A 115343-nucleotide genomic window follows, 5' to 3' on the forward strand; every position below is an offset into this window, starting at 1 on the left:
TTTTCAGTCGGCAGAACAGCCTCTACTGGGTCAGTTTTCGGTCAGCGGCAACACCGCTATCGACCGGGCAACTCAGCGATCAGTGATGGTCGTACCGGCGATGCTCTGGGCGAATCCGACTCCCAGCAGCTTTGCCGGTGTCTCGAAACCCGGCCGTCGCTCACCACTCAATACGCGGCGTGCAGCCTCCACGGCAGCGATAGGCGTGTAGGTGTAGCCGTTAACGGTCTCGATCACCGAACGTGCAACACTGCCGTCAGCGCCGCTGACTTCAGCCACCGCTCGGGCGCGGTGAGCTTCACGCTGTTGCGCATCTGGGCCCTCGGAAAGCTGTGAGAGGTCTCCTTCAGGGAAGGGATCGCCGGAGAAATGCACAAACATGGAAATGTTCGGGATGCCGGTGGAGTGCCAGCCGGTAACCAGGTCTCCGAACGACAGCGGTGCACACAGTTCCAGCCCGTCTCCAAAATCGAAGTGGCGTGGCTGCGCATCGGGGGTTGCCACGAGCTGCCCGTCAATCCGCGCCAGAAGGCCTGCTCCGATGATTTCACTCACGCTGGTGGCCGATCCACGTGACATGGATCCCGCGACCTGAAGTGCAATGCTAAGTGACTGCGGATCCTGCACCCGGCGAGCGACATGCACCGCCAGGCAGTCTGTCGGCACCACGTCCCAGCCAACGCCAGGCAAAAGCATGACGCCGGACTCGGCCGCTTCTGCGCCCAACCGTTCAGCCAACCGGTACACATTAATTTCGGCCGTGATATCCAGATAGTCGACTCCAGCCTGGATACAAGCCCGCATCAAGGCATCGGCTGTCTGCGCGAAGGGCCCGGCAAAGTTCACCAGCACGCCAACGCCTTCTAGGGAATCTGCTGACGAGGCATCGGGCGTGAATACGCGATAAGGAACGTCCAGCTGGGCAGCCAGAGCGCGCAGTTTGTCGTGATTACGCCCGGCAATAACAATTTCCAGTCCCTGCGCTACGGCATACTCGGCCGCCATGCGCCCCATGTAGCCGGTTGCGCCGTAGATCATTAACTTTTTCATTGGACGTGCTGCCAGTTCTTGTAGACGAATTCCAGGCTGTAGCCGTCAGGGTCCCGGACGTTAGCGGCGTAGTAGTTCGGGTCGTAGTGCAGACGTGCGCCCGGTGCGCCGTTATCGACCGCGCCATGGGCCAACGCGGCTGCATAGGCAGCCTCAACTTGAGCTTTGCTGTCTGCGACAAAACCGACATGCACAGCGCGGCCTTCGACTTCACCCTGGCGCAGCCAGAAAAACATGCGGCCATTGGCGCCGAAGCCTTTCAGGTCCGGGTGCCCAGGCGGGCCGTCCTTGCCGTCATAGTCCAGGCGCGCTGTGATACCGAGCGGCATCAAGGCCGCTTCGTAGAAACGGATAGAGCGCTCGATGTCGCTCACAGACAGAAAAATATGATCCAGCATGGCAACGTCTCCCGATCGTTCAGATGATGTAGCCGCCCGCGACTTCAATGGACTGGGCATTGATCCACGCACCCTCCTCGGACAGCAACATGGCGATGACACGGGCCACATCTTCGGGCTCACCGACTCTGCCCAGCGCCGTTTGCGCCGCCAACATCGCCTCGAACTCATCGTTAAGTCCGCCGCCCAATTCGGTTCGAATCGCCCCAGGGGAAACAGCGTTGGCACGGATACGCCGCTCGCCGAACTCCTTGGCCATATAGCGTGTGAGCACCTCCAGGCCACCTTTAAACGCCGCATAAGGCGCCACCCCTGCGGTGGCCACGCGGGTGGTGGCGCTGGTCAGGTTGACGATGCTGGCGTTTTCTTCCAGAAGTGGCAGCAAGGCCTGCGTCAGGAAGAAAGGGCCCTTGAGATGAACATTGAACAGGCCATCGAATTGCGCCTCGCTGACCGACGCCAACGGGTTGAACAGGCCGTAACCGGCGTTATTCACCAAACCTGCGAGGGTGGACGTACCCCACGTCTCATGGAGCGCAGCGAGGACCGCCTCCCGGAACGCGTCGAAGCTTCCGGCATCCGCTACGTCGAGCTTGAGCGCAACGGCCTTACCGCCCGCTTGTTCGATACGTCGCACCACCGCCTCTGCGGCTTCTGGATGGTGGTTGTAGGTGAGGATGACGCCCATGCCGCGCCGGGCGGCGTGTTCCGTTGCGCTGGCACCAATCCCTCGACTGCCTCCGGTAATGACGATAACGCCCATGACGTGCTCCATGACTGGTTGAATGAGCCTCCACACTAAGGGGCGTCGTCATCGCGAGCGCAGCCGTTCCTACTCGAAACCTGCCTGTTTCTGCTTTTTGCTTGCACTGCTCCTGTCCCGCCATTCAGCATGGCCAGCATGAACGACCAACTGAACGAACTCCGCATCCTCGCCGCCAAGGCCGAAAACCGCCGCACAGAGACGGGCATTCCTCGCGTCGCCATGGTCCAGGGCAAAATTCCCGAACATATGCTGGCGGCGGTCTATGACCCGATGATCAACCTGATCCTGCAGGGCAGCAAAACCATGACCGTGGGCGACAGTACGCTGCGGTATGACCCAGCGACCTATTTCGTCATGTCCATCGAGCTGCCCGCGGTGGGCACGGTGCACCCTGCTGCATCAGGCGAACCCTACTTGGCCGTCAGCCTGACGCTCGATCCCAGCGTGTTATCCACTTTGCTGGCTGACCTGCCTAAACCTGCTGATCGCCATGAGGGCGAACCTGGGTTTTCGGTTGCCGCCGTCACGCCCGAACTGATGGATGCCTGGGTACGCATGTTGCGATTGATGGGTAACCCGGACGCCATCGCCGCCCTCGCGCCTGCGTACGAGCGAGAGATTCTGTTTCGCGTGCTGCAAGGTCCCCACGGCTGGATGTTGCGGGAAATCGCAGCACCGGATACCGCCATGGCCCGAGTGAACATGGCCATTCAATGGATCCGTCGAGATTTTGCGGAGCCCATCAGGGTTGAAAGCCTTGCGCAGAAAGCGGCGATGAGCGTCTCGGCCTTTCACCGTCACTTCAAAGCAGTGACAACCTTAAGTCCGTTGCAGTATCAAAAACGTGTGCGATTGCTCCAGGCGCGAATGCTCATGGTGGCCAGCGGAAAAAGCGTCACGGCCGCAGCTTTCGAGGTGGGATATGAAAGCTCGACGCAATTCAGCCGAGATTATGCGCGGGTATTTGGCCTTCCACCCGCCAGGGATGCAGGAAGAATTCTCGGGGAAACGAAGGCATCCAGAAACTAACGGGCGGGAGAAGACGCGGAAATTCCTTGGAAGCTTTGCCCATCCGACCAGCGACAGGCAGCGATCGGGCCGTTTCCAGTGAACTACCACCAGCCCAAACTGATTTCCAAACTCTTCCCCCGTCGCCAGACAGGCATCATGGCAAGGCTTACATGCACACAGGGTAACGATCGATGGACACGCTCCACGCAATGCGAGTGTTTGTACGGGTAGCCGATGCCGGCAGCTTCACTGCGGCGGCGCTGCAGTCCGATACGTCGACCGCTCAGGTTTCTCGGCTGGTGTCGGAGTTGGAGAACCATCTGCAAGCGCGTCTTCTACACCGCACGACGCGGCGCTTGGCGCTGACTGAAGCGGGTGAGCGTTTTCTGGAGCAAAGTCGGGTCATTCTCGAGCAGGTCGAACAGGCTCGGGTCGAAGCTGGCGGTGCGCATCTTGTTCCGAAAGGTCAGCTACGGGTGCATTCCACCATTGGCCTGGGCATTCAGCTATTGGCGACGCTCGCCGGGCGTTACAACGAGATCTATCCGGATGTGAATCTGGATTTGCTGCTGTCCCAGCGGCAGCCCGATCCGCTGGCAGACAACCTCGACGTGATCATTACCTTGTCGCGCGAACTGCCTGATTCCGAGCTGATCGCCCAGCAGCTGGGCACGGTGTTCCATGTGGTCTGCGCTTCACCGATCTACCTCAAGCAGCATGGCGTGCCGAAGGTGCCGGCCGACCTCGAGCATCACCGATGCTTACGTCTCGCCGATCCGGTGTTCACCGATAGCTGGACCTTCGTTGGCGAGGACACCGAACAGACGATTCGGCCGGGCGAAACCTTTAAGGTAAACGTCGCCGAAGCCATGAGCAGCGCCGCCGAAGCGGGAATGGGCATCTGCCTGTTGCCGGATTACGTGGCCGTTCCGGCGCTGCAACGCGGTTCGTTGGTGCGGCTGCTGCCGCAGTTCCGCCTGCAGGAAAAGTCCATCTATGCGCTCTACCCTTCGCGCCGGTTTCTCGATGCCAAGGTGAAAACCTGGGTGGAGTTTCTCAAGCAGGAGCTGCCGCAAGCCTTTTTCGGCTATCACCAAGTGCTGCAGAACCCCGAATACTGGGCCTGAACATTGTTACCGATTCGGTAACAGTTCCTCTCTCCAGTCGCTATTTTTCCGCCCTTCGTCAAACTTTACTATTTGTTTCAGAGACATGACGGCGGTTGATCTCCATCCCGCTGCCTGTCGTTCGATCGGTTGCTCCTTCAGGTCGTTCGACACGTCCCTTTCGGCTGTCTTCCTCGTTGGCAGCCCGTTTTATTCCGAGTGCACGCCCGATGTCTCTGGCGTGCCTCAACTCACGAAGAGGTCACTATGAAAAATCTGTTCTGGATTGCCGGTTTGTCTCTGTTCGCACAATTGGCCAATGCCGCGCCTCAGGCGGCGCCCTACCAATACGGCGATGATCTGGACATTGCCAAAGTCATCTCGATGGAAGTACCGAATGGTGGTTGTGCCGTGGTCGAAGCCAAGATGACCTATCTGGATTCCAAAGGCGAAACTCATGTCATGAGCTACCTGCGTCAAGGCGCGGATTGCAGCGACTACTGATCATCGATCCGCTACTCGATCAGTTCATTTCATTCCGAGTCGCTCGCGCATTTCCTCTGTGATCGTTTGCCCCGTCTCGTCGATACCGGCCCAAGGGTCGTCATCGCCCTGCTCTTCCAAGCGCGTCATTAGGTTACGGATGGTCCAGAGGTTCGCGCCTTTAAGATCGGCGAGCTCATCGCGATGGATCGGTACCGACACGGAAAGCCCTTCTCGGGCTCGCACCGAGTAGGCGGCGACGGTACTGGCGCCCTGGCTGTTACGCAGGTAGTCGATAAAGATCCGTCCGACGCGATTCTTCGGTCCGCTCACCGCCGAGAAGTGTTTGGGCAGTAGCTTCGCCATATGTTGTGCAATGGCCTGGCTGAACGCTTTGACCTCGGCCCAGCTATGGACCGGCTCGACCGGCACAAGAATGTGCAGACCCTTGCCGCCACTGGTCTTGAGGTATGACTGCAGGCCGATCTCATCGAGCAACGTCTGGGTCAGTTGAGTCGCTTCGACCATGCGCTTCCACGGCAGCGCCGGGTCCGGGTCAAGATCCAGCACGAATCGATCGGGATGATCGAGCACGGGCGCCACGGCATTCCAGGTGTGCAGCTCAATGGTGCCCATCTGCGCCGCGCTGACCAGCGCCTCCACGCTGTCGATGGTCATCAGCGCCGCGTGTTTCGGAAACAGCGCGATGTCCAACTGGGTGATATGCGGAATGCTCAGTTTCTCGGTGTGCTTCTGGAAGAACAGCTCCCCATCGATGCCCTCCGGTGCACGTACCAACGCCAGCGGTCGCTGGCGCAGTTGCGGCAGTGCCCAGGGCGCCACTTCGGCGTAAAAACGGGCCAGCTCCATCTTGGTGGCACCGATAGATTTATCGATGATGCGCTCGGGGTTGGAGATCTTGATCTTGCCAGCGCTGTTCGCTGCACTGCTTGCAGATGCGCGCGAAGCCTTTGCGGCTTTTACCGGCCGCTCGTGGGTGATCGCCTGTGCGGGCTTGTCCGAACGCAGGCCGTGAAACACCGAATGGCGGATCACGCCCTGCCGGGTCATCTCGGCATAGGCGACTTCACACATCAGTTCCGGCTTGAGCCAGTGTGCGCCTCTAACATCCGCAGCCGGCGGCGCCTTGGCCAGCGGGCTCTTGTCGGCTTCCAGCTTTTTCAGCTTGGCATGCAGGCTCTTTAAGGTGACCTGATTGAAGCCGGTGCCAACCTTGCCGGCGTAATGCAGTTCGCCCTTGTCGTTATGCAGCCCCAACAGCAACGCACCGAAACCACTTCGCGCGCCCTTGGGATCGGTGAAGCCAACAATGATGAATTCCTGCCGGTTCTTGCACTTGATCTTTACCCAGCTACTGCTGCGTTTGGAGACGTAAGTACTGCCAGCTCGCTTACCGATAAGCCCTTCCAGTTTCATCTGGCAGGCGCTTTCCAGGACGCTTTCCGGTTGCTCGGTGAAGTCGGCGGAAAACCGCAACAGCTCGCTATCGTTGGTTTCCAGTGTCTGGCTTAAAGCCGCGCGGCGTTCTTCCAGCGGGACCTCGCGCAGGTCCATGCCGTTCAGATAAAGCATGTCGAACAGATAGTAGACGATGCTGCCACTGCGCCCGATTTCAAAGGCGTTTTGCAACGCTTGGAAGTCTGGCGTGCCCTCCTCGTTTGGCACGACTACTTCACCGTCGAGCCAAGCCGATTCCAACCCAAGCGCCGCGAGCGCTTCGGCTTGCTGCGGCATCTTGGCCGTCCAGTCGTGGCCGTTGCGGGTAAAAAGCTGCACCTTGCCGGACTCGATGCGCGCCATGATCCGGTAACCGTCGAATTTGACCTCGTAGTACCAATCGCCGTCGGGCACCGATTCGACCAAGGTGGCCAGCTGCGGTTTGATGCTGTCGGGCAACGGCGCGGGTTTGGCTCCCGATAACGTCGCCCGCGGCTCCTGCTTGCGGCTCTGCTTTTTGACAGGCGTCTTGACCGGCTTGGCGGCGACTTCGATTTTCGCCTTGCCGCGTTTGCGCGGAATCAATGTGCGATCGCTGAGTACGCTGTCTGGCAGCGCCTCGACGATGTCGTATTCCTGCTCGGGCCTTGCCGCTTCGTCGTTCGACTTGATCAGAAACCACTGTTCTTTGCCGCCGTCCATCCGCGTGCGCACCAGATTCCAGGTGCCGCTGAGTTTTTCGCCTTCGAGCGTAAATTTGAGCTTGCCCTTGCGATAACCCTCCTGCGGATCACCTTGAGGAATCCACACGCCACGATCCCAGACGATCACATCGCCAGCGCCATAGTGACCGGCCGGGATGCTGCCCTCGAACGTGGCGTATTCCAGCGGGTGATCCTCGACATGTACCGCTAGACGACGGGACTTCGGGTCCAGTGATGGTCCTTTCGGAACAGCCCAGCTCTTCAGCGTACCGTCGAGTTCCAGCCGAAAATCGTAGTGCAGCCGCGTCGCATCGTGCTTCTGGATGCAGTATTGCAACGCGCTGCTCTTGGCTCGCTTGCGGCTCGTCTGCGGCTGACCGCCCGGCTCGGGCGTCGCGGCGAAATCGCGCTTTCGGTTGTATTCGTCAAGGGCCATGGCACGGTTCCGTAATTACGCGGTCGAGTTCTTATTCCAACGTGCCCGGATCGGATGCCGGATCAGTCGGGCCGCCGTGGCCGGAATGGCGACCCGGGTTCACCGAAGGGTCCTGCACGTCAGGATCCGATTCGCCCTCGGTTTCCGGCGGGGTGGCCACCGGGTCCCCGTCCTCTGTAACCGTGCGGCCCTGGCTGTCCTTATGGGTATCCAGGGTTTCCTGCGGCGTCGGATTGCCCATCGGGCTAGGTCGGGCGCCCCGCTCCTCTTCGGGTGTGCCGGCAGGCCATTGAGCGAACGCGGCGGTAGCCACAAGGCTTGCGAACACCAACGTCATTATCGATTTCATGGTGGTTTCCTCTATGCCTATTCAACCGCCGGATGGACTCACGGCCGGGCCCGTCAAAGTTGAATACAGCTGCCACGCTTGCTCGCCGAAACTGCCTCGTGAAGCGTAACGGCGACGTTTCGGTCGCGAGCGCTTCTTCTGCCGAGCGGTGGCAAAACGGTATTTACAACTGAGCAGGTCCTGCTAGCGTTGAAAGGTGCCGCGAATGCAAAGCTGCGGTATTTGGGCGCGAGAGATCTCGCTGAATCTGAACACACGATAGGAGGAATGATCATGGCTTCGCGTCTACCTTTGTTGACGATAGAGAACATCCTTCGCAACTACCTCCATCCATTCCATTGTGACTGTCGTGCCCAAGAAGACAGCCGCGTCACCGTGCGGCTTTATGAAGAACATCACGACGGTGAAGAACTGACTGTTTTTGGCATCACCGACGAACAGTGCCGCGATGCCGCCAACCTCGTGCGACTCGCTCAGGAATTGCGTTACGAACTCTACGCAACCCGCAGCGGCATGATGACCGCTGGGGATCCCGCCAAGGCTGCCGAGGGCTAGCCGTACATTTCGATGCAACTCACCATCAGCGCTTGGCCTCGGTGTTCGGCGCTTGCTCTCGGGTCAGGTACGCCTGGGTCAGTTCGGCGAGGTGGCTGCGCATCCAGTCGGCCATGGCGACTTCTTCAGCCAGGATGCGCGTACAAATTTCCTGGGTTTGAGTGTCGCCAACCGCTTGTGCAGCCGCAATCAGGATCTCGTAGGAGGCGATTTCCAGATTCTCGAAGACGTAACCCATTTGGGCGCCTTTGACGATCTCATCGCTGACCATCATGCCGCCCATGGCCTGCCCCATCGCCATCATCTTTCCGCCCAGATCCTTGAAGCCTGAGTAAGACTTGTCGTAGCGCTGCAAGCAGCTTTCGACCAGCTTGGCCTGGTTCTGGGTTTCGGTGATGTGCTGTTCGATGCGCGCCTTCAACTCGGGATAATGCTCGATGCGGCTGGCCTGCTTGCTGAGCATGGACTCGGCCTGCGCTTCCATGGCGTGAGCATCGCGCAGCCATTCGATCAAACGTTCGATGCGGACGTCGTTTCCGGTCTGTGCACTTTGCATGTCGGTTCTCCCGGTAGGTTGGATGCGATGAGACTTTCTCGCCCCCTTATTGATGTGAGAGGAGCCATGGCCGGGAGTTCCGCCCATCCGACTGGCTGCACGCCTACCCTGAACTTTGCACAGACGCTGCAAGTCACTGAAGCAACCCTCGGAGCGGAGCTGGCTTATCGAAATCCTCAACTTTTTCCTGCAATGGGAGAACTACATAACCGAGCCGGCACTGCGTACGCTGTTGGCGGCAGCTTTCGTCGTGGTCTTGCTGAGCGTATTCAGCCGTGTGCTGACAGCTGTAATGCTGCGATTGGCGCGAAGCTTTCTGTTTACCAAGGCCGTATCCGAACAGCTTGAAAAGCCCATCCGTGTCTTGCTGCCGCTGCTCGGTTTACAGACTGTGCTTTCCACCGCCAGTGACGAGCTCGCGTTGATAGGTATCGCGCGACGCGTCACCACGTTGCTGATCATCGCCTGCTTCACCTGGCTGGCTCTGCGTCTGATGCGCGGCGTTGAGCAAGCGGTGCGGTTAAAGAACCCGGTCGACGTCATCGATAACCTGCGCGCCAGGCAGATCCAGACGCAATCGCGAGTGCTGCTGCGTACGCTGAGCTTCTTCATTCTGTTGATCGGTGCGGCCGGGATATTGATGACGTTCCCGGCAGCACGCCAGTTCGGCGCCAGCCTGCTCGCCTCCGCCGGTCTCGCGGGGCTGGCTGTCGGTTTCGCCGCGCGGCCGGTGCTCGCCAACCTGATCGCCGGAATCCAGATCGCGATCACCCAACCGATCCGGCTGGACGACGTGGTGATCGTCGAGAACGAATGGGGACGCATCGAGGAAATCACCGGCACCTATGTCATCGTGCGGATCTGGGATGATCGCCGGCTCGTGGTGCCGTTGCAGTACTTCATCGAGAAGCCTTTTCAGAACTGGACGCGGCGTAACTCCAGCATCATCGGCTCGGTATTTTTCTGGGTCGATTATTCGTTGCCTCTGGAGCCGCTGCGCGAAGAACTGCGCAGGCTCTGCCAAGAACTGCCGGAGCTTTGGGATGGACGTGTCATCGTGCTGCAGGTGACCGATACCAGCGAAAAGTCGATACAGCTCCGCGTGCTGGTCAGCTCGCCGGATTCTTCACGCAACTGGGATCTGCGCTGCCACCTGCGTGAGAGCCTCATCGGCTTCATCCAGCGGCAATACCCGCAATGTCTGCCGCAGTTGCGTGCGGACTTGAGCGTCGGGCAGAAGCCGAACATCGATCGTTCGGTGCCAGAACATGTCGAGCCAGAGCGGCAGCCGCCTGTGTAACGGCAATCGATGTGGCATCAGGCTTCAACAAAGCGCACCACGCGCTGGACTGCTGCCTTTCGGTGCGCATCGTTGATTTGCACTTGTTCAGTCGTGTTCGGCCATTTTGCGCCGCAACTGTTCGTATTTTTCCGGCAGCTGCTCTAGTCCGTAGCGCGCCGCCTGTTTGCGAATTTCCACGCGGTCCCCTTCGAACTGCACCGTTTCGCTGATGCTCACCTGGCGCTCGCCTTGCATTAGCGCAAAGGCGTAGCACTGAGTTCCGCCAGCTTCTTCCTCGCTGTCGTCGGCGACCCCGGTGTTGGCAATGGCGATATCGGCGACGCTGGCATTCAGCGCACCGATCGCCATCGCGGTGGCGACTTCCTCGCTGGTCAGGCCGAAGGTCTCAATGGTTTCGAAGTTGACGTGGAGCAAACGATTTTTGGCTTTGGGCGAATACACGACGAACCCGCTGTCAAGCACCTGGCCGCACCCTGGGATGTCGCCCAACAGCGAAGCCATCAGGCCACAGGTGCAGGATTCAGCAGTGGTCAACTTCAGTTGCTTTTCGCTCAGAAATCGCACGATTTCGGCAAGGTCTTGCATGGTATTTGGCTCCGACTGGCGGCTAACAACAGCTCGGTTAAGTCAATTTTCGGAGCCGGCTCCCGTCAGCAAAGTTCCCGCTCATGGAATTCGGTTCAAAGTGAGAACTTATTAACGGACGCTATGTCTTTTTCAAGGTAGGGCCAAAGCAGCTCTATGCCGCGAAACAAGCGGCTCCGAACAAGAATTCAGTCTTGCCGTGCTCATGGTTTGCAGCGTCCAGACGGATGCTGTGTGGAAGAAACGTGCTCGTAACTGGCCTTGGCGTAGGCGCCGGTCATTGGGGAAAGTGCTTATGAGTATTGCTGCTGTGAACGCCAGGCCTGTCCGCTTGAACACCATCGAACGCCTGGGGCCGCCTGCCGAGCGGCCCGTGCTGCAGCTTCGCAGCACTCAGGACGAGAAGAAAAAAATCCTATTCGTAACCTCGGAACTGACCGATCTGGTCAAAACGGGCGGTCTAGCCGATGTATCCGCGGCTCTGCCTCGCGCACTGGGCGATCTGCATGATGTGCGTGTGCTGATTCCAGGCTATGCACAAGTGATGCAGTGCGGCGAGCCGATTCGCATCGTTGGTAGCGTCCTGTCTCATGGCGACCTGCCGACCTGCCGGATCGGTCGTCTCGACATGCCTGACGGCCTGATCATCTACGTGCTGATTTGCCCGGAGCTCTACGAGCGCGACGGCCTGCCCTACGGTGATGAACAGGGTCACGATTGGCCGGACAACCCTATACGTTTCGCCCGTTTGTGCATGGCCGCAGCCGATATTGCCGCTGGTACGGCCTGCATTCGCTGGACTCCCGATCTGGTCCATGCCCATGACTGGCCGACCGGGCTGACGCCGGCCTACATGCATTGGCGCGGCTTGAATACGCCGAGCATCTTCACCATCCATAACCTGGCTTACCAGGGCAATATCGACATGAGCCTGCGCCGCAAGCTGGGCATTCCTCTTGAGGCCTGCGGGCCGGAGCGGATGGAGTTTTACGGCGCGCTGTCGCTGCTCAAGGCCGGCATTGCCTATGCCAGCCACGTCACCACCGTCAGCGCGACCTACGCGCAGGAAATCACGACCCCGGCGTTCGGTTGCGGCATGGAAGGTTTCCTCGCGATGAAGGCGCGCCAGGGTCTGCTCAGCGGGCTTCTGAACGGCATCGACGAGAGCTGGGAGCCGCAGAGCTGCTCACATTTGATCAGCCAGTTCGGCCCGCACGATTGGACGGGCAAGCGGGCCAATGCCGCCCACGTGCGTGAACTGTTCGGCCTCGAACCCAGCGACGGCCCACTGTTCGCCGTGGTGTCCCGGTTGGTGCATCAGAAAGGCATCGACCTGACCATCGATGTAGCCGAGACGATCGTTCAGCGCGGCGGACAACTGGCCATTCTCGGTCGCGGCGATGCACATATCGAAGATGACGTACGTCGGCTCACCGAACGCTTCCCCGGCCGGGTGGGCGCGCATATCGGCTTCAACGAGACCGATGCGCGGCGGCTCTTCGCCGGTAGCGACTTCCTGCTCATGCCTTCGCGTTACGAGCCGTGCGGGCTGAGCCAGATGTATGCGCAGCGCTTCGCATCGCTGCCGATAGCCCACCGCACGGGGGGACTTGCAGACAGCATCGACGACGGCGTCACCGGTTTCCTGTTCGACGAGGCCACGCTGGATAGCTACCGCTACGCGGTGGAGCGCGCCCTGGCAATTTACGAGAAACCACAGCTGCTCAATGCGATGCGTTGCCGGGCAATGAGCGGCGGATTTTTCTGGCGTCACGCGATCGAACCCTATGACCGGTTGTACCAGCAGTTGCTGGGCGAGCGGCGCGAGGCCCATGCCATTTTCTAACGAGGTCGATCAATGCAAAACAGGCCTGCCCGCAATGGGCAACACGGACCGGTGCTACTCGATGATTCCCGTACCCGGTTCAGGCTCTGGGCGCCCGACGCGCAAAGCGTCAGCCTGGTAGTAGACGGCAGCGAGGCGCTGCCCATGCACGAAGAAGACGACGGTTGGTACAGCATCGAGGCGCAGGCCAGCGCCGGTACGCGTTACAGCTTTCTCATCGACGATGAATTAAAAGTGCCCGACCCCGCGTCGCGTGCGCAGTCTGCCGACGTGCATGACCCCAGCGTGGTCGTCGATCCCGACGCCTATCAATGGCGCAACCGCGACTGGCTGGGCCGGCCCTGGCACGAAACCGTTCTCTACGAACTTCATGTTGGCGCTTATGGTGGTTATGCGCAGATCGAGCAGCGCTTGCAGACGCTGGCCGAGCTCGGCGTTACCGCCATCGAGCTGATGCCGCTCGCTGAATTTCCCGGTGATCGCAACTGGGGCTATGACGGCGTGCTGCTCTATGCACCCGAGGCCTCCTACGGGACGCCGGAACAGCTCAAGCACTTGATCGACACCGCGCATGGTCTCGGCCTGATGGTCTTCATCGATGTGGTCTACAACCACTTCGGGCCGGACGGCAATTACCTGCACCGTTACGCCAAGCACTTCTTCCGTCACGATCAGCAGACGCCGTGGGGTGACGCCATCGACTTCCGCCGCCGGGAGGTGCGCGACTTCTTCATCGATAACGCGCTGATGTGGCTGATGGAATACCGCTTCGACGGCCTGCGCATGGACGCCGTCCACGCCATTCCTGATCGCACTTTTCTTACCGAATTGGCCGAACGCGTTCGCGCCGAAGCGGAGCCCGGACGCCATGTGCACTTGGTACTGGAAAACGAAGACAACCGCTCCAGCCTGCTCACGCAAGGTTTTACCGCGCAGTGGGACGACGACGGACATAACGTCCTGCATACGTTGCTGACCGACGAAAGCCAAGGCTACTACGCCGATTACCATCAGGACTCGACCAACAAGCTGGTCCGCTTCCTTGGCGAAGGCTTCATCTACCAAGGGCACCAAAACCGCCGCGGCGAATCGCGTGGCGAGCCCAGCGGGCATCTCTCCCCGACCTCGTTCGTGCTGTTTCTGCAGAACCATGACCAAACCGGCAATCGCGCGTTCGGTGATCGGCTGGTCGGCCTGACCGATCCCGATGCCTTGAAGGCTGCGACCACCGTTCTGTTGCTCTCGCCGATGATTCCGCTGCTGTTCATGGGCGAGGAATGGGGTGCGCGCGAGCCTTTTCTGTTTTTCACCAGCCACCACGGCGAGCTGGCCGATGCGGTGCGTGAAGGTCGTCGCGGCGAATTCGCGGAATTTGCTGAATTCGCTGACGAAACCACCCGCGAACGCATTCCAGACCCGAACGCGGTGGCAACCTTCGAGGCATCGAAGCCTGACTTCAGTAAGCGTGATCAGCCCGAGCACACCGAATGGCTGGGGTTGTACCGCCAACTGCTGAAGATCCGCCACGAGGAGGTCGTGCCGCGGTTGGAAGGCTCGCGCTTCCTCGGCGCCGAAGCGCTCGGCGACGCCGTCGCACTGGCGCGTTGGCAGCTGGGCGACGGCAGCGAGCTGCGTCTGGAACTCAATCTGAGTAGCAACGATGTCGTCATCACGCCTGCTTCTGCCGCAGCACGATTGCTGCATAGCAGCCGCCAAAGCGGCGCTGAACAGAGCCCGAACAAGCTGCCGGCGCGCACCGCCAGGATGTACCTGAACGATGTACCTGACCGACGTACTGGAGAGATGAATGAGCGATGAACGACTAAACCGCCTGGCCCAGGCGGCTGGCTTGTCCATCGATTGGGTCGATGCCGACGGCCGCGACCAGCGGGTGACGTCTGACGTCCTGCGCGCAGTGCTTAACGGGCTGGGGCTGAATGCCGACAGCGACGCTGAAATCGAACGCAGCCTGGAGAAGCTCGAAGCTGGCGACAGCGCGTCCAGCCTGCCTCCGTTATTGACGCTCGACCAGGGCGTCGCCTTGGCGTTAGGTCAATATTTCGAACCGACCACGCGCTACAGCCTGGCACTGGAAGACGGTCGTCATCTCAACGGGACGCTTGATGATCAGGCGCGCCTTGCTGTGATCGATGTGCCGGGCTATCACCGTCTGGAAATAGCCGGCCAGCACATTACCCTCGCAGTTGCGCCTCACGCTTGCCCCAGCGTCGAGGACGTGGCCGGGCCCAACGCCTGGGGGCTTACCGTGCAGCTGTACGGCCTGCGTCGTCCCGGCGATGGCGGGCTGGGCGACACGCTGGCGCTGGAAGCCGTGGCGCGCAACGCCGCTGCGCACGGTGCCGATGCGTTGGGCATCAGCCCAGTTCACGCGATGTTTACTGGCAACAGCAACCAATACAGCCCCTACTCGCCTTCGAGTCGGCTGTTCTACAACATTCTCCATAGCGCACCGGAGGCAATACTCGGCGATACGCCGCTGCGCATCGCCATCGACACATGTGGCCTGGCTGAAGAGCTGCAGCGCCTCGAAGAGCTGGAACTGATCGACTGGGAAGCGGTGTCCAAAACCCGCCAATGCCTGTTGCGCACCCTTTATGACGACTTCGCCACGGGCGGTAATGCCCAGCAGGCGGACTTCGACAGCTTTCGCCAGGCAGGCGGCGAAGCACTGGAGAACCATTGCCGCTTCGAGGCGCTACACGCCACCCTGCTCAGCCCCGAAGGCTACCCGCAACATTGGCGCGACTGGCCGGAGGAATACCGCACGCCGCAAAGCCCCGCGGTCGAGCGCTTTGCCCAGGAGCATGTCGACGAGATTAGCTACTACGCCTTTTGTCAGTGGTTGATAGCACGGGGCCTGGAACGCGCCCAAACCGCCGCCCACAGCGCCGGCATGAAGATCGGCCTGATCAGCGACCTGGCGGTGGGTGCCGACGGTGGCGGCAGCCAAGCCTGGAGCCGGCAGGAGGAAGTATTGGCAGCGCTGAGCGTCGGCGCGCCGCCGGACATCATCAATCGCCAAGGGCAAAGTTGGGGCATTTCCGCCTTTTCGCCCTGGGGACTCAAAGCCAACGGCTACCGCGCCTTTATCGAGATGGTGCGGGCCAACCTCGCTCACGCCGGCGGCATGCGTATCGACCATGTCATGGGGCTGATGCGCCTGTGGGTGATGCCCGCAGGTGCCGGACCTACGGAAGGCGCCTACCTCAACTACCCCTTCGATGACCTGCTGCGGCTGTTGTCGTTGGAAGCCTGGCGGCGCAACGCGGTGATTCTGGGTGAAGACCTGGGCACCGTGCCCGAAGGTTTGCGCGAAAAGCTCGCAGCACGCAGATTGTTGGGGATGCGCGTGCTGTTCTTCGAGCGCGACAACCACGGCAATTTCAAGCCGCCGATGCAGTGGCCGCGTAGCGCACTGGCGACCTCCACCACCCATGACTTGCCGACCATTCACGGCTGGTGGCAGTGCCACGACATCGACTGGCGTATCCGCGTCGGCCAACATCAGGAGCATGAGCGCCCCAAGCAGCTGGAAGAGCGCGAACGCGAGCGAGCGGGCCTGCTTCGCCTGCTGCGCGAATACGCACCGGACGTCCAGGGCGACCTCGCCGATCCCGAAATATTGGCCAACGCCTGCGCGGCATTCCTCGGGCGTACACCGGCGCCGCTGGTGTTGTTTCCGGTCGAAGATGCGCTGTGCCTGCTGGAACAGCCGAACATGCCCGGCATCGTCGACACCCACCCCAACTGGCGCCGCCGCTATCCCGGCGACAGCGCCTCGTTGCTTGACGACCCTGCCTGTGCCCGACGTTTGAAAATTCTCGCCGACGCCCGCAAGCAGGCCATTGGAAGCGAACATCGATGAGAGACCTTAGCGCCACGCTGCGATTGCAGTTCCATCGTGATTTCACCCTCGACGACGCCACCGCGCTGGTCGATTACTTCGCCGACCTTGGGATCAGTCACCTTTACGCCTCGCCCCTGCTAACCGCTCGCCCCGGCTCGATGCACGGTTATGACGTCATCGACCCAACGCGCATCAATCCCGAATTGGGCGGCGAGCCCGCCCTGCACCGTCTGGTCGATGCACTGCGCGCCAAGGGCATGGGGCTGATCCTCGATATCGTCTCCAACCACATGGCGGTGGGTGGCTCCGGTAATCCCTGGTGGTTGGATGTGCTCGAATGGGGCCGCCGCAGCCCCTACGCGCAGTTCTTCGACATTCAATGGAATTCTCCCGACCCGCTGCTCGAAGGCCAACTGCTGGTTCCCTTCCTGGGCAGCGATTACGGCGAGGCGCTGCAGGAGGGCAAGATTCCACTGCGGCTGGACATTGAAAACGGCGCGCTCTACGCCGAGCATTACGAACACCGCTTCCCGATTACCCCGCCCAGCTACGGCGAGATTCTGCGGCTGACCGACAATGCTGAGCTGCGGGCACTGGCGCAGCACTTCGATGCGCTCAAAACCGAACCTGCCGCCTATCAGACCGCGTGCCAGCTACGAGCGGATCTAGCCGAGGCGTTGAAGGACGACGCTACCCGGCAGGTCCTCGAAGACGCGCTCAAGCACTACGACTCGACCACCGAGGAAGGCTTCAAACGCCTGCACGCTCTGCTCGAACGACAGAATTACCGCCTCGCCAGCTGGCGTACGGCGGGCGACGATATCAACTGGCGCCGCTTCTTCGACATCAACGAGCTGGGCGGCCTGCGCGTTGAACGGCCAGTGGTGTTCGAGGAAACCCACGCGAAGATTTTCGAGCTGATCAGCGAAGGGTTGGTCGATGGGTTACGAATCGACCATGTCGATGGCCTGGCCAACCCGCGCGGTTACTGCCGCCAGTTGCGACGTCGGGTCGATCGTCTCAACGCCGCGCGCCCTGCCGAAGCGGCCCAGGATCATGTGCCGATCTATGTCGAGAAGATCCTCGCCGGTGGCGAGCATTTGCATGACGACTGGGGCGTAGACGGCACCACCGGCTATGAATTCATGAATCAGGTCTCGCTGCTGCAGCACGATCCCGCCGGTAAATCGGTGCTCTGCTCGCTCTGGAGTGAAACGGCGGAGCGCCCGTCTGATTTCATGGAAGAAGTACGCCAGGCGCGCCAACTTGTCCTGACCGGGCCATTGGCTGGCGATTTTGAAACCGTTGCCCAAGCGCTGCTACAGGTGGCGCGCTACGACGTGATGACGCGCGACATCACCCTAGGCGCGATCCGCCGGGCACTGCTGGAGCTGATCGTCCATTTCCCGGTGTACCGCACCTATATTGGCGCGCACGGGCGCCGCGAAGCCGACGAGCCGTTCTTCCAACAAGCTTTGGCTGGTGCCCGCACCACCTTGGGCGAGGCGGACTGGCCTTTACTGGATCTGCTCGATCGCTGGCTCGGCGGCGAAAGCCTGCGTTCGTTGCCGCCAGGACCGGCACGGCGAATTCGTCGCTATGCCTGCACGCGCTTTCAGCAACTCACCTCGCCCGCCGCGGCCAAGGCCGTGGAAGACACCGCCTGCTATCGCTCCGGCGCCTTGCTTTCGCGCAACGACGTCGGCTTCGATCCGCAGACGTTCAGCGCGTCAGTGGATACCTTTCATGCCGAATGCCTGGAGCGCGCCGAGTACTTTCCACGCAACTTGCTGACCACCGCGACCCACGACCACAAACGCGGCGAAGACACCCGCGCTCGCATGACGGTAATCAGCGAGCGCGCCGAGTGGTTCGCCGCCAAGGTGCGCCATTGGCGGCAGCTCGCGTACGGTCAGCGCCAGGAGCTGGCCGAAGGCCCGGCTCCTTCGGCCGGCGATGAAATGTTGTTGTTCCAGATTCTGGTCAGCAGTTGGCCGCTGGACCTCGCGGCGGACGACCGGGACGCCATGGCGACGTTCTGCGAGCGGATCATCAAATGGCAGGAAAAGGCCATCCGCGAAGCCAAGCTGCGCAGCACCTGGACCGATCCCCACAGCGATTACGAAAGCGCCTGCCAGCAGTATCTGCGGGCGTTACTGCTTGGCGACGAGTGCAAGACGCTACGCACCGATATCGCCGCGGCTGCAGCCGAGCTAGCGCCGGCCGGGGCCTTGAACAGCCTGACCCAAGCGCTGCTGCGGATGACGACGCCCGGCGTGCCGGATCTGTATCAGGGTACCGATTACTGGGACTTCAGCTTGGTCGATCCGGACAACCGCCGTCCGGTGGATTTCGATCGGCGTCGCGCCACCTTCAATTTGCAGGGGCAACCGGCCGAGCTGCTATCGAGCTGGCAGGACGGTCGCATCAAGCAATGGCTGATCGCACGTACGTTGAGGTTGCGCCGTGCACAACCGCGCCTGTTCACCGAAGGACGCTATCTGCCTTTGAAAGTCGAAGGTGAGCACGCCGATCAATTGATCGCCTTCGCGCGCGAACTGGACGGAACCTGGCTGATCGTCATCGCCGCGCGGCTTGCCAGCGGCCTACTCGGCGACAGCCAGACACCGCACGTTCCGGCGGAGCGCTGGGGTGACACACGGGTGCAAATGCCCGATGCGCTGAGCGGTCATGCGCTGGAGCGACTTTTTGACGGAATGACAGTCACACCCAAACAAGCGGGTCTGAGTGCGACAGAAATTTTGCAACATCTGCCCTTGGCACTTTTACAGGTTTCAATCAGTTCAACAGGAGAATCAGAACGATGAATAAAGACGAGCAGCGCATCCGCGAATTCGCGTACGACATCTGGGTATCGGAGGGCCGCCCTGAGGGCCAGGACGAACGCCACTGGGAAATGGCACGCAAACTTGTCGAGGCAGAGAACGGCGCGTCGACCACCAAGCCCGCGAGCCGCGCCCGCAAACCCGCGACCAAACCGACTGATGCGACACCTGCGGCCAAACCTGCCAAGGCAGCCAAACCGGCGAAAGACGCCAAAGAACCCAAGGACGTCAAACCCGCCAAGGCCGCCCCCGCAGCTAAAGGCACTGCGCGTCCTAAGCCCGCGGCCGGGACCGACGCCGCCGAGGGCACTCCGGAAGGTGTGAAAAAGACGCGCGCACCACGCGCCAAGAAAGAAGCCTGAACCACATCGTGGCCTTCCGGACCCAATGGCTCCGGAAGGCCGCGGCGTTCCATCGCCCTGCACAGCCTTATCAAGAGTTGCCATCGGAGATTTCATGAGTAGAAAAAAGCCTGCGGCGCCTCAGATTCTGACCCCGTCGCGTATCCGCGAAGGCCTGCCCTTCCCGCTCGGTGCCACTTGGGATGGATTGGGGGTCAATTTCGCGATTTTTTCCGCGAATGCCACCAAGGTTGAGCTGTGCCTGTTCGATACCGATGGCGAAACCGAGCTCGAGCGAATCGAGCTACCCGAATACACCGATGAGATCTGGCATGGCTACCTGCCCGATGCTCATCCGGGACAGATTTATGGTTACCGCGTTCATGGTCCGTATGAGCCCGACGCCGGTCATCGTTTCAATCCCAACAAACTGTTGATCGACCCCTACGCCAAGCAGCTGGTTGGCGAACTGAAATGGTCCGAGGCCCTGTTCGGTTACACCATCGGCCATGCCGACGCCGATCTCAGTTTCGACGAACGCGACAGTGCGCCTTTTGTGCCGAAATCCAAAATCATCGATCCGGCCTTCACTTGGGGCCATGACCGCCCGGTGCAGGTGCCCTGGGATCGCACCATCATTTACGAAACCCACGTGCGTGGTTTCACCATGCGGCACCCCTCGGTGCCAGAGGACATGCGCGGCACGTTCGGCGGCTTCAAAACGCCGGACGTCATCGACTACGTGCGCAAGCTGGGTGTGTCGTCGGTCGAGTTCCTGCCCATCCATGGCTTCGTCCAGGACCAGCATCTGCTGGAAAAAGGCATGAGCAATTATTGGGGCTATAACAGCATCGCCTTCTTCGCGCCGCATCCCAAGTACCTGGCCAGCGGCAAGATCAGCGAATTCAAGGAAATGGTCGCGCATCTGCACAACGCCGACCTCGAAGTCATTCTCGACGTGGTCTACAACCACACCGCCGAAGGCAACGAGCTGGGCCCGACCCTGTCCATGCGCGGCATCGACAACGCCTCGTACTACCGGCTCATGCCCGATGAGAAGCGCTACTACATCAACGATTCCGGGACCGGCAACACGCTGGACATGAGCCACCCGTGCGTCGTGCAGATGGTCACCGACTCGCTGCGCTACTGGGCGCAAGAGATGCACGTCGATGGCTTCCGCTTCGATCTCGCAACCATTCTTGGCCGCCAGCACGATGGTTACGACGAGCGCCACGGCTTCCTCGTCGCCTGTCGCCAGGACCCGGTATTGGCCAAGACCAAACTGATCGCCGAACCCTGGGACTGCGGTCCGGGTGGCTATCAGGTTGGAGGCTTCCCGCCCGGCTGGGCCGAGTGGAACGATCAATTTCGCGACACCGTGCGTGCCTTCTGGAAAGGCGACGACAACCAGCTCGCCGACTTCGCCAGTCGCCTCACCGGCTCGGGCGATCTGTTCAACCAACGCGGCCGCCGGCCGTTCAGCTCGGTCAACTTCGTTACTGCCCACGATGGGTTCACCTTGAAGGATCTGGTGTCCTATAACGACAAGCACAACGAAGACAACGACGAAGACAACCGCGACGGTAGCGACAACAACATCTCTTGGAACCACGGCGTCGAAGGACCGACCGACAATCCGGAAATCAACGAGCTGCGCTTCCGTCAGATGCGCAACTTCTTCGCCACGCTGCTGTTTTCTCAGGGCACGCCGATGATCGTCGCTGGAGACGAGTTCGCTCGTACCCAGCACGGCAACAACAACGCCTACTGCCAGGACAGCGAAATCGGTTGGGTCAATTGGGATATCCCCGAAGACAGCCGTACCTTGCAGTCTTTCGTGCGCAAGCTGATCCGCCTGCGCCAGCGGTATCCGATGCTGCGCCGTGGGCGTTTTCTGGTCGGCGCGTACAACGAAGAACTCGGGGTCAAGGACGTTACCTGGCTGGCGCCGCACGCTGAGGAAATGTCTGTCGAGCATTGGGAAGACGGCAACAATCGCTGCATGGGCATGCTGCTCGATGGCCGCGCTCAGGCAACCGGCATTCGCAGGGCCGGCTCCGATGCGACCTTGCTGATCGTCGTCAACGCCCATCACGACATCGTGAACTTCACGCTGCCGGAAGTGCCGCAGGGCATCTACTGGAATCGCCTGATCGACACCAACAACCCCAACGCCCGGGCCGAACGCTTCGAGTTCAACGATGAATACGCACTGACTGGTCGTTCATTGCTGTTGTTCGAGTTGATCAAAGAAGAGGAATAACGCCAACCGCGACGCGCCAAGTGATAACAGAGCCCCGATGTCGGGGCTCTGAGATATCTACAAGGTCACGCCCGACGGTGCATTCGGCGGTAACTCATCCATTCGGTGGTTCTCGACGTGCGGTAGTGAACCTCGCATTTCACCCTTAGTCCCAACCCCAGCGCGGCATTCTTGAACCCCGACGGATTCGTCCTGCCGGCCGCAGGCGGGTTGTCCTTTCCGTGACGGATCACACCCCTATGGCTTCAACCCGGCTGATCATTTCTCTCGCTCTGCTGATTCTCTGCTCCGCCACCGCACTGCCCTCGCTGGCCGGTGGCGCCATCACCAACGCGACGCTCCCGGCCGGCAAACCCGGAACCGTTCGGCTGTTCGTGAATCGCGTCGGTAGCGGCAAGGCAATGGACGTGCGCAACGATACGGACGTCCCGGTTGAAGTAATGCTGCGCCTGACGCATATGGTTAATGTCGCTGGCGTCGGCAAGGGTGTGATTCGCAAGACAGTGCCTGCACGTACCCGCATGCGCATCGCCACGTTGCGCAAACGCCAGTCCGGTTATCCGCTGATGTATCAGCAGTCGTTCAGCTATGCGCTTATCTATTCGCCGGAGCCGGGCAAGAAAGGGTCCGTCGGCGGGCATGCCTATGCGCTGCCGTGGAAAGGCGGTCCGTTCCATATTTCACAGGGCGCCGGCGGAGACTTCAGCCACAACTCGCCAAAGGGTCGCTACGCCGTGGATGTGGCAATGCCGGTGGGCACGCCGATCACCGCGGCACGCGCCGGCACGGTGCTCAAGATACGCAACGGTCAAGGAGGTCGCCTGCCCGACCCAGCCGGCAACTACGTGCGGATTCTCCATGATGACGGCACGCACAGCGCCTACTTGCACTTGAAGCGTGGGTCGGTACAGGTGAAAGCGGGGCAACAGGTCAAAGCCGGCACCCTGCTGGGCAAATCTGGGAGCACCGGACGCAGCACCGGACCGCATCTGCATTTCGTGGTGCAGAAACCCTACGGTGATTCTCTGGTGTCGATCCCCTTCCGCTTCTCCCAGCCGGTCAGTGCGCTGCCGAATTTCGCTCGCAACGAGCAATAGCCGCCAGCAATCGGACGGCTGCCGAAGCGGTCATCGCTGCCAGCCGAAGCTGAACGTCTCGTCCGACGCCATGCGTTGCAGGTGATCGGCAACCACGGTTTCCAGGCGCTCCAACTGCGCCTCGTCCTCGGCCTTGACTTCGGCGCGCAGGTTGCCCTCGCCCGCTTGCAGCAGACATTTTCCGGCACCCAGCGCGATGCTGCCCTGCTGGTCATCGAAGCTGACCTCGAACTTGTGGCTCCAATGTTTGCAGAGGCGACGGATGAGTCGGCTCGGGTTGGATGTGTCGATCTGTACGGTGGAGCTGAGCATGGTGATTCCTCGTTTCGTGGGCTGAACATTCAGCCGAACTGGTAAGCCGAGAGCGTCGTGTGCATGACGCGATCGGAGAAAATCTTGCGTCCCGGACTGGTCGCGCCGGCGCCCGCGGCAACCATCAGCGGAAGCAGATGTTCCTCGGCGCGCGGTGGATGGCAAAGCCGTGCCGCGGGCGCCTCGGCCCAATGTTGCAAGGCAGTTTCACGCTGCGCGGGCGGAGATTCCACGGCCTCGCTCAGCCAGCGATCGAACTGATCCGAGATCGGCGCGAATCGCGGATCGCCATAGCCACGCATATTGTGAAAGCTCATGCCGCTGCCCACGATCAACACGCCTTCGTCCCGCAGTGGCGCAATGGCACGGCCAATCTCCAGGTGCGTTTGGGCATTGAGATCGCTACGCAACGACAATTGCACCACTGGCACCTCCGCTTCGGGAAACATCAGTTTGAGCGGTATGAAGACACCGTGATCGTAGCCGCGCTGCTGGTCCTCGCCGGCTTCGATACCGGCCTGACCGAGCAATTCGACCAGACGTGCAGCCAGCAGCGGATCACCCGGTGCTGGGTAACGCAGCTCGTAGGTGTGCGCAGGGAAACCACCGTAATCGTAGATGAGCTCGGGGCTGGCGCTGGCGGTGACCTTGACCTGCTGCTCAAGCCAATGCCCGGACACCAGCACGATGGCGCGCGGGCGCCTTGGCAACGTCGCTGCGATGCCCTTGAGGAACGCCGCCATCTTGTCCCAGGCATCGATAGGGTTCCATTCCATGAAGAAGCATGGGCCGGCACCGTGCGGCACGAACAGCGCTGGCATCCGCACCCCGGCTATTGCACGTTCTCTATCACTGGTCATGGCTCGTCCTCGCTGGTGAGGCGACAGTATGGATTACACTCCGTTTAGCCTGAACAAGGCAAAACGCCTCAACAGTTTCAACTGAGAGTAGGAACTAAAATGCTCGACCGAATCACCGGTATGCGTGTATTCACCCGTGCCGCCAGCGCTGGCAGCCTCTCCGCTGCGGCGCGTCATCTCGGGCTTTCGCCTGCGATGGCAACCAAACATGTGGATGCGTTGGAGGCTCGGCTCGGCGTCAAACTGTTCCATCGCAGCACGCGACGGTTGACCCTGACCGCAGCCGGCAGCAGCTATCTGGAGGCCTGCCTGCGGATCTTGCCGGACATCGACGAGGCCGAAGCCAACGTCGCTTCGCAGCGGGTCGAAGCCTCGGGACTGCTGCGCATGAACGTGCCTCTGTCATTCGGCACCCGTTTCATTGCGCCGCTGATTCCTGGATTCAGCCGACGCCATCCCGAGGTCAGCATCGAACTGGGCCTGACCGACAGTCAGGTCGATCTGATCGGTGGCAGCTGGGATCTGGCCGTGCGCGTCGGACGCCTCGCCGACAGCCCACTGCAGGCCAGGCGACTCGTCGCCGAATGCCCGATGCTGGTCTGCGCGTCGCCTGGTTATCTGGCCGAACGGGGTATGCCTCGACGGGTCAACGAGCTCAGCGGGCACAATTGCATGGGCTATAGCCTGTCCAGCCTGGGTACGCGCGAATGGGCTTTCGGCCCGACCGGCGAAATCCGCGTTCCCGTCAGCGGCAACCTGGTCGCCAATAATGGCGCCGCGCTGGTAGCCGCCGCGGTGGGCGACCAGGGTGTGATCTATCAACCACAGTTCATCGTTGCCGCCGCCCTGGCGCGAGGCCAGCTGGTGGCGCTGCCGTTGGATCATCCACCGTTGAGGCTGGGCGGCATCCATGTGGTTTTCCCTGCGGACCGGCGGCCGCCAGCGAAGGTCCGGGCGATGATCGATTTTCTCGTCGAAGCTTTCGCCGGCGAGCTGCCTTGGGACTCACCGCTCAAGTAATCATTGCGACTCGCCTCCTCTTCCGACATGAGCCAGGCCCGCCGCACGAGCCTCCGACGCGTTCCGCAGGCACGCCCGCCCCTATGACCTGCTGAAAAAAAGATGAACCGTGAAAGCCGCGATCAGTCCGAATGAAGGTGCACCTGTTCAATGCAGCGTGCTGATGGATTGCCGCGCCGCGCGAGGCTGGCTGCGATCCTAAGGAACGCCCGGTCGGCCCCTGATGGGCTGACCGACTCTCAGGACGTCACCCACCCATTCTTTGCCGAGGAAGCCCGCCAGGCTTGATCGGTGCGTTACGGAGTAGCCATGAAAGCAGTCGTTTATCACGGTGTCGGCGATATCCGCCTCGAGGATGTAGCCGACCCGCGCATCGAAGCCCCTACCGACGCGATTGTGCGCATCACCGCCTCGGCCATCTGCGGAACAGACCTGCACTTCGTTCGCGGCACCTTCAGCGGCATGAAGCCAGGAACCATTCTTGGTCACGAAGCCGTGGGTATCGTCGAAGAGCTCGGCGACGACCTACGCAACCTTCAGATTGGCGACCGAGTGGTGATCCCTTCGACGATTGCCTGCGGCAACTGCTCTTATTGCCGCTCCGGCTATTTTGCTCAATGCGACGTGGCCAACCCCAATGGCAAGGAAGCAGGCACTGCGTTTTATGGCGGTCCGTCGGCAACCGGCCCGTTTCATGGCTTGCAGGCGGAGAAAGCCCGTATCCCGTTTGCCAATATTGGCTTGGTGAAGTTGCCGCCCGAGATCAGTGATGATCAGGCGATCCTGCTTTCAGACATTTTTCCGACCGGCTATTTCGGTGCCGAGATGGCCGAAATCAAATCTGGCGATACCGTCGCGGTATTCGGCTGCGGGCCGGTCGGCCAGTTCGCCATCGCCAGCGCCAAGTTGTTGGGCGCCGGCCGCGTCTTCGCCATCGACCAGTACGACGACCGCCTGCGCATGGCCCGGCATCAGGGCGCGGAGGTGATCGACTTCAACCGCGAGGATCCGGTAGAGACGTTAAAGCGCCTTACCTCCGGTATCGGAGTCGATCGTGCAATCGATGCGGTCGGCGTCGATGCCGAGCACGGTTGCTGCGGCGGCAAACCAGCCGATGGCGCACAAACGAACCAGGCTGGGCAATGGCAACCAGGCGATGCGCCTTCGCAAGCGTTGGAATGGGCTGTGCAGAGCCTGGCAAAGGCCGGCACGCTATCGATCATCGGCGTGTATCCGCCGGATGCCATGACCTTCCCCATCGGCATGGCGATGAACAAGAACATCACTATGAACATGGGCAACTGCCATCACCGTAAATACATTCCACGCCTGATCGAGATGATTCAGGCGCGGCGCATCGATCCGGCGAAAATCCTCACCCAGGTCAAGCCGATGACCGACGTGATAGCCGCCTTCGAGGCATTCGATCGGCGCGAAAGTGGCTGGATCAAGGTGGAGCTGCAACCACAACGCAGCAGCCCGGCCGGGCCCGGCTCGGAGGAAAACGTGGTCGACCAGGCGATCGCTGATACCTTTCCGGCCAGCGATCCGACCAGCATGCAGAACCCGCGGTAGCAAACAGGAGCAGGCGATGGCAGCCATCCATATCGGAATTTCAGGCTGGCGCTACGCACCCTGGCGAGGCGACTTCTATCCCAAGGGACTTACCCAGAAGAACGAGTTGAAATTCGCCTCACGTGCCGTAAGCAGCATCGAGATCAACGGCTCGTTCTACGCGTTGCAACGTCCCGAGCTGTATGCCGGCTGGTACGACGAAACCCCCAAAGGCTTCGTTTTCAGCGTCAAGGCGCCGCGTTACATCACGCATATTCTGCGTTTGCGGGACGTAGAAAAACCCATCGCCAACTTTCTCGCATCCGGTGTTCTTGCGCTCAAAGACAAGCTCGGACCCATGCTTTGGCAATTTCCGCCGTCCTTCAAATTCGATCCCGAACAGTTCGAAACCTTCCTGAAATTGCTGCCTCATGACACCGAGGCCGCGCTGGAATCGGCAAAAGGCTGTGAGGCGCGCATGGAGGGCCGCAGCTATCTGCAGATCGACCAAAAGCGCCGGCTGAGGCATGCGGTGGAAATTCGCAACGATAGCTTCGTCGATCCCGCGTTCGTCGCATTGCTGCGCAAATACAAGGTCGCGCTAGTGGTTGCCGATACCGCCGGCAAGTGGCCCTACCGCGAAGACCTCACCAGCGACTTCGTCTACATCCGTCTGCATGGCGCCGAAGAGCTCTATACCAGCGGTTACAGCGACGAGGCGTTGGATAACTGGTGTCGGCGCATCAGGCTGTGGAGCGAAGGCCAGCAGCCTGATGACGCCCAGCTCATCACCTCCGACGAGCCGCCAACGCGAAAGGCGCGCGAGGTGTACTGCTATTTCGATAACGATGTGAAGGTCCGGGCACCATACGATGCGCGACAGCTGTTGCGCCGGCTCGGGCTGGAGGAAGACCTGGAAACCACTCCGGGCCACCTGGAAGGAGCATTGGCTTGAATCTGGACAAGAATCACCCGCTCGACAGCAGCGACCTGGACGCGCACATGTCCACGGCGGTCAGCTCGATCCGCTTGCTGACCGTCAATACCCACAAGGGCTTCACCGCATTGAATCGGCGATTCATCCTGCCGGAGCTACGCGAGGCGGTCAGAGCGGTATCGGCCGATATCGTGTTTCTACAGGAAGTGTTGGGAACCCATGAGAAGCACGCCCTGCGCTTTCACGACTGGCCGAAAATGTCGCAGTACGAATTTCTCGCCGACAGCATCTGGACCGACTTCGCCTATGGCCGCAACGCGGTCTACCCGGACGGCGACCACGGTAACGCCCTACTCTCGAAATTCCCGATCACGCGCTACGAAAACCTCGACGTCTCCATCGCCGGTCCGGAGCGTCGCGGCTTGCTGCACAGCGTGTTGCAGGTGCCCGGGCACGATGAGTTTCATGCCATCTGCGTACATCTTGGCCTGCGTGAATCGCATCGGCAGCAGCAACTCGAACTGCTCTGCCAGCTGCTCGACTCGCTACCCAAAGGCGCGCCGGTGGTGGTCGCCGGCGATTTCAACGACTGGCGGCTGAAAGCTGCCCAGACCCTGGATCGCTGCGCCGGCATGCATGAGGTTTTCGCCGTGTCGCAGGGCAAGGTGGCCAAGACCTTTCCGGCGCGCTGGCCACTGCTGCGCCTGGACCGCATTTATGTTCGAAATGCCACGAGCCATAAAGCGCGAATCCTCGGTAACAAACCCTGGACGCACTTGTCCGATCATCTGCCCTTGGCGGTGGAGATACACCTATGAATTTTCACTGGAGAGACGGGAATCGTCTTCAGTTGCTGGAAAACGGAGAGGAGTTTTTCCCCGCCGTGTTCGAGGCCATTGCGGCCGCACAAAAGGAAGTCCTGCTGGAAACCTTCATCTTCTTCAAGGACAAGGTTGGCGAACAGCTTCAGCAGGTGTTGATCGCCGCAGCCGAACGTGGCGTCAGCGTCGACGTCACGGTGGACGGTTATGGATCGGCTGACCTCAACGGCGAATTCGCCGCTGCGATGACCCGCGCTGGGGTGCGCATTCACATGTTCGACCCCGGTAAGCGCCTGCTCGGCAAGCGCGTCAACGTGTTCCGCCGCATGCACCGCAAGATCGTGGTCACGGACGGCGATCTTGCCTTCATCGGCGGAATCAACTTTTCTGCCGATCACCTGGGCGACTACGGGCCGGCTGCCAAGCAGGACTATGCCCTGCGGGTCGAAGGACCGGTGGTGCACGACATTCACCGCTTCGCCCTTAATAATATTGCTCCCGCCCAGGCCGGACGACGTTGGTGGCACCGCCGGGTACATACCCAGAGCAATGGCTTCGTCGGCGTCAGCCGCGGGGAAGCCCGTTCCCTTTTCGTCACCCGTGACAACCACAACCACCGCAAAGACATCGAGCAACATTATCTCCAGGCGATACGTGATGCGCGCTCGCGGCTGCTGATTGCCAATGCGTACTTCTTCCCTGGTTATCGCGTGCTACGGGAAATCCGCAACGCAGCGCGACGCGGCGTGCGGGTTCGGCTGATTCTGCAGGGCCAACCCGACATGCCGATCGCCAAGTTCGGCGCACGAATGCTCTACAACTACCTGATGAGCGACGGGGTCGAGATCCACGAGTACTGCCGCAGGCCGCTGCATGGAAAGGTCGCGCTGGCAGACTATGAATGGTCGACCGTCGGCTCGAGCAATCTCGATCCGCTCAGCCTCTCGCTGAACCTCGAGGCGAACCTGATCATCCGCGATCACAACTTCAACCGTCAGTTGCACGAAAAACTCGACCGGCTGCTGCAGGAAGACTGCCGCCGCATTCCGCTTGAGCGAATCATTCGCGGTTATTGGTGGCGCGCGCCATTGGCGTTTTTGATCTTCCATTTTCTGCGTCATTTTCCACAGATGGTGGGCTTGTTCCCCGCTCACAATCCCAAGCTGCAGCTGCTCGATCCCGAGCCTTTGCAGCCCAACCCAGCCCCTCTGCAGCGAGATCATCGATGACCCGGCAATCCAAAGACGATGAGCCGCGCAGCGGCTGGCGACGGCGCTGGCCGTTGATCAAGAAGATTCTCACTTATGTCTTCTTCATTCTGGTGGCTGGGCTGCTGATCGGCCTCGCGCGCAACGTCGACTGGGGCGAGGTTTACAAGACTCTGCGCAACTACAGCGCCAAGACGTTGTGGATGGCCGGAGCGGCGGCGTTCGCCAGCTATGCCGTGTATTGCTTCTTCGATGTGCTCGGCAAACGCTACGCGCAGCACAACCTGCCGATTCGGCAAATCCTTCCGGTAACCTTCGTCTGCTATGCCTTCAACCTCAACCTGAGTGCCTGGGTCGGCGGCATCGCGCTGCGCTATCGCCTCTATTCACGGCTCGGCTTGCGGGCATCGCAGATCACCCGCGTGTTCACCCTGAGCTTACTGACCAACTGGCTCGGTTATATCTGGCTAGCCGGCCTGATCTTTTCCATGGGCTGGATCACCCCGCCGGATGACTGGGAGATTGGCCATACGGCTCTGCGCTTGCTGGGCGGTGGCCTGCTGGTGGTGACGGTGATCTATCTCTGGGCGTGCGGCTTCTCCAAACGCCGCCAATGGACGATACGCAGCCATGAAGTTCATCTGCCATCGCTGCGCCTCGCAGTGCTGCAGTTGCTATTGGGCGCCGCCAACTGGTCGCTGATGGCGCTGGTGGTCTATTACATGCTGTCGCAGAAGGCGCCTTACCCCGAGGTGCTGGGCATCCTCATGATCAGCAGCATTGCCGGCGTGATTACACATATCCCGGCGGGTCTGGGCGTGATCGAGGCGGTTTTTGTAGCAATGCTGGCGGGTAATCTCAGCAAGGGAGCGATTGTGGCGGGGCTTATCGGCTACCGGGTGGTGTATTTTCTGGTGCCGCTGCTGTTCGCCACCATTGTTTATGTCGTGCTCGAAGCACGGGCGAAGAAGCTGCGTTCCAGCAATGAGGCTCAACCCACCGAAACGCAGCCGAAAGAGCATCCGCCTACCGCGGCGTGAAACCCTCCACGCGGGTGACGGAAGCATAAAAAAGCCGGGACGATTTAATCGCCCCGGTTTTTTCATTATTGGCGCCGTTACCGAGGCGCCGCGATCTATACCTGCGGTCGCAGAATAATGACGCCAAGCGGTGGCAGCGTCAGCGACAGAGAAACCTCCTGCCCGTGCGCTGGCACCTGCTCGGCCAACATTCCGCCGCCGTTGCCAACGTTGGAACCGCCGTAGCACTCGGCATCGCTGTTGAAGATCTCCAGCCAGCGGCTATCCATCGGCACGCCGATGCGATAGCCCTCGCGCACCACCGGGGTAAGGTTGCCCACCACCAGCAGCGGATGGCCAGTCGAACTCTTGCGCAACCAGGCGAACACGCTGTTGCTGCGATCGTCGCCGATCAGCCACTGGAAGCCCTGCGGGTCAGTATCCAGTTCGTGCAATGCCGGCTCCTGGCTATAAAGCCGATTGAGATCACGGACCAGGTTCTGCGCACCGCGATGGTCAGGTTCTTCCAACAGGTGCCAGTCCAGCTCGCGGTCGTGGCTCCATTCGCGCCATTGGCCGAACTCGCAGCCCATGAACAGCAGCTTCTTGCCCGGGTGCGTCCACATGAACGACAGATAAGCGCGCAGATTGGCGAATTTCTGCCAACGGTCACCGGGCATCTTGTCTATCAACGAGCCTTTGCCATGCACCACTTCGTCGTGGGAGATCGGCAACACGAAATGCTCCGAGTAGGCGTAGACCATGCTGAAGGTCATCTGGTCGTGGTGGTACTGCCGGTTGACCGGGTCTTCCTGTATGTATTTCAGGCTGTCGTGCATCCAGCCCATGTTCCACTTATAGGCAAAGCCCAGCCCGTCCTCCGAAGTCGGTTTACTGACCCCTGGAAATGCCGTGGACTCTTCGGCAATGACCAGGGCGCCGGGTGTTTCGGTCGCCACCACGTCGTTGAGATGACGCAGAAAGTCGATCGCCTCGAGGTTTTCCCGCCCGCCGTGGCGGTTGGGTATCCACTCCCCCTCTTCCCGCGAATAGTCGCGATAGAGCATCGAGGCCACCGCATCGACACGCAACGCGTCGACATGGAATTCACGTAGCCAATGCAACGCCGAAGCGAGCATGAAGCCGTGCACTTCGGTGCGGCCGAGGTTGTAGATATAGGTGTCCCAGTCCTGGTGGAAGCCCTCGAAGGGGTGTGCATACTCGTACAGTGCGGTGCCATCGAATTCACCCAGGCCGTGGGCGTCGGTGGGAAAGTGCGCCGGCACCCAGTCGAGAATCACACCAATGCCGGCGTTGTGGCAGGCATCGACGAAGGCGGCGAAGTCATGCGCGTTGCCATAGCGCGCACTGGGCGCGAACTGCGACAGCAACTGATAACCCCAGGAGCCACCGAAGGGGTGCTCCATGATCGGCATCAGCTCGATGTGGGTGAAGCCCATGTCCACGACATAAGGGATCAGGCGTTCGGCCAGCTCGTGCCAGTCATATAAACGGCCGTTATCGCCTCCGTCCCGACGCCAGGAGCCCGCATGCAGCTCATAGATGGTCATCGGCGCGTTGTACGACTGCCGTGCGGCCCGCTGTTGCAGCCAGGCTTCGTCGTTCCACTGGTATTCCAGAGGATGTGAAATCACCGACGCGGTTCCCGGCGGATGCTCGGTTGCAAGCGCGATAGGATCGGCTTTGAGCGGCAACACGCCGTTAGGCCCGAGAATTTCGTATTTGTACTTGTCGCCGGGTTGCAGCCGCGGGATGAAAATTTCCCAGACACCCGAGGGTATGCGCAGACGCATCGGATGCCGGCGTCCATCCCAATCATTGAAGCTGCCGACCACCGATACCCGGCGTGCGTTGGGCGCCCAGACGGCGAAACGCACGCCCTGCACGCCGTCGACTTCCATGGGTTGCGCACCGAACACGCGGCCGATCTGCCGATGGTTGCCCTCGGAGAAGAGGTACATGTCCATCTCACCGAGCTGCGGCCCGAAACTGAACGGGTCTTCGGTGATCTGCTCACCTCCAGCCCAGCGAATCTTCAGCAGATAGGGCTGCGGATGGGTCAGCCGGGCGAAGTAGAAGCCAGGCACCTGACCCTGCTCCATCGCGGCCAACGTACGGCCGCTGGTACGTTCCAGCACTTCGACGCCTAGTGCATTAGGCAGATAGGCGCGTATTACCAGGCCATCACCGTCAGGGTGCGGCCCGAGAATCGAGAACGGATCACCATGCTCGGCACGCACCAGCGCGTCCACATGAGCGTCGCTGGGTAGCAGGGTTTCACCGGGCATGGTCACGGCCGGACGATCATTCATAGGGAACCTCCATCGGAAATCTGTTGTGCCAGCGTCGCCAGCCCCTGGAGTGGGACGGACAGCCAGGCCGGGCGGTTCTCTGCCTCATAGGCCACCTCATATGCCGTCTTTTCCAGGCTGAACAATGCCAGCGCGGCATCGGCCCCGGCGGCATCCTTCCAGACGTGCGGCATATCTGCGGTGGCTTCACGATAGGCTTCGAGAAACACGCCGCGCGCGCTCTGCTGGTAAGTCTCGGATATGTTTTGTCGGGCCAGATCCGCCGTTTCGGAACTGTCGCTGATTTGTGCGTTGCGCCTGGTCATTGCGGTCGCATATTCAAAGGACCGCAGTACGCCGGCGACATCCTTGAACGGGCTCAGCTTGCTCCGACGCTCCTCCAACGAGCGCGCCGGCTCGCCTTCGAAGTCGATGAAGTAAGCATCGCCCTGGGCCACCAGCACCTGACCGAGGTGAAGGTCGCCATGCACGCGCGTGCGCAGGCCACCAAGCGTTTTGTCAGCCAGCCGCTTGACCTCGGCTGTCAGCTGCTTGCGTTGGCCGAGCAATTGGTCAACCTGGGCAGTTGCCTTGCGATCCAGGTCGCCTCGGTGGGTCTGTAGCAAATCCAGGGCTCGCTCCACCTGAGCGGATACGGCTTTGGTCCACTCCTTGGCATCGGCCTGCTTGGTCGTTTCGCTGGCGAAGGCCTGGTTGTCGGTTTTTGCCGCGAGGGTCATGTGCATCTCACCCAGCCGCTGGCCAAGCAGGCGATTGAAGGCCTCCAGCTCTTCAAGCGCGCTGAACTGGTTTTCATGCAACGAGACACCGCCAGCGATCTGGTCGCGCACGGCGCGATCGAGCGTATTGAGCGTCCATTCCCAGGCATCGCCCTGGTTGTCCAGATAGCGCTGCACGACCATCAGCGCATAGGGCTCACCCCGTTTGTCGATACGGCTGACCTGTCCGAGCATCGCCGAAATATGGGTGAAGCCCTGTTCGGTGAGAAAGCTGCCCATCTCCAACTCCGGGTGCATGCCTGCCGAGACGCGGCGCAGCACCTTGATCATCATGCTGCCACCCACGATTGCCGAGCTGTTGGACTGCTCGGCCGTGAGGTAGCGAACCTCGGCATCAGACGGCAGCTCGATTTCGGCCAGCTGCGCCATCGGCTGGAAGCGAATCTCGCCGTCACCGCATGGCAGCACCTGCTCTTCACGCAAGCCCTGGATCACACCCAACACGAATTGGTTGAGCGCAAAGGCGTCGGTCAACAGGCCTACCTGCGGCCCACGGCGCACCCGCGCCATCGCCAGTTGCTGCGGCAAGGCGATATCGAAATCATCCTCATCGAGGAAGCCCAACGGCAGCTGATATAGATCGGTGCGGCCAGCGGCCTCGACGGCAATCTCACTCAGCAATACAGGTCGCTGCGGGTTGCCGAACGGCACGCTGTAGCAGATTTTGATCGAGTCGATGGCCGCATCCTTGCTGGCGAACCAGCGCCGCTTCGGCAGGTATGCCGGCAGCGACTCGGTTTCCAGGATGCGCTTGTTGACCGCATTGAGCGTATCCAGACGTTTGAGCACGAGGGTCTGAAAGTCGGGCATGGTTTCCACCGGCTCCTGGTGCCAGCTGGGCATCTGATGGCTGGTCGCGAGCTGAAACCAGTAGAAGCCGTAAGGTGGCAATGTCAGCAGATACGGCAACTGGCCGATCGGCGGGAAGGCACTGCCACCGACCATTTCCACCGGCACCATGCCGGCGTAGTGCGACAGTTCCAGTTCTGCGGCCTGAGCCGAGCGCGACACGTTGGCCACGCAGAAGATGACCTCGGTATCACCGCTGGGTGCGGTGAATTCGCGCAAATACGCCAGGATCCGCCGGTTGCTCGGTGCGAGCATTTTCAGCGTGCCACGCCCAAATGCCTTGAACTGCTTGCGGATCGAGAGCAGACGCCGCGTCCAGTTCAGCAACGAGTGAGGATCGCGCTGCTGCGCCTCGACGTTGATCGCCTGGTAGCCGTACAGCGGGTCCATGATCGGCGGCAGGACCAGGCTCGGCGGGTCGGCGCGGGAGAAACCACCGTTGCGGTCCACCGACCATTGCATTGGCGTGCGTACACCATCGCGGTCGCCGAGGAAAATGTTGTCGCCCATGCCGATCTCGTCGCCGTAATAAATCACCGGCGTACCGGGCATCGACAACAACAGGCTGTTGAGCAACTCGATGCGCCGCCGATCCCGCTCGAGCAGCGGCGCCAGGCGTCGACGAATGCCGAGATTGATCCGTGCGCGCTTGTCCGAGGCGTAGTAGTTCCAGAGATAGTCGCGCTCCTTGTCGGTCACCATTTCCAGCGTCAGCTCGTCATGGTTGCGCAGGAAGATCGCCCATTGGCAGTTCTCCGGAATATCCGGGGTCTGACGCAAAATATCGGTGATCGGGAAGCGATCTTCCTGAGCCAGCGCCATATACATGCGTGGCATCAGCGGGAAATGGAACGCCATGTGGCATTCGTCACCCGGCCCGCCATCCTCGCCGCCGAAATACAACTGGGTGTCTTCCGGCCATTGATTGGCTTCCGCCAGCAGCATGCGGTCGGGGTAATTGGCGTCGATCTCGGCACGGATCTGCTTGAGCACCACGTGGGTCTCCGGCAGGTTCTCGTTGTTGGTGCCGTCACGTTCGACCAGATAAGGAATGGCATCCAGCCGCAACCCGTCGATTCCTAGATCGAGCCAGTACCGCATGACGCTGAGTACCGCCTTCATCACCTGCGGATTGTCGAAATTGAGATCCGGCTGGTGCGAATAGAAGCGGTGCCAGAAGTACTGCTGGGCGACCGGGTCCCAGGTCCAGTTCGACACTTCGGTATCGAGGAAGATGATCCGCGTACCGTCGTATTTGTCATCCGTGTCGGACCAGACATAGAAATCGCGGGCTGCCGAGCCTTTCTTCGCCTTGCGCGCGCGCTGAAACCACGAATGCTGGTCCGAGGTGTGGTTGATGACCAGCTCGGTAATCACTCGAAGACCCCGTTTATGCGCCTCGGCAATGAAGCGCTTGGCATCGGCCATGGTGCCGTAGTCGGGATGCACGCCGCGGTACTCGGCGATGTCGTAACCGTCATCGCGCCGTGGCGAGGGATAGAACGGCAGCAACCAGACGGTATTGACGCCCAGGTCGGCGATGTAATCGAGCTTGTCGATCAGCCCCTGGAAGTCTCCAACGCCGTCATTATTCGAGTCGTAAAAGGATTTGAGATGGACCTGATAGACCACTGCATCCTTGTACCAAAGAGGGTCCTTGATAAAGGCGGCTGGTTTGCGCGCTTTAGCCATATTCTCGTTCCTTTTGTGGCATCCAGACCCGACACATCAAGATGTCTGACGGAGGTTTCCAAAGTGATTCCAGCAAATTACTTATCTAGAATATTTATTCACTATTGCTCGTAAGCCATTGATACGTAATATTACGAAAGCCTATCTAGAATCTACTTTAAGTCTGGATCGACGGCGTCAGCGGTGAATCGCCAGATGCCGAAAGGCTGGTGCCATGGCTCGATTCGCATCCATTGGGTCTTGCCGTACCACGTCCAGCGATGCCCATTCATGAGGTCTTCGCCGCGCGTCTCGGCGTGGTCGGGCAGGCCGAGCTCCCACAGCGGTAACTCGAAATACGCTTCTTGGGCGTTGTGTGGATCAAGGCTGATCGCGACCAGAATGAAGTTGGAGCGGTCCGGCGTGCGCTTGCCGAAGAAGAGAATGTTGTCGTTGTAGGCCGTGTAGGCCTTGAAGCCGAGATGCGTCTGCAGGGCTGGGTTTTGCCTGCGGATGCGGTTGAGCTGGGCGATCTCGGCGATGATGTTGCCCGGCGCGTGGTAGTCGCGTGGACGAATCTCGTATTTCTCCGAGTCCAGGTATTCCTCTTTGCCGGGAATCGCCGCGGACTCGCACAGCTCGAAGCCGGAATACATGCCCCAAAGTCCTGAGCCCATGGTCGCCAGCGCGGCACGGATCAGGAAACCCGGGCGGCCGGAGTCATGCAGGAAGAACGGGTTGATATCGGGTGTATTGACGAAGAAGTTCGGCCGGTAGCAATCGCGCAACGGCGGTTGATTGAGTTCGGTGAGGTATTCGCTCAGTTCCGCCTTGTTGTTGCGCCAGGTGAAGTAGGTGTAGCTCTGGTTGAAACCGACCTTACCCAGGCGCGCCATCATTGCTGGCCGGGTGAAGGCCTCGGAAAGGAACATCACGTCCGGGTCGCGCTCACGAATATCGGCGATCATCCATTCCCAAAACGGCAATGGCTTGGTATGCGGGTTGTCGACGCGGAAGATCTTCACGCCCTGCTCGACCCAATGCCAGACCACATCGCGCAGCGCGATCCACAGATCGGGCATGGCGTCTTCGGCGTAGAAGTCGACGTTGACGATGTCCTGATATTTCTTCGGCGGGTTCTCCGCATAGCGGATGGTCCCGTCAGGGCGCCAGGAGAACCAGCCTGGATGCTCTTTCAGCCAGGGGTGATCCTGGGAGCACTGAATGGCGAAATCGAGGGCGATCTCCAGTCCGTGCTCGCGAGCCGCGGCGACTAGATCGCGAAAATCTTGCATCGAACCTAGTTGCGGGTGCACCGCATCGTGACCGCCTTCCTCGCTACCGATTGCATAAGGGCTGCCCGGATCGTTGGGGCCGGCATTCAACGTATTGTTGGGGCCTTTACGGTGCTGGCGACCGATGGGATGAATGGGCGTGAAATACAGCACATCGAAGCCCATGTCGCGGATCGACGGCAGACGCTTATGCACGTCGCGGAAAGTGCCGTGGCGGTTCGGATCGTCGGTTTCAGAGCGTGGAAACAGCTCGTACCAGCTGGCGAACTGCGCCAATGGCCGCTCGACTTCGAGGGGGAAGACTTCGCTCTGACTGCAGTGCTCACGCGGGTCGGCATCAGCCATGGCGGCGGCGGTTTCGTTAGCGAGCATCACCGAGACGCGTTCGTCGTCAAGATGCGCCATGCTCAAGCGATGCAGCAGGTCATCGAGAATCGCCTTGGTTTCTCCGTGCGCACGCTGGCTGGCCCGCTCCAGCAGCAAGCGCCCTTCCTCCAGTTCAAGCTGAACCGGAACCCCGGCGGCATGCTTCTTCGATAGTTCGTAACGATAGGTCTCGTAAATGTCCCACCAGGCTTCGATCATGAATTCGTGGGACGCCACCTGTGTCGGTGTGAACTGGCCCTCCCAGCTGTCGTTGCCGAGCAGCTTGAGACGGGCGCGGCGCCAGGCGCTTTCGTCCTTGGTACGCCAGCAGATCACTGCCGCGAGCTGATCGTGACCGTCGGCGAAGAGCTTGCTGGTGACGCTCACCGGATGGCCGATGATGGCCTTGGCAGCGAATCGACCACCCTCGAGAACCGGCTCGGTCGCCTCGATGGCAATACGTGGCATCTGCAAGGCTTGCTCAAGTCGGGGGTGGATCGTTGCATGGGGCTGTGCATCGTTCATCGAACGGGCTCCTGAGGCCTAAATCGTTGCGATACAGCAAATCCATCCGCTTCGGGATCAGGGTATCGAACGGTCTGGATTTACCGGTGGGAAAACCCGCCATGCGGGCTTTCACGGGCTCTGTTCTTCCGAACCAAAGGAGGCCTTAAAAGTTCAGCAGAACAGACCGCCCGCACGGCGCCCGATAGCTTCGCTCTGGTGCTGGACTTACCTTGGGGGGCGAAGCTCTTGTCTCGATCTGGTTGGAGGGCGGGTTTTCGCTCGAGCAATGCAATGCAACACATCCCGATGCGCTTGCACCCGGGCTGCGATGAGCTATTCCTGACGATAAGTATTCCGACTGATGGAGATTGCCATGACGCCGCATGCCCGCCCCGATGTGCCCCAGCCCGATCCCGTCGTGCACGACAAGCCTGGTGATCTCGTACAGGTGCCCTGCCCCGACGATCTCGACGTTTACAAACCCGGAACGCCGTACGGCGGCCAAACAGTAGCCGACGAGGAACCGGAGCCGACCTGAGCGGTGATCAGCCTCCGGCGATAAGCAAGGGGTTGTAGCCGCTGCGCCCGTATACGCCCTGCTCGGCCAGTAGTAAATCCAGCGCCAGACTGGCGAGGTCGTCGGCAACCGGGTCGGCACGCCCATGCAGTTCGCGTTGCATGACCTTCAGGTAGCTATGGCATTCATTGCAGGCTTCCGCCTGGACCGGCAGGAACGGCTTGCCTTGCTCATCATCGAGCGTCAGATAGATCAGCTTGCCGCCGCTATCGCAAACGCTGCATTTGATGCGCTCCAGGTGCCATTCGGTCGCGCACAGCGAGCAATGCAGGTAACGCACACCACTGCGATGACGCTCGTTGTGAATGACACTGGCCACAGGTAACGCGCCGCAGCTTGGACAGAGCGCCTGCGCCTCGCCGGTGGGCCGCGCCGGCGCGTTGGGCAATCCGATCGCCAGACGCATCCAGGCCACCTGCAGCGCCGCCGCTACGAGCGGAAGCAAGGCACGCGTCGCATGATTGCCGGGGCGCACCTCGAATATGTCGTCGGCGAGTTCGTCAAGCTGCTCAGCGGACATCTCGCGCAGCGCGGCGAGCAAGTGTCGCTGACGCTCGCCCACGTGCAATTCCATCGCGTCGAGGATGGCGAGCAGATCGTCTTGCCAGTGCACATCACGTCGCAACGCCTGGAAACCCAGCGGCGGCATGCCGTGCTTCAACGCCTGATCGAACGCATCCGCCGCCGGTCGCCAGTCGGGTTCGCGTTCGGTCAGCACTTGGTGCTGCGCCTGTACCAAGCGCGCCATGAAAGCCAGAAACTCATCCAGCGAGGGTACCTGGACGACGAGTTCCCGCAGCCGGGTCGCCCGTTTACTGAACACCTTGGCGTCTGGCAACACTACGTGAGGCGCCTCCATGATTCCGGAGGGTGCGCTGCCATATGAATGGTTCACTGCGGCTCCTTTCATCGACGACGATCCTGCACTTCGCTGTTGGGTGCGGCGCTTTCGCCATCGGATTTCTTGTTGCGCATGATGTCCTCGTACCAGAGCCCGTGATGGTGCCGCGCCCAGGCGTGGCTAACCCGGCCTTGCGTCATGGCGCGCACCGAGCCTTTGACCCAGATCGCCGAGTAGACATGGATTACCAGCGTGATGATCGCAATGAACGCCGTGATCGCATGAATCATCACGGCCCAGCGCAGGGCCCAGATCGGCATATCGTCGGCGATCCAGGGGCGCCAGAGCACGATGCCGGTGATCAGCAGTACCGGCACTGTGGCGAGGAATATCCAATACACCAGCTTCTGCCCGGCGTTGTTCTTGCCCACCGGCGGCAGGCGCTCGTCGCGGTTGCTGAGTACATCGCCGATCTGCCGCGCCCATTGCACGTCGTGACGCCGGATCAGGTTGTCGCCGAAGAAGCGCACCGCCTGGATGACGAAAAACAACGACATGAACACGCCGATATACGGATGCACGATTCGCGTCGGCTCCGGGCCCCCGAACAGCGAGGTCAGCCCGAAGAACGCCGGATAGAACAGCGCGAGGCCGCTCAGTGTCAGCAACACGAAGCAGATGGCAATGAGCCAATGATTGACCCGCGTCCACCAGCCATAACGCAGGATGCCGTGCTTGACGTTGGAATGGCTCATAACCGGTCCTCCCCGCGACGGTCGAGTTCCCGATCCGCTGCCGCCAGCTCTGGATCGGGATCGTCCTCGGGTTCTTCCTTAGGCCCTTTCATCACGTAATGGAAGAATCCGGCGAGCACCGACACGCCAAGCGCCACGGACATGATCGGCTTGGTTACGCCCTTCCACAGCTCGACGGTCGGGCTGATATGCGGATCACGTGGCAGCCCGCTGTAGATCTCCGGCTTGTCCGCATGTTGCAGCACATACACCACATGGGTGCCACCAACACCGGACGGATCGTAGATGCCGGCGTTCTCGTAGCCGCGCCCCTGGAGATGCTGAACTCGATGGGCGCCGTAATCGAGCATGTCCTCCTTGGTGCCGAACATGATGGCCGAAGTCGGGCAGCTCTTCACGCAGGCGGGCTCAAGCCCGTGGAACACCCGATCGGAACACAGGGTGCATTTGTAGGCTTTGTTGTCCTTCTTCGAGATCCGCGGAATATCGAAGGGACACCCAGCGACGCAGTATCCACAGCCAATGCAATGCTCCGAGTTGAAGTCGACGATGCCGTTGGCGTACTGCACGATGGCACCGGGCGATGGGCACGCCTTGAGGCAGCCAGGCTCGGCGCAGTGCATGCAATTGTCCTTGCGGATCAGCCACTCCAGCCCACCCTCCTCGTTTTCATACTCCGAAAATCGCATGACTTCGAAGGACTCCGGCGAGAGATCCTGCGGGTTGTTGTACGTGCCGTCGCATTCACCGACTTCGTCACGCAGGTCGTTCCATTCCGAGCATGCCACTTGGCAGGCCTTGCAACCGATACAGACGGAGACATCGATCAGCTTGGTGACCTTTTCCACGCCGCCATGGCGCACCTGCGGCGAGGGCGTGGTGGTCGCCGAGCGGGCGATGATGTTTTGCAGATTGATCTGGTCACCACGCATCAGACGGCTCCTCCAATTTTCTCCACGTTCACCAGAAACGACTTGAACTCCGGCGTCTGCGTATTTCCGTCACCCACGAACGGCGTGAGGGTGTTGGTCAGGTGTGCCTTCTTGGCCACGCCTTTGAAGCCCCAGTGAATGGGGATGCCGATCTGATGCACGGTACGCCCGTCGACCTGTAGCGGGACCAGCCGCTTAGTCACCACCGCAACAGCGGTGATGAAACCGCGCTTGGACGTCACCCGTACTCGTTCACCGGCCGCAATGCCCAACTCCCCGGCGAGCACTTCGCTCATTTCGATGAACTTCTCCGGCTGGGCAATCGCATTGAGCCGCGCGTGCGTCGTCCAGTAATGGAAATGCTCGGTTAAGCGATAAGTCGTCGCCGCATAGGGAAAGTCCTTGTTGGAACCAAACGAATCGCGATCCTGCTCGAACACACGAACGATCGGATTGTTCATTGCCAATGGATTGTCCGGACTCATCGGGTTGCGATCGATGGGACTTTCCATCGGCTCGTAATGCTCAGGGAACGGCCCCTCGTTCATCCATTCCGAAGCGAAGAAATGCCCGGTTCCGGTCTGGGTGATGATGAACGGTTTGACACCCTGAGACGGCGGCGATGTCAGCGGGAAATCCGGCACGTCCGCGCCCGTCCAGCGCTCGCCATTCCACCAGACGAACGCCTTGTTGGGTGCCCATGGCGTGCCGTCTGGCCGTGCAGACGCACGGTTATAGAGCAATCGCCGGTTCATGGGCCAAGCCCAAGCCCATCCCAGCGTGTTGCCGACATTGTAAGGATCGGAGTTGTCGCGCCTGGCCATCATGTTGCCTTCTTCGGTCCAGGCGCCGGAATAGATCCAGCAACCGCAAGCGGTCGAACCGTCAGCACGGAGCTCGCTGAAATCCTTAAGCAACTCGCCTTTGCGGCGAATTACATTACCCGCTTCATCGGCGAGGTCTGCCAACGCCCTACCGTTGTATTCCTTGGCCAGCTCTTCGGCCTTCGGGAATTTCGGGTCTTTATAGTTCCAGGTGAGATTCAGAATTGGGTCCGGGAATGCGCCGCCCTCCTCTTGATACATGTGCTTCAACCGCAACATGACCTCGCCGAGAATCTCGGTATCGCTCATCGACTCGCCAGGGCCCGGTGCGGCTTTTTCGTGCCACTGTAACCAGCGCGAACTGTTGGTGATGGACCCGTCGTCCTCGGCGAAGCAGGTGGTCGGTAGGCGAAATACTTCAGTGCCGATCTTCGATGGGTCCACGTCGTGGTATTCGCCGAAGTTCTTCCAGAATTCGCCGGTCTCCACCGTGAGTGGGTCCATGATCACGAAGTACTTGAGCTTCGACAGACCGTCCATGACCTTGGCCTTGTTCGGAAATGCCGCCAGGATGTTGAAGCCTTGGCAGAACGCGCCGGTCATCTTGCCCATGGTCATATCGTTGATGGCATAGAGCACGTCGTAGATCGGTTCGGAGAGCTTTGGCAACCAGTCGTAGCACCAGTCGTTCTCGACTGTCGCGACATCGCCATACCAGTCCTTCATCAGGCTGACGAAGAAGCGTTCGTAGAATTTCCAGTAGGACACCTCGCCTTCGACAAGCGGGGGCTTGATGCGCGTCTTCATGTAATCGGCGTAGGTCTGCAGATTCACCGATGGCAGGTTCAGATAACCCGTCAGCAGGTTTGAAAGCAGGCCGATGTCGGTCAGACCCTGAATATTGGAATGTCCGCGCAGCGCGTTCACACCGCCGCCGGGCATGCCCATGTTGCCGAGCAGCAGCTGCACCATCGCACCGCAACGGATGATCTGCGAACCGATGGTGTGCTGCGTCCAACCCAGCGCGTAAAGGATGGTCATGGTCTTGTCGGGCGCAGAGGTCTGCGCCATCAGATCCCACAACTCCTGCACCTTGGCCTTGGGCATGCCGCAGATGTTTTCCACCTGTTCGATGGTGTAACGGCTGTAATGCTCGCGCATCAACTGGAACACGCAGCGAGGATGCTCAAGGCTCGGATCGGACCGAGCGAAACCGCGCTCGTCCAGCTCGAAATTCCAGGTTTCGCGGTCGTAGGTCTTGTCTTCGGGGTTGTAGCCGGTAAACAACCCTTCCTCGAAGCCAAAGCCTTCTCTGACGATCAGACTGGCATCGGTGTATTCCCGAACGTATTCATGAGCGTAACGGTCGGACTCGATCAGGTAGTTGATGAAACCACCCAGAAACACGATATCCGTGCCGGTCCGGAGCCAGGCGTGATAGTCCGCCACCGCCGTGGTGCGATTGAAGCGCGGGTCGATGGAAATCAGGATCGCATTGCTGCGCTCTTTGGCATGCATGACCCAGCGGAAGCCCACGGGATGCGCTTCGGCAGAATTGCCGCCCATGGACAGAATGACGTTAGCGTTGGCAATGTCGACCCAGTGGTTCGTCATGGCACCGCGACCAAATGTTGGGGCAAGACCTGCCACCGTTGGTCCGTGTCAGACGCGCGCCTGGTTGTCGATCTTCAGGATGCCGAGTGCGCGGGTAATCTTCTGCGTGAGATAGGCCGTCTCGTTGGTACAGGCCGAAGCCGCCACCATCGAAGTGGTCATCCAGCGGTTGACCAGCCGCCCCTGCTCGTCATGGGTTTCGAAATTCTTGTCGCGGTCGTCCTTCATGTGCCGCGCGATGCGCGTGAACGCCTCATTCCAGCTGATGCGCTTCCATTCGTTGGTGAAAGGCTCGCGCACTTCCGGGTATTTGACTCGAGACTCGCTGTTGATGAAGTCCAGCACGCCTGCGCCCCTTGGGCACAGCGAGCCGCGGCTGACCGGATGATCCGGATCGCCTTCGACGTGGTAGATATCGTCGATGACGTTGGCGGCGCCATCACCGCGGGAGTAAAGCAACATGCCGCAGCCTACCGAGCAGTAGGTGCAGATATTGCGGGCGATCTTTGCGCCGGTCAGTTTGAAGTGACGAATCGACGCGACGGCTTCATCAGGCGCAAACCCCATCATGGCCATGCTCGATGCGCCTACACCTGCCGCACCGAACTTCAGGAACTGTCGCCGGGATACTCGCACGGTCATCGGTATCTCCTGTTACTTGTTATGTCTGCCCATCTGACAAATCGACTTCAGCCGCTCTACGATGGTTCCTGCAGAGGGACAGACGGGCCGGCGGGTGTTCGCTACGCAGTGCAAGGCTAGCTGGAGATCGGGGTTTAGAAAGGTCACCTGTCGCGTCAGTGACCGGTGAGGTCTTTCAGCAACCGTGCCGAGATCGATTGCCTGGTCGATGCACAGTCGAACCAAGGATCCTTGCGTTGGGAGCCCAGCCGCTCGTGCAGGTTGAGGATGTTCCACTGATCCGCCCCAGTAATTTGCTCCAGTTCTTCGCGCATGATCGGTACCGAGACCGGCAGGCCAGGCCGAGCACGAACCGAATAAGCCGCCACCGTGCTGGCGCCACGTTGATTGCGCAGGTAGTCGACGAAAATCTTGCCGACGCGATTCTTCGGTCCCATCTTCGCGGCGATCCGTTCCGGTGCCTCGGTTGCCAGACGTAGCGTCACGCCGCGAGCGAATTCGTTGATGCAATCCCAGCTCTTGCGACGATCGATCGGCACCACCACGTGCATGCCGCGTCCGCCGCTGGTCTTCAGAAACGCCTTGAGCCCCAGTTCGCCAAGCAGGTCCAGCGTCATGCAGGTCGCTTCAATCATCCGCGACCATGGCAGTTCTGGGTCCGGGTCGAGATCGAACACGATTCGATCCGGCCGGTCGATACGATCGCTGCGCGCATTCCAGGTATGGAATTCCACGGTGCCCATTTGTACCGCTTCGACCACTGCCGTAATGCTGTCCGCCTGGATGAGGCGCGCATGTTCCGGGTCGAGGGATTTATCCAGCACGCGCATGTGCGGCATCTTCAGACGACCGCAATGGCGTTGAAAAAAGCTTTCGCCGCCTACGCCTTCGGGAGCGCGAACGATGGAGAGCGGTCGATTGGCCAGGTGCGGCGTTAGCCAATCGCCTACCGCCAGATAGTACTGAGCGAGCTGCAACTTGGTGGCGCCACTGCGCGTATCGATCACCCGCTGCGGGCTACTGATGCCGATGCCGCCTACATCGGGGCGGCTCTTGTCAGAGGTTTCAGGCACGCGGAACTCCCGTCGAAGTCAGCTGGCTTTCTTGTTGCTCGATTTCGTTGCGGTGCTCTTGCGAGCAGTGGTCGTCTTGCTGCTGGACGCTTTGCTAGCCGTCGACTTGGCAGCAGGCTTGGCCTTGCTGCTGCTAGCGGCGGTTTTGCTTGCCGTTCGCTTGGGTGGCGCAGCCTCTTCGGCGTCGTCGGAATCGTCGATTTCCTCCTGAGGCGCCGCCTTTTTCGCCGAGGGTTTTCCCGCCAGGCTGCGCTTGAGCAGCTCGGTCAGGTCGATGACATCGGCGCTGCGGCGATCGACCGCTTCCTCCGGTCCGCCCACGGCTTCGAGCTTGCCTTCGCGGGCCTTGGTTTCCACCAGATCCATGATCTGGTCCTGGAAGGTGTCCTTGTACTGGTCGGGGTTCCAGTCTTCGCTCATGTCCTCGACCAGTCGCTTGGCCATGTCCAGCTCGCGCGGGTTGAGGTCGGCATTGAGCGCTTCGTCCTTCATCTCGAGGTATTCCAGCCCGCGCACTTCCTCAGCCCAACGGAGCGTATTCATCACCAGCGCCTTGCCCAGCGGCATGACTACCGCCAGGTGCTGCTTGTTTCTCAGCACTACGTTGGCGATACCCACCTTGCCGGTCTGGATCAGCGTCTCGCGCAACAGCGCATAAACCTTTTCACCCCGGCGGTCGGGCGTCAGGTAGTAAGGCGTGTCGATATAGAGAAACGATATGTCCTTGGCATCGACGAAGGCGACGATATCCACGGTCTGCGTCGCCTTCGGGTGCGCCGCCTTGATCTCGTCGTCGCTGATCACGACGTAATTGCCCTTCTCGTATTCGACGCCCTTGACGATATTTTCGCTGTCGATGTCTTCGCCGGTGGTCTTGTTGATGCGCTTGTAGCCGACCCGGTCCATGCTGCGCTTGTCCAGCCAATCGAAATCGATGCCCGTGCGGGTGGTGGCGGGGACCAACGCAACGGGGATATGAACCAGGCCAAAACTGACGGCACCCTTCCAGATCGTGCGAGGCATATCGTTCCTCCTATGGCGTAGCTATAAGCCGCGGCTTAGCCGTTGACCACCGAGCCGCCGTTGACGTGAATCACCTGGCCGCTGATGTATGACGAATCGCTGCTGGCGAGGTAGACATAGGCCGGGGCCACTTCCTCCGGCTGGCCGGGACGCTTCATCGGCACGTTGGCGCCGAATTTCTCGACCTTGTCCGCATCGAAGGTGGACGGAATCAGCGGCGTCCAGATCGGTCCTGGCGCGACGCCGTTCACGCGGATGCCGCGCTCGGCCAGGTTCATCGACAGCGAGCGGGTAAACGCCGTGATGGCGCCCTTGGTCGCCGAATAATCAAGCAATTGTGGGCTGCCCTTGTAAGCCGTCACGGATGTCGTATTGATGATGGATGCACCCTCTTTAAGGTGCGGCAGCGCGGCCTTGGTCATCTGGAACATGCCGAAGATATTGGTGCGGAAGGTCTTCTCCCACTGCTCTTCGCTGATGTCTTCCAGGCCTTTCTGCGGATGCTGTTCGGCCGCGTTATTGACCAGAATGTCGAGCTTGCCGAACTTGGCCCGCGTCTCGTCGACAACCTTGCGGCAGACTTCGCGATCGGCCACATCGCCGGCGAAGGTCAGGCACTGGCGGCCTTGCTCTTCGACCACGCGGCGGGTTTCGTCAGCGTCCTGGTGTTGATCGAGATAGAGAATCGCCACATCGGCGCCTTCGCGAGCGAACAACACCGCCACCGAGCGGCCAATACCGCTGTCGCCGCCGGTGATGATTGCAACCTTGCCCTGCAGTTTGCCGGCCGCCTTGTAGTCTTCGCCCTTGAACTCCGGGCGCGGATTCATCAAGCCTTCTTTGCCGGGTTCGGGTTGTTCCTGTGGCGGTAGGGTCTGGTTTTCGTCAGCCATGTAGATTTCCTCCGTCAAGGTGAATTACCTGTCTTCGGAGGACTTGAACGGCGACGGAAAAGTTTCTGGGAAGCGATGAGAGGCCCCTGCGCGGGGCCTGTGTCATTTAACGTCGAGCACGACCCGCCCGCGCGGAATACCGCTTTCGACGTACTGGTGTGCGGCGACCACCTCATCGAACGGGAACACTTTGTCGACTTGGGGGGTGATCAGCCGGTCGGCGGTGAGCTGGTTGATATGCAACAGCGCGCGCTGAACCGCGTCACGGTTCTGTTCGATGCCCATTTCCGGCTGGCCGGTGAAATCGCACAAGCAATGAAGGAAAAACTTGAAGTTCTTCTTGAACGCCGCACATGCCGGAAAGGCTGTCTCGTTGCCGCCATTGAGTCCGTAGAGGATCAGCTTGCCGCGCGGCGCGATGACATCGCCCAAAAGCTTCATCTGAGACCCACCACAGGCGTCGAGCACCACTTCGACGCCCGCGCCAGCCGTGATTTTCTGCAAGCGGCCAACCAGATCTTCCTCTTCGGTGACGATCACCGTTTCGGCGCCCAGCTCACGTAGGAAGTCGCGGTCATCGGCGGTTTCACAGGTGGCGATAACCCGCGCTCCCAATGCCTTCGCCACCTGCACTGCCGTGGGGCCGGTGCAATGGCGAGCCTGGGTCACCAGGACATATTGCCCAGGTTCGAGCTGCGCCAACTCAATCAGCGCAAAGTAGGCCACCAGCGCCGGCGTGTAATGAACAGCGGCTTCGACCGGACTGAGCATGTCCGGATAGTGAACGAGCGAGGTGTGCGGAAGCAGCACATGTTCACCGTAGAGCGGGTACTGATTGAGGTCATGACCTGGAAAGCTCGCCACCCGATCACCCACCGTGAAACCGTCCACCTCCTCGCCGACAGCCAGTATTTCACCGGCGATCTCGCTGCCAAGCCCCGCCGGAATCCGTGCATGGCGTGGCGCGAGATCTTGCCGCCAAAGCACGTCGTTCCAGCTGATGCCAATAGCGCGCACGCCGATAAGCACTTCGCCGGGCCCCGGACGCGGCACGTCCTGCTGCTCGTAGCGCAGAACTTCGGCAGGGCCGAACTGATGGAAACGGATGATGCGGGACATTGAAAGACCCCTCGATTACTACTGTGTTAGTGACTCTATCTGCACCATCGACACAACTCCAGCCGCGTTTCCTGCATTCCGCTCGATAGTCGCCATGCGCCGGAATGATGATGCTATGTATGTAAGGCTGCATACAAACTGCAGGTTTGTGTGATTGCAAAGCGGAAATGGACACGCCGACGTCACGCCGATCTGTCTAGAATGCAGCCGCAACCCTAAAGTCCTGATCTGAAATTCGGTCAAGAGCTGAATTTGTTACGTCGGGCAGGCGCTGCGACGAGTCATAGCAGGGCTATGGTGATGAGCGGCAACGCAGTCCGGCAGCAATACGCAACGGCAGGCTGAATGGCCAACAATTTGATACAGGGCGCTAGAGCTCAGCCACGCCCTTTGTCTGAACTCAGTTTGAAGTGATGGCATGAATCGCAACGACCTTCGCCGCGTAGATCTGAACCTGCTGATCGTCTTCGAAACGCTTATGCACGAGCGCAGCGTGACGCGAGCGGCTGAAAAGCTATTTCTCGGCCAGCCGGCGATCAGTGCCGCACTGGCGCGCCTGCGCACGCTATTCGACGATCCGCTGTTCGTGCGCACCGGCCGCAGCATGGAACCGACGGCTCGCGCGCAGGAAATCGCCGGCCTGCTCTCGCCAGCGCTGGACTCGATCTCCACTGCGGTCAGCCGCGCCTCAACCTTCGACCCAGCCACCAGCGAATTGGTATTTCGCATTGGCCTGACCGATGAGGTCGAGTTCGCCTTGCTGCCACAGCTGCTCCGACGCATACGCGCCGAGGCCCCGGGCGTGGTGCTGGTGGTACGCCGCGCCAACTATCTACTGATGCCGGGCCTGCTGGCGTCCGGAGAAATTTCGGTGGGCGTCTGCTACACCCTGGAGCTGCCAGCCAATGCCAAGCGCAAGATCTTGCGCCGGCCGAAGCCCATGCTGCTGCGCGCCGATACCATTCCCGGTCGCATGAGTATGGAAGATTACTGTTCACGCCCGCATGCCATGGTCTCCTTTGCCGGCGACCTGAACGGCTACATCGATGAGGAACTGGCGTTGCACGGCTGCAAGCGCAAAGTGGTACTGGCCGTGCCACAGTTCAATGGCCTGTCGAGCCTGCTGGCCGGTACCGATCTGGTAGCCACCGTGCCCGACTACGCCGCTGCGGCCTTGGCAGCCAACGGCGGCGTTCGTGCAGAACCCCTGCCCTTCGAGACCAGCCAAGACTTCGAGCTGTCCATGGCCTGGCGCGGCGCTCAGGACAACGACCCCGCCGAACGCTGGCTGCGCTCGCGGATACAGATGTTCGTCGGTGATCCCGACAGCCTTTGATTGCCGCGTTTCTGGGGGTGGCTCAGGCGGTGCTCTGCTCGCTGTGGTGGGCTGAAGCGGAACGCCGCCCGGCCCAACCCTACAGGCTCGGCATCACACATGTAGGGTGGGCTTCAGCCCACCAGAACTCATCCCCTTCCATCAATGAAACAGTCGGCAACATCATCGCGAGTGATATTCACATTCGCCTCGTTCGATTTCTGCATTGAGAGGCCGCCCCGCACACTCCCGCCATCGATAAAAACCGAGTTGCGGAGTCAAGCATGGAACGTTCACTCAAGGCCCTTCGTCTTCCCCTGATTGCGGCATCGGCGGTACTCGTCGCCGCCTGCGGCAAGGCACCGGAAGCCACCCAATCTGCAATGCCTGCTCCGGCTGTCAGCGTTGCTGAAGTCATCGAGCAGCAGGTCACCGAATGGGACGAGCTCACCGGGCGTCTGGAGGCGCCGGAGTCGGTTGATATCCGCCCGCGGGTTTCCGGCTTCATCGACAAGGTCGCGTTCGAGGAAGGCGCGCTGGTGAAAAAAGGCGATCTGTTGTTTCAGATCGACCCACGCCCGTTCGAGGCTCAGGTGAAGCGTCTGCAGGCCGAACTGCAACAGGCACGCGCCACGCAACAGCGAACCGCCAGTGAAGCCCAGCGCGGCGAGCGGCTACGGGCCAGTAATGCTATTTCCGCTGAACTGGCCGACGCTCGCGTCAGCGCCGCCAGCGAGGCGAAATCCGCGGTTGCGGCGATCCAGGCGCAACTGGACGCAGCCAAGCTGGACCTCAGCTTCACTCGCGTTACCGCGCCGATCAATGGTCGCGCGGGTCGCGCCATGATCACCGCCGGCAACCTGGTCAACGCTGGCGAGGCGCTGCTCACTACGCTGGTTTCTACCGACAAGGTCTACGCCTACTTCGAGGCGGATGAACGTACCTACCTGAAGTACCGTGAGCTGGCCCGCGATGGCACACGCGGTGAAGCAACGCCCGTCTACCTAGGGCTTTCCAGCGAAGACGGCCATCCGCACCTCGGCCATATGGACTTCATCGACAATCAGGTCGACCCACGCACCGGCACCATCCGCGGGCGCGCCGTGTTCGATAACCGCGACGGCCGCTTCACGCCCGGTCTCTATGCACGACTGAAACTTGTCGGCAGCGCCACCTACGAGGCGGTGCTGATCAAAGACGTCGCCGTGGGCACCGACCTGGGCAAGAAATTCGTGCTGGTGCTTGGCGAGGACGGCAAGGTGAATTACCGCTCCATCGAGTTGGGGCCGAAGCTGGAAGGGCTGCGTATCGTCCGCAACGGTCTTAACGAAGGCGAGACCATCGTCGTGAACGGCCTGCAGCGTGTCCGTCCGGGTAACGCGGTTGAGCCGCAAACCGTGCCGATGGCAGACGCCGATACCCTCGCCGCGCTCAAGGAGCAACACCGCGCCATCACGGCGGCGTTCAAGACCGAGGTGGTCGACCGCAGCGTGGCAGTGGCACGACGTCCCAGCAGTTAAACAGATAGCAGCTGAGCTAACACCTCAGCCAGTCGACCGAGCGCTCAGCGCACATCAAGAACAATCGATTCCGTCAGGGTGCGTCATGCGCACCCTCTCCCCCGGAGTGCGTCATGAATTTCTCTCAATTCTTCATTCAGCGGCCGATTTTCGCGGCGGTGTTGTCGCTGATCATTCTGATCGGTGGCGCCATCTCGCTGTTCCAGCTACCGATTAGCGAATACCCGGAAGTGGTTCCACCTACCGTCGTGGTGCGCGCCAACTTCCCCGGCGCCAACCCCAAGGTGATTGGCGAAACCGTCGCCTCGCCGTTGGAACAGGCCATCACTGGCGTCGAGAGCATGCTTTATATGTCGTCCCAGGCCACCGCCGACGGCAAGCTGACCCTGACCATCACCTTCGCGCTCGGCACGGATCTGGACAATGCCCAAGTGCAGGTACAGAACCGCGTGACACGTACCATGCCGACCCTGCCCACCGAGGTGCAGCGCCTCGGCGTGACGGTCGACAAGGCCTCGCCGGATCTGACCATGGTGGTGCACCTGACCTCGCCGGATGAGCGCTACGACATGCTCTATCTGTCCAACTACGCCGCGCTCAACGTCAAGGACGAGCTGGCGCGGTTGGACGGCATCGGTGACGTGCAGCTGTTTGGCATGGGTAATTACTCGTTGCGTGTCTGGCTGGACCCGAACAAGGTCGCCTCGCGCAACCTCACCGCGTCCGATGTGGTCAACGCAATCCGCGAGCAGAACCGCCAGGTTGCGGCTGGTTCGCTTGGCGCACCGCCTGCCCCGGGTGCGACGGATTTCCAGCTGTCGATCAATACTCAGGGCCGGCTGGTCACTGAGGAGGAATTCGAGAACATCATCATTCGCGCTGGCGAAGACGGCTCGATCACTCGCCTCAGGGATATCGCGCGCATCGAACTGGGCTCCAGCCAGTACGCGCTGCGGTCGCTGCTGAACAACCAGCCGGCCGTTGCCATCCCGGTATTCCAGCGCCCCGGCTCCAATGCCATCGAGATCTCCGATTCGGTGCGCGCCCGCATGGCCGAGCTGAAAAAGGATTTCCCCGAAGGCGTGGATTACGAAATCGTCTACGACCCGACCATTTTCGTGCGCGGTTCCATCGAGGCGGTGGTGCACACCCTGCTCGAAGCCATCGTGCTGGTGGTACTGGTGGTGATCCTGTTCCTGCAGACCTGGCGCGCCTCGATCATCCCGCTGGCTGCCGTACCGGTTTCGCTGATCGGCACCTTCGCCGTGATGCACATGCTCGGCTTCTCGCTCAATGCGCTGTCGCTGTTCGGCCTGGTGCTGGCAATCGGTATCGTGGTGGACGATGCAATCGTCGTGGTGGAAAACGTCGAACGTAATATCGGGCTTGGCAAGTCGCCGGTCGAAGCCACCAAGCAAGCGATGAAGGAAGTGACCGGGCCCATCATCGCCACCGCCCTGGTGCTCTGCGCGGTGTTCATCCCGACTGCGTTCATTTCGGGTCTCACCGGGCAGTTCTATCAACAGTTCGCCCTGACCATCGCGATCTCCACGGTTATCTCGGCGTTCAACTCGCTGACCCTGTCGCCCGCGCTGGCGGCGGTGCTGCTGCGCGCCCACGACGCACCGAAAGATGGTTTCTCGCGCCTGCTGGACAAACTGTTCGGCGGCTGGCTGTTCGCGCCCTTCAACCGCGTATTCGATCGCGCCAGCCACGGTTATGTCGGCGCGGTGAAGCGCATCCTGCGCGGTAGCGGTATCGCCCTGGTGGTGTATGTGGGCCTGGTGGGCCTCGGTTACATGGGCTTTGCCAGCACGCCGACCGGTTTCGTGCCGCCGCAAGACAAGCAGTATCTGGTCGCCTTTGCGCAATTGCCTGATGCCGCCACGCTGGATCGTACCGAAGACGTGATCAAGAAGATGTCGGAAATCGCCGGTAAGCATGCCGGTGTGGAGAACACCATTGCCTTCCCTGGGCTGTCGATTAACGGCTTCACCAACAGCCCGAACAGCGGCATCGTCTTCGTTGCCCTGAAAGACTTCGACCAGCGTAAGGACGAGAGCATGTCCGCCGGGGCCATTGCCGCTGAGCTTAACGGTCAGTTCGCGGGTATCCAGGAAGCCTATCTCGCGATCTTCCCGCCGCCGCCGGTACAGGGGCTAGGCACCATTGGCGGATTCCGCGTGCAGGTTCAGGACCGCGGCAATCTCGGCTACGAGGAACTGTACAAGCAGGTGCAGAACATCATCGCCAAGAGCGCCGACTATCCGGAGCTGGCCGGGCTGTTTACCAGTTATCAGGTCAACGTGCCGCAAATCGATGCCGACATCGATCGTGAAAAGGCCAAGACCCATGGCGTGCCGATCGACCAGATTTTCGACACCATGCAGGTTTACCTCGGCTCGCTGTATGCGAACGACTTCAACCGCTTCGGGCGCACCTATCAGGTCAATGTTCAGGCCGAACAGAAGTTTCGTCTGACGCCCGAGCAGATCGGCCAACTGAAGGTACGCAACGACCATGGCGAAATGGTCCCGCTGTCGACCTTCGTCAAGGTCAGCGACAGCGCAGGTCCCGATCGCGTGATGCACTACAACGGCTTCCTCACCGCTGAAATAAACGGTGCGGCGGCGCCGGGCTACAGCTCCGGTCAAGCCGAGGACGCCATGGAGCGGCTGCTCCAGGCCGAGCTGCCGAACGGCATGAGCTACGAATGGACCGAGCTGACCTTTCAGCAAATTCTGGCCGGCAACACCGCAATGTTCGTCTTCCCGCTCTGCGTCCTGCTGGCGTTCCTGGTGCTGGCGGCGCAATACGAGAGCTGGAGCCTGCCGCTGGCGGTGATCCTGATCGTGCCGATGACGCTGCTTTCGGCCATCACTGGGGTGATTCTGTCCGGTGGCGATAACAACGTGTTCACTCAGATCGGCCTGATCGTGCTGGTGGGATTGGCGTGCAAGAACGCCATCCTCATCGTCGAGTTCGCCAAGGACAAGCAAGAGGAAGGCATGGACCGGCTGGCCGCGGTACTCGAAGCCTGCCGCCTCCGGCTGCGCCCGATTTTGATGACCAGCTTCGCCTTCATCATGGGCGTGGTGCCGCTGGTGCTGTCCAGCGGCGCCGGTGCCGAGATGCGGCATGCCATGGGTGTCGCGGTGTTCAGCGGGATGCTCGGGGTAACGTTCTTCGGGCTGCTGCTGACCCCGGTGTTCTATCTACTGATTCGCGCTTTCGTCGAAAAGCGCGAGGAGAAAAAGGCTGTATTCAACAGACTGCGTGGAAACGTAGCGAGCGAAGGTTAAGCAAGGCAAAAACAGGCGAGGAAGCGGAGTTTACGAATTGTAAATGAGCATTCCGAGCCTGTTTTTAACGCGGCATAACCGAGAGCAGTAGTTTCCACACAATCTGTCAAAGGAGATCCATGTATGAAGGTTTTAATCACCACCCCGCTCCTGCTAGCCGCGATATTGACGCTCAGCGCCTGTGCAGTGGGGCCTGATTACCGCACGCCTGAAACAGCTTCGGCACAAATCGATCGGGCCACCGCAGAAGATTTCGACCGCTCGCGGTTCGAGTCCGCCTGGTGGCGCCAGTTCGAAGACCCGACGCTGGATGCGCTGGTTGGTCAGGCGCTGGCGGAAAACCGTGAGCTGCGCATCGCCTTCGCCAGGCTACGTGCGGCACGCTCGATCCGTGACGATGCCGCCAATGATCGCTTGCCCACCGTGACTGCTGGCGCCACCGCCGAATATGGCAAAGCCCAGCAGCCGGGTTTCAGCGAAGAACGCAGCAACATCGAGCGCTACGACCTGGGTCTGGACATGGCCTGGGAATTGGATCTGTTCGGGCGCATCCAGCGGCGTATCGAAGCCAGCGAAGCGCAGACGGAAGCCGCCGAAGCCGAGCTCTATCAGTTGCAGGTGAGCCTGATCGCCGAACTGGTAGATGCCTATGGACAGCTTCGCGGCGCTCAGCTGCGTGAACGCATTGCTCGCGAGAACCTGGACAACCAGCGCGACTCGCATCAGCTGACCGAACAGCTGCGCGACGCCGGCATGGGAAGCGAGCTCGATGTCCTGCGCGCCGATGCCCGTTTGGCTGCCACCGAGGCCAGCTTGCCGCAATTTCAAGCGGCCCAAAGCCGTGCTCGCAATCGCATCGCCACTCTGCTCGGCCAGCGCGCCGATCAGTTAAGCGTCGACCTGTCGCCACGCGAACTGCCGGCGATTGCCAAAGCGTTGCCGATTGGCGACCCCGGCGAACTGCTGCGTCGTCGTCCGGATATCCGCGCGGCGGAGCGCCAGTTGGCTGCAGCCACTGCCAATGTCGGCGTCGCGACGGCGGATCTGTTCCCGCGGGTGAGCCTGTCCGGCTTCCTCGGCTTCGTCGCCGGGCGCGGTTCGCAGATTGGTTCCAGTGCTGCGCAGGCCTGGGGAGCCGCGCCGAGCATCAGTTGGGCGGCGTTCGACATGGGCAGTGTGCGCGCCAGATTGCGCGGTGCCGAAGCCGATGCCGAGGGTGTGCTGGCCAGCTACGAGCAGCAGGTATTGCTCGCGCTGGAGGAATCGGAAAACGCTTTCAGCGACTACGCCCGTGCCCAGGAGCGGTTGTTGTCGCTCCTACGCCAGTCCAGCGCGAGCCGCGCGGCAGCGCAACAGGCCGAGATCCGCTATCGCGAAGGAACGGTGGACTTCCTTGTGCTACTGGATGCCGAGCGTGAACGGCTCGCAGCCGAAGACGCCCAGGCCCAGGCTGAAGTCGAGGTTTATCGCGGTGTCGTCGCACTCTACAAGGCGCTCGGTGGTGGTTGGCAGCTGGCCAGCAGCTAACGGCAACGCTCTGCGTCGCCGGTTTGCGGCGCAGAGCGACGGCTCATGCGGGGAAAACTGTGACCTGTTCCCGTTCCTGCTCTTTCAGTTATGAGTTTTGTGAGAAAGCGCTTTAGGTGGTGCGGCGTATTTGGCATAACGTTCCGTTGAAGCTCAATCGCATCCGGCTCCGGATGTTATGCCAACCAACCAAAAATAAAGAGCCTTCCAATGAGTAAGCCGATCATCACTCTCGTCGGACTGATGCTGGCACTGACCGCGACAGCGGTCGAAGCAGAGCCGATAGTCATAAAGTTCTCCCACGTCGTCGCTGAAGAAACCCCCAAGGGCAAGGGCGCCCTGTTGTTCAAGAAACTGGTTGAAGAGCGCTTGCCGGGCCAGGTAACCGTCGAGGTTTACCCCAACTCCACACTGTTTGGCGATGCCAGCGAGTTGGAAGCTCTGAGCAACAACGAAGTCCAGCTGCTGGCACCCTCGCTGGCCAAGTTCGAGAAATACACCAAGCAGGTTCAGGTTTTCGACCTGCCTTTCCTGTTCGACGACCTGGAAGCCGTCAACCGCTTCCAGAAGCGCGCCAAGGGCCGTCAGCTGCTGCGCTCGATGGAAAAGGAAAACATCACCGGCCTGGCCTACTGGCATAACGGTATGAAGCAGCTGTCTGCAACAAAGGCACTGCGTATGCCGGCTGATGCAACCGGACTGGCCTTCCGTATCCAGCCTTCTGCGGTACTGGAATCACAGTTCGCTCAGGTGGGTGCGCCGACTAAAAAGATCGCCTTCGCCGATGTCTTCGCCTCGCTGCAGAACGGCACCGTCCAAGGCGCGGAAAATCCTTGGTCGAATATCTACAGCAAGAAAATGCATACCGTGCAGCCTTATATCACCGAGAGCAATCACGGGGTGCTCGACTACATGTTGGTGAGCAATACGCGCTTCTGGTACGGCATTCCGCACCAGATTCGCACCGAGTTGGAAGGCATCATCGATGAGGTGACCTACGAAGTGAACCGTGCCGCCGAGGAAGCCAACCAGGCCCATCGCGAGCGCATCCGCCAAGCCGGCACTTCGGAAATCATCGAACTGACTCCAGCAGAGCGCGAAGCCTGGCGTGAAGCCATGCGGCCGGTATGGCAGGAGTTCGAGCCTGTAATCGGTGCCGATATCATCAAAGCCGCGCAGACAGTGAATCGCAAGCAGCGTCACTGAGCCACCATCAGCAGAACAAAAAACCAGGCCTCGGCCTGGTTTTTTTCTACCTGAACAACCTTGCGACTGTTACAGATCCGGCTCGCTCTCGAGCTGTTCGATATTCCATCCGCCGCCCAGTGCCGCGATCAGCTGCACGCTGGCCGTCAGACGGTCACCCATCAGTGCCAGATTGGTGCGCTCGTTGTTCAGCGCCATCGTCTGCACTGTCGCCACGCTGAGGAAGTCGACGGTGCCGGCGCGATACTGGTTCTCGATCAGCCGCAGCGACTCCTGCGCCGCTTCCAGTGCTTCGCGCTGCACCACCGCTTCTTCCGCCAGAACACGCAACTGAACCAGGTTGTCCTCTACTTCACGAAAGCTGTCGAGCACGGTCTGGCGGTAGTTGGCGACGGTCTGGTCATAGCTGGCCTCGGCCGCTTCGAGGTCAGCACGGCGACCACCGAAATCAAGCAGCGTGACCGCTAGCTGCGGGCCTAGCGACCAGAAGCGATTGGGCAGGCTGATCAGGTCGCTAAAGCTACTGTTGCGATACCCGCCGCTGGCACTCAGCGATAGGTCGGGATACCAGGCCGCTTCAGCCACGCCGATTTGAGCGTTGGCGGCAATCACTTGGCGCTCGGCCGAGGCGATGTCCGGACGGCGTTCGAGCAGCGCGGACGGTAACGCCAAAGGGACTGACGGCAGCCCGGGAATATGTTCATGTGCAGCGATACCCAGCTCGGACGGGGCAACGCCTATCAGCACGGCGATCGCGTGTTCCATCTGTGCCCGCTGCCACTCGAGGTCGATCGCCTGAGCCTGGGTACTTTTCAGCTGAGTGCGCGCCTGGGTAACGTCCGACTTCGGCACGATACCGGCTTCATATTGGTTTTCGGTCAGCCGTAGCGATCGGGCAAAGGCCTCGACGGTCTGGTCGAACAGCCGCCGTTGCTCGTCCATCACCCGCAGTTGCAGATAGGTTTGAACCAGTTCGGCTTGCAGGCTCAGCTTGACCGCTGCAATGTCCGCCGCGCTGGCCTGCATATTGGCGCGATTGGCCTCCAGGTTGCGCCGCAGACGTCCCCAGATGTCCAGTTCCCAAGAAGCGTCGAGACCCACCTCGTAGCTCTCGCTGGTGCCACTGCTGCTGTCGAAAGTCTCAAAGGCCGAACTGTTGTTGGTGTCGCTACCCTGAGCCGAACGGGACACGCCGCCACTTGCACCCACGCTGGGGAAGAGTTGCGAGCGAGCCCCCCGAACCAATGCGCGCGCCTGACGGTACTGAGCTTCGGCCGCGGCGAGGTTCTGGTTGGAGACGTTCAGTCGCGACACCAGCGCATTCAGCTCTGCATCGCCGTACAACGCCCACCACTCGCCGCGCTGCAATACGTCAGCTGGCGCCGCGGCTTTCCAGCCTTCAGCCTGTTTGAATTCAGCCGCCATCGGTAAATCAGGTCGCCGATAGTCAGGCCCAACGGTGCAGGCAACTAGCGAAAACGCCATGACCACCAGGGCCAAAGGACGCAAAGGGTGTTTCAAACGCAACGAACTCATAGCGGATTTTCCAGGGCGGCATCGGTGCGTACACCGCGCCAGCTGTTGAAACGATGACGCGCGCGGTCCAGGTACAGATAGACCACCGGCGTGGTGTATAGGGTAAGAATCTGACTCAGCAGCAGCCCGCCGATGATGGTCAAGCCCAGCGGCTGGCGCATCTCGGCTCCTTCGGCGCCGCCCATTAGCAACGGCAGCGCGCCAAGAATGGCAGCCATGGTGGTCATCAAAATCGGGCGGAAACGCAGCAGACAAGAGCGACGGATCGATTCTTCCGGAGACAATCGATCGTTACGCTCGAATTGCAATGCCAGGTCGATCATCAGGATCGCGTTCTTCTTTACCACGCCGATCAGCAAGAACAGCCCGAGCAGGGAAATCAGACTGAACTGCTCCCGCGTCAAGATGATCGCCAGCAAGGCACCGACACCGGCCGACGGCAATGTGGAAAGAATCGTCAGCGGATGGATATAACTCTCATAGAGAATGCCGAGCACGATGTAAACCAGCAGCAAGGCACCAAGAATCATCAGCGGCTGGCCTTGCTGAACGGACTGGAAGACATCGCCGGTGCCGCCCAGACGCCCCTGCACCTCGCTGGGCATGCCAATGGCAGCAACTGCGCGCTCGATGGCCTGCGTCGCCTGATCGAGACTGACACCCGGCGCCAAGTCGAAATCGATGTTCTCCGCGGCGAACTGCCCCTCATGACTGACCCGATCCTCTTCGAGGCTGCGCTCGTAGCGCGCGAAGGCCGCCAGCGGCACCCGTCGGCCGTCACTCGTGATGACATTGATCTGCTCCAGCACCTCGGGATGCTGGGCGTAGGCCGGGTCGATCTCCATCACCACCTGATACTGGTTGAGCGACTCGTAAATGGTCGAAATCTGTCGCTGGCTGAAGGCATTGTTGAGCAAGGTGGTCACTGTGCTCATGTCGATACCGAGCCGTTTGGCCGCGTCGCGATCGACCTTCAGGCTGATCTGCTGAGCGCCCTCGCCTTCGTTGGCATCGATGCTGGTCAGCTCCGGCAAGGCCATCAGCGCCCGCGTCACCTGCGGCAACCACGTGCGCAGGTCCGCCAGATCGCTGGCCAACAGGTTATAGGAGTAAGCCGAGCTGCTCTGCCGACCGCCACCGAACTGCAAATCCTGGTCGGCCATCAGGAACATGCGCCCGCCGGGCACCTTAGGCTGGTTTTTGCGGATGCGCTCGATCACTTTCTGCGCGGAAATCTGGCGCTCCTCCAGTGGTTTGAGCCGGACGATCATGAAGGCATTGTTGATGCCTCCCTGCCCGCCGATGAAACCAGCCACGCTTTCCACTGCCGGGTCCGCAAGCACGGCCTTGCGATAGATTTCCATCTTTGGCTGCATGACCTGGAACGACAGGCCATCGTCGCCGCGAATGAAGCCGGTCAGTTGGCCGGTGTCCTGCTGCGGTAGGAAGGTTTTGGGCACTTGTATGTAGAGCACGACGTTCAGGGCAATGGTCGCCAGCAACGTCAGCAAGGTGATCCGGCGATGGCGCAGCGCCCAACTCAGGGACCGATCATAGTGGCGCAGCAGCCATTGATGGGCGTCGTGGCTCCAGCGATGAAGACGGCCGTCATGTTCGGGCTGATGCGGTTTCAACCAGCGTGCACAAAGCATGGGGGTCAGGGTCAGCGACACTAGCAGCGAGACCAGGATCGCCGCCGCCAGGGTGATGGAAAACTCACGGAACAGCCGCTCGACGATACCGCCCATGAACAGAATCGAGACGAAAACCACCACCAGCGAAAGGTTCATCGACAATAGTGTGAAGCCTACTTCGCGGGTGCCGATGTAGGCGGCACGCATCGGCGGAACACCCTCGTCGATGTGCCGTGCAATGTTCTCAAGCACCACGATGGCGTCGTCCACCACCAGTCCGGCGGCGAGAATCAAAGCCATCAGCGACAGGATATTGAGCGAGAAACCAAACAGATACATGACCGCGAAAGTGCCCACCAGCGACACCGGCACCGCTAGCGCCGGTATCAGCGCCGTGCGCAGCCGACCGAGGAAGAGAAACACCAGCACGATGACCAGGCCCACAGCGATCAGCAATGTTCGCTCGGCTTCATGCAGGGTCGCGCGAATCACCGGCGAGCGATCCATCGCCACCGCCAGATTGACGCTGCCGGGAACGATTGCTTGCAGTGCAGGCAACTCGTTACGAATGCCTTCGATGGTTTCGATGATGTTGGCGCCAGCCTGACGGTTGATGATCAGCAGCACGGCGCGGTCATTGTTGAAGAAACCGTCGTTATAGCGATCCTCGACCGCGTCACTGACCTCGGCGACGTCGCTCAAGCGCAGCGCTGCACCGTCCTCGTAGCGAATGATCAACGGCAGGTAGTCAGCGGCCTCGTGCAGCTGATCGTTGGCCTGCACCTGCCAATGGCGATTGTCGTCTTCAACCATGCCCTTGGGCCTGCGCACGTTGGCCAAAGCGATGGTGTCGCGCACCTCGTCGAGGGACACGCCGTATTGTTCTAACTGTTGCGGTTGTAATTCGACGCGTACCGCCGGCAGTGAGCTGCCACCAACCTGCACTTCACCGACTCCCGGCACCTGCGACAATTTCTGCGCGAGCACCGTAGAGCCGATGTCGTAGAGCTGCCCTTTGTCGAGCACGTCGGACGTCAGCGACAGCACCATGATCGGCGCCTGCGACGGGTTGACCTTGCGATAGGTGGGCATGCTGCGCATACCGCTGGGTAATAGATTGCGCGCAGCGTTGATCGCCGCCTGAACCTCGCGCGCAGCGCCGTTGATGTCCCGATCAAGGTCGAACTGGATGATGATCCGCGTCTGTCCCTGGCTACTGCGGCTGCTCATCTGGCTGACGCCAGCGATGCTGCCGAGTGACCGTTCCAGCGGCGTCGCCACGCTGGATGCCATGATCTCGGGACTGGCACCGGGCAAGCTGGCCTGTACCGTAATGACCGGAAAATCCATGTTCGGCAGCGGCGATACGGGCAACAGGCCAAAGCTGACTCCGCCCAATAGCAGGATCGCCAGGCTCAGCAACATGGTCGCCACCGGGCGGGCGATGAAGGGGGCCGATAGATTCATAGCGCAAAAATCGCTGGAGGCTTGAGGCCGAAGACCGGAGGCGCGCCAGGCAACGAACGGCCTTTCCGTTCAGCCTCCAGCCTCCAGCGCTTTTTCGAAGCGTTCATGCACGCGCCTCCTGTCCTGCCACGTCCCTGCGGGCAAAGCGCCGGCCCAACCGATCGAAGAACAGATAGATCACCGGTGTGGTGAACAGCGTCAGCAACTGGCTAAGTAGCAAACCACCGACCAGCACCAGGCCCAGTGGCTGACGCAACTCAGCACCGGAACCCGACGCAAGCATCAGCGGCACCGCGCCGAAGAGTGCGGCCAGGGTCGTCATCAGAATCGGGCGGAAACGCAACAATGCGGCTCGGTAGATTGCATCTTGCGGACTCATGCCTTGCTGACGCTCGGCCTCGAGGGCGAAGTCGATCATCATGATCGCGTTCTTCTTGACGATGCCGATCAGCAGGATGATGCCAATGATGGCGATCAGGCCCAGATCATTGCCGGTCAGCAACAGCGCGAGCAAAGCGCCAACCGCCGCCGAAGGTAGCGTTGAGAGGATAGTGATCGGGTGGATGTAACTCTCGTAGAGCACGCCGAGCACGATATACATGGTCACCACCGCCGCTAGAATCAGCAGCAAGGTGCTCGACAACGACGCGCGGAACGCCTCGGCGGCGCCTTGGAAGCGACTCTGAATGCCGGCCGGCAGTCCGATCTCGGCCTCGACTCCCTCGATGACTTCCACTGCCTTGCCCAGCGATACACCATCGGCCAGGTTGAACGACAGCGTCACCGCCGGAAACTGGCCGATATGGTTGATCAGCAATGGCGCGTTACGCTGCTCCACCGTCGCCAGGCTCGACAGCCGCACCGGTGTGCCGCCCTCGCTCTGCACGAACAACTGCTCAAGCGCCTGCGGACCAAGACGGCCGCCCGCGTCGGCCTCGAGCACTACGCGGTACTGGCTGGCCTGGGTGAAGATGGTCGAAATCTGCCTCTGGCCGAAGGCGTCGTACAGCGCATCGGTTATGGCCGAGATCTCGATTCCGAGGCGCGCGGCCGCATCGCGGTCGATGTCCAGATAGATCTGCAGGCCATTGCTCTGCAAGTCGCTGGCGACATCGGTCAGTTCGGGGCGTTCACGCAAGGCCGTCACCAGGCGCGGCGTCCACTCCTGCAACAGTTCGCCATCGGGAGATTCCAGGCTGAACTGGAACTGCGTGCGGCTGACCCGATCCTCGATCGACAGATCCTGCACCGGCTGCATATACAGCTCGATACCCGGCAGTTTCGCCAACTCCGGCCGCAAGCGATCGATGACCTGGCTCGCCGTGACATCCCGCTCACCATGAGGTTTGAGGTTGATCAACAAGCGACCACTGTTGAGGGTCACGTTGTCGCCATCGACGCCTATGTAGGACGACAGGCTGGCTACCGCCGGGTCGGCGAGAATCACTCGCGACAGCGACTGCTGGCGCTCACTCATCGCTCGGAAGGAAATCGATTGTGGCGCTTCACTGATGCCCTGAATCACGCCAGTATCCTGCACCGGGAAGAAACCCTTCGGCACCGCCAGATACAGCACGACCGTCAATCCCAATGTGCCCACGGCAACCAGTAAGGTCAGGGTCTGATGCGCCAACACCCAGGTCAGCCAACGCGCGTAACCGCCGATGAGCCGCTCGACCCAGTCCGGTCCGGACTTCTCCGCCGTGGCGGGTTTGAGCAGCTTGGCGCACATCATCGGTGTCAGAGTCAGTGAGACCACGAGCGAAATCAGAATCGCGACCGCTAGCGTGACGGCAAATTCGCGGAACAGACGGCCCACCACGTCCTGCATGAACAGTAGCGGAATCAGTACCGCAATCAGCGACAGCGTCAGGGATATCAGCGTGAAGCCGATCTGCTTGGCACCCTTGAGCGCGGCCTGGAGTGGCGTCTCGCCCTCTTCCACGTGACGCGCGATGTTCTCGAGCATAACGATGGCATCGTCGACCACGAAGCCGGTGGCGATGGTAAGGGCCATCAGCGTCAGGTTGTTCAGCGAGAAACCGGCGAGATGCATCACCGCGAAGGTGCCGACAAGCGACAACGGTACGGCGATCGACGGGATGATCGTCGCCGAGAGCCGCTTGAGGAAGACGAAGGTCACCATCACTACCAGAAACGTGGCCATCAGCAGTTCGTGCTGCACATCGGTGATCGCGGCACGGATGGTCTGCGTGCGATCGGTAAGCACGACCACATCAAGCCCGGCCGGCATGCTGGCGGTGACTTCAGGAAGCAGCGCCTGGATACGCTCGACCACCTCGATAACGTTGGCGCCTGGCTGACGCTGGATATTCAGCAGTACGGCTTGGTTTTCGTTGGCCCAAGCAGCGAGGCGCTCGTTCTCGGCGCCATCGATGATATCGGCAACGTCTTCCAGGCGCAGCGTCGCACCGTCTTCGTACGCCAGGATCAGTTGGGCGTATTCCTCCGGCGTCTTCAATTGATCGTTGGCATCGAGCATCGACACCCGCGTAGGGCCGTCGAAGTTGCCTTTGGGTTGATTGACGTTGGAGCTGGTCACCAGCGAGCGGACGTCAGCGAGCGACATTCCATAGGATGCCAGGGCTTCGGGATTGACCTGGATACGTACCGCGGGGCGCTGGCCACCGGCGATGCTGACCATGCCCACACCGCTGATCTGCGCCAATTTCTGCGCCATGCGCGTATCGACCAGATCATGGAGTTGCGGCAGCGCGAGGCTTTCCGATGTCACGGCCAGGGTCATTACTGGCGTGTCGGCCGGGTTGACCTTGTTGTACACCGGCGGCGCCGGAAGATCGTTGGGTAGCAAATTACTCGCCGCGTTGATGGCCGCTTGCACTTCCTGTTCGGCCACATCCAGCTCGACTTCGAGGGAGAAACGCAGGGTGATCACCGAAGCGCCGCCGGAGCTGGTCGAGGACATCTGTGTCAGTCCCGGCATCTGACCGAACTGCCGTTCGAGCGGTGCGGTAACGGCACTGGTCATGACTTCAGGGCTGGCGCCGGGATACAGCGTCAATACGCGGATGGTCGGGTAGTCCACCTGCGGCAGCGCCGAAATCGGCAGCATGCGGTAGGCGATCAGACCCGCCAGGAGGATGGCGATCATGGTCAGCGTGGTCGCCACCGGCCGGAGAATGAACAGCCGCGAGATATTCATCGCGCTGAACGCTCCTTGTCACTCTGAGGGTCAACCTTGGGATTTTCGGCCGCCTCTTCGGCGAGTTTCTTGCGGTCTACCACTTCTACTTCGCTGCCGTCACGCAGGCGGTCGGTGCCTTCCATGACGATCCGCTCGCCGACGTTCAGGCCGTTGATGATGACTGTCTTCTCGCCGTTGCTCGGCCCCACTTCGAGAGTGCGCAGCTCGACCTTGGAATCTTCACCGACCACGTAGGCATAGTTGCCGCGAGACCCGAACTGCAAAGCGGCCGAAGGAATCAGGATGGCGTCCTCCAAAGTCTCTACTCGCAAGTGGACATTGACGAACTGATTGGGTATCAGCAGCTCTGCCTCGTTGTCGAAGCGAGCCTTCATTTTCAAGGTACCCGTGGTCGGATCGATCAGATTATCGAGGCTTTCCAGCACACCCTCACCAAAGAGTATCCGCTCGCCACGGTCCCAAGCCTGCACCGTTAATTCGTCGCCGCGACGGAAACGGCTGATGACCGGTGGCAACTCACCTTCGGGCAAGGTAAAGCTGATCGCCATTGGCTGGGTTTGGGTAATGACGACCAGTGGGGTGGTGTCGTTGGCAGCGACAAGGTTGCCTTGATCCAGCTGCCGCAGACCGACGCGACCGTCTATCGGCGCCCGGATCTGCGTGAATTGCAGGTTCAGCTTGGCTTCATTGACGGCCGCCTGATTGGCCGCCAGGGTTCCCTGATATTGATTGACCAACGCCTGCTGAGTATCGAGCGTTTGCTTGGCAATACTGTCATCGGCGAACAAGCCTCGATAGCGCTTGAGATCGACCTGCGCGTTCTGCAGCAGCGCGCGGTTCTGCTGGAGCGTGCCTTCGGCCTGCTGCAATGCCACCTCGTACGGGCGCGGGTCGATTATCGCAAGCAGATCGCCGGCACTGACCCGTTGACCTTCTTCGAAACGCACGTCGACCAACTCGCCGGCAACACGGCTGCGCACGTTTACCGTATTCAACGGCGTGACGGTACCGAGCGCTTTGGAATAAACCTCGAACCGCCCCTGCTCGACCGACGCAACCCGCACCGGCGTCGGTCCACCGAGCGCGCCGAAAGCCGCACGCCCGCCGCGCTGTGGCTGAGGTGTGTCGGATGCAGTTGGCCAAAGCCACCAAAGCAGTAACGCAATAGCCGTAACCACGACGCCAATGATCAGCCAGCGCCGCGCGGAGCCGGTAGAAGTAGTGTTTGCCTCGGACATGAACTGGGTTCGCTTGGAAATGAGCGTGAACCATAAGCAGTCACGCCCCGCTCGCAAAGGGGATTTACGGCATTTTTACGTATCCGCACTTGTCCGTGACGATTGCGGACGGTCAAGCGCGCTTATAGCGCGCAGGAACCATGTTTCAGTCGTTCAGTCTATGTATCGTTCGCCAGGGTTCTGCCGGGTGCGATTCAAGAAACTACCGCTGGCAATCCATTCAATGGGATGTGATATGCCGACTTCATCAGGCCACCTGATAATGGCCTGCACAGGATCAAGGAATGAATGCATCACTGATCATCCTGGCGTTGACTGTCGCCAGCTTTCTTCTCGGCTTCTTACGCGACCTGTTCATTGCCAAAGCCTTCGGCCTGAGCTGGGAAGCGGACCTTATCTTCGTGGCACTGATCCTGCCGATGTTCTTCGAAAACTTCCTCGGCCTCGCGCTTCGCGATGCGATGATCCCTTACCTGCAGAAATTACGCAGCCAATCTGAAGCCCTGTTCGAAACCGTGAGCCGCTGGCTTTACTGGCGTGTGATGCTTATGGGTGCCGCTGTAAGCACCATTGCCATCGTCGGCAGCTATTGGATTCTCAACCTGCTTGCGCCAGGTTGGTCGGACGCTCAGGTTGCCTCCGGCCAATTGGTGTTCTGCGTGGGTGCTGTGTTGATCGCGGTTCAGGCCGTACTGTATTGCCAGGGCGCACTGCTCAATATGGATGAAGTGTTCATCCTGCCGATGGTGCGAACGGTACTACTCAATGCCGGCGCGATCATCGGCATCCTATTGTTTCAACCCACCGGGATGGTGATCTTTATTGGCATGCTGCTGCCCCAGTTAGCATTGATACTGGTGCAACATCGACGTATCGCTTATCTGCGCGGAGGTGTCGAGGTCGAAGCGACCGGTCATGGTGGTGGCTTCGGCCTCGCATTCGCCCCGATTCTACTGGCCGCCGGCGCGCAACAGGGCTGCATTCTCGCCGAGCGGATGTTCGCCTCCTTTCTCGACGAAGGCAGCATCACCATGCTTTCTTTTGCGTTCCGCATCGTCACGATTCCGCTCACGCTTTATGCACTGTCGGTGCTTTCGGTGCTCTTCCCTCGCTTCGTTTCGAGCTGGAACGACGATGACCTCGGCGGCCACGCCGTGGTGATACGCAAGGGATTACTGGCGACTCTGCTGTTTCTGGTCCCCGCCACGGTGGTGCTCTGCTCATTCCCGCAAACTGTTGTATCGGTGCTTCTGGAACGGGGTCAATTCGGTGCCCAGCAAACCGACGCCACGGCATCGCTGGTGATTCTGTATGCGCTTGGCCTTCCGGCGATGGGGCTGGCGCTGTTATGGGGGCGCGCCCTGCTCGCCCAGCATCAGTCGCGGCTGTTTTTGGCGATTACGCTGGCCAGTTCTGCGTTGACTATTGGCCTCGATGCATTGCTCTACCGCCAATACGGTGCCGAAGGCTTGGCGTTTGCGTTTTCCAGCGGGGCGGCGCTGCAGGCGCTGTTCATGGGGCTGTATGTCTACCGAGCGTCGCCAAAAGGTCTGGCTGTGAACGTTCTCCTGCGCTGGCTGACCACCGGCGCTGCAGTTGCCGCCGCGCTGCACTGGCTACCCGCCCCGCACGGTCTGCTCCAGTTGTGCCTGTATATCGCGCTGGTGTTATGTGCCTTTGCAGCAGGTGTGTTACTGCTAGGCGAGCGGGACCTGTTCAAGCCGGCCTATTGGTCGATGAAGAAGGCCTGACGGTACGAAAGTTCCTGTCTGCTGGTTGCGCCGCAGATCAAGCACAACCGATGTGACGCAATTACGGATTCAACCCGTGCAGAAACAACGAAGGCCGCATCAGCGGCCTTCGTTTGATTGCATAAGAGCCTTTCAACCGCCCATGACCCTCATCCCGGCCGACCCTGTCGGGCTCTCGGCCGAGCTATGGCTGACCGCTACGTTGCGCTCTGCGCGCTGTTGCATGACGATGTCCAGCGCGCGACTCGGCAGAATGTCGACATCTTCGAAAGTGATCAACTGCCCTGGCTCGACCGCACGCTTAAGTGCGGTCTTGCGCAACAGACCGATCGGCACGTGATCGGGATTCTGATCGAGCTTGAGGGCTTCGCCGCGGAACTGAAAACCGCCTATACCACGCTCGATCAGCTCACCAGGGCGCATGGCGCGCTTGGCGATCGCACCGACGCCGAGCGTCGGTGCAATCGAATTATTCAGCAACACGCCACCCCCACTGAGTACCCGGCGCACAGTCTTGCCGACCTCCAGCGAACACAGATGGAAAGGACGCAACAACGTGTAATAGGGCCCAGGCCCGAGCTTGAAATATTCAACGGCGGCCCGCTGGTTGTCGTCATGCCGACAGACCAGGAACACGCCACCGGCCAGATAGCCGGAAGGAATCACATAATCAACGAACGGCTGGCCAAGGCGCTCGGCCATTATGCCGAGCAGGTTGCCTGTTTCAGTCAAATTGGTCGAAGCCAACCCTTCCAGTCCCTGCTTGGTAATCGTCGCCCCTAGGCCGTTACCTACGATTACCTGCTCGATTTGCACCTTGGTGCCATCGGTGAACGAAGTCGTCTGGTCGATGCTTATGCCCTGACGTTTTGACCAATAGGCCATGTCCGCGGGCGACGGATTGTGGTTCAGATAGCCTTTCATGTTGCCGTATACCAACGGCTTGAAGCCCATCATCAGGGCTTCTTCATGTAGCGCCGCCAGCGATCCCGGCTGGTCGCCCTCAGCCTCGGTGATAAAGCCCTTGCCGGCAAGATAGGAACCGGTGGTGACTTGCAACTCGGCATTGATGGTTATCACCGGCAGGCCAGCTTCGAAGGCACGCTCGATCACCTCGGTGCCATGGAAGACATCACCGCTGCACTCGACGATCAGATCGGCGCCGTCGACCAGTTGGCCAAGTGAATTGGTAAGGCGATCGCTCAGGGGGAAATCGGTAAAGGAATTAAGCGGCCGGCGGGTCAGTACGTGGGAGATTTCCAGGTCCTGGTAATGCTGCTTGATCAGCCGAACAAAACAGTGGGCGATCATTCCTGTGCCGGATACACCGATCTTCTTGACACGCGAGGTAGACATAAGCGAATCCATTCAATGGGCAACGATGCTAGGACCGCAGCGAAGGGAAAAGATTTTGTAGCAATTCATAAAATCTGGCCTAAAGCCATCGCCTGATCGCAGCAGTTCTTATCGGGGGGTGTATATACGCAAACTAAGTGCCGACAGCGGTTTCAGCCAATTGATAGCGACAAGAGGAATGGCTGATCGAGCGTGATTTTTGTCGCCAATTTGAAGAAGGCGAAGGAAGCGGCATTGCACCGCTCCCTATCAGTCGAGCTAGTTGAGCGACGCGATGGCAGCTTCGTAATTAGGTTCGGAACCGATTTCGGCAACCAGCTCGCTGTGCAGCACCTGATCCTGCTCGTCCAGCACGACTACGGCGCGAGCGGATACGCCAGCGAGCGGGCCGGTGGCGATCAGTACACCATAGTCTTCGAGGAACTCGCGGCCACGCATAGTCGACAGATTGACTACGTTCTCCAGGCCCTCGGCCCCGCAAAAGCGCTTCTGGGCAAACGGCAGGTCGGCAGAGATACACAGCACCACCGTGTTATTCAGCCCGCTGGCTTGAGCGTTGAACTTGCGCACCGAGGTGGCGCAGGTCGGCGTATCGATGCTCGGGAAGATGTTCAAGACCTTGCGCTTGCCGGAGAAGCTGCTCAGCGAAACATCAGCCAGGTCACCGCCAACCAGGCTGAACGGCTTGGCTTTCTGATTGGCTTGCGGAAATGCACCGGAGACCTGGATCGGATTGCCCCTATGGGTTACTTCAGTCATGTGAACTCCTATTAGTCATAGGCCGCGAGGATATCGCGGCCAGGGTTACTCAGGCTGCCTGATTACGAGCGAAGTATTCCTTGGTCAGCTTGACCACTACCGGACTCAGCAGCAGCAAGGAAATCAGGTTGGGGATCGCCATCAGGCCGTTGAGGGTATCAGCCAGCAACCAGGCGAAATCCAACTGAGCGATCGCGCCGAACGGCACCGCCAGCACCCAGATGACGCGGAACGGCCAGATCGCCTTGGTGCCGACCATGAACTCCCAGCACTTCTCGCCGAAGTAACTCCAGCCGAGGATAGTGGTGAAAGCGAACACCACCAGGGCCACCGTCAACAGCGCGCCACCAAAACCAGGCATGGCTGATTCGAATGCGGCGGCGGACAACGCCGCACCGCTTTCGCCGCCAGTCCAGACGCCGGAACAGACGATCGCCAGGCCGGTAATGGAACAGATGATGATGGTATCGATGAAGGTGCCCATCATGCCGATCAGCCCGGAGCGCACCGAGCTCTGGGTGGTGCCGGCTGCCTGAGCGATACCAGCGGTACCCAGCCCGGCCTCGTTGGAAAAGATGCCGCGTGCCACGCCGAAGCGAATGGCTGCCATGACTGCCGCACCGGCGAAGCCGCCAGTGGCTGCGATCGGCGTGAAGGCATGGGTGAAGATCAGATCGAACGCCGTCGGAATCTCCGCCGCATGAACCACCAGCACCACGATGCCGGCGATGACATACGCCACGCACATGAACGGCACCAGTGCAGCGGCTACCACGCCGATCCGCTTGATGCCGCCGAGGATGACCAGCCCGACGAAAAACATGGTGACCAGACCGGTCACCCACAAAGGAACGGAGAAGGTGGTCTCAAGCGCAAGCGCCATGCTGTTCACCTGCACCATGTTGCCGATACCGAAACCGGCCAACCCCCCAAAGATTGCGAAGGCGCCACCGAGCCACAACCAGCGCTTATGCAGACCATTCTTGATCGCGTACATCGGGCCACCGACGTGCTCGCCGCGGTCGTCCTTCTCTCGATAATGCACCGCCAGAACCACTTCACAGTACTTGGTCGCCATTCCCACCAACGCTGTACACCACATCCAGAACAGCGCACCAGGTCCGCCGAGGAAGATTGCAGTGGCCACACCGGCAATATTGCCGGTACCTACGGTGGCGGCCAAGCACGTCATCAGCGCCTGGAACGGGCTGATTTCGCCTGTTGATTCATCGCCCTTTGCGCGTCCGCGCCAGATCAGGGCAAAGCCGGTGCCGATACGCACCAGAGGCATGAACTTGAGCATGACCATGAGGAAGAAACCGGTGCCGAGAATCAGCACCAGCATGGGTGGTCCCCAGACGAGACCATTAACGCTATTGACCAGGTTTTGCAGGAATTCCATTCAAGGCACCCTTATTGATTATGTTAGACATCCTTGCCCGAGCGGACCGCGCCGGAGGGAGTACAAACACCGCGCCCATCAGCGCCGCGCTGAACTACCAGCCCGAAACGACCCAGTAATACCCCGACGTCAATGTGATGGGTACTACCGGCAGCCTGCAAGACTCATGCTAGAGCCCAGCATCAGCCGCCACGCAAGGCGCGACCGACCGATCCTACCACCACCACGAGCGCTTGGCGCGCCGCCGTTTGCGCGTGCTCTGCACGGCCTCGAAAAGGCGCCGAGCGACCCATTGGTCACTATCAGGTTGCCGGATACGTAAGCTCATCAGCCTAGCTCAGCGGCACAACGCTGCCAGTCAATTCGAGGTGGTTTTTTCAAGCGAAAAGCGGCGACCTGATCGGCTTAGAAATTGCGCCGATAAAACACGTCGAGCGAGCTGGCCAGCCCGCTCGCGGCTTCGAGAAAAATGCGCTTGGTCAGCCGATAACGCAGGGCAACATTATTGGCGGACTCAAATACGCCGACCCCGTAGCGGAGTGTCAACCGGTCGGTCAGGCGCCCGCTGGCAACCACGCTGGTTTCCGTGCCGCTGCCTTCGGTATCGAGCTGAAAGTCCTGGATGCCCAGGCGCCGCGCAACATCTCCGGTTATCGACGCGCTACCTGCAAGGCCGAGTCCAAGCGCGGCCTGTGCCAGCATATTGTTGTCGCCGGAGTCGGCACCCAGCGGGCGACCGAGCACGAGATAGGACAACGCCTGCTCCTGGCTCATCGCGGGTTCGGCAAACACGTTGACCCGCGGCCGTTCGGCGCTGCCGGTGATGCGTAAACCAGCGATGACGTTGTCGGCCTCGATCCGCCGAATGGCCTCGATATTCAGAAACGGTTGTGACAGCACGCCGGTGAACAGCAATTGCGCTCGGCGTATGGTCAAGCGCTGGCCGTAGGCCCTGTAGCGGCCATTGTTGAGGTTGAGCTCGCCGCGGGTGTCGAGGTTGTCACCGATATGTAGGTAACCGGCAAGGTCCGCAGTCAGGCCGAAACCTGAAAATCGCAGGCGGTCCTGGCCCACTTCGACATCGATATCCATGCGAATCGCCAACGGCGTCTGCGCTTCTTCGGCTTCTTCGCCGATGATCACCGTGTCTTCGGAAACCTTGACGGTCGACGGTGGCAATTCGCGAACGGTGATATCGCCGCGGGGAACGCTCACCTTGCCGGTCACGGCCAACTGACCATCGGCCAGTTGCAACCGAAGATCCGGCTCGACCTCCAGTTCGGCATAAGGCTCGACGACAACCGGCAGCCGGCTGCCATTCACCCGCATGTCCAGGTCCAGCGCGTCTCGCCAATCCAGCATGCCGGCAATCTCTCCCCGCCCCTGCTCGCCGCTGCGCCAATTACCTTCGACGCGCACACGCTCGCCATCGATGACGGCGCGAACCTGCAACTGCTCGAAACTGACGGGCAGCTCGCTACCGGCAATCTCGCCGCCGGTGAGTGTCAGCTCACCGTCGATCTGCGGCTGCTGCAAGCTTCCGGACAGCTCGCCATCACCGTTCAACTGTCCCTCCAGCCGCTCGACCTGAGCGACGAAGGGCCGGACCACGGACAGATCGAAATCCCGCAGGCGGAAGTTTCCGGAGATGGCTTTCGCCTCGGTGCTCGGGTCGACCTGCAAGCGCACATCGAGCTCACCGAGCTCACCGCCTTCGAAACGCAACTGGCTATCGACCCGCTGCGGCGTCAGCTCGCTGTTCAACGCCAGGGTGGCATAGGGGAATTCCAGCCATTGCTCGCCGTCGCGCATGCGCAGCGTGCCTGGACCGGCGTCGACGCGAATGCTTCCACGGGGGCCGGCGCTCGGCAGATCAAGCGACAAATCGGCATTGACCTCGCCTTGCCAGATCAAATTGTTCGGCAGGTACGCGGCAAGCGATTCCAATTGAAAATCACGCAGGCGATAGCGCAGCTGCGGATCAGGCAATAGACGCTGATCTTCCGCACACAGCGTGGCGGGACCGGAACCCCAGCAGTGCGCACCAACGGTGATCCGGCCACTGGCCAACCGCTCCAGAGAGGCCGGCTGCTGAAGCGCCCATTGCTGCCCCTTTGCGTCCAGCTCCGCCTGCACCAGCCGCCCTCTCCAATCTTCGCCGCGCAGCCCGCCGTCCAGCGCCAGGGAAAGATTCAGCAACGGGCCCTGCAACCGCAGTTCGGCCTCGTGCGCCTGCCGGGTGCCGTCGGCATTCACCTGCAACTGTCCCAGATCGGTGTCGCCTGCCTGCAACCCGTCAGCGGTGAGCCGCAGTTGACCACGTTGCCCCTCTTGAAGATTGGCCGCCAGCTGCAAGCGCTCCACGCGGTTGTCCTGAAATGCAACGTCACTTCCCTCGACCGCCAGCTCGCCCTGGGGCGCTTGCGGCGTGCCAGCCAGGCTCAGGTTGCCAGCTAGCTGGCCTTGCAGATCAGGCCAGAGTTGCGCCAGGCGACGCAGATCCAGACTCAGACTGGCCTGCAGCGTTTCGGCCCATCGGCCGCTACCCTGGATCCGGTTGTCGCCGAGGCGTAGATCGACACGGGGAACGTCCCAATTGGCATTCTGGCCGCTCGCTTCCAGCTGCAGGTTCAATGGTTGCTTGCGCAGCGTGCCGTCCAGGTCAAGTTGCGCTTCGGCTTGCAATTGTTCGTCGCGCAGTGCGCCGCGACTGCTGAGCGTGCCTCCGAGCTGTCCCGGTAACTCAGCGACCCAATAGGAAGGATCGAACTCGCTCAGATTCAAGGTGGTATTCCAGTCAATACCATCAGCGAAACCGACGCTGAGATTTCCGGCGGCCCGGCCCTGCCCTGCCTGCAATTCCAGCTGTGGCAGGTGCACAACCTCGAGATTGCCGCTGACAGGACTCTGCAAGGTGAAGTCGCCGGAAGGCCCGGTCAGCGCCGAATTGAAGTTGCCCAGATAGTTGCCGTCGTCGTACTGCAGTTGTACATCGAGCGTGCGCAGCGCGACGGGCGGCTCATCCACGCCCGGATACAACCTGCGCCAAGGGAAATCGCGCCAAGCCAGTTCCGCTTCGCCCGCTATTCCGTCCTGCCAACCGACCTGTCCGTTCAAACTGATCCGTCGCCCCTCGCCGGCATCCAGCTGCAGCTCTTCGACCTGCGCCTGAGTGGCGTTGATCAACGCATTCAACGCGATGCCGACCGCGCCGCCTTCGCCTTGCAAACTGCCCTCGCCGACTAGTTGGTAACCCTGATTCAAATTGCCGTCGGCGGTCAGTTTCAAGGCGTCCAGGCGCAGCGCATCGGGCAACTCCGGAGTGGCCTTGAAACGCTCTACCACCAACAGCAGGCTTGCCGGCAGCTCCGGCTCCAACGGACGCACTTGGCCGCTGAGCTTGGCGTCGAGGTAGCCCTGACTTTCGACATCGAGCATCAGATGCTCACGTAGCTCACCATTCACCGCAATCTTCAGCGCCCAGGGTTGCTGACTGGGCGACTGGATGGCGGCATTGCCCGTCAGTTCCAGCGGCCAATCGCCGTTCGGCTGCAAGCGCCCGGCCATATCCAATGAAAGGTCCTCGCGGCGCACCTGCAATGCCTTGATGTCCAGACCGTCCTTGCGCCAGTCCGCACGCAGTTGCAGGCTTTGCAGCTGTTCGACGTCATTCAGCCGAAGCCGACCGATTTCGACGTGTTCGATGCGCAACTCTAGCGGCAACTTGACCTCGGGTAGGCTGAACGGCTCGCTTGGTTCTTCATCAGGGCTGGGCGGAAATTGCAGATCGATAGTGCCGGCAACCAGTTCCTCGATACAAAGGGTCATGCGCAGCAGGCATACCGGTGACCAGTCCATCTGCGGTGACGTCACCGCGACGCGGCTGCCGTTCTGTTCCCAAACCAGCCGCTCGGCCTGCCAACGGCCAGCAAGACGCCCCTCGAACTGTTCGACCTGCACTCCTGGAACCTTGCTCAAGACCCAGCGACTACCCGACGTGGTGCCAAGCACGGTACCCACGGCCAGTACGATCAACAGCACCGCGGCCAGCAGGACCAGCAGCGCCCACCCGGTAACTCTCGCGGCACGCCTCAAAGCTCCGGCCCCATGGAAAAATGCAGCCGCACCCCACCGTCGTCGTCCAGCGGATGCGCCAGGTCGACACGGATCGGCCCGACCGGCGAAACCCAGCGAACGCCCACGCCCACGCTGCTTTTCAGCGACGGCAATTCCAGCGAATTGAACGCATTGCCCTGGTCGACGAACGTCGCTACCCGCCACTTGTCCGTCACGGAGTATTGATATTCGGCGCTGACCGCCAGCTGATAGCGGCCACCGATTCGGTCTCCATCGGAATTGGTCGGCGACAGGCTCTGGTAGTCATAGCCGCGCACACTCTGATCGCCACCGGCGAAATAGCGCAGTGACGGCGGCACGTTGGTGTATTCGTCGGTCCAGTTTCCGCCGATCTGAACGCGGCCCAGGAAGCGATGGCGCTCGGCGAGTGTGATCAACCCTTTGAGGGTGGTGTTCGCATGGATCAGGTCCGCATCAGACAGCGCACCTTCCTTTGCCGCGGCCAGCTCGAACTCCAGGCGATAGCCACGGCTGGGGTCGATACGGTTATCGCTGCGCAAGTAGCTATAGGCAATTCCAGGCATAAGTAGCGTACTGGTTCCCGAATCGTCGCCCAGCTCGTATTGTTCGTGCCGCCATTTCAGCGACCAGACCCGCTGCCAGCCGCTGGGCAGCTTGCGGTGCCACTCGGGGCCCACCGTCAATAGCTGGCTGAGGCTGTCGTTGTCGGCCAGCTGTTCATATTGATAGCCCGCGGCATAACGCAGTTTGTCGGTCAGCGGCGGATCAAGCGGCACGTCGTAGTAGAGCCCGACATTCTGCCGTGGGGCAGACAGCTCGGATTCGATGCCGTAGCTGTGGCCCTGCGGGTTGACCCAATGACGAAGAAAATCGAAACGCATACGCGGCCCGACGTCGGTCGAATAACCAAGACCAAACCCCAGAGTACGGGGCTCGCGAGTGGTCAGTTGCACCGCTACCGGAATACGCTGCTGTTCGGCGTTTGCCGGATTGGCATCGACCCGCACGCCTTCAAAGTAGCCACTCGACTGCATCGCCTGGTTGAGATCGGCCACCAGCTCCGAGTCATACGGAGTGCCGGCCTCGAACGGCACCATGCGCGCCAGCAGATCGGGGTCGAATGGTGAATCGCCTTCGAAACGCACATCGCCCAGCACGTAACGTGGGCCGCTGTCGAACACCAGCTCCACGTCGGCGACGTTCGCGGCAGGGTCGACCGCCAGACGCTGGCTCTTGAAGCGGCCATCGAAAAATCCATAGCGCGAAGCCTGGTTGAGGATCTGCTGCTTTACCTCCTCGTACTGCCCATGATTGAGCACAGCGCCAGCGTTCAGCGTGTTGCGCGGGACGCGAAAGACACGCAACTCGGCCGCCGGTCCCTCCACCCGAACGGTAACGTTGCGTAGCCGAACCGGCTCGCCAGGCTCGATACGCAGCGTCAACCGTGGCTTTTCGCCACCAGTGACTTCGGATTCGATTTGGCCGTTGTAATAGCCCAGCGCCTGAAGCGCTTTTTGCGCCTGCTGCTGCGCTATACGGCTGTAGCGCAGCAGTTCCCGCTCGCTACGGTCGCCCAACTCGCCAATGTAGTTTTCGACGTTCTCGCGCAACGCGCGGTTTGAAGGCTCGACATTGACGGCCAGCTCCGCAGCGGTAACGGATGCGGCAACAAACAACGCAAGTCCGGACGCGGCAATTCGGCCTATGAGAGATAAGTGCATGACGAGCGATGCTAGCACGGCACATACCGCGGCTCGGGATGGCATCGATGCGTGTAGCACGGCACATTCGGCGTCAGACAGGGCATTGGAAAGACTTCGTCGAGCATCCTTCGTTTGGACTGTGGGCCGCTTGCAAAATTCGCCGCTAGCCGCTGCTGGCTTCGACCTGACGCGGCGCGGGATGGAAAAACACGTGCTCGACCACAGGGCCGATGGCCACCTGGCCAATGTTCTGGTAGCCCTGGCGTTCATAGAAATTCAGGTAGCGCGGGTTGCCGGTATCGATCATCAACCCTTGTGAGCCCGCGTCCACCGCACACCAGTTGTGCAGGGCCTCGAGCAGCTGTTCGCCGTAATGCTGCCCCTGGAACTGAGGATGAACAGCCATCAACGGCAGCACATGGAAAGTGCCTGGCGGCAGGCAGCCAACCACGGCGGCATGGTAATCGAGGTAGCGCCGGGTGCAGCGAAAACCGGTGGTCAGCAACATGCGCATGCGCCACGCCCAGCTCTCGGTAATATCGAGGCGTCGTTGCGGCGGCGCGATCAATGCGGCGGCAATGAGCCGATCGTCCAGCAGCAGCCCCAGCGCCGGCTGGTCCTGCAAAAAATGCTGGTTGACCAATTCGCGTACCGTTGCACGCACGCGCTGGTCGTAACCGGGACGGTCGGATTCGAACAGGTAAGCGAATGTGGGTTCGTGTCGATAGGCGTTATAGAGCAGTGAGCGCGCTTCCCTGGCGTAACCACTGTCCAGCATTCGTACTTCGGCAGGCATCGGCATGGCGGTTCTCTTGTGATTCTCTTGTTATTGTCGAGCGCAGAATTCACGTTAGCACCGGCTCGGCGGTCCTGCCGTATCTAAGCCGGTAATTGCCGGCCCGGCTGACACGGCTCGCGCCGATCTGCCCGAGCGATTAGAATCGCGATTTTGCCGGAGCCTGCACCGATGAAGCTTGTATCTTTTAATATCAATGGGTTACGTGCAAGACCTCATCAACTGGCTGCAATCATCGAAAAACACCAGCCGGATGTAATTGGTCTGCAGGAAACCAAGGTAGCTGACGAGCAGTTCCCCCAGGCTGAAGTCGAAGCGCTCGGCTATCACGTTCACTATCACGGTCAGAAAGGTCACTACGGCGTCGCGCTGTTATCACGGCAGGCTCCGCTTGAAATCCACAAAGGCTTTCCCGGCGATGGCGAAGAGTCACAAAAGCGCTTCATCTGGGGCCGCTTCGCCGATGGCAACGGACAACCGGTTACCGTGATGAACGGCTACTTTCCGCAAGGTGAAAGCCGCATTCACCCCACCAAGTTTCCCGCCAAGACCAAGTTCTACGCTGATTTGCAGGCCTTGCTCGAAGAGCGCTTCACACCCGCTCAACCGGTTGCCGTCATGGGCGACTTCAATATCTCGCCGGAAGATTGCGACATCGGCATCGGCGAGGTGAATGCCAAGCGCTGGCTGCGCACCGGCAAATGCAGCTTCCTGCCGGAAGAACGCGAATGGCTGGCACGGCTGAAAAATTGGGGCCTGCAAGACAGCTTCCGCACCCTGAACCCGGAAGTGGTCGATCGCTTCAGCTGGTTCGACTACCGCAGCCGCGGCTTCGAAGACGATCCGCGCCGCGGTCTGCGCATCGATCTGATCCTGAGTACTGTCGGCCTGCATGATCGCGTCATTGATTGCGGCGTCGATTACGACATCCGCAGCATGGAAAAGCCCTCCGATCATTGCCCGGTGTGGATCGAGCTGAGCTGATATTTGCCTACTTAGGTCAGGACCCGCTGCGCATTTCGACCGAGCTGCGAGGCTAGAAGTGCGAAACAACGCTTATACCTGCATCGTTTCGGCCCACCGTCACGTAACGGTAAACAAACCTTCTTAATCTCCCCGCTTCATTGAAAGGGAGAGTTGCTGCATGGCATTTTCAGCGTCCGCACGCACGATAGGAAAACGGGCGCTGCGCCTGGCGTTACTTGGTCTGTTCTGTGCCAGCCCGCTCGCGGTAAGCGGCGCCATGCCGGCAGTGCCCGCTGATGGCAGCGCGGTACTGCGCATACAAGGGTCGAACACGGTTGGCGCGAAGCTGGCGCCGATGCTGGTTGCCGGCCTGTTCGAGGCGCAGGGGTTGGGTTCGGTACGAATTGCTTCAGCTGGACGCGAGAACGAGCAGCGGATCAGCGCCCTCGACAGTTCTGGCCGTACCCTCCATGCGTTGGTCGCCGCGCACGGGACCGGCACCGGTTTCGCCGGGCTCAAGGACGGTTCCGCCGATCTCGCTGCTGCATCGCGTCCGATCAAGGACAGTGAATACGAAAGCCTCACGAGGCTGGGCGATCTGCGCAGTGCGCAGGCCGAACAGATCATCGCCATCGATGGCCTGGCGATCATCGTCCACCCGAACAATCGAATTGCTTCGCTTAGCGTCGAGCAAGTCGCCAAGTTGTTTGCTGGCGAGATCCAGAATTGGCGAGAGCTGGGTGGCGACGATCTTGCCGTCGAACTGCATGCACGCGATGACCAGTCCGGCACCTACGACACCTTTAAGGAGCTGGTGCTCGGCACGCAAAGCAAGACGCTGGCTGGCAGCGCCGCGCGATATGAGTCCAACGACCAGCTTTCTGAGATCGTCAGCCGCCGCCCGGGCGCGATCGGGTTTGTCGGTCTTGCCTCGGTCGGTAATTCAAAAGCCCTGGCCATTGCCGATGGCGACTCGCAGCCCATGCTGCCCACCACTGCGCTCGTCGCGACCGAAGATTACCCGCTGTCGCGGCGCCTGTTTCTCTATGCCAATCCTGCCGAACAATCGGACTGGACCCGTGCTTATCTCGACTTCGTTCACAGTGCCGCTGGCCAATCGATCGTCGACAAGTCCGGCTATGTCGCGCAGGCGATTACTGCGATCGAATTGCCGGCTCAGGCAAGCATGCCGCAGCTCTACCGGGACCTTGCAAGCCAGGCGCAGCGGCTGACGGTCAATTTTCGCTTCGCCGAGGGCAGCGCGCGCCTGGACAACAAGGCGCAGCGTGACGTCGGACGTTTGATCGATTACCTGCAAAGCAACCACAAACAAATGAACGCAGCGGTGCTGGTAGGTTTCGGCGATGCGAAAGGCGATCCGGCGCGCACCGCGTTGTTATCCAAACTACGCGCGATGGCGGTCCGCCGCGAGCTGTCACGAGGCGGGATACTCGTGAAAGATATCAATGGGTTGGGTGATCAACTTCCAGTCGCTTCGAACAGCGAAAGCGGCCGTATAAAGAACAGACGAGTCGAGGTCTGGGTCTATTGAAGCTGGCTTCGAGTGCAAGATCGTATCGGTAGATTGCCTGCGGCGTACTGTCACACCCTGTACGTCGCGATTAAGCTCAGGGGATTCCCAGCGCAGGAATCCATCATGTATCTAGTCTGTGGCGAAGCCCTGTTCGACGTGTTCGTAGCGCCGGCAGGTTCCCGTAGCAATCGCTTGAATCTGGAAGCGGTTGCCGGCGGGTCACCTTTCAATGTCGCCGTCGGGCTGGCGAGGCTGGGGACGCCATCAGCGTTATTCACCGGCATATCCAGCGACCACCTCGGTCAACAACTTCGACAGGTGCTCGACGAAGAAGGCGTCGATACGCGTTATCTGGTGCCTTTCGACGCACCCACCACCCTCGCGATGGTCGCGCTCGGCACTGATGGTGCACCTATCTATAGTTTTCGCGGCGAAGGCTGTGCCGATCGCCTGCCGTGTGACGAACACCTCGCTGCGCTCGGCGAAGAAATTCGCGGTATCCAAGTCGGCTCCTATTCCCTGGTCACTGCACCGATCGCGGATACCTTGTTGTCCTTGGTACGCCGCGAAAGCGGGCGTCGGCTGATCTCCCTGGACCCTAATATCCGTCTCAATGTCGAGCCGGACCTGCTTCGCTGGCGTGAACGCGTCGAGGCCTTCGCCGAGCTCGCTCATCTGATCAAGGTCAGCGATGAAGACCTGGCGTTGCTCTACCCCGGCGAAGCGCCTGAAGCCATTGCTCACCGTTGGCTGCAAGGCCCCTGCGAGCTGGTATTGCTGACCCGAGGCGGAGAAGGCGCACAGCTCTTCAGTCGCCGTCATGGCGAGTTCTATTGCGCCGCCCAAGCCGTCGCGGTACGAGATACCGTCGGAGCCGGCGATACCTTCCAGGCTGCGACTCTCAGCTATTTGCACGCGCACGGCCTGGATTCGGCGAATGCACTGGCATCGATCGAGCATGGCCAGCTCGAGTCGCTGTTGGGTTTTGCCGTGCAGGCTGCCGCCATTACCTGCTCCAGACGCGGCCCGGACCTGCCCTACCGATACGAAATTGACTGATCTGTTTGGCCTCAGCCTCGCGAGCGTCTATAAACCCAGAGGATTTTAAGGACGACGGAACCTGCATGAGAGCATTGAAGATCTCCGATCCATCCTACGAGCTGATGGACGATCACCACGGCAACTCACTGATCTATCGGGAGCACGGCTTCCCCTGCCCTCTGGTGCGCTGGCACAACCACAAGGAATATGAGCTGCACCTGATCGTCGCCAGTGCCGGCAAGGTATTCGTTGGCGACTACGTCGGCAATTTCGGCCCAGACAGCCTGTTTCTTACCGGCCCGCATCTGCCACATAACTGGATCAGCCAGGTCGACGAGGGCGAAGTGGTCGCCAAACGCGACATGCTCGTCAACTTTACCGACGAACTATTCGAAGCGGGCCACAGCGTCTTCTCCGAGCTGCGCAGCCTGACACCCATGCTCGAGCGCTCGCGCTACGGCATCGAGTTTCGCTGCCCGCGCACCATTGCCGACGCCAGCGAGCTGATGCAAAAGGTCGCCGATAGCCGCGGCGCCACCCGCCTCGGCTATTTTCTGATCATGCTCGAGCTGCTGGCCGGCTGCGATGATTACCAGCTCCTGTCCGGCGCCACCTCCGCGCAACTGGGCGACGAACACCACGCCGACCGCACCAACATGGCGGTCAACTACATTTTCGACAATTACATGCGCGAGTTGCCGCTTGAAGAAGTCGCGAATCATCTAGGGATGAAACCCACCTACTTCTCGCGTTTTTTCAAACGCGCCACCGGCCGCTGCTACGTCGAGTTCGTCAACAGCCTGCGGATCAGCAAATCTTGCGAACTGCTGCTGGACAACGACAAGCCGGTCACCGACGTCTGCTTCGAGTCCGGCTTTAACAATCTTTCCAATTTCAACCGCCGCTTCCAGCAGCTAAAGGGCATGACCCCATCGTGCTATCGCCGTCTGGTCGAACAGCGAATGACGGAACAAAACCTCAGCGGCTGATACGCATCGCCTTTCCTGCCCCGATGCTTTTCGCCGTGCCTCGACTTCAGTTTCGCCAACCAGTTTCGCCGTAATCCCGCAGACTTACGGCCTTAAATAGGCCTACCAGCCGCTTTTCGGCAGCCTGCCGAATCCTTTCGCCTCAGCTCCAGGAGTACAAAAAAGTACCAATCGAAGTGCAGTCAGGGCTTTGTGACCCTGTCACCCATGGCGTTGTAATGCTCACGAGACGCTCGTACCGCAGTACGCGAGCAACAACAAAAACAATAAGCGCTTCCGCCGCCCCTGGCAGTGGAAGAGGAGTCCCAGATGAAAATCGCCAAATTCCTGCTCGGCACCACCTGTATTGCGATGATCGGCGCCACCCATGCCGCCGAAACCCTTACCGTTGCCACGGTCAACAACGCGGACATGATCCGCATGCAGCGCCTCTCCAAGACCTTCGAACAACAGAACCCCGACATCGACCTCAACTGGGTCGTGCTCGAAGAAAACGTCCTGCGTCAACGCCTGACCACCGACATTGCCACCCAGGGCGGGCAGTTCGATGTGCTCACCATCGGCATGTACGAAGCCTCGCTGTGGGGCGACAAGGGCTGGCTGGCGCCGATGACCGATTTGCCTGCCGACTACAATCTCGACGATGTCTTTCCTTCGGTACGCGAAGGCTTGTCCGTCGACGGGACGCTCTATGCGCTGCCGTTCTACGCCGAAAGCTCGATGACTTACTACCGCACCGATCTGTTCGAACAGGCTGGGCTGAAAATGCCGGAGCATCCAACCTGGACGCAGATGGCCGAGTTCGCTGAAAAGCTGCACAGGCCCGACGAAGACCAGTACGGCATATGCCTGCGCGGCAAGGCTGGCTGGGGCGAGAACATGGCGCTGGTGACCACCGTTGCCAACTCATTCGGCGCGCGCTGGTTCGATGAACAATGGCAGCCGGAATTCAATGGGCCGGAGTGGACCAAGGCGGCCAATTTCTATGTCGACCTGCTGAGCAAATACGGGCCGCCGGGCGCATCGAGCAACGGCTTCAACGAAAACCTGGCGCTGTTCAACAGCGGCAAGTGCGCCATGTGGGTGGATGCCACCGTGGCCGGTTCCTTCGTTACGGATACCTCGCAGAGCAAGGTGGCTGACAAAGTCGGCTTCACCTTCGCGCCGCAGCAAACTACCGATAAAGGTTCGGCCTGGCTTTACTCCTGGGCGCTGGCCATTCCGACCAGCTCGCAACAGAAAGACGCCGCCAAGACCTTCGCCGCCTGGGCCACTTCGCAGGACTACGCCGAGTTGGTCGCCAAGACCGACGGCGTCGCCAACGTACCGCCGGGCACTCGCGAATCGACCTATAGCGACGAATACATGGCCGCCGCGCCCTTCGCCAAGATCACCCTGGAATCGCTGAAGCAGGCCGATCCAGCGTCGCCGTCGGCCAAGCCGGTGCCTTATGTGGGGATTCAGCTAGTGACCATTCCCGAGTTTCAGGCCATCGGCACCCAGGTTGGCAAGATGTTCTCCGCCGCGCTCACCGGCCAGATGCCAGTCGAGCAGATGCTCACCGCCGTGCAGCAATCGACCACGCGTGAAATGAAACGCGCCGGTTATCCAAAGTAGGCATCCCAAGTAGGCAGCCGCTACTCCCAGCGAGGGCTCGCTGAGCCCTCATCGGCCTTCCTTCAGCCGGAGCACGACCATGGCTACCACCTCCACAGCCTTGCCCAAGGCGCCAGTCACCGATACGGCAAGCGAACCAAACATGCGCAAGCCGCGCCGGTTCGGCCCCAGCTGGTTCCTCGTCAGCCCTTCCGTTGCGCTGTTGCTGCTGTGGATGCTGGTGCCGCTGTCGATGACCGTTTATTTCTCGGTGATCCGCTACAACCTGCTCTATCCCGGCGAGAACGGCTTCGTTGGACTGGAGAATTTTCATTACTTCCTGACCGACGCCGGCTTCATGCCCGGAATGGTCAATACCTTGATCCTGGTTGGCAGCGTGCTGCTGATCAGCGTGGTGCTCGGCGTATTGATCTCGGCGCTGCTGGAGGCGGCGGATTTCGCTGGCCGCGGCATCGTCCGCGTCATGCTGATCTCGCCGTTCTTCATCATGCCGACCGTTAGCGCGCTGGTCTGGAAGAACCTGATCTATCACCCGGTCTCGGGGATTTTGGCGGCCGTCTGGAAGTTCTTCGGCGCGCAGCCGGTGGACTGGCTGGCGCAACACCCGCTGGCCTCCATCGTGATCATCGTTTCCTGGCAATGGTTGCCCTTCGCGATCCTGATCCTGATGACCGCCATGCAGTCCCTCGACCAAGAACAGAAGGAAGCCGCCCGCCTTGACGGCGCCGGCCCGATCGCGATCTTCTGGCACCTGACCCTGCCCCACCTGGCGCGCCCCATCGCTGTGGTGGTGATGATCGAGACTATCTTCCTGCTCTCCGTCTTTGCCGAGATTTTCACCACGACCAGCGGTGGTCCCGGCTACGCATCGACCAACCTTGCCTACCTGATCTACAACCAGGCGCTGCTGCAATTCGACGTCGGCATGGCATCGGCCGGCGGCCTTATCGCGGTGCTGATCGCCAACATCGCAGCGATCATCCTGGTACGGATGCTCGGCAAGAATCTCACCGAAAAATACTGAGGACAGACCGATGCTGACGCTCAAACAAAGTCGCCGCCTCAATACCCTGGTAGTCGGGTTGTTCGCGTGGGCCGTGGCGCTGCTGCTGTTCTTTCCGATCTTCTGGATGATCCTGACCAGCTTGAAGACCGAGATCGACGCCTTTGCCACACCGCCGCAATTCATCTTCACCCCGACGCTGGAAAACTACCTGCACATCCAGGACCGCAGCGGCTATTTCAAGTACGCCTGGAACTCGGTGACGATTTCCTTCGGCGCCACCGCGCTGGGCATGCTGATCGCTATTCCCGCGGCCTACTCCATGGCTTTCTTCGAGACCAAGCGCACCAAGGGCACCCTCTTGTGGATGCTGTCCACCAAGATGCTGCCGCCGGTGGGCGTGCTGGTGCCGATCTACCTGCTGGCCAAGCAGTTCGGCCTGCTCGACAGCCGCACAGTGCTGATCGTCATCTACACCCTGATCAACCTGCCGATCCTGGTGTGGATGATCTACACCTATTTCAAGGACATCCCCCGCGACATCCTCGAAGCGGCGCGAATGGACGGTGCCACCCTGATGCAGGAAATGGTTCGGGTGCTGCTGCCGATCAGTAAGGGCGGCCTCGCCTCGACCATGCTGCTGTCGCTGATTCTTTGCTGGAACGAAGCGTTCTGGTCGCTGAACCTGACGTCCGCCAACGCTGCCCCTCTGACAGCGCTGGTCGCCTCTTATTCCAGTCCCGAAGGGCTGTTCTGGGCCAAGCTCTCGGCCGTTTCCACCCTCGCTTGCGCCCCCATTCTGATATTCGGCTGGATCAGCCAGAAGCAGCTGGTTCGCGGCCTGTCGTTCGGCGCGGTGAAATAACGCGCCGCGGTATTAACAAGATCGACAAGAATAAAAGGATTCGAACATGGCAGACCTGAAAGTCCATAACCTGAAGAAAGGCTTCGACGGCAACGAAATCATCAAGGGCATCGACCTGGATATCCGCGACCGCGAATTTGTCGTCTTCGTCGGCCCGTCCGGCTGTGGCAAGTCAACGCTGCTGCGGCTGATCGCCGGACTCGAAGAAGTCAGCAGCGGCAAGATCGAGCTAGATGGCCGCGACATCACCGACCTCAGCCCGGCCAAGCGTGACCTGGCCATGGTGTTTCAGACCTATGCGCTGTACCCGCACATGACGGTGCGCAAGAACATGTCCTTCGCCCTCGACCTGGCCGGTGCCGATAAACAGGAAGTGGCACGCAAGATCGAAGCCGCTGCTCGCACCCTGGAGCTGGAACCGCTGCTTGAGCGCAAGCCTCGTCAGTTGTCTGGTGGCCAGCGGCAGCGCGTCGCCATCGGCCGCGCCATCGTGCGCAACCCGAAGGTATTCCTGTTCGACGAGCCACTGTCGAACCTGGACGCCGCGCTGCGGGTGCAGATGCGCCTCGAACTGTCGCGCCTGCATCAGGAGCTTCAAGCCACGATGATCTATGTGACCCACGATCAGGTCGAAGCCATGACCCTGGCCGACAAGGTGGTGGTGCTCAACGGTGGTCGCATCGAACAAGTCGGCTCGCCCATGGAGCTCTACCATCACCCGGCCAACCTGTTCGTCGCCGGATTTCTCGGTACGCCGAAGATGGGCTTTCTCAAGGGCAAGGTTTCCCATGTCGAGGCTGCAGGCTGCGAGATCGAGCTGGACGCGAAATGCAGACTTTTCCTGCCATTGGGCGGCGTAGCGCTGTCCGTGGGCGATCCGGTCACGCTGGGCATTCGCCCCGAACACCTCAACCGCAGCACCGACGGCAGCTGCCAACTGGAGGTGAAGGCCGATGTCAGCGAGCGGCTGGGCAGCGATACCTACTGCCACGTCATCAGCCAGGCCGGCGAGGCGCTGACCATGCGTATTCGAGGTGATTTCACTCCGCGCTATGGCGAGGCGCTGAAGCTGAACCTGGACGCTGCCCATTGCCATCTGTTCGATAGAAATGGCCTGGCGATTGGCCAACCGCTGCAACAAGTGGCTTGAAGCCCTCTGCTCCTTATAGAGCCAGCTTGCTGGCCGAATCGCTGCCGCCTGATGGCAGCGATTCGGCCGCGACCTTCACATATTCACGCCCAGCGAGGCCTGTCATGAAGTTGAATAAACAGAACCTGCCGCAGCTGCCGGCACATCTCGCGCGTCCGTCTTACGCACTGAGCGCAGTCAAAGCCGGTATCGCTCATATCGGTGTCGGCGGCTTTCACCGCGCGCACCAGGTGGCCTATACCGACGCGCTGATGAACCTCGGCGAAGGGCTCGAATGGGGAATTTGCGGGATCGGCACGCGTGGCGATGAGCTGTCCATGCGCGACGCCCTCGCCTCGCAGGATTATCTCTACACCTTGGTCGAGCTCGACGACCGACCCGATACCGAGGTCCGCGTGATCGGCAGCATTCGCGACATGCTGCTGGTCACCCAGGACGGCTCCGAAGCTGTGGTCGCTCGACTGGCCGATCCGGCGATCCGCATCGTCTCGCTAACCATCACCGAAGGCGGCTACTGCCTGGACGACAGCACCGGCCAGTTCAACGCCACGCTGCCGCAGATTCAGCATGACCTGGAGAATCCGCGCTCGCCGATCAGTGTCTTCGGCCTGCTCTGCGCCGCGCTGGCCAGGCGCCGCGACGAAGGCAACGCGCCCTTCACCGTCATGTCCTGCGATAACCTGCCGCACAACGGCGATGTTACCCGCAAGGCGACGCTGGCTTTTGCCAATCTGATCGATGCGGAACTGGCTGACTGGATCGAGCGCAGCGTCAGCTTTCCCAGCGCCATGGTCGATCGCATCACTCCGATGACCAGCGTCGCCCATCGCCAGGCATTGAAGCAGCAACACGGCGTTGACGATGCCTGGCCGGTTGTCTGCGAACCCTTCGTGCAATGGGTGCTGGAAGATAAGTTCGTCAGCGGCCGTCCCGCCTGGGAAAAGGTTGGCGTGCAATTCACCGATGACGTCTCGCCTTATGAAGAGATGAAAATCAAACTCCTCAATGGCAGCCATCTCGCGCTTACTTACCTGGGCTTCCTGCGCGGCTATCGCTTCGTGCACGAAACCATGGCCGATCCGCTGTTCGTCGAGTACATCCGCCAGTACATGGACGTGGACGTCACGCCGCAACTGGCGCCCGTGCCAGGCATCGATTTGACGCAATACAAGCAAACATTGATCGAGCGTTTCTCCAATTGCGCGATTGCCGATCAGCTGGAGCGAGTCTGCTCCGATGGCTCATCGAAATTTCCCAAGTTCACCGTGCCGACCATCAATCGTTTGATAGCCGACAGTGCCGAACTGGAGCGCGCCGCCTTGGTTGTGGCGGCATGGGCGCTGTATCTACGCGGCGTCGACGAGAACGAAGACACCTACCGTATTCCGGATCCGCGCGCCGAGTTCTGCCAATCGCTGGTCGAAGAAGACGAGGGATTGGCCGAGCGATTGCTCGGCCGCGAGGAAATCTTCGGCATACAGATTCCCGGTTCGCCGGCCTTCCGCGATGCCTTCGAGCGCAACCTGCTGCGGCTGCGCACACTGGGCGTGAGCGGCACGCTCGATCTATTGCTGACCCGCTGACGGAAACCGGCCATGTTTTTAGGTATCGATTGTGGAACTCAGGGCACCAAGGCGCTGCTGCTCGATGCCGAGAGCGGCGAGGTGTTGGGTCAAGGCTCGGCCAGCCATATATTGATCAGTGGCCCAAACGGGCGCCGCGAGCAGAATCCCGAGCAATGGACCACGGCGTTCGCGACGGCCACTGCCGCGGCGCTGACCGAAGCGGGCGTCGACGGCAGCTCCGTGCTGGGTATCGGTGTTTCAGGGCAGCAGCATGGCCTTGTGACGCTGGATGCCGACGGACAGGTGCTTCGCCCAGCCAAGCTCTGGTGCGACACCGAGTCGGCGGCTGAAAACCAGCGCTTGCTGGACTGGCTGGGCGGCGAAAGCGGCTCTTTGCAGCGGCTCGGCGTGGTCATCGCACCGGGTTACACGGTTTCCAAGCTGTTATGGATGAAGGAACAGCAACCGCAGCTGTTCGAGCGCATCGCGCATATATTGTTGCCCCACGATTACCTCAACTACTGGCTGACCGGGCGTTGCTGCAGCGAATACGGCGACGCCTCCGGTACCGGCTATTTCAATGTGCGCACGCGGCGGTGGGACCTCGACGTGCTGCGCCATATCGACTCCAGCGGCCGACTCGAAGCAGCCCTGCCCCAGCTGATCGAACCCCATCAGGCGGTCGGCCAGCTACGCCCGGAACTGGCGGCGCGGCTGGGCCTGAATCCTCAGGCAATCGTGGCGAGCGGCGGTGGCGATAACATGATGGGCGCCATCGGCACTGGCAATATCACTCCCGGCGCTATAACCATGAGCCTTGGCACATCCGGGACGCTATACGCTTATTCCGGCGACCCGAGCATCAGTCCACAGCCGTCCGTTGCGACCTTTTGCTCGTCCAGTGGTGGCTGGCTGCCGCTGATTTGCACCATGAACCTGACCAACGCCAACGGCGCCATCCGCGAGCTGCTGCAACTCGACCTGGAACAATTCAACGCATCGGTGGCACAAGCGCCAATCGGAGCCGAAGGCGTGACCATGCTGCCCTTCCTCAACGGCGAGCGCGTCCCCGCCCTGCCCCAGGCCACGGCCAGCCTGCATGGCCTGACCGCAGATAACCTGACCCGGGCAAATTTGTGTCGCGCGGTGATCGAAGGCGTGACATTCGGCCTGCGCTACGGGTTGGATCTGCTACGCGACAGTGGGATTTGCAGCAAGCGCATTCAGCTCATCGGTGGTGGCGCGAAGAGTCCGCTGTGGCGGCAGATGGTTGCCGACATGATGGCGACACCGGTGGTATGCACGACGCACAGCGAAGCCGCGGCGTTGGGCGGCGCGATCCAGGCCGCCTGGTGTCATGCAAGACAGATCGATCCTGAAGCCAGCCTCGAAGCGCTATGCAAGCGCTGCGTCAGTGTTGACGAGGCAACTGCTGTCGAGCCGTCAGCCAACGAAGTTGATGCCTATGAACGGGCCTACCGGCGCTATCGAGGGCTGGTAGCCGGCCTTTACGGTTAGCGGACGTAATGGTGTCCTTAGCGGTTCGTGCGGCTGCAGACCTGTTCGCGAGCAAGCTCGCTCCTACAAGGGCCGGAGCCGCACGAACCGTAGGAGCGAGCTTGCTCGCGAACGCTTTATCCAATTCCAGCGATCACACCATCAAATAATCGCGAACAGTTTGTAGGGTGGGCTTCAGCCCACCGATCTCACCTTGCTGGTGGGCTGAAGCCCACCCTACGGTCGCTCGGCCCGCCTCGTTTGGTCACTGCCCGCCACGCAGGTCTGCCATCAAAGCAAAAGCCACTCGCGTGGCTTTGCCTCTACGTCTTGCCCGGTGTTAGCGAAGCCTTAGCGGCTACGCAACATTTCCCGCGGAAAGTACTTACCCAGTTCATGTTTGGCGATCGAAGCGCGGTGCACTTCGTCTGGACCGTCGGCCAGACGCAGGGTGCGTTGCATGGCGTACCAGTGGGCCAGCGGGAAATCCTCGGAGACGCCAGCGCCGCCGTGGATCTGGATGGCGCGATCGATCACCTTCAACGCCACGTTGGGTGCGACGACCTTGATCTGCGCGATCTCGCTCGCGGCGATCTTGTTGCCCACGGTATCCATCATATAAGCGGCGTTTAGCGTCAGCAGCCGCGCCATATTGATCTCGATACGGCACTCGGCGATGTGATCCAGGTTCGCCCCCAGGCGCGCCAGCGGCTTGCCGAATGCGGTGCGGTTGACCGAGCGCTCGCACATCAACTTCAGCGCGCGTTCAGCGACACCCACGGAGCGCATGCAATGGTGGATGCGGCCTGGGCCGAGGCGGCCCTGGGCTATTTCGAAGCCGCGACCTTCGCCGAGCAGCACGTTCTCGTAAGGCACGCGAACGTTTTCCAGCAGTACTTCGGCATGGCCGTGCGGTGCGTCGTCGTAGCCGAACACCGGCAGCGGGCGCAGCACCTTCAGGCCCGGCGCATCCATCGGCACCAAGATCATCGAGTGCTGCTGATGGCGCGGTGCGTCCGGGTTGGTCAGGCCCATGAAAATCATCAGTTTGCAGCGCGGGTCGCAGGCGCCGGAGGTCCACCATTTACGGCCGTTGATGACCCACTCGTCGCCCTCACGCACGGCATGGGCCTGCATGTTGGTCGCATCGGACGAAGCCACGCCAGGCTCGGTCATGCCGAAGGCTGAGCGGATTTCTCCTCGAAGCAGAGGCTCGAGCCAGCGTTTTTTGTGCTCGTCACTGCCGTAACGAACCAGTACTTCCATGTTGCCGGTGTCCGGCGCCGAGCAGTTGAATGCCTCCGGACCAAGGCCGGAGCTGCCCATGATTTCGGCCAGCGGCGCGTACTCGGTATTGGTCAGCCCAAAGCCCAGTTCGGAATCTGGCAGAAAGAGGTTCCACAATCCTTCGGCTTTGGCTTTAGCCTTCAGCTCCTCGACGATGGCGGTGGGTTGCCAACGGTCACCCTCGCTCACCTGCTGATAGAAGATTTTCTCGGCGGGATAGACATGCGCATCCATGAACGCCTGAACGCGTTCACGCAACTCTTGAACCTTGGGGGAATAGGCGAAATCCATGGCGACAGACCTTCTGCAGGTAACGTTTTGTAGTTTTAGATGCTAGAGGACGCCCAACGATTTATCTAAGCTATTTTCCTCGTGTATAAACATTCATCACCGATATATGATCGGCGAATTCCGATACACGCCGGAGAGCACAACAATGAACCTGAACAAGGTCGATCTGAATCTGTTTATCGTCTTCGATGCCATTTACACCGAGGCGAACCTGACCCGCGCCGGGCAGATCGTTGGCATCACCCAGCCCGCCGTTTCCAATGCGCTGGCTCGGTTGCGCGAGACGTTCAACGATCCCCTGTTCGTACGCACCGCCCAGGGGATGGTGCCGACACCGATGGCGCAAAACATCATCGGCCCGGTGCGCAACGCGTTGCAGCTATTGCGCGTCTCGGTGCAGGAGAGCCGCACCTTCAATCCGTTGCAAGCGAACAAGACCTTCCGCATCAGCATGACCGATCTCACCGAGGCGGTGGTGCTGCCGCCGCTATTTCAGCGCCTGCGCCGCCTGGCACCGAATGTGAAAATCGAGAGCATGTTGGCCAAGCGCCGCGAAACCACCAAGGAGCTGGCGGCTGGCCGCCTGGATTTTGCGATGGACGCGCCGCTGAATACCGATCCGCAGGTACGCCACGTCAAACTGCTGGAAGACCGCTACGTCTGCGCGATGCGCCGCGGGCATCCGCTGGCCAAGGACAAACTCAGCGTCGATGAATACCTGTCGCTGTCGCATATTCATATTTCCAGCCGGCGCAGCGGTCTGGGCATGGTCGACTTGGCGCTAGGCAAGATGGGCCAGCAGCGCAAGATCGCCTTGCGCTCGCAGCATTACATGATGGCCACTCAGGTGATTCAGCACACCGATATGGCGGTGACGGTGCCGGAGCGTTTCGCTCGGCGCCATGACTTGCATCAGATTCCCCTACCGGTGGAGATTCCGTCATTGGAGACGCACATCTATTGGCACGAAAGCACGGATCAGGACCCGGCCAACCGCTGGATGCGTGAGCAGATGATCGAAATTGCCCAGCAGGTCACTGCAGCGCAACAAGCCGAATAAAGAGATGGTCCGGCAAGCGCAACGCTTGCCGGTTGTTATTTAGCGGCTAAAAAAGCTCATGCGCTTTCGCGCATCACTACTTCGAACCCCACGTCGATACGCCGTTGCGGCGGCGACTCGCCACGCATGAGGCCGAGCAGCATCTGCCCGGCCAGCTTGCCGATTTCACCACGCGTGGTGCGCACCGTGGTCAGCGCTGGATGCATCCAGGCGGCAGCCGGCAGGTCGTTGAAGCCGGCAATCGCCAAACGTTGTGGCACGGCGAGCTGGAGCTGGCGCGCGCGGAACAGGGCCCCCAGCGCCAGATCATCGTTGTTGAAGAAGATCGCATCGATCTCCGGGTGCTGGGCCAACAGGCGATCCAGCAATTCGGCGCCCAGGCCGATGGAGGACACTTGCGGTGTCAATAACTCGAGCACGGCATCGTAGCGCGCCGCCTCACGCATCACCTGACGGTAACCTTCGGCACGCTGCAGGGTTCGCGGGTCGAGCTGCGCTGCGGCAAAGGCGATATTGCGATAACCGCGTTCGAGCAGCTTGCGGGTCATCGCCGCCCCTGCCTCGTACTGGGAAAAACCGACGCAATAATCCTCCTCCGCGTCGCTCAGCTCCATCAGCGTAACGATGGGACTGGAACAGCTACCGAGCACTTCGCGCGCTGCATCGCTGCGCTCGAAGCCGGTCACTAGCAAGCCCGCCGGCTGGTGCGCCAGATACGCCCGAAGCAGGCGTTCGTCTTCTTCCGGGTGATAGTGGCTGACGCCGATCATCAGCTCGTAGCCAGCCGGCATCAGCACCCGCTGGATAGCCTCGACGGTATCGACGAATACCGCGTTCGACAGCGACGGAATGATCACAGCCACCAGGTTCGACCTTGCGCTGGCAAGGTTGCGTGCAGCGGTATGGGGAACGTATCCCAGTGCCTTGACTGCGGCCATGACTCGCTCGCGCAACGCGTCGGACACGCGGTCGGGTTGCGACAATGCGCGGGAGGCGGACATCAGCGAGCAGCCGGCGCTGCGCGCGACGTCGGACAACGTGGCCCGTTCCAGAGAACGGCGACGACGAGAACTCATAGCGTGATCCAGCGGCGAGGGGCGCAGATTCTACAACGGGACGGCGCCCCCGCAGGGGCGCGCCGGGTCACTTCGGAGCCTTCGCAATCTCGGCCTGGACTTCGTTGAACAGCGGTTCACCCACCGTATCGATCACGGTCTGAATCGCCGGCTTCGCCTGCTCGCGCATGCGCTGTATTTCCTCGGGGCTGACCTTGTTGATTTCCATGCCGTGCTCTTCGATTTGCGCCAGGGCTTCGCGGGCTTCGGCACGGGTGTCTTTGCGCTCGGAATCACGCGATTTCTTCGCCGCGTCCATGATGATGTTCTGCTCGGTCTCGGACAGACCATCCCACCAACGCTTGGACGCCGTGACGATCCATGGGCTGTAGACGTGATTGGTCACGCTCAGGTACTTCTGCACCTCATAGAACTTCGAGGAGAGGATGGTGTTGTAGGGGTTTTCCTGACCGTCGACCGCCTTGGTTTCCAGTGCGGTGAACAGCTCGGAGAACGGCAGCGGGACAGCGTTGGCGCCCATCTGCTTGAAGGTGTCGATGAACACCGGGTTAGGCATCACGCGCAGCTTGATCCCGTTGAAGTCTTCCATCTTCTCGACCGGGCGCACGTTGTTGGTGAGGTTGCGGAAGCCGTTCTCCCAGTAGACCAGGCCAACCAGCCCCTTCTCTTCCAGCGCATCCATGATCTTCTGTCCAACCGGACCATCGAGCACGTAATCCGCCTGCTTTTCGTTTTCAAAGAGGAACGGTGTATCCCATACCGCCATTTCCTCGGCGATGCCCACCAGGGTGGCGGTCGAGCCAACCATCATTTCCTGCGCCCCGCCCATCAAGGCGTTCTGCATCTGGTCGTCCGAGCCCAGGCTGGCGGAGGCGAAGGTCCGCATCTTGAGCTTGCCGTCAGACGCCTTGGCGATCTCTTCGGCAAGCACTTTCGCCGCCCTGCCCTGGTTGCTGTCTTCGTTGAGCCCGTAGCCGAAGCGGATCATCCGCGAACGAACATCGTCAGCCGCCTGTGCGCTGACCGCGGTGATGGCGCTACCGAGCGTGGTGGCCGCCAGGGCGGCTATGAGAAATCGTTTCATGCAGTCGTACCTTTTGTTGTTGTGGATGAAATGAAGGTGAAGCTTTCTCGCCAAGGCGAAACCTGAAATGCCGCTGCGGCCAATCGGGACGAATGCCCGCCCATCAGCGCAACCATTGCAACGGCACGGTGATGATCGACGGCACTGCAACCAGCAGCGCGACGATCAGCAAATAAATAACGAAGAATGGGATCACTCCGCGCACCAGTGTCTCCATGCGCAGCCTGCCGATACCTCCGACAACGTTCAGCACCGTGCCTACCGGCGGCGTAATCAGGCCGATGGAGCCGATCAATACGAACATCACACCGAAGTAAACGGGGTCGATACCGGCCTTGACCGCGATAGGCGCCAGCACTGGGCCAAGGATGAGAATGGTCGGTGTCAGATCGAGCACCATGCCAATCGCGATCATCAGCACCATGATGGCAACCATCAGCAGCTTCGGATCTTGCGCCAGCGGGCCGAGCATCATGGCGATCTCGTCCGGCAACTGCGCCAGCGTGATCATGTAGCCGGAGACGATTGCCGCAGCGCAGAGGAACATCACTGACGCCGTGGTACGGCTCGCGCGGGTCAGCACTTCTATCACGCCGCTCCAGTTGAGCTCGCGATACAGCAAGGTCGAAACGGCCAGTGCATAAACCGCTGCCACTACTGCTGCCTCGGTTGGCGTGAACAACCCGCCGCGCAAGCCGCCGACGATGATCACCGGAAGCATCAGGGCGGCTGCCCCGTCAACCAGCGCCTTACGGCGCTCGGCATGGGTGGCCTTTTCCTGCTTGGGTTCGTCGATCTTGCGTGCGATCAGTGTCCAGGCCACCACCAGTCCGGCGCCCATGATCAGACCGGGCACCATACCGGCGAGGAACAGCTGACTGATCGATGTGTTGGTCACGACACCGTAGATCACGAAAGGCATCGACGGCGGAATGATCGGGGCGATGATGCCGCCGGCCGCCACCAGGCCCGATGACGAGCTCAGCGGATAGCCGCGCTCGCGCATCATGGGCAGCAGTAGCGTGGCCAGCGCTGCGGTATCCGCCAATGCCGAGCCGGACATGCTTGCCAGCAGCACCGAGGCGGCAATCGCGACATATCCAAGCCCACCGCGCTTATGGCCGAAATAGGCCTGCGCCATGTTGATGATCCGGCGGGAAATACCGCCGGCATTCATCAATTCACCAGCAAGAATGAAGAACGGCACTGCCAGCAGTGGAAAGCTATCGGCACCAGCCTGCAGGTTTTGCGCAATCAGCTGCACATCCCAGAAATCCAGATACCACATCAGCACCGCGCCGGTGAGGATCAGCGCGAATGCGATCGGCATGCCAAAGGCCATGAAGCCAAACAGTGAAGAAAGGAAGACGACGACAGTCATGTACGGTCCTCAGGCGGGCATTGCCCATGTTGTTATCGAAAAGTCAGTCGGCCGTTACATTGGCGTCGGCAGCATGCGGCTGGGGCTGTCCCCGCCATACGTTCAGGAGTTGCAAAAGCGCCAGGACCATCAGTGCGATCATGCTGGCCATCACCGGAAGCATCGCCACTGCCAGCGGGTAGCCCACCACCGGGCTGTTGATATTCCAGCCGAACTGCATCTGGTTCCATCCGCCCATAGCAGCCATGCCGCTGGCAACGGCCACCATCAGCCAGCTGACCGAATCGACCAGACGGCGAAACAACCTTGGAAAACGATCACGGATCATGCTGAAGGCCATCAGCTCTCCGCGGCGCATGCTCGATGCGACGCCGACGAACACCAGCCAGACGAAGGCCAACCGCGAAAGCTCCTCGGCGCCAGTCCAACCGGTCCCGAAGGCGTAACGCAGCACCACGCTGCTGAACACGACGATCACCATAAAAGCGAGCAAGGCTGCCATCAGCCAATCGGTGATCCGATCGAAGCTCTGGGCGATTTTTCCGCTGTAGATGGGCGCGCTGGTCAGCTCAGCGCCGTGTTCAAAATCTGTGTTAGCGCTATCAAGCGGGCGCGCGGAAAGGTCCTCGCGATCGGCGATTTCCAAACCAGGGTCGCGCTGCACCCAGCTAACGATTTCTTCTAGAACTTGCTCGCGTGATTGGCTGGCATCGACCACCAGTACACCGGGTTCGCCTTCCGGTGATTCGAGTGTGGCGAACTGGCTGTCAACCAAGGAAATCGGCATGAAATGCCCAGCACGGCCACCGACGCGCTGAACGGCAGTGTCGTAATCGATGGACAGATGCGCGAAACGCAATTCCGGCACCGCGTCGCGTAACAGATCGCGGTAGCGGCGCTTGAGCGCTGAACAGGCCAGCACGAAGCCTACGTCGTCTTCGATTGCCTTTTGCATCTCGATGACGAGCTTCTGCAGCCACTCGACACGATCCGCGTCGGACAGCGGCGTGCCGGCACGCATGCGTGCGACGTTCTCTTCGGGATGGAAGTTATCGGCTTCGATATGACGAAAACCCAATGCATCGGCGACGGCATGGCTGGTGTCGGTCTTGCCCGATCCGCTGACGCCCATGACCACCAACGTACGGTTGGCAGCAGGAAAATCGCTGTTGGAGTGGGAATCCACTATCGGCTCTCCGGCAGCATCGACGTGCTGCGTTATGATTGTTGAGCCGAATGGTAGCGCTAACATAGAATGGCTATAACTACCGTTCGTCGGGTTTTGTTTCGGCCGAACGGTCATCATGGCAGCGATGCGGCTTCGGTTTTGCCGGCGTGCTGACTACAATCGCCGCCGCATCCAAGGAGACCTGAAATGCCCAAAGCCATGGCGCGCCACATTCTGGTAAAGACCGAAGCCGAAGCCGCACAACTGAAAAAACGCATCGCGAATGGCGAAGCCTTCGATGTGCTGGCTAAAAAACATTCGATCTGCCCGTCCGCCAAGAAAGGTGGCGACCTGGGCGAAGTACGCCCCGGTCAAATGGTGCGCAGCATCGATCAGGTGATTTTCAAGAAGCCGCTGCGTGAGGTACATGGGCCGGTGAAAAGCCAATTCGGCTATCACTTGGTGCAGGTCTTTTATCGTGACTAATAGTCGTCAATCTGCCGCGCCGAAACGCTGCAGTTGCATTTCGCGCAGCCGGCTCAGCGTGCGGCGAAAGGCGAACGACAGATAACCCTCGGTATATAGCTCTTCCAGTGGCACCTGCGCTTTCAGATACAACGGCACGCGGCGGTCGTAGCATTCATCCACCAGCGCAATGAAACGTCTAACCGAATCATCGCGTACGGCCAGTTTCGGCAGCTCGCGATCTCCCGCTATCACGCGCATGGGAGCGTCTTCGGTGCCGCGTGCAATGCGCCCGTCCCTCTGTTCGCTGCCGAGCTGCGGCACTTCGCTGATGAGAATCGTGGAAAAGCGATCGCACAGCTCGATGAAATCCAGCGCGGAAAACGGCTGCTCGCAGAGATCGGCGAAACGGCACCAGATGACTGACTGGCTGCAACGCACCACCTGCAACGGCCGCCTGCCGATGAGCACAGGCTCGGTATCAAAGGCGCCGTCAGCCAGTTCATCGAACACGCTCCGCAATGGGCAGGCGGTTTCGCTGTCGCTGATCCAGTAGCGCTGCAGCGCAGCACCGGGTCGCAATCGGTGATCTTCGCCGCCATCCAAATTGACGATCTGCATATGCTGCTCGATGGCGTCGATGGCTGGCAGGAAACGCTCGCGATTGAAGCCGTCGGCATACAGCTGATCGGGCGGCTGATTGGAAGTGGCGACAATGACCACACCGTGCTCGAACATCGCCTGGAACAAGCCTCCAAGGATGATCGCATCGCCGATGTCGCCGACGAACAGCTCGTCGAAACACAGCACTCGAACGTCCTCGCCCAGCTCCTGCGCGAGCGCTCGTAGCGGATCAGCCGTGCCATTGAGCTCGAACAGACGGATATGCACCCAGCGCATAAAGTGATGGAAATGCTGCCGGCGGGACGGGACCTGCAAGCTGCGATGGAAGATATCCATCAGCCAGGTCTTGCCACGCCCCACCGGCCCCCAAAGATAAATGCCACGTGGAGATTCTTCGATCGCTCCGAGCTGATGCAGCGCTTCATGACAGCGCTGCATCAACTCGACGGCGCGCAACTGGGCTGCATCGCTGATGAACCCCTTGCGGGCAATGGCCTGCTGGTATTGGCTATGTGGAGAAGTGTGATCCATGAAAACCGGCCGAGGTAAAAGATGGCCATGATGGTAGCGCAGCGACTCTGCCGATCAGGCCGGAACGCGGGACATCAGAGCCGACCCTGCGCGGCCATCAGCTTGTCTGCTTGTTGGCGAACCTGATTCAGCAACTCCAATTGCGCCGCTGACGGCACTTCCTGCGCCCGCACCAGCGCATACAGCGGCACCGGAATCAGCGGCTCCAGTGGGCGTGCCTGAACCAATTGCCCTTCGTTGGCCAACGCCGTGATTGGATCGACCAATGCAATCCCCTGCCCGGTGGCTACTAGCGAACGCGCCAGCTGGTAGGTCTGCACCCAGGTATCGATACGCGGTGGTGGGCTGAGCTGCTCCAGATGGCCTCGCAGAAGGCCGCCCAACGCATCGCGGGTATCCAACCCGATCAACGGCGCATCGGCCAGTTCCTCTAGCCGCAAGGTTTGCTGCAACACCTTATCGGGCCACCAACCGCTCGGGGCGATCACCATCATTTGGCCTTGCGCGAGGATCTGGCTGCTGAGCCCCGGATGTTCCACGGCCTGCAATGTCAGCCCAAGATCGGCTTCGCGCAGTAGCAACGCCTCTACGATTTCCGCCGTATGTTGGGTCGCGAGCTGACATGGCGTGCTGGCGAAGCGGCCCCGCCAACGGCGCAATGCTTCGGGCAGCAGCGCCTGTGCCAACGCGGGTGTGCAGATCAGTCGCAACGCGCGCTCTTCGCCGCGGCCGAGGTTGCCCGCTAGACGCCGGAGGTTCTGCAAGTCAGCCGCCAGGCGTTCGGTTTCTTGCTGAAGGATGCGCGCCTCCGCGGTCGGCTGCAGCTTGCCGCGCACGCGATTGAACAGCGCGAATCCGAGCTGCTGCTCGGCATGCTTGAGAATCTTGCACGCCGCCGGCTGCGAGATATGCAGCAGCTGCGCCGCGGCGGTGACACTGCCGGTCTGCAGAATGGCCTGGAACAATTCGATGTGGCGAAGGCGCATGCGTACGTTCTCTGACTGATCGGCTGGAGCATAACCTCAGGTTATGTGTTGCCTTCAACCTTTCATTAGCCGCTGCGCTCGCCTTCACCATAGGCTCCTATCACCACGATCAGGGAGCGAAGCGATGCGAATTGCAGTAATTGGTGCCGGCGTTGTCGGCCTGACCACGGCCTATGCGCTGATACGCCAGGGCCATCAGGTCGATCTGATCGAAAAGCGCGATCAGGTTGCGCTGGAGACCAGTTTCGCCAACGGCGGCCAGCTGAGTTATCGCTACGTCTCGCCCCTGGCCGATGCAGGTGTTCCCTTGCAGGCGCTCGGCTGGATGTTCCGCGGCGCCGATGCGCCTCTGCGTTTCCGACCGCGGATGAGTATGCAGCAGTGGCGCTGGTGCCTACGCTTTCTACTCGCCTGTCGGCGTTCGACCAACCGGCGCAACGCGGCGCACCTGCTGCGCCTGGCGCTGCACAGTCAGCAGGTATTGCGCAGCTGGCGCGAACAGGACGGGCTGAGCGACTTCGCCTGGCGCGCCAATGGCAAGCTGGTGATCTACCGTGATCGCGCGAGTTTCGACAAAGCTGCTGCCGGTACGAGTTCGGATCAATTAGTGCTCGACGCCCAGCGGTGCACCGAAATCGAGCCCGCGCTGCTCCCTTTGGCCGGAGAACTGAGAGGCGGCATCTATTCGCCGGGCGATGAGGTCGCCGATTGTCATTTGTTCTGTCGACGCCTGCTCGAACGGCTGGAGCAATCACCGGGCTTTCGGTTGCATTGTGGACAGGAGGTCAGCGCGTTGCACAGCGAGCGCGGCCGGATTCGCTCGCTGAATCTCGGCAAGGAGGAGCTGAAGCCGGATCATTTGATTATTGCCGCCGGTGCCGCCAGCGTCGCGCTGCTGCGGCCGCTCGGCATCGAACTGCCGATCTATCCGCTCAAGGGCTATAGCCTGAGCCTGACACTGCCGTTGAGTAGCCGTGTAGGAATCCCGGAAACCAACGTGACCGATTACGACAATAAGGTGGTATACGCACGCCTCGGCGATCAACTGCGCGTCGCCGCGATGGTCGATATAGGCGGTTGGGATGCCAGCGTCGACCGCGGGCGAATCGCGATGCTGCAACGCCTCGCCAGCGAGACCTTTCCCGCCGCGGGAGATTATCGCAGCGCTACCCAGTGGGCAGGCTTGCGCCCGGCGACCCCGGAGGGTACGCCGCTGCTTGGCGCGACTGGCATTGACAACCTCTGGCTCAACGTCGGTCACGGCAGCCTTGGTTTCACCCTGGCTTGCGGCAGCGCCGATCTCCTTTGTGACCTGATCAGTAACCAGCGTTGTAGCGTTGCGCTGGATGGCTTGACGCTTGCTTCCTAACTTCATTTTCTAAAAGAGGGTTCCGTATGACCTTGCAGCGCATCAACAGCAACGAACGCATGTCTGCCGCCGTTACCTTCGCCAACTTGGTTTTTTTGGCCGGACAGGTGCCGGATGACCGCAGCGAGGACGTGACCGGCCAGACCCGCCAGGTGTTGGCGAAGATAGACGATCTGCTGGCCGCGGCCGGTTCCGACCGTTCACAGATGCTTAGCGCACAGATCTGGCTAAAGGATATCGACGCCGACTTCGCAGCGATGAATGCAGTCTGGAGCGAGTGGCTGCCGGCCGGCTGCGCACCCGCGCGGGCAACCGTAGAGGCACGCCTCGCATCGGCGGATGTGCTCGTGGAAATCATGGTGATTGCTGCCAGCGCCTGAGCGGTTCTTGCGTAGCAGAGCAACGATGCCGGATAAGCCGCCATCGCCGTGATAGATGGCACGTGGCTGACCCTTGTTTCACTCAATAACAACAACATGAGAGGGAATGACGATGAACCAGAATATCCGTATCAGTTTGCTCGGCTGTGTCTTGGCGGGCTCGCTGAGCGCGACCACGGCTGTAGCCCAGGAGCGCTTCGTCACTATCGGTACCGGCGGCCAGACCGGCGTCTATTACACCGCCGGCCAGTCGGTATGCCGGTTCCTCAATCGCGCCGAGACGGAGCCGGCAATCAAATGCAACGCGCCTTCCACGGCCGGCAGCGTGACTAACATCGTGTCTTTGCAAAACGGCGAATTCGAATTCGGCTTCATCCAATCCGACCACCAACATAAAGCGTTGAATGGTCTCCCTCCGTTCGACAAGGAAGGTCCGATTGAAGAATTACGGGCGGTATTTTCCTTGCAGACCGAGATTCTCACCGTCGTCGCCCGAAGCGACAGCGGTATCGAGACCTTCGATGATCTCAAGGGCAAGCGAGTGAATATCGGCGTTCCCGGCTCCGGTAGCCGCGACACCTTCGACGAAGTGATGAAGGCCAAGGGCTGGACCAATGCTGACTTTTCCCTGGCAGGCGAACTCAAGCCCGCGGAAATGGCCTCGGCGCTCGGCGACAACAACCTTGACGCGATCACTTACGTAGTTGGTCATCCCAGCGGCGCCATTCAGGAGGCACTGACCAATGTCGAAGCCGAGCTGATTCCAGTCAACGGTGCGGATATCGAGAAATTTCTACAGGGTGCCGATTACTACACCGCCGCCGAGATTCCAGCCGGGCTCTACCCGGGCGTGGATGCTGCAGTGCCTTCGATCGGCGGTAAGGCGGTGCTGGCAACCACGGAGAAGACCGACCCGGAAGTCGTTTATCAGTTGGTCAAAGCCGTATTCGACAATCTCGAACGATTCAAGCGCCTGCATCCTGCCTTCGCCCGTTTGGAAGCCAAGGACATGATCCGCGTCGGCCTCACCGCGCCGCTGCATGAGGGCGCCAAGCGGTTCTATAAGGAGCAAGGCTGGCTGTAACCGGATGCACCGTTCCTGACCTGACGCCACATTTCCGCCCGGGTGCGTCATCCATCGCGGCCGTCCATCGTGGTCGGCGATGGACTGCACGGCCCCTTGGTGGCCATTCGCGGCACTCCCTCCACTCCTTCACGTTGGATGACTGTGGCGCCCTTGCGCCTTATGTCCGCTCGATTTACCAGCCGCGAATCATCGTTCGTAACGCCCGGACGACCCCAGGCCCTGTCGAATCGGCGCCAACCGCACTACAATGCATGCCCTTTTTACGCAACCGCCTTCTTGTACCGGTCAAACCAACCGGGCTTGGTCGCGCCTGGATCGCTTGGCGATCCGCTTCGAAACCCCCAGGACAACGCTTTGATCTCCACCGCTAACATCACCATGCAGTTCGGCGCCAAGCCGCTGTTCGAAAACGTCTCCGTCAAGTTCGGTAACGGCAATCGCTACGGCCTGATCGGTGCCAACGGCTGCGGCAAGTCGACTTTCATGAAAATCCTCGGCGGCGATCTCGAACCGTCCGCCGGCCAGGTCATGCTCGAACCCAATGTGCGGCTGGGTAAGCTGCGTCAGGATCAGTTCGCCTACGAAGACTTCAACGTCATCGACACGGTAATCATGGGTCACGAGGAGCTGTGGAAGGTCAAGGCCGAGCGCGAACGCATCTATTCACTGCCGGAAATGAGCGAAGAAGACGGCATGGCGGTGGCCGAACTGGAAACCGAATTCGCGGAAATGGACGGCTATACCGCCGAGTCCCGCGCCGGTGAGCTGCTACTGGGACTGGGAATTCCCCTTGAGCAGCATTTCGGCCCGATGAGCGAAGTTGCGCCCGGTTGGAAGCTGCGCGTGCTGCTGGCGCAGGCCCTGTTTTCCGACCCGGAAGTGCTGCTGCTCGACGAACCGACCAACCACTTGGACATCAATACGATTCGCTGGCTGGAAAACATTCTCACGGCGCGTAACAGCACCATGATCATCATTTCCCACGACCGGCACTTTCTCAACAGCGTGTGCACGCACATGGCCGACCTGGATTACGGCGAGCTGCGCCTGTTCCCAGGTAACTACGACGAGTACATGACCGCTGCGACTCAGTCGCGCGAGCAGCTGCTGTCGGATAACGCGAAGAAGAAAGCGCAGATTGCTGAATTGCAAACCTTCGTCAGCCGCTTCTCGGCCAACGCCTCGAAAGCCAAGCAGGCTACTTCGCGCGCCAAACAGATCGACAAGATCCAGCTGGCCGAGGTCAAGCCATCCAGCCGCGTCAGCCCATTCATCCGCTTCGAGCAAACCAAGAAGTTGCACCGCCAGGCTGTGACCGTCGAGCACATGGCCAAGGGCTTCGACGGCAAGACGCTGTTCAAGAATTTCAGCTTCACCGTCGAGGCCGGCGAGCGCGTCGCCATCATCGGGCCCAACGGCATCGGCAAGACCACCCTGCTGCGCACCTTGGTCGGCGAACTGCAGCCCGACGCCGGTTCGGTGAAATGGACCGAAAGCGCTGAGCTCGGCTACTACGCGCAGGACCACGCCGATGACTTCGAAGACGACGTGACGCTGTTCGACTGGATGGGTCAGTGGACTCAGGGCGGGGAACAGGTGGTGCGTGGCACGCTCGGTCGCATGCTGTTCTCCAACGACGAGATTCTAAAATCCGTTCGGGTGATTTCCGGTGGCGAGCAAGGCCGCATGCTGTTCGGCAAGCTGATCCTGAAAAAGCCCAATGTGCTGGTGATGGACGAACCGACCAACCACCTCGACATGGAGTCGATCGAGGCGTTGAACCTGGCGCTAGAGAACTATCCGGGCACGCTGATCTTCGTCAGCCATGACCGCGAGTTCGTCGGCTCGCTGGCGACACGCATCATCGAGTTGTCCGACTCGGGCGTGACCGACTTCAGCGGCACCTACGATGATTACCTGCGTAGCCTTGGCGTGATTTAAGAGTTACAGGCCATGAAAGGCGCCCCGTCAATACGGGGCGTTTTTACGTCTGCAGTTTGTCATCGAGTAACGCTCCCACCGCTGCCTGGGCCGGGTTGAGCTCAGGCATGCGGCAACAATCGATACAGCCGCTGGAGATGCAGATAGTCGAACCATGCCACCTGGTGCGCGATTACGATTAGCCAGAACACCAGCTGGAACGACAGCTTGCGGGTCTTGTGTCGCAATGCCTGCTGGGCGACCAGCGCACCCGGCCAGCCACCGAGCAGTTCGACCAGATGCAGACGCGCCTCCGGTGTGCGCCAGCCGCGGCGCAGCGCACTGCGTTTGTCGTGCACATAAAGGGCAAAGGCTAATAGGCTTCCCAGCGAGTAGGCAAACAGCGGCCAGTAGCTGCCCTGCCCGGCCAGTCGGAGAATACCGAGCGACGGCAACAGGCAAACCAGGACGAAACACAGCGATTTCAGCAGCGGTTGTCGAAGCGGACCATTTCGGCGAGCGCGCGGCTCGTCCTTTGTACGCTGTGCGGGGTTAGGCTTCGGCAGGACCGGCTTGCGACGAATGGCTGACTCGTCGAGCGACATTGGCGCATCCAGACGAATATGCGTGGCACGACACATGCGCCCGGCCTTGTCCCGTTCGCTCAGATACAACACCCGGTCGCCCTGCACGGGTCGGCGGGCACCGCGCATGGCCGAGATATGCGCGAAGATGTCGTCACCGCCCTGCTCAGGCCGGATAAAGCCAAATCCTTTCTGATCGTTCCAGCTTTTCAGCCGACCACGTAATTCCATGATGGAAAGGCTCGATGACAAAGGTCCAGCATTCTAGCGGGCGTTTGTCCGGCGGCAATGGTTCGCGCCGTTCGGACTACTGCCCGAATTGATATCGACGGCTCAGGAAATTCAGCAGCAACTCGTTGACCCGTTCAGGCTGCTCGTTCTGTATCCAGTGACCGCAGTCGCTCAGTAGGTGCTGCTCAAGATCCGGCACCCAGGTAGGCATCTTCTGCAACGTGTGCGCTTCGAGCGTTCCGACCGGGTCCTTATCACCCAGCAGAAACAGCGCCGGTTGTTCAACCCTGCGCTCGGCGAGCGGTGCGGTCCGCTCCCAGTTCCGCTGGAAGTTGCGGTACCAGTTGAGCGCCCCTCGAAAGCCACGCCCCTCGAAGGTGCGTTCATATACCTCAAAGGCGTCAGGACCGCACCATGTCGGAGGCATGCCGGGGTCCTGCATTCCAAAGTAAAGGGAGCTGTCGGCCGGCTTGTTCTGCAGGAAGAAATCCTTGGGCACGGCCGCCGAGGTGTTGTGCATCATCATTCGCAAGGTCCGCGGAATATCCTGATCCAGCTCCGCCTCGGCGACACCGGGTTGCTGGAAATAAAGGATGTAGTTGAAGCGGTCAGCGAACTGGCTGCGGATGATTTCGATGGCAGGCTTTTTCGGGCGCCCGCCGTAAGGGACGGCCATCGCGGCAACTGCACGGACTCGCAGGGGCTCAAGCAACGCCAGGTGCCAGGCAATGGGGGCGCCCCAGTCGTGACCAACTACCGCCACCGAGCGATGATCGAGCAGATCCATCGCGGCCTGAATGTCGCCACACACGGTAATCAAGTCATACGCGGCTGTATCGTCAGGGGCACTGGTGCGCCCATAGCCGCGCATTTCCGGCACCAGGACGCGGTAGCCCGCCTCGGCAAGAGCACGCATCTGATGGCGCCACGAATACCAACTCTCCGGGAAGCCGTGCAGCAGCCAGACCACCGGCCCTTGTTCCGGCCCTGCACTGTAGACGCTTAGCGTGATGCCATTGGTCTGCAGCAATTGATGTTCGTAAGCGTTCACGGGGGCGCTCCTTCAGCAATCAGCTTTTCAGCGCGCTCAGCCCGTTGCTGTACTCCAGTCGATCAGGCTGAACTGCCAGGTCGCCAGGATGATGATGCCGAAGATGATTCGATACCAGGCAAATGCCGCATAGCTATGGTTGCCTATAAATTTCAGTAGTGCCCGAACCGCCAGCATCGCGAAGATGAACGAGGTGACGAAGCCGATCGCAAACACCGGAAAGTCGCTCGGCTGAAACAGCTCGCGGTATTTATAGCCCGAGTAGACCGCCGCGCCGACCATGGTCGGCATCGCCAGGAAGAAGGAAAACTCGGTGGCCGCTTTGCGAGACAGTCCGAACAACAACCCGCCGATGATGGTGGCCCCGGAACGCGACGTGCCCGGAATAAGCGCCAAGCATTGGGCGCAACCCACCTTCAGCGCGTGGGTCCAGTGCATGTCGTCGACGGTCTCTGCCTGGACGCGGTGCTGACGCTTTTCCGCCCAGAGCATGACCACGCCACCAATAACCAGCGCAGTCGCCACAGTAATCGGATTGAACAAGTATTCGTGAATCAGATCTGCAAAAGTCACTCCGAGTACCACAGCGGGAAAGAACGCCACCAGCAGATTGCCGGTGAACTTTTGCGCCTGTCTTTCCTTGGGCAACCCAATCACCACGTCGAAAATCTTGCGCCGGTACTCCCACACCACAGCCAAGATCGCGCCCAGCTGGATGATGATGTTGAAAGCCAGTGCCCGCTCGCCGCCAAAGCCGATCAGGTCGGCAACGATGATCTGGTGTCCCGTACTGGAAATAGGGAGAAATTCAGTGATGCCTTCTACCACACCTAGAATCAATGCCTGGAAGGCAATCCAAAGATCCATCTAATCCCCATCAGCGGTGCAAACCACCGCGCTTGAATATGCAACCAAGGTATATGCCAGACAGCCATCTGAGCGCTGTTCTGACTCGCTTGTACCAATTAAATTCACTGCCTCGAAGCTGGCACTCTCATCTTTTATCGAGATCTGCCGAAACGCTATTCGATGGCGTATGAAAACAATCGCTGCCATATGAAAAACCCCAGGGCAGACCATGACGCCAGGCTCCAGCCCGACACACCTTACAAAAATAATGTAGATAAAGCCTCAACAGGAGCTCACAAGCCAATGAATCTGCTGCGAAATTTCCCGATCAGTAAACGCCTCTGGCTGATTCCGGTGGTAGCAGTCGCCATGCTATTCATCCTCGGCCTGTTGATGATTCAGCAAGTACGGACTGACCTGTACAAGGGCAAGCAGGTCATGACCCAAAACATCGTCGAGACGGCCAACGGCATTCTCGACTATTACCAGCAGCTCGAAGCCAGCGGGACCCTGAGTACCGCCGAGGCGCAAAAGGCCGCCATGGACCAGATCCGCGTGCTGCGCTACGGCCAGAACGATTATTTCTGGATCAACGACATGACGCCGACGATGCTCATGCATCCCATGAAGCCGGAACTAGAAGGTCAAAACCTATCCAATCTTAAAGATCCGAACGGCAAGGCGCTGTTCAACGAGATGGTCAAAATAGCCCGACTGCAGGGCGCAGGTCTGGTGGATTACCAATGGTCCAAACCAGGCGCAAAGGACCCCGTACCGAAGATTTCCTACGTTGAGCTGTTCAAGCCCTGGGGCTGGATCATCGGCACAGGCATCTATGTCGACGACGTGGAAGCGGAATTCCGGAATTACCTGGTTCGCTTCTCCATCATCGGGCTGGCTATCGCCGCGCTGATGGCCGTGTTGGTCGCCATTCTCATTCGTAGCATCACCCAGCCGTTGCGCCACTCCATGCAGGCCATGGCCAACATCGCCAGCGGCGAAGCCGATCTCACACGCAACCTCGACGTCTCGGGAAATGACGAGCTGACGACCCTGAGCCGCGACTTCAACACCTTTATTCAGAAGCTCCGTACGGTTATCGGTCAGCTGTTCGAAACTGCTGGATCGCTGGAGCAATCCTCCAATGCCCTCGGCGGGCTTGCCGGACAAGCGCACAAGCAGAGCCAGCAGCAATCGCAGCAAATGGAACTGGTGGCAACGGCCATCAACGAAGTGACTTATGCGGTACAGGAGGTAGCGAAGAATGCCGAGCATGCTTCCAGCGAGGTCGGAGAAGCCGAAAGCCAGGCAGGTCATGGCCAGCGCAGCATCGCAACCAGCCTGCAACAGATCGGTGAGCTGTCGACTACCATCGGCGAAGCTGTCGGCGTGATTCAATCGCTGGCAGATGAAACCACCAAGATCGGCTCGGTCCTTGAGGTGATCGGTTCGATTGCCGACCAAACCAATCTCCTGGCACTAAACGCAGCGATCGAGGCGGCGCGTGCTGGTGAGCAAGGTCGTGGTTTCGCCGTCGTGGCTGACGAAGTCCGCCTGCTGGCGCAGCGCACACAGCAGTCGACCGCGGAAATCCATACGATGATCGAACGCTTGCAGAAGAATTCCGGTGCCGCAGTCACCGTCATCATGGAAAGTAGTCGAGCTTCGCAAGCCACTGTCGAACAAGCCAGTCAGGCAGGTGAAAGCCTGGGTCAGATCGCACAGGCACTGCGCACCCTGTCGGGCCTCAACGCCTCGATTGCCAGCGCTACGCTGCAGCAGGCCCACGTGGTCGAAGACATCAATCAGAACGTAACTCAGGCAGCCGGACTGGCACAGGAGAGTACCCTTGCCGCGGAGCAATCGAGCGCAGCTGGCGATCAGCTGGGGGAACTGGCCGAACAGTTGAATAGGCTGCTCCGGCAGTTCAAGGTGTGACGGCGTAGTCGATGCCACTCAGCGTTCGGTAGTTATAAACAAAATTAAATGGCCGGGTGCTTAAAGCCCCGGCCATTTTTTTCATCTCAGCGATAGCTTTCTCGCCACGCCGATACAACTCCGCCGGTTGTTTAATGTTGCTCCAAACGACTGGAAAGACCGCACCGCGCCAGCAAAATTGCGGCATGCGCCACAGGCTTGATGACGAACAGAAGCACACCCAGTGTTATACCTTCGACTAATTGTAAAAATACTTAAGGATGACGAACTCTCAATGTGACTTATCAGTCCTCTGTGTACATCAATGGAATGTAAGGCCAACGCCGGCAGCCTGGCGGCAAGGCTCAATCCGATTCCTTGGGTATCACACAGAGAGACATGCCCCATGAACAGCCCTCTTCGCTTCAACGACGCCCTTCTCATCACTGATCGCGCGTTCAAGCCCTTCCAGTGCGTCGCCTGGACCCTTCTTGAAGGCGATGGTGAGCTCAGCATCACCGTTGTAGATGGCAGCGAATCCCGTGCCGTTGGCCATTGCAAACTTTCTAGCAGCGTCTATTCCGATCCGGTCAAGCTTGGCCAGTCACTGGAACAAGCCCGCGCCGACCTGAGCCGTCAGGGTGTCGACCTCGCCCCATGGCACATGCCGGAATGAACGCGCCAACTTGTGAATGAGTAATGGCCCGGTTGCGCAAGCACCGGGCTTTTTCGTTTGCGACTCGAATCCAGCCCGCATCCTGGTTCCGCTTTCAGACTGATCCATTCGCTTGTTTTACGGTCCCAGCAATAAGTGGATAAACAGGAGCGAGCCATGAAAGGTGCAGAAGCCTACGTTAATGATCAGTGGCACAGCAGCGGACTGGCAAACTTGCCGGAGGGTGTCGAAGGGCATTGCATCACGCTGAAATTCATCATTCCACGAGATGCTCAGTTCACCGGGCTGATCACGCATGTCTGTGAAGTGGCTCAACAGAGATTGCGCGAGCACTACCAAGGCCGTCGGATAACGCACAAGCCCGTCGTGGGGTCGGTCGTAGGTGATGGCAGTGGCGATGGCATCGACCTCGTCTTCAACGTCGCGCCAGCCGATGGGATGGCTTCTCGCAACACCGCGGAGTGATGACCATGACCGCCCAGCACCTCGCACTAGATGAAGCCATGCGCATCAGCGAGATGGCCTTTCTACCCAGCCATGCAACCGCCAAGGCAAATACCGAAGATGCCAGCTTTTCGCTGCGTGTAGTCAACGCGGCGGGTGATGAGCTCCTGGCAATTTCCCACATCGCTCGTTCTCAATACGTCGATCCTGCTCACCTTGCTGGGCTGCTGGAGAAAGCGCGCCTGCAGCTGAGCAAGGATGGCGTACCGCTGAGCGCCTGGTCCATGCCAGCGCAACCGGGCATATCGGGATGAATGGCCGAACGATCGACTTTCACTAACGAGGCCGGCATGACTCCCTTTGATTGGCAGCGCTTGCTGCTGGACGATTTTCCGCTGCTGTTCCTCGCTGAAGTGGCGCTGCGTGCACTCTTCGCCTTCGTTGGGGTATTTCTGTTCCTGAAGATCAGCGGGCGCCGCGGTATTAGGCAGCTATCGCTATTCGAGCTGGTGGTGATTCTGACGCTGGGGTCGGCAGCCGGTGACGTGTCTTTCTACGAGGATGTGCCGCTGCTTCCGATCGCAGCGGTTTTCGTCACCCTGCTTTTACTCTATAGGCTGACAGTCCTGGCGATGACCCATAGCGAGCGACTCTCCAACTGGATGGAGGGCAAGCCAGTTACGATCATCAAGGATGGGTTGTATGAACTGAACAGTCTGGACAGTCTGAACATTTCATCCGACGAGTTCTTCATGGAGCTGCGCCAGCAAGGCGTTGAGCATTTGGGTCAGATCCGCCTCGGCATTCTTGAAACCGATGGCGATGTCAGTCTCTTTTTCAACGATTCTGAAGCGGTACGACCCGGACTTCCGGTACTGCCGAAAGAACATCGGCCGCTATACCAGCAGGCACCTTCCAGCGGTCTATATGCGTGTACGCGTTGTGGTTTACCAAGCATTATCGAGAGTCAAAAGACGGCCACTTGCCCTCGCTGCGGTAATCAGCAATGGGCCAAAGCGCTAAGCCATCCCCGAGCCCGCTGATATGCGGCGCGAACGGCCGCCGTTCACATAGGTCATTAAAGAGACGGGCGCCGCGCTGACCGCGACTGCCCTTTTTATTCTGCGACCTAGGAGCGTTCATATGATAGGCGACTACTCCTCGATAAATGATCACTTGGAAACTGCGCGACATCTCGCCAATACGGCTGAAACCAAAGCGGACCCTGCCATCTACCGCGAGGCGATCGATGAGCTGGTTGCGGCGATACGGCTGTTGATGCGTAACAGCCCGGAGAGTGAAAACTGACCGCCATCGGTACCAAGCACGGAGTCGCGTTGCAACGACTACCCAGGCGTCGCAAGACCGAGGGATTGCTTGCGCTATCACGTGGCATATTGGCGGCGCGATGCTTTCCATGAGGGGCTTCACATGCTGATCGACCAGAGCGTTAGCGGTGAGCCCCACCGCCCCATGGCAGAAGGTATTCGTCCAGTGCCGGAGGATGAGCGATCCGATACCGGCACGGCTTTTTGTCCGGCACTTCCTGCTGATCTGCACTATGTCGATGACACTGGTCCCGGCATTAGCCGTCGGATACTGAAAGGCAAGTTCGCCTACTTTCTTCCAAGCGGAGAACGTATTCGCGATACAGCGGACATCTCGCGAATCAACAAGTTGGCCATCCCCCCTGCCTATACCGACGTATGGATTTGTCCCGATCCCATGGGTCACATGCAGGCAACCGGGCGAGACGCACGCGGCCGTAAACAATACCGCTACCACCCACGCTGGCGAGAGATTCGAGACAGCAACAAGTACGAGCGTATCCTGTCGTTCGGCGCATCGTTGCCCAAGCTGCGCGCGCGTCTGGAGCAGAGTCTGGCGCTGCGTGGAATGCCACGAGAGAAAGTCATGGCGCTGGTTGTACAGCTGCTGGAGTCGACGTTGATTCGCGTTGGCAATTCACGCTACGCGCGCGAAAACCGCTCCTATGGCCTGACCACGCTACGCACACGCCACGTGGATGTACGCGGTACTGCGATTCGCTTTCAGTTTCGAGGCAAAAGCGGCGTGGAACATCAGGTCACGCTGAAAAACCAGCGCCTGGCGCGCATCATGCGGCGCTGCATGGAACTGCCTGGGCAGCATCTGTTCCAGTATCTGGACGAAAACAACCAGCGCCATGCCGTGAGTTCCAGCGACGTAAATCAGTTTCTTCGCGAAATGACCGGCGGCGACTTTACCGCCAAGGATTATCGCACCTGGGCAGGCAGTGCCCTGGCACTGGAATATCTGCGTAAGCATGAGTGGCAACCAGAGGCAGTCGCTCGCCGCAACCTGGTCGAAACAGTCAAGGACGTGTCCCGCCAGCTGGGTAACACCCCAGCGGTCTGTCGCCAATGCTACATCCACCCCGACGTCCTCGACGCGTTTGCGTCGGGCGAGCTCGCAAGATTGCCAAAGGCGAGAAAGCGCAAATGGATGAGCAGTGAGGAGGTCGCGCTGTTGAATTTTCTGACTGAACGTAGTCCGGCCTAACGACAAACGGCCTATAGGTAGAGCGTCACTCGGTTGCGACCCGCCGATTTCGACGCATAGAGCGCGCTGTCAGCCCGTTCGATCAGTTGCGCATAGCCGCTCGTAGGCAGACTGAGATCGGCGATACCGAAGCTGATGGTAAAGCGAATGTTGTGGTTCTCGTGGTTCACTTCATAAGCTTCGGCGGACTGACGCAGCCGCTCGGCAAACATCACCGCACCCTCACTGTCGGTGTCCGGCAGCAGGACCACGAATTCTTCACCGCCATAGCGTCCGGCGACGTCGGCGCCCCGCATGTTCTGCCGGATAAGATGGGCGGTTTGCTGAATCACGGCATCACCAGCCTGGTGGCCGTATTTGTCATTAATCTTCTTGAAATGATCTATGTCGAACATCACCAGCGCTGCATTGCTGTCGTAACGACGGTGCCGGGCATAATCCTGACGCAGCATTTCTTCCCAATGGCCTCGGTTGAACAGGCCTGTGAGGCGATCGGTACTGGATAGTCGCCGCAGTTCCTGGTTTGCCGCCTGCAGCTGGCGGCGGTTGGTTGCCACGTCGGTCACATCGTAGATAATCAAGCAGATCTGCTCGATGCTGCCATTGAGCCCCTTCAACGGCAGCAGCGTGGTGTTCTGATACATGAAGTCTTCCAACCCGGTGATCGGCTGGTAGTTCTTGAATCGCAGCAGGTACGGACGCTGCTCCCAGATCGTGGAGGATGGAGTACCGAGCGTCGCGACGTTTTCCACCTTGCGCCGAAACCAATGCTCGTCCACTTCAGGGAACAGCTCAAAGAAAGACTTTTTATGCGCATCTTCAGGCAACCGCCCGGAGCGATTCTCCATGAAGGTGTTCCATACATCGACGCGGTAGTCGCGATCTAGCACCACGACGCCAACGTCGATGCTTTGGACAATCGCCAACAGCCAGTGAAGCTCCAGATTGATCGAGTCAGACATGCTCAGTTCATCATGTGGGCAAGTTTGCGAGACAGCAGTTCAACCGAATCCTCGGTGAACAGCAACAATAGATCGAAATGGATATCGTGGCCTTCCAAGCTGTAGCTGATTTCCACCGCAAGGGTGCTTTGCCAACGTTGCCGGTTGAGACGGATGAGCTCGATGATCGAGGCATGCTGCCCCAGCACCTGCGGATGCCCCAGGGAAAACATCACATCGATCTGCTCGGCGATCCCGCTCAAGCATGCACTGATCAACAGACTCGACAGATCGAGCAGCATTTCCAGCTCGCGATAATCATCGGCGTGCATCAGACGCGCCATATCGGCCACTTCCGAATCGTGGAAGATGAGCAGTGCCTCGCCGGAAATGCCGCCGCCGATATAGCCCTGGCAAACCGCGGTGAGCTTGTCGCCCTGGGCCGCATCGGCGAGCGCCATATGCAGCTCACTGGCTTCAAGAATATTCACGTTAGGCACGGGCAGCTGCACGAAGACCCCGAGAACC

Annotated in this window: 90 protein-coding genes (1 of these 90 running past the window's edge); 48 read left to right on the forward strand and 42 right to left on the reverse strand. The window is 60.3% G+C overall.

The features are described from left to right. Positions 1-72: 72 nt before the first annotated feature. The 3 genes from AC2LD7_RS07585 to AC2LD7_RS07595 are packed head-to-tail and all read right to left on the reverse strand — an operon-like array spanning position 73 to position 2211. A complete protein-coding gene (locus AC2LD7_RS07585; protein WP_484597150.1) occupies positions 73-1050 on the reverse strand; it encodes a saccharopine dehydrogenase family protein in 978 nt (325 codons plus the stop codon). Then, entirely contained in the window at positions 1047-1448 is a 402-nt protein-coding gene (locus tag AC2LD7_RS07590) for a VOC family protein (RefSeq protein ID WP_484597151.1), read from the reverse strand. The genes AC2LD7_RS07585 and AC2LD7_RS07590 overlap by 4 nt, the downstream gene beginning before the upstream one ends. Before the next feature lie 19 nt (positions 1449-1467). Beyond that, positions 1468-2211 carry an SDR family NAD(P)-dependent oxidoreductase gene (locus tag AC2LD7_RS07595; RefSeq protein ID WP_484597152.1) on the reverse strand — a complete coding sequence of 248 codons (744 nt, stop codon included), beginning with the start codon at positions 2209-2211 and terminating at the stop codon, positions 1468-1470. 138 nt (positions 2212-2349) lie between these two features. On the opposite strand from AC2LD7_RS07595, the gene AC2LD7_RS07600 reads away from it, so the two are divergent. The 3 genes from AC2LD7_RS07600 (at position 2350) to AC2LD7_RS07610 (ending at position 4835) form a co-directional block, all read left to right on the forward strand. Then, complete coding sequence (locus AC2LD7_RS07600; RefSeq protein WP_484597153.1) at positions 2350-3243, forward strand: AraC family transcriptional regulator; 894 nt, start codon at positions 2350-2352, stop codon at positions 3241-3243. A gap of 173 nt (positions 3244-3416) precedes the next feature. Next, positions 3417-4352: a LysR family transcriptional regulator gene (locus AC2LD7_RS07605; protein WP_484597154.1), complete on the forward strand. Its 936-nt coding sequence runs from the start codon at positions 3417-3419 to the stop codon at positions 4350-4352. Positions 4353-4598: 246 nt separating this feature from the next. Further along, entirely contained in the window at positions 4599-4835 is a 237-nt protein-coding gene (locus AC2LD7_RS07610; RefSeq protein ID WP_484597155.1) for a DUF2790 domain-containing protein, read from the forward strand. A gap of 24 nt (positions 4836-4859) precedes the next feature. On the opposite strand, the gene ligD (AC2LD7_RS07615) is transcribed toward AC2LD7_RS07610, so the two are convergent. Both ligD (AC2LD7_RS07615) and AC2LD7_RS07620 read right to left on the reverse strand, forming a co-directional pair. Continuing rightward, the gene (gene ligD, locus AC2LD7_RS07615) at positions 4860-7412 is read right to left on the reverse strand and encodes a DNA ligase D (protein WP_484597156.1); all 2553 of its coding nucleotides are present in this window, start codon (positions 7410-7412) and stop codon (positions 4860-4862) included. Between the two features lie 31 nt (positions 7413-7443). Continuing rightward, positions 7444-7761 carry a hypothetical protein gene (locus tag AC2LD7_RS07620; RefSeq protein WP_484597157.1) on the reverse strand — a complete coding sequence of 106 codons (318 nt, stop codon included), beginning with the start codon at positions 7759-7761 and terminating at the stop codon, positions 7444-7446. 273 nt (positions 7762-8034) lie between these two features. Here AC2LD7_RS07620 and AC2LD7_RS07625 point away from each other — a divergent pair, with 273 nt between their 5' ends. Beyond that, positions 8035-8316, forward strand: coding sequence for a DUF1652 domain-containing protein (locus AC2LD7_RS07625; protein ID WP_484597158.1), 282 nt, complete (start codon positions 8035-8037; stop codon positions 8314-8316). A 25-nt stretch (positions 8317-8341) separates the two neighbouring features. On the opposite strand, the gene AC2LD7_RS07630 is transcribed toward AC2LD7_RS07625, so the two are convergent. Then, a complete protein-coding gene (locus tag AC2LD7_RS07630; RefSeq protein WP_484597159.1) occupies positions 8342-8872 on the reverse strand; it encodes a ferritin-like domain-containing protein in 531 nt (176 codons plus the stop codon). 187 nt (positions 8873-9059) lie between these two features. Between AC2LD7_RS07630 and AC2LD7_RS07635 the strand changes: the two genes are divergently transcribed. Next, positions 9060-10172: a mechanosensitive ion channel family protein gene (locus tag AC2LD7_RS07635; protein ID WP_484597263.1), complete on the forward strand. Its 1113-nt coding sequence runs from the start codon at positions 9060-9062 to the stop codon at positions 10170-10172. Positions 10173-10259: 87 nt separating this feature from the next. Here the strand turns inward: AC2LD7_RS07635 and AC2LD7_RS07640 are convergent, their stop codons facing one another. Further along, positions 10260-10760 (reverse strand): CinA family protein, encoded by a 501-nt coding sequence (locus AC2LD7_RS07640; protein WP_484597160.1) that lies wholly within the window; start codon positions 10758-10760, stop codon positions 10260-10262. A gap of 295 nt (positions 10761-11055) precedes the next feature. On the opposite strand from AC2LD7_RS07640, the gene glgA reads away from it, so the two are divergent. The 7 genes from glgA (at position 11056) to AC2LD7_RS07675 (ending at position 23024) form a co-directional block, all read left to right on the forward strand. After that, complete coding sequence (gene glgA / locus AC2LD7_RS07645; RefSeq protein WP_484597161.1) at positions 11056-12606, forward strand: glycogen synthase GlgA; 1551 nt, start codon at positions 11056-11058, stop codon at positions 12604-12606. A gap of 12 nt (positions 12607-12618) precedes the next feature. Next, positions 12619-14424 (forward strand): malto-oligosyltrehalose trehalohydrolase, encoded by a 1806-nt coding sequence (gene treZ, locus AC2LD7_RS07650; RefSeq protein WP_484597162.1) that lies wholly within the window; start codon positions 12619-12621, stop codon positions 14422-14424. Then, positions 14414-16492, forward strand: a complete 2079-nt coding sequence (gene malQ / locus AC2LD7_RS07655) for a 4-alpha-glucanotransferase (RefSeq protein ID WP_484597163.1) — start codon at positions 14414-14416, stop codon at positions 16490-16492. The genes treZ and malQ overlap by 11 nt, the downstream gene beginning before the upstream one ends. After that, positions 16489-19302 carry a malto-oligosyltrehalose synthase gene (locus AC2LD7_RS07660; protein ID WP_484597164.1) on the forward strand — a complete coding sequence of 938 codons (2814 nt, stop codon included), beginning with the start codon at positions 16489-16491 and terminating at the stop codon, positions 19300-19302. Before malQ ends, AC2LD7_RS07660 begins: the two co-directional genes overlap by 4 nt. Further along, positions 19299-19682, forward strand: a complete 384-nt coding sequence (locus AC2LD7_RS07665; RefSeq protein ID WP_484597165.1) for a DUF2934 domain-containing protein — start codon at positions 19299-19301, stop codon at positions 19680-19682. Before AC2LD7_RS07660 ends, AC2LD7_RS07665 begins: the two co-directional genes overlap by 4 nt. 94 nt (positions 19683-19776) lie before the next feature. Beyond that, on the forward strand, positions 19777-21927 hold the full coding sequence (gene glgX, locus AC2LD7_RS07670) for a glycogen debranching protein GlgX (RefSeq protein ID WP_484597166.1): 2151 nt from the start codon (positions 19777-19779) through the stop codon (positions 21925-21927). Between the two features lie 239 nt (positions 21928-22166). Next, complete coding sequence (locus AC2LD7_RS07675; RefSeq protein WP_484597167.1) at positions 22167-23024, forward strand: M23 family metallopeptidase; 858 nt, start codon at positions 22167-22169, stop codon at positions 23022-23024. A 30-nt stretch (positions 23025-23054) separates the two neighbouring features. Here the strand turns inward: AC2LD7_RS07675 and AC2LD7_RS07680 are convergent, their stop codons facing one another. After that, a complete protein-coding gene (locus tag AC2LD7_RS07680) occupies positions 23055-23336 on the reverse strand; it encodes a DUF2218 domain-containing protein (protein ID WP_484597168.1) in 282 nt (93 codons plus the stop codon). Positions 23337-23365: 29 nt separating this feature from the next. Continuing rightward, a complete protein-coding gene (locus tag AC2LD7_RS07685) occupies positions 23366-24196 on the reverse strand; it encodes a DODA-type extradiol aromatic ring-opening family dioxygenase (protein ID WP_484597169.1) in 831 nt (276 codons plus the stop codon). 99 nt (positions 24197-24295) lie between these two features. Between AC2LD7_RS07685 and AC2LD7_RS07690 the strand changes: the two genes are divergently transcribed. The 6 genes from AC2LD7_RS07690 to AC2LD7_RS07715 all read left to right on the forward strand — a co-directional run bounded on the left by AC2LD7_RS07690 (position 24296) and on the right by AC2LD7_RS07715 (position 30776). After that, a complete protein-coding gene (locus AC2LD7_RS07690) occupies positions 24296-25216 on the forward strand; it encodes a substrate binding domain-containing protein (RefSeq protein ID WP_484597170.1) in 921 nt (306 codons plus the stop codon). Between the two features lie 309 nt (positions 25217-25525). Next, positions 25526-26791 carry a zinc-dependent alcohol dehydrogenase gene (locus AC2LD7_RS07695; protein WP_484597171.1) on the forward strand — a complete coding sequence of 422 codons (1266 nt, stop codon included), beginning with the start codon at positions 25526-25528 and terminating at the stop codon, positions 26789-26791. A 16-nt stretch (positions 26792-26807) separates the two neighbouring features. Next, on the forward strand, positions 26808-27725 hold the full coding sequence (locus AC2LD7_RS07700) for a DUF72 domain-containing protein (protein ID WP_484597172.1): 918 nt from the start codon (positions 26808-26810) through the stop codon (positions 27723-27725). Further along, positions 27722-28525: an endonuclease/exonuclease/phosphatase family protein gene (locus tag AC2LD7_RS07705; RefSeq protein ID WP_484597173.1), complete on the forward strand. Its 804-nt coding sequence runs from the start codon at positions 27722-27724 to the stop codon at positions 28523-28525. Before AC2LD7_RS07700 ends, AC2LD7_RS07705 begins: the two co-directional genes overlap by 4 nt. Then, complete coding sequence (gene clsB, locus AC2LD7_RS07710; protein ID WP_484597174.1) at positions 28522-29757, forward strand: cardiolipin synthase ClsB; 1236 nt, start codon at positions 28522-28524, stop codon at positions 29755-29757. Before AC2LD7_RS07705 ends, clsB begins: the two co-directional genes overlap by 4 nt. Beyond that, complete coding sequence (locus AC2LD7_RS07715) at positions 29754-30776, forward strand: lysylphosphatidylglycerol synthase domain-containing protein (RefSeq protein ID WP_484597175.1); 1023 nt, start codon at positions 29754-29756, stop codon at positions 30774-30776. Before clsB ends, AC2LD7_RS07715 begins: the two co-directional genes overlap by 4 nt. Before the next feature lie 95 nt (positions 30777-30871). Here the strand turns inward: AC2LD7_RS07715 and glgB are convergent, their stop codons facing one another. From glgB to AC2LD7_RS07730, 3 genes are all read right to left on the reverse strand, one after another. Further along, entirely contained in the window at positions 30872-33088 is a 2217-nt protein-coding gene (gene glgB, locus AC2LD7_RS07720; RefSeq protein ID WP_484597176.1) for a 1,4-alpha-glucan branching protein GlgB, read from the reverse strand. Beyond that, positions 33085-36408 carry a maltose alpha-D-glucosyltransferase gene (gene treS, locus AC2LD7_RS07725; protein WP_484597177.1) on the reverse strand — a complete coding sequence of 1108 codons (3324 nt, stop codon included), beginning with the start codon at positions 36406-36408 and terminating at the stop codon, positions 33085-33087. Before treS ends, glgB begins: the two co-directional genes overlap by 4 nt. A gap of 152 nt (positions 36409-36560) precedes the next feature. Then, positions 36561-38573 (reverse strand): alpha-1,4-glucan--maltose-1-phosphate maltosyltransferase, encoded by a 2013-nt coding sequence (locus AC2LD7_RS07730; RefSeq protein ID WP_484597178.1) that lies wholly within the window; start codon positions 38571-38573, stop codon positions 36561-36563. Positions 38574-38928: 355 nt separating this feature from the next. Here AC2LD7_RS07730 and AC2LD7_RS07735 point away from each other — a divergent pair, with 355 nt between their 5' ends. Further along, a complete protein-coding gene (locus AC2LD7_RS07735; protein WP_484597179.1) occupies positions 38929-39093 on the forward strand; it encodes a hypothetical protein in 165 nt (54 codons plus the stop codon). 7 nt (positions 39094-39100) lie between these two features. Here AC2LD7_RS07735 and fdhE read toward each other — a convergent pair whose 3' ends face one another. The 8 genes from fdhE to AC2LD7_RS07775 form a co-directional block, all read right to left on the reverse strand. Continuing rightward, positions 39101-39991, reverse strand: a complete 891-nt coding sequence (gene fdhE, locus AC2LD7_RS07740) for a formate dehydrogenase accessory protein FdhE (RefSeq protein WP_484597264.1) — start codon at positions 39989-39991, stop codon at positions 39101-39103. A gap of 47 nt (positions 39992-40038) precedes the next feature. Next, positions 40039-40728 carry a formate dehydrogenase subunit gamma gene (locus tag AC2LD7_RS07745; protein ID WP_484597180.1) on the reverse strand — a complete coding sequence of 230 codons (690 nt, stop codon included), beginning with the start codon at positions 40726-40728 and terminating at the stop codon, positions 40039-40041. After that, positions 40725-41660, reverse strand: coding sequence for a formate dehydrogenase subunit beta (gene fdxH / locus AC2LD7_RS07750; RefSeq protein ID WP_484597181.1), 936 nt, complete (start codon positions 41658-41660; stop codon positions 40725-40727). Before fdxH ends, AC2LD7_RS07745 begins: the two co-directional genes overlap by 4 nt. Further along, positions 41660-44734, reverse strand: a complete 3075-nt coding sequence (gene fdnG / locus AC2LD7_RS07755) for a formate dehydrogenase-N subunit alpha (RefSeq protein ID WP_484597265.1) — start codon at positions 44732-44734, stop codon at positions 41660-41662. The genes fdxH and fdnG overlap by 1 nt, the downstream gene beginning before the upstream one ends. Positions 44735-44895: 161 nt before the next feature. Next, positions 44896-45813, reverse strand: coding sequence for a non-homologous end-joining DNA ligase (gene ligD / locus AC2LD7_RS07760; RefSeq protein WP_484597182.1), 918 nt, complete (start codon positions 45811-45813; stop codon positions 44896-44898). 18 nt (positions 45814-45831) lie between these two features. Further along, on the reverse strand, positions 45832-46836 hold the full coding sequence (gene ku, locus AC2LD7_RS07765; protein ID WP_484597183.1) for a non-homologous end joining protein Ku: 1005 nt from the start codon (positions 46834-46836) through the stop codon (positions 45832-45834). Positions 46837-46871: 35 nt separating this feature from the next. Continuing rightward, the gene (locus AC2LD7_RS07770; RefSeq protein ID WP_484597184.1) at positions 46872-47729 is read right to left on the reverse strand and encodes an SDR family oxidoreductase; all 858 of its coding nucleotides are present in this window, start codon (positions 47727-47729) and stop codon (positions 46872-46874) included. A gap of 102 nt (positions 47730-47831) precedes the next feature. Continuing rightward, entirely contained in the window at positions 47832-48848 is a 1017-nt protein-coding gene (locus AC2LD7_RS07775) for a zinc-dependent alcohol dehydrogenase family protein (RefSeq protein ID WP_484597185.1), read from the reverse strand. A 418-nt stretch (positions 48849-49266) separates the two neighbouring features. On the opposite strand from AC2LD7_RS07775, the gene AC2LD7_RS07780 reads away from it, so the two are divergent. The 5 genes from AC2LD7_RS07780 to AC2LD7_RS07800 all read left to right on the forward strand — a co-directional run bounded on the left by AC2LD7_RS07780 (position 49267) and on the right by AC2LD7_RS07800 (position 57718). Then, the gene (locus AC2LD7_RS07780) at positions 49267-50184 is read left to right on the forward strand and encodes a LysR family transcriptional regulator (RefSeq protein WP_484597186.1); all 918 of its coding nucleotides are present in this window, start codon (positions 49267-49269) and stop codon (positions 50182-50184) included. A 263-nt stretch (positions 50185-50447) separates the two neighbouring features. Beyond that, a complete protein-coding gene (mexE, locus tag AC2LD7_RS07785) occupies positions 50448-51683 on the forward strand; it encodes a multidrug efflux RND transporter periplasmic adaptor subunit MexE (RefSeq protein WP_484597187.1) in 1236 nt (411 codons plus the stop codon). Positions 51684-51796: 113 nt separating this feature from the next. Then, a complete protein-coding gene (locus tag AC2LD7_RS07790) occupies positions 51797-54985 on the forward strand; it encodes an efflux RND transporter permease subunit (protein ID WP_484597188.1) in 3189 nt (1062 codons plus the stop codon). Positions 54986-55108: 123 nt separating this feature from the next. Beyond that, a complete protein-coding gene (locus AC2LD7_RS07795) occupies positions 55109-56512 on the forward strand; it encodes an efflux transporter outer membrane subunit (RefSeq protein WP_484597189.1) in 1404 nt (467 codons plus the stop codon). A gap of 210 nt (positions 56513-56722) precedes the next feature. Further along, positions 56723-57718, forward strand: a complete 996-nt coding sequence (locus AC2LD7_RS07800) for a TRAP transporter substrate-binding protein (RefSeq protein WP_484597190.1) — start codon at positions 56723-56725, stop codon at positions 57716-57718. A 69-nt stretch (positions 57719-57787) separates the two neighbouring features. On the opposite strand, the gene AC2LD7_RS07805 is transcribed toward AC2LD7_RS07800, so the two are convergent. From AC2LD7_RS07805 to AC2LD7_RS07820, 4 genes are all read right to left on the reverse strand, one after another. Next, entirely contained in the window at positions 57788-59254 is a 1467-nt protein-coding gene (locus tag AC2LD7_RS07805) for an efflux transporter outer membrane subunit (RefSeq protein ID WP_484597191.1), read from the reverse strand. Continuing rightward, positions 59251-62355 (reverse strand): efflux RND transporter permease subunit, encoded by a 3105-nt coding sequence (locus AC2LD7_RS07810; RefSeq protein ID WP_484597192.1) that lies wholly within the window; start codon positions 62353-62355, stop codon positions 59251-59253. The genes AC2LD7_RS07805 and AC2LD7_RS07810 overlap by 4 nt, the downstream gene beginning before the upstream one ends. 103 nt (positions 62356-62458) lie before the next feature. Then, positions 62459-65539, reverse strand: a complete 3081-nt coding sequence (locus tag AC2LD7_RS07815) for an MdtB/MuxB family multidrug efflux RND transporter permease subunit (RefSeq protein ID WP_484597193.1) — start codon at positions 65537-65539, stop codon at positions 62459-62461. Then, a complete protein-coding gene (locus tag AC2LD7_RS07820) occupies positions 65536-66780 on the reverse strand; it encodes an MdtA/MuxA family multidrug efflux RND transporter periplasmic adaptor subunit (RefSeq protein ID WP_484597194.1) in 1245 nt (414 codons plus the stop codon). The genes AC2LD7_RS07815 and AC2LD7_RS07820 overlap by 4 nt, the downstream gene beginning before the upstream one ends. Before the next feature lie 284 nt (positions 66781-67064). Between AC2LD7_RS07820 and murJ the strand changes: the two genes are divergently transcribed. Beyond that, complete coding sequence (gene murJ / locus AC2LD7_RS07825) at positions 67065-68531, forward strand: murein biosynthesis integral membrane protein MurJ (protein WP_484597195.1); 1467 nt, start codon at positions 67065-67067, stop codon at positions 68529-68531. Between the two features lie 132 nt (positions 68532-68663). Here murJ and AC2LD7_RS07830 read toward each other — a convergent pair whose 3' ends face one another. The 6 genes from AC2LD7_RS07830 to AC2LD7_RS07855 all read right to left on the reverse strand — a co-directional run bounded on the left by AC2LD7_RS07830 (position 68664) and on the right by AC2LD7_RS07855 (position 78651). Beyond that, entirely contained in the window at positions 68664-69842 is a 1179-nt protein-coding gene (locus AC2LD7_RS07830; protein ID WP_484597266.1) for an NAD(P)-dependent oxidoreductase, read from the reverse strand. A 303-nt stretch (positions 69843-70145) separates the two neighbouring features. Then, positions 70146-70646, reverse strand: a complete 501-nt coding sequence (gene tpx, locus AC2LD7_RS07835) for a thiol peroxidase (RefSeq protein WP_484597196.1) — start codon at positions 70644-70646, stop codon at positions 70146-70148. Positions 70647-70695: 49 nt separating this feature from the next. Continuing rightward, positions 70696-72048 carry an alanine/glycine:cation symporter family protein gene (locus AC2LD7_RS07840; protein WP_484597197.1) on the reverse strand — a complete coding sequence of 451 codons (1353 nt, stop codon included), beginning with the start codon at positions 72046-72048 and terminating at the stop codon, positions 70696-70698. Between the two features lie 405 nt (positions 72049-72453). After that, on the reverse strand, positions 72454-76143 hold the full coding sequence (locus tag AC2LD7_RS07845; protein WP_484597198.1) for a translocation/assembly module TamB domain-containing protein: 3690 nt from the start codon (positions 76141-76143) through the stop codon (positions 72454-72456). After that, positions 76140-77867 (reverse strand): autotransporter assembly complex protein TamA, encoded by a 1728-nt coding sequence (locus tag AC2LD7_RS07850; RefSeq protein WP_484597199.1) that lies wholly within the window; start codon positions 77865-77867, stop codon positions 76140-76142. The genes AC2LD7_RS07845 and AC2LD7_RS07850 overlap by 4 nt, the downstream gene beginning before the upstream one ends. Positions 77868-78012: 145 nt before the next feature. Next, entirely contained in the window at positions 78013-78651 is a 639-nt protein-coding gene (locus AC2LD7_RS07855; RefSeq protein ID WP_484597200.1) for a GNAT family N-acetyltransferase, read from the reverse strand. A gap of 165 nt (positions 78652-78816) precedes the next feature. On the opposite strand from AC2LD7_RS07855, the gene xthA reads away from it, so the two are divergent. From xthA to xylB, 10 genes are all read left to right on the forward strand, one after another. Next, complete coding sequence (gene xthA, locus AC2LD7_RS07860; protein WP_484597201.1) at positions 78817-79629, forward strand: exodeoxyribonuclease III; 813 nt, start codon at positions 78817-78819, stop codon at positions 79627-79629. Positions 79630-79789: 160 nt separating this feature from the next. Then, on the forward strand, positions 79790-81163 hold the full coding sequence (locus tag AC2LD7_RS07865) for a substrate-binding domain-containing protein (protein ID WP_484597202.1): 1374 nt from the start codon (positions 79790-79792) through the stop codon (positions 81161-81163). 105 nt (positions 81164-81268) lie between these two features. After that, on the forward strand, positions 81269-82204 hold the full coding sequence (locus tag AC2LD7_RS07870) for a carbohydrate kinase family protein (protein ID WP_484597203.1): 936 nt from the start codon (positions 81269-81271) through the stop codon (positions 82202-82204). Between the two features lie 65 nt (positions 82205-82269). Then, entirely contained in the window at positions 82270-83175 is a 906-nt protein-coding gene (locus tag AC2LD7_RS07875; RefSeq protein WP_484597204.1) for an AraC family transcriptional regulator, read from the forward strand. 309 nt (positions 83176-83484) lie between these two features. Then, a complete protein-coding gene (locus tag AC2LD7_RS07880) occupies positions 83485-84792 on the forward strand; it encodes an ABC transporter substrate-binding protein (RefSeq protein WP_484597205.1) in 1308 nt (435 codons plus the stop codon). A 79-nt stretch (positions 84793-84871) separates the two neighbouring features. Continuing rightward, entirely contained in the window at positions 84872-85816 is a 945-nt protein-coding gene (locus tag AC2LD7_RS07885; protein WP_484597206.1) for a carbohydrate ABC transporter permease, read from the forward strand. A gap of 10 nt (positions 85817-85826) precedes the next feature. After that, a complete protein-coding gene (locus tag AC2LD7_RS07890; protein WP_484597207.1) occupies positions 85827-86660 on the forward strand; it encodes a carbohydrate ABC transporter permease in 834 nt (277 codons plus the stop codon). Between the two features lie 46 nt (positions 86661-86706). Further along, positions 86707-87810 carry an ABC transporter ATP-binding protein gene (locus tag AC2LD7_RS07895; RefSeq protein ID WP_484597208.1) on the forward strand — a complete coding sequence of 368 codons (1104 nt, stop codon included), beginning with the start codon at positions 86707-86709 and terminating at the stop codon, positions 87808-87810. Positions 87811-87914: 104 nt separating this feature from the next. Beyond that, a complete protein-coding gene (locus AC2LD7_RS07900; protein ID WP_484597209.1) occupies positions 87915-89393 on the forward strand; it encodes a mannitol dehydrogenase family protein in 1479 nt (492 codons plus the stop codon). Between the two features lie 12 nt (positions 89394-89405). Continuing rightward, positions 89406-90893 carry a xylulokinase gene (gene xylB / locus AC2LD7_RS07905; RefSeq protein ID WP_484597210.1) on the forward strand — a complete coding sequence of 496 codons (1488 nt, stop codon included), beginning with the start codon at positions 89406-89408 and terminating at the stop codon, positions 90891-90893. A gap of 330 nt (positions 90894-91223) precedes the next feature. On the opposite strand, the gene AC2LD7_RS07910 is transcribed toward xylB, so the two are convergent. Then, positions 91224-92450: an acyl-CoA dehydrogenase gene (locus tag AC2LD7_RS07910; protein WP_484597211.1), complete on the reverse strand. Its 1227-nt coding sequence runs from the start codon at positions 92448-92450 to the stop codon at positions 91224-91226. A 145-nt stretch (positions 92451-92595) separates the two neighbouring features. Here AC2LD7_RS07910 and AC2LD7_RS07915 point away from each other — a divergent pair, with 145 nt between their 5' ends. Next, on the forward strand, positions 92596-93510 hold the full coding sequence (locus tag AC2LD7_RS07915; protein ID WP_484597212.1) for a LysR family transcriptional regulator: 915 nt from the start codon (positions 92596-92598) through the stop codon (positions 93508-93510). A 56-nt stretch (positions 93511-93566) separates the two neighbouring features. On the opposite strand, the gene gntR is transcribed toward AC2LD7_RS07915, so the two are convergent. From gntR to AC2LD7_RS07935, 4 genes are all read right to left on the reverse strand, one after another. Beyond that, positions 93567-94586, reverse strand: a complete 1020-nt coding sequence (gntR, locus tag AC2LD7_RS07920; RefSeq protein WP_484597213.1) for an HTH-type transcriptional regulator GntR — start codon at positions 94584-94586, stop codon at positions 93567-93569. A 67-nt stretch (positions 94587-94653) separates the two neighbouring features. Next, positions 94654-95670, reverse strand: a complete 1017-nt coding sequence (locus AC2LD7_RS07925; protein WP_484597214.1) for a TRAP transporter substrate-binding protein — start codon at positions 95668-95670, stop codon at positions 94654-94656. 103 nt (positions 95671-95773) lie between these two features. After that, entirely contained in the window at positions 95774-97051 is a 1278-nt protein-coding gene (locus AC2LD7_RS07930; protein WP_484597215.1) for a TRAP transporter large permease, read from the reverse strand. 43 nt (positions 97052-97094) lie between these two features. Continuing rightward, positions 97095-98183, reverse strand: coding sequence for a gluconokinase, GntK/IdnK-type (locus tag AC2LD7_RS07935; RefSeq protein WP_484597267.1), 1089 nt, complete (start codon positions 98181-98183; stop codon positions 97095-97097). 243 nt (positions 98184-98426) lie between these two features. On the opposite strand from AC2LD7_RS07935, the gene AC2LD7_RS07940 reads away from it, so the two are divergent. After that, entirely contained in the window at positions 98427-98705 is a 279-nt protein-coding gene (locus AC2LD7_RS07940; protein WP_484597216.1) for a peptidylprolyl isomerase, read from the forward strand. Positions 98706-98711: 6 nt separating this feature from the next. Here AC2LD7_RS07940 and zapE read toward each other — a convergent pair whose 3' ends face one another. Together zapE and AC2LD7_RS07950 are read right to left on the reverse strand one after the other, a co-directional pair. Continuing rightward, positions 98712-99839: a cell division protein ZapE gene (gene zapE, locus AC2LD7_RS07945; RefSeq protein WP_484597217.1), complete on the reverse strand. Its 1128-nt coding sequence runs from the start codon at positions 99837-99839 to the stop codon at positions 98712-98714. Positions 99840-99913: 74 nt separating this feature from the next. Continuing rightward, complete coding sequence (locus AC2LD7_RS07950) at positions 99914-100825, reverse strand: LysR family transcriptional regulator (RefSeq protein WP_484597218.1); 912 nt, start codon at positions 100823-100825, stop codon at positions 99914-99916. Positions 100826-100868: 43 nt separating this feature from the next. Here AC2LD7_RS07950 and AC2LD7_RS07955 point away from each other — a divergent pair, with 43 nt between their 5' ends. From AC2LD7_RS07955 to AC2LD7_RS07970, 4 genes are all read left to right on the forward strand, one after another. After that, positions 100869-102194, forward strand: coding sequence for a D-amino acid dehydrogenase (locus AC2LD7_RS07955; RefSeq protein ID WP_484597219.1), 1326 nt, complete (start codon positions 100869-100871; stop codon positions 102192-102194). Between the two features lie 26 nt (positions 102195-102220). After that, a complete protein-coding gene (locus AC2LD7_RS07960) occupies positions 102221-102574 on the forward strand; it encodes a RidA family protein (RefSeq protein ID WP_484597220.1) in 354 nt (117 codons plus the stop codon). Positions 102575-102686: 112 nt separating this feature from the next. Further along, positions 102687-103658 carry a TAXI family TRAP transporter solute-binding subunit gene (locus AC2LD7_RS07965; RefSeq protein WP_484597221.1) on the forward strand — a complete coding sequence of 324 codons (972 nt, stop codon included), beginning with the start codon at positions 102687-102689 and terminating at the stop codon, positions 103656-103658. A gap of 357 nt (positions 103659-104015) precedes the next feature. Beyond that, positions 104016-105602, forward strand: coding sequence for an ABC-F family ATPase (locus AC2LD7_RS07970; protein ID WP_484597222.1), 1587 nt, complete (start codon positions 104016-104018; stop codon positions 105600-105602). Between the two features lie 101 nt (positions 105603-105703). On the opposite strand, the gene AC2LD7_RS07975 is transcribed toward AC2LD7_RS07970, so the two are convergent. From AC2LD7_RS07975 to AC2LD7_RS07985, 3 genes are all read right to left on the reverse strand, one after another. Beyond that, positions 105704-106396, reverse strand: a complete 693-nt coding sequence (locus tag AC2LD7_RS07975; protein WP_484597223.1) for a DUF1294 domain-containing protein — start codon at positions 106394-106396, stop codon at positions 105704-105706. A gap of 76 nt (positions 106397-106472) precedes the next feature. Next, positions 106473-107447 carry an alpha/beta fold hydrolase gene (locus AC2LD7_RS07980; protein WP_484597224.1) on the reverse strand — a complete coding sequence of 325 codons (975 nt, stop codon included), beginning with the start codon at positions 107445-107447 and terminating at the stop codon, positions 106473-106475. Between the two features lie 36 nt (positions 107448-107483). Further along, on the reverse strand, positions 107484-108314 hold the full coding sequence (locus tag AC2LD7_RS07985; RefSeq protein WP_484597225.1) for an undecaprenyl-diphosphate phosphatase: 831 nt from the start codon (positions 108312-108314) through the stop codon (positions 107484-107486). 285 nt (positions 108315-108599) lie between these two features. On the opposite strand from AC2LD7_RS07985, the gene AC2LD7_RS07990 reads away from it, so the two are divergent. From AC2LD7_RS07990 to AC2LD7_RS08020, 7 genes are all read left to right on the forward strand, one after another. Further along, complete coding sequence (locus AC2LD7_RS07990; RefSeq protein WP_484597226.1) at positions 108600-110234, forward strand: methyl-accepting chemotaxis protein; 1635 nt, start codon at positions 108600-108602, stop codon at positions 110232-110234. Positions 110235-110619: 385 nt separating this feature from the next. Then, on the forward strand, positions 110620-110889 hold the full coding sequence (locus AC2LD7_RS07995) for a hypothetical protein (RefSeq protein ID WP_484597227.1): 270 nt from the start codon (positions 110620-110622) through the stop codon (positions 110887-110889). Positions 110890-111045: 156 nt separating this feature from the next. Continuing rightward, on the forward strand, positions 111046-111354 hold the full coding sequence (locus AC2LD7_RS08000; RefSeq protein ID WP_484597228.1) for a hypothetical protein: 309 nt from the start codon (positions 111046-111048) through the stop codon (positions 111352-111354). A 5-nt stretch (positions 111355-111359) separates the two neighbouring features. Next, positions 111360-111647, forward strand: a complete 288-nt coding sequence (locus AC2LD7_RS08005) for a hypothetical protein (RefSeq protein ID WP_484597229.1) — start codon at positions 111360-111362, stop codon at positions 111645-111647. 36 nt (positions 111648-111683) lie between these two features. Beyond that, positions 111684-112376, forward strand: a complete 693-nt coding sequence (locus tag AC2LD7_RS08010; protein ID WP_484597230.1) for a DUF421 domain-containing protein — start codon at positions 111684-111686, stop codon at positions 112374-112376. A gap of 100 nt (positions 112377-112476) precedes the next feature. Continuing rightward, entirely contained in the window at positions 112477-112641 is a 165-nt protein-coding gene (locus tag AC2LD7_RS08015) for a hypothetical protein (RefSeq protein ID WP_484597231.1), read from the forward strand. A gap of 123 nt (positions 112642-112764) precedes the next feature. After that, positions 112765-113874 carry a DNA topoisomerase IB gene (locus tag AC2LD7_RS08020; RefSeq protein ID WP_484597232.1) on the forward strand — a complete coding sequence of 370 codons (1110 nt, stop codon included), beginning with the start codon at positions 112765-112767 and terminating at the stop codon, positions 113872-113874. Positions 113875-113885: 11 nt separating this feature from the next. Here AC2LD7_RS08020 and AC2LD7_RS08025 read toward each other — a convergent pair whose 3' ends face one another. After that, the gene (locus tag AC2LD7_RS08025) at positions 113886-114836 is read right to left on the reverse strand and encodes a sensor domain-containing diguanylate cyclase (RefSeq protein ID WP_484597233.1); all 951 of its coding nucleotides are present in this window, start codon (positions 114834-114836) and stop codon (positions 113886-113888) included. 2 nt (positions 114837-114838) lie between these two features. Continuing rightward, positions 114839-115343: the 3' portion of a response regulator gene (locus AC2LD7_RS08030; protein ID WP_484597234.1), read on the reverse strand. 479 nt of this gene lie beyond the right edge of the window; 505 of the gene's 984 nt are visible here — the last part of the coding sequence; its start codon lies beyond the right edge, outside the window; the stop codon is at positions 114839-114841.

Source organism: Stutzerimonas sp., from assembly GCF_982611455.1.

Bases quoted from the DNA above. Each gene is read 5' to 3' on its own strand.
- AC2LD7_RS07585 (WP_484597150.1), bottom strand. From the start codon at position 1,050: ATGAAAAAGTTAATGATCTACGGCGCAACCGGCTACATGGGGCGCATG.
- AC2LD7_RS07590 (WP_484597151.1), bottom strand. From the start codon at position 1,448: ATGCTGGATCATATTTTTCTGTCTGTGAGCGACATCGAGCGCTCTATC.
- AC2LD7_RS07595 (WP_484597152.1), bottom strand. From the start codon at position 2,211: ATGGGCGTTATCGTCATTACCGGAGGCAGTCGAGGGATTGGTGCCAGC.
- AC2LD7_RS07600 (WP_484597153.1), top strand. From the start codon at position 2,350: ATGAACGACCAACTGAACGAACTCCGCATCCTCGCCGCCAAGGCCGAA.
- AC2LD7_RS07605 (WP_484597154.1), top strand. From the start codon at position 3,417: ATGGACACGCTCCACGCAATGCGAGTGTTTGTACGGGTAGCCGATGCC.
- AC2LD7_RS07610 (WP_484597155.1), top strand. From the start codon at position 4,599: ATGAAAAATCTGTTCTGGATTGCCGGTTTGTCTCTGTTCGCACAATTG.
- ligD (WP_484597156.1), bottom strand. From the start codon at position 7,412: ATGGCCCTTGACGAATACAACCGAAAGCGCGATTTCGCCGCGACGCCC.
- AC2LD7_RS07620 (WP_484597157.1), bottom strand. From the start codon at position 7,761: ATGAAATCGATAATGACGTTGGTGTTCGCAAGCCTTGTGGCTACCGCC.
- AC2LD7_RS07625 (WP_484597158.1), top strand. From the start codon at position 8,035: ATGGCTTCGCGTCTACCTTTGTTGACGATAGAGAACATCCTTCGCAAC.
- AC2LD7_RS07630 (WP_484597159.1), bottom strand. From the start codon at position 8,872: ATGCAAAGTGCACAGACCGGAAACGACGTCCGCATCGAACGTTTGATC.
- AC2LD7_RS07640 (WP_484597160.1), bottom strand. From the start codon at position 10,760: ATGCAAGACCTTGCCGAAATCGTGCGATTTCTGAGCGAAAAGCAACTG.
- glgA (WP_484597161.1), top strand. From the start codon at position 11,056: ATGAGTATTGCTGCTGTGAACGCCAGGCCTGTCCGCTTGAACACCATC.
- treZ (WP_484597162.1), top strand. From the start codon at position 12,619: ATGCAAAACAGGCCTGCCCGCAATGGGCAACACGGACCGGTGCTACTC.
- malQ (WP_484597163.1), top strand. From the start codon at position 14,414: ATGAGCGATGAACGACTAAACCGCCTGGCCCAGGCGGCTGGCTTGTCC.
- AC2LD7_RS07660 (WP_484597164.1), top strand. From the start codon at position 16,489: ATGAGAGACCTTAGCGCCACGCTGCGATTGCAGTTCCATCGTGATTTC.
- AC2LD7_RS07665 (WP_484597165.1), top strand. From the start codon at position 19,299: ATGAATAAAGACGAGCAGCGCATCCGCGAATTCGCGTACGACATCTGG.
- glgX (WP_484597166.1), top strand. From the start codon at position 19,777: ATGAGTAGAAAAAAGCCTGCGGCGCCTCAGATTCTGACCCCGTCGCGT.
- AC2LD7_RS07675 (WP_484597167.1), top strand. From the start codon at position 22,167: ATGGCTTCAACCCGGCTGATCATTTCTCTCGCTCTGCTGATTCTCTGC.
- AC2LD7_RS07680 (WP_484597168.1), bottom strand. From the start codon at position 23,336: ATGCTCAGCTCCACCGTACAGATCGACACATCCAACCCGAGCCGACTC.
- AC2LD7_RS07685 (WP_484597169.1), bottom strand. From the start codon at position 24,196: ATGACCAGTGATAGAGAACGTGCAATAGCCGGGGTGCGGATGCCAGCG.
- AC2LD7_RS07690 (WP_484597170.1), top strand. From the start codon at position 24,296: ATGCTCGACCGAATCACCGGTATGCGTGTATTCACCCGTGCCGCCAGC.
- AC2LD7_RS07695 (WP_484597171.1), top strand. From the start codon at position 25,526: ATGAAAGCAGTCGTTTATCACGGTGTCGGCGATATCCGCCTCGAGGAT.
- AC2LD7_RS07700 (WP_484597172.1), top strand. From the start codon at position 26,808: ATGGCAGCCATCCATATCGGAATTTCAGGCTGGCGCTACGCACCCTGG.
- clsB (WP_484597174.1), top strand. From the start codon at position 28,522: ATGAATTTTCACTGGAGAGACGGGAATCGTCTTCAGTTGCTGGAAAAC.
- AC2LD7_RS07715 (WP_484597175.1), top strand. From the start codon at position 29,754: ATGACCCGGCAATCCAAAGACGATGAGCCGCGCAGCGGCTGGCGACGG.
- glgB (WP_484597176.1), bottom strand. From the start codon at position 33,088: ATGAATGATCGTCCGGCCGTGACCATGCCCGGTGAAACCCTGCTACCC.
- treS (WP_484597177.1), bottom strand. From the start codon at position 36,408: ATGGCTAAAGCGCGCAAACCAGCCGCCTTTATCAAGGACCCTCTTTGG.
- AC2LD7_RS07730 (WP_484597178.1), bottom strand. From the start codon at position 38,573: ATGAACGATGCACAGCCCCATGCAACGATCCACCCCCGACTTGAGCAA.
- AC2LD7_RS07735 (WP_484597179.1), top strand. From the start codon at position 38,929: ATGACGCCGCATGCCCGCCCCGATGTGCCCCAGCCCGATCCCGTCGTG.
- fdhE (WP_484597264.1), bottom strand. From the start codon at position 39,991: ATGGAGGCGCCTCACGTAGTGTTGCCAGACGCCAAGGTGTTCAGTAAA.
- AC2LD7_RS07745 (WP_484597180.1), bottom strand. From the start codon at position 40,728: ATGAGCCATTCCAACGTCAAGCACGGCATCCTGCGTTATGGCTGGTGG.
- fdxH (WP_484597181.1), bottom strand. From the start codon at position 41,660: ATGCGTGGTGACCAGATCAATCTGCAAAACATCATCGCCCGCTCGGCG.
- ku (WP_484597183.1), bottom strand. From the start codon at position 46,836: ATGCCTCGCACGATCTGGAAGGGTGCCGTCAGTTTTGGCCTGGTTCAT.
- AC2LD7_RS07770 (WP_484597184.1), bottom strand. From the start codon at position 47,729: ATGGCTGACGAAAACCAGACCCTACCGCCACAGGAACAACCCGAACCC.
- AC2LD7_RS07775 (WP_484597185.1), bottom strand. From the start codon at position 48,848: ATGTCCCGCATCATCCGTTTCCATCAGTTCGGCCCTGCCGAAGTTCTG.
- AC2LD7_RS07780 (WP_484597186.1), top strand. From the start codon at position 49,267: ATGAATCGCAACGACCTTCGCCGCGTAGATCTGAACCTGCTGATCGTC.
- mexE (WP_484597187.1), top strand. From the start codon at position 50,448: ATGGAACGTTCACTCAAGGCCCTTCGTCTTCCCCTGATTGCGGCATCG.
- AC2LD7_RS07790 (WP_484597188.1), top strand. From the start codon at position 51,797: ATGAATTTCTCTCAATTCTTCATTCAGCGGCCGATTTTCGCGGCGGTG.
- AC2LD7_RS07795 (WP_484597189.1), top strand. From the start codon at position 55,109: ATGAAGGTTTTAATCACCACCCCGCTCCTGCTAGCCGCGATATTGACG.
- AC2LD7_RS07800 (WP_484597190.1), top strand. From the start codon at position 56,723: ATGAGTAAGCCGATCATCACTCTCGTCGGACTGATGCTGGCACTGACC.
- AC2LD7_RS07805 (WP_484597191.1), bottom strand. From the start codon at position 59,254: ATGAGTTCGTTGCGTTTGAAACACCCTTTGCGTCCTTTGGCCCTGGTG.
- AC2LD7_RS07810 (WP_484597192.1), bottom strand. From the start codon at position 62,355: ATGAATCTATCGGCCCCCTTCATCGCCCGCCCGGTGGCGACCATGTTG.
- AC2LD7_RS07815 (WP_484597193.1), bottom strand. From the start codon at position 65,539: ATGAATATCTCGCGGCTGTTCATTCTCCGGCCGGTGGCGACCACGCTG.
- AC2LD7_RS07820 (WP_484597194.1), bottom strand. From the start codon at position 66,780: ATGTCCGAGGCAAACACTACTTCTACCGGCTCCGCGCGGCGCTGGCTG.
- murJ (WP_484597195.1), top strand. From the start codon at position 67,065: ATGAATGCATCACTGATCATCCTGGCGTTGACTGTCGCCAGCTTTCTT.
- AC2LD7_RS07830 (WP_484597266.1), bottom strand. From the start codon at position 69,842: ATGATCGCCCACTGTTTTGTTCGGCTGATCAAGCAGCATTACCAGGAC.
- tpx (WP_484597196.1), bottom strand. From the start codon at position 70,646: ATGACTGAAGTAACCCATAGGGGCAATCCGATCCAGGTCTCCGGTGCA.
- AC2LD7_RS07840 (WP_484597197.1), bottom strand. From the start codon at position 72,048: ATGGAATTCCTGCAAAACCTGGTCAATAGCGTTAATGGTCTCGTCTGG.
- AC2LD7_RS07850 (WP_484597199.1), bottom strand. From the start codon at position 77,867: ATGCACTTATCTCTCATAGGCCGAATTGCCGCGTCCGGACTTGCGTTG.
- AC2LD7_RS07855 (WP_484597200.1), bottom strand. From the start codon at position 78,651: ATGCCGATGCCTGCCGAAGTACGAATGCTGGACAGTGGTTACGCCAGG.
- xthA (WP_484597201.1), top strand. From the start codon at position 78,817: ATGAAGCTTGTATCTTTTAATATCAATGGGTTACGTGCAAGACCTCAT.
- AC2LD7_RS07865 (WP_484597202.1), top strand. From the start codon at position 79,790: ATGGCATTTTCAGCGTCCGCACGCACGATAGGAAAACGGGCGCTGCGC.
- AC2LD7_RS07870 (WP_484597203.1), top strand. From the start codon at position 81,269: ATGTATCTAGTCTGTGGCGAAGCCCTGTTCGACGTGTTCGTAGCGCCG.
- AC2LD7_RS07875 (WP_484597204.1), top strand. From the start codon at position 82,270: ATGAGAGCATTGAAGATCTCCGATCCATCCTACGAGCTGATGGACGAT.
- AC2LD7_RS07880 (WP_484597205.1), top strand. From the start codon at position 83,485: ATGAAAATCGCCAAATTCCTGCTCGGCACCACCTGTATTGCGATGATC.
- AC2LD7_RS07885 (WP_484597206.1), top strand. From the start codon at position 84,872: ATGGCTACCACCTCCACAGCCTTGCCCAAGGCGCCAGTCACCGATACG.
- AC2LD7_RS07890 (WP_484597207.1), top strand. From the start codon at position 85,827: ATGCTGACGCTCAAACAAAGTCGCCGCCTCAATACCCTGGTAGTCGGG.
- AC2LD7_RS07895 (WP_484597208.1), top strand. From the start codon at position 86,707: ATGGCAGACCTGAAAGTCCATAACCTGAAGAAAGGCTTCGACGGCAAC.
- AC2LD7_RS07900 (WP_484597209.1), top strand. From the start codon at position 87,915: ATGAAGTTGAATAAACAGAACCTGCCGCAGCTGCCGGCACATCTCGCG.
- xylB (WP_484597210.1), top strand. From the start codon at position 89,406: ATGTTTTTAGGTATCGATTGTGGAACTCAGGGCACCAAGGCGCTGCTG.
- AC2LD7_RS07910 (WP_484597211.1), bottom strand. From the start codon at position 92,450: ATGGATTTCGCCTATTCCCCCAAGGTTCAAGAGTTGCGTGAACGCGTT.
- AC2LD7_RS07915 (WP_484597212.1), top strand. From the start codon at position 92,596: ATGAACCTGAACAAGGTCGATCTGAATCTGTTTATCGTCTTCGATGCC.
- gntR (WP_484597213.1), bottom strand. From the start codon at position 94,586: ATGAGTTCTCGTCGTCGCCGTTCTCTGGAACGGGCCACGTTGTCCGAC.
- AC2LD7_RS07925 (WP_484597214.1), bottom strand. From the start codon at position 95,670: ATGAAACGATTTCTCATAGCCGCCCTGGCGGCCACCACGCTCGGTAGC.
- AC2LD7_RS07930 (WP_484597215.1), bottom strand. From the start codon at position 97,051: ATGACTGTCGTCGTCTTCCTTTCTTCACTGTTTGGCTTCATGGCCTTT.
- AC2LD7_RS07935 (WP_484597267.1), bottom strand. From the start codon at position 98,183: ATGGGCGTCAGCGGATCGGGCAAGACCGACACCAGCCATGCCGTCGCC.
- AC2LD7_RS07940 (WP_484597216.1), top strand. From the start codon at position 98,427: ATGCCCAAAGCCATGGCGCGCCACATTCTGGTAAAGACCGAAGCCGAA.
- zapE (WP_484597217.1), bottom strand. From the start codon at position 99,839: ATGGATCACACTTCTCCACATAGCCAATACCAGCAGGCCATTGCCCGC.
- AC2LD7_RS07950 (WP_484597218.1), bottom strand. From the start codon at position 100,825: ATGCGCCTTCGCCACATCGAATTGTTCCAGGCCATTCTGCAGACCGGC.
- AC2LD7_RS07955 (WP_484597219.1), top strand. From the start codon at position 100,869: ATGTGTTGCCTTCAACCTTTCATTAGCCGCTGCGCTCGCCTTCACCAT.
- AC2LD7_RS07960 (WP_484597220.1), top strand. From the start codon at position 102,221: ATGACCTTGCAGCGCATCAACAGCAACGAACGCATGTCTGCCGCCGTT.
- AC2LD7_RS07965 (WP_484597221.1), top strand. From the start codon at position 102,687: ATGAACCAGAATATCCGTATCAGTTTGCTCGGCTGTGTCTTGGCGGGC.
- AC2LD7_RS07975 (WP_484597223.1), bottom strand. From the start codon at position 106,396: ATGGAATTACGTGGTCGGCTGAAAAGCTGGAACGATCAGAAAGGATTT.
- AC2LD7_RS07985 (WP_484597225.1), bottom strand. From the start codon at position 108,314: ATGGATCTTTGGATTGCCTTCCAGGCATTGATTCTAGGTGTGGTAGAA.
- AC2LD7_RS07990 (WP_484597226.1), top strand. From the start codon at position 108,600: ATGAATCTGCTGCGAAATTTCCCGATCAGTAAACGCCTCTGGCTGATT.
- AC2LD7_RS07995 (WP_484597227.1), top strand. From the start codon at position 110,620: ATGAACAGCCCTCTTCGCTTCAACGACGCCCTTCTCATCACTGATCGC.
- AC2LD7_RS08000 (WP_484597228.1), top strand. From the start codon at position 111,046: ATGAAAGGTGCAGAAGCCTACGTTAATGATCAGTGGCACAGCAGCGGA.
- AC2LD7_RS08005 (WP_484597229.1), top strand. From the start codon at position 111,360: ATGACCGCCCAGCACCTCGCACTAGATGAAGCCATGCGCATCAGCGAG.
- AC2LD7_RS08010 (WP_484597230.1), top strand. From the start codon at position 111,684: ATGACTCCCTTTGATTGGCAGCGCTTGCTGCTGGACGATTTTCCGCTG.
- AC2LD7_RS08015 (WP_484597231.1), top strand. From the start codon at position 112,477: ATGATAGGCGACTACTCCTCGATAAATGATCACTTGGAAACTGCGCGA.
- AC2LD7_RS08020 (WP_484597232.1), top strand. From the start codon at position 112,765: ATGCTGATCGACCAGAGCGTTAGCGGTGAGCCCCACCGCCCCATGGCA.
- AC2LD7_RS08025 (WP_484597233.1), bottom strand. From the start codon at position 114,836: ATGTCTGACTCGATCAATCTGGAGCTTCACTGGCTGTTGGCGATTGTC.